The following is a 115343-nucleotide window of genomic DNA, read 5'->3' on the forward strand; positions in this document are numbered from 1 at the left end:
CAGGTCTGGCCGTTGTTGCGGTACTTGGAAATGATCGCGCCCTCGACGGCCTTATCCAGGTCCGCGTCGTCGAACACGATGAACGGCGCGTTGCCGCCCAGTTCCAGGGAGACTTTCTTGATGTCCTTGGCGCATTCGCTCATCAGTTGACGACCGATCTCGGTCGAACCGGTGAACGACAGCTTGCGCACGATCGGGTTGCTGGTCAGCTCGCCGCCCACTTCACCGGCGCTGCCGGTGACGACGTTGAAGACACCATTCGGGATGCCGGCGCGTGCCGCCAGCTCGGCAAGAGCCAGGGCGGAGTAGGGCGTCTGCGAGGCGGGCTTGAGCACCATGGTGCAACCGGCCGCCAGGGCCGGACCGGCCTTGCGGGTGATCATCGCCGCCGGGAAGTTCCACGGAGTGATGGCGGCGGTCACGCCGATCGGCTGCTTGATCACGATCAGACGCTTGTCCGGCTGGTGGCCTGGGATCACGTCACCGTAGATGCGCTTGGCTTCTTCGGCGAACCATTCCAGGAACGAAGCGGCGTAGACGATTTCGCCTTTGGCTTCGGTCAATGGCTTGCCCTGCTCGACGGTCATCAGCCGTGCAAGGTCATCCTGGTGTTCGATCATCAATTCGAACCAGCGCCGCAGCTTGCCGGCGCGCTCCTTGGCGGTCAGCGCACGCCAGGCCGGCAGCGCCTTGTCGGCGGCTGCAATCGCGCGGCGGGTTTCAGCGGTGCCCATCTTCGGCACGGTGCCGATGGTTTCGAGAGTGGCCGGGTTGCTGACGTCGAGGGTCTGGCCGCTATCGGCGTTGGCCCAGGTTCCGTCGATATAGGCTTGCTGGCGGAACAGCGAGGAGTCTTTCAGTTGCATGGGGGGTGTTCCTGATCATTCGTGGCGAGGGAGCTCCCTCGCCACAGGTTCAGTTCGCTGAACGGATTGAGGGGGTCAGACTTGCGCGCTACGCGTTCTGAGCTCGGTGTTGAGGATGTGATCGTTCTCGGAATAGTCCACCGGGCAGTCGATGACGTGCACGCCGGGTGTATTCAGGCAGTCCAGCAGCAGCGGCAGGAAACCCTCGGCGCTCTCCACCCGGTGACCCTGGGCGCCATAGGCCTGGGCGTACTGAACGAAGTTTGGGTTGCCGTAGTCCAGGCCGAAATCGGTGAAGCCCATGTTGGCCTGCTTCCAGCGGATCATGCCGTAGCCATCGTCGCGCAGGATGATGACCGTGAGGTTCATCTTCAGGCGCACCGCGGTTTCCAGTTCCTGGCTGTTCATCATGAAACCGCCGTCACCGCACACCGAGATGACCGGGCGATCCGGGTGCACCAGATGCGCGGCCATGGCCGACGGCAGGCCGGCGCCCATGGTCGCCAGGGCATTGTCCAGTAGCACCGTGTTGGGCTTGTGCGCCTTGTAGTTGCGTGCGAACCAGATTTTGTAGATGCCGTTGTCCAGGGCCACGATGCCTTCGGAGGGCAGGGCACGCCGCACGTCGGCGACCAGGCGTTGCGGGTAGACCGGGAAGCGGTCGTCGTCGGCGCCTTCGATGATCTGCGCTTCGTTCGCCTCACGGATCGCCATCAGGCGGGTGAAATCCCAATGCGAGGTGTCGTCCAGGGCTTCGCCAATCTGCCACACGGCATTGGCGATATCGCCGATCACTTCGATCTGCGGGAAGTACACGGCATCGACTTCCGCCGAGCGGAAGTTGATATGAATGACTTCGGTGCCGCCCCGGACCATGAAGAACGGTGGCTTCTCGATCACGTCGTGGCCGATGTTGATGATCAGGTCGGCGGCCTCGACGGCGCGGTGAACGAAGTCGCCGGACGACAGCGCGGCGTTGCCGAGGAAGCGCGGGTGGCGCTCGTCGACCACGCCCTTGCCCATCTGGGTGGTGATGAACGGAATGCCGGTCTGATCGATCAGTTGCTTGAGAACCTTGGCGGTCATCTTGCGGTTGGCGCCGGCACCGATCACCAGGATCGGGCTGCGAGCGCTCTTGAGCTTTTCGACGGCGGCTTCGACGGCCTTGTGCTCGGCCAGTGGACGGCGGTGCAGGCTCGGCGGGATCGGCAGGCTGTCGGTCTGCTCGGCGGCGATGTCTTCCGGCAACTCCAGGTGCACGGCCCCCGGTTTTTCTTCTTCAGCCAGGCGGAAAGCTTCGCGCATGCGGGCCGGAATGTTGTCGGCCGAGGCAAACTGGTGAGTGTATTTGGTGATGGGGGCCATCATGCCGCACACATCGATGATCTGGAAGCGACCCTGCTTGGACTTCTTGATCGGTTTCTGGCCGGTGATCATCATCATCGGCATGCCGCCCAGATACGCGTAGGCACTGGCCGTGACCAGATTGGTGGCGCCGGGCCCCAGGGTCGACAGGCTGACCCCGGTCTTGCCGGTCAGTCGACCGTAGGTGGCGGCCATGAAACCGGCGGACTGTTCGTGGCGCGTCAACACCAGTTTGATCTTCGACTTGCGCAGCGACTCCAGCAGGTCGAGGTTTTCTTCGCCGGGAATGCCGAACACGTACTCGACACCTTCGTTCTCCAGGCATTGCACAACCACATCGGCGGCCTTGGCCATTTTGCTTGCTACCTCGTTGTTCTATGAAGCATTCATGAGCGGTTTTTCACTATCGCATCCGACAGTGCGGCAGCCATATAACGGGAGGGACAGCTGATGGGAGGTTCGGGGAGCAGGGCAACGCTGGTCTATCGAGCAATGATCTGTGCAAGCCCTGCTGCTTTTAGTGGGGCTGCTTGTGCTTCTCTTTGAGAGAGAGGGAAACCTGCTGACAATCGTCATTATCGTTATAGGCCCGCAAGTGGGCTCGCTCCAAAATCGCCGCATGATTTTGGAGAGACCCCAGTACCGTGAAAATAAAAGAAATTCCAGCCGATAACGACGCCTGCGGCTGGTTCCACCTCAGCAAGAAGAGAGCTCCGCGTCCTGCCCGCAGCGGCCAGGTTCGCGCCCGTTGGGCCGTTGTCGGGGCAGGCTTCACCGGGTTGGCCGTGGCGAGGCAGTTGGCGCTGAACTTTCCCGACGATGAAGTCGTCCTGATGGAAGCCCAGGAGGTCGGCTTCGGCACTTCGGGGCGTAACTCAGGCTTTGCGATTGACCTGCCTCACGATATCGGCGCGCCTGACTACATCGGCGATCCGGCCATTGCCCGCATGCACCTGAAGTTGAACCTGTACGCCCAGGACCTCCTGGCTTCGCTGGTTTCCCGGTACGGCATCGACTGTCAGTTGAGCCGGGTGGGCAAATACCAGGCGGCGGTCGAGGACAAGGGCCTGAGGATTCTGGAGGCCTATCGAGGCGGGCTGGAGAACCTCGGCCAGGCGTTCGAGATCATCGAGGGCCAGGACCTGCCGGCGCATTTGGGCACGTCGTTCTATCGCAGGGCGTTATACACGCCCGGCACGATGCTTTTGCAACCCGCGAGCCTGGTCAAGGGGCTGGCGGACAACCTGCCCGACAACGTTTCGTTGTTCGAGAACTGCGCGGTGACAGGGGTTGAATATGCCGATCCCATCGTGCTGACCCACGCCAAGGGCACTGTCGTGGCCGACAAGCTGGTGCTCGCCAATAATGCTTTCGCCACGCAGTTCGGTTTTCTCAAGGGGCGACTGCTGCCGATCTTCACCTACGCCAGCATGACCCGCCCACTCACTGAAGAAGAGCAGCAGCGCCTCGGTGGCAAGGAGCAGTGGGGCGTCATTCCCGCCGATCCTTTCGGCAGCACGCTGCGCCGCACGCCGGATCAACGCCTGCTGGTGCGCAACAGTTTCGATTATCACCCCAACGGCAAGACCACTCCCAACCTGCTCGCCAAGGCGCAACAGGCACAGCACAAATCCTTCGAGCGGCGCTTCCCCATGCTTCCCGACGTCGGGTTCGAATACACCTGGGGCGGTGCGCTGTGCATGACCCGTAACCATGCCGGGCATTTCGGTGAGCTGGCGCGCAACGTATACGGCGCCCTCGGTTGCAATGGCCTGGGCATCACCCGGGGGACCGGTACGGGCACGCTGCTGGCCGATTGGCTGGCCGGCAAGAGCAACGATCTGATCGAGTTTCTGCGGTGCTCCGAAGGTCCGAATGCGAACCCACCGGAGCCACTGCTCTCCTTGGGCATCAATGCCAACCTGCGCTGGGGGCAGTACCGGGCCGGTCGGGAAAGCTGATTGATGATCAACCGCCCCGATACCAATCGGTGATATCGGGGCACCCGTGAACACTTATGAGGAATCTGCAAATGTCCATCAAACCCACCGTAATCAAACAGGCCGAACAATCCCCCATGGGCGAACTGGCCCCGGCCAAGCTGCCCATTGGCGATGTCGTCGCCCAGTCCCGCCTGGGGCAGGACACCACACTCGAAGCATCCGGCGCCTCGGTTGGCGTCTGGGAATGCAGCCCTGGTGTTTTCCGTCGCCACATCATGAACCGCGAATTCAGCCACGTGATTTCCGGCTGGTGCATCTTCACCCCGGATGGCGGCGAGCCCGTCGAGTTGCGCGCCGGCGACGCGGTGTTCTTCCCGGCCAACTGCGAAGGCATCTGGGACATTCGCGAGCAATTCCGCAAGACCTATGTGATTTTCTAAAGGAATACGCGAATGATCACTCGAATTGATACATCCCACCGGGCCAGCAAACTGGTCATCGCCGGTGACCGGGTCGAAACCTCCGGGCTGGTGGCCAACGATTGTTCGGTCGGCATCGCCGGACAGACGCGGGACGTGCTGGCGCAGCTCGACGCACTGCTGGCAAAGGCTGGCGTCGGCCGGGAAGGCCTGATGCGCGTACAGATCTGGCTGGCCGACATGAAAGATTTCGACGCGATGAATGCGGTGTACGACGCCTGGGTCGGTGGGGTGCATCAGCCTGCGCGGGCCTGTGTCGGCTCGCAGTTGGCCAGTGCCGATTACTTGATTGAAATCCAGGGCTGGGCTCAGCGCTGATACCCATCGGCCAAGCCGTCATCGTGTGGCGAGCGAGCAAGCTCCTCGCTACACGTACAAATCCTGCTGGCAATCGTCCTTTTCCTTATAGGCGGCAAATTGCCGCGGTCTCAGAATCAGTTCAACAACAAGAAAAACAGGTGATCTGATGAAGGCGATCGGCGTGCTCGGAGTGGGTGCTCTCACCGAGAAGGTGGTGAGAGGCTTGCGCAGAGGTGGTTACTCGGCCCCTATCTATTTGAGCCCCCGCAATGTGGAGCGGGCGCAGAGTCTCGCCAGGGATTTCGATTGCGAGGTGCTGGCGGACAATCAGGCGGTGGTCGACGCCTCCCGGATCCTGTTGCTGGGTGTTCGCCCCGACCAATTGGAATCGCTCGCCCACAGCATCGATATCGGCCCCCGGCACCAACTGGTGTCGTTCATCACCGGTGTCAGCCATCGTGAACTGATGCGCTTGTTCGGCACCGATAAAACCATCCGCTCGATGCTGTCCTATGCCGCCGAAACCAACAGCACCAACGTGGTCCTGAATCCACCGTCGAAGGAGATCACGACGCTGTTCGATTCCCTGGGAACGTTGGTCCCGGTGGAGCGCGAAGACCAGTTCGAACTGGCGACCGTCGCGGCCTGCATGAACGGTTGGTTCTACTTCCTCCTGCATGACCTGCATCGCTGGATCGCCGATAAGGGCTTCGATCCGGCCCAGAGTCGGCAGTTGATTCTTGGCAGCCTGAGCGACTGCATTGCGTACGCCAGGCTTCGAGAAGACCAGTCTTTCGCCAATCTCGGCAAGTCCATTGCCACGTCGGGCACTTATACGGCGCTTGGCCTCGAGATGCTTGATTTGCACCAGGCGAACGCAGCATGGAGCGCTGCTTGTGAAATTGTTCTAGATGCACTGTTAACAAAAACACAAGAGGGTGACCGCAAATGAAAAAAACAAACGACGTGTCCTTCAACAGCCAGACACCTTGCGCCGGGGCGGGCGCAGCCGGCAAGAAAGGAGGTGGGGTCAAGAAGTTCCTTTTCGCCACGCCCCTGGTGCTCGGCCTGGCTGCTGGTGTATCGGCTGCCAATGCCGCGCAATGCGGCGCTGTCACCATCGCCAGCATGAACTGGGCATCGGCCGAGTTACTGGCCGAAGTGGACAAATTCATCCTGCAGAACGGCTATGACTGCGATGCCAGCGTCGTGCTGGGGGATACCGTGCCGACCCTGACCTCCATGGCGGAAAAGGGCAAACCGGATGTGGCGCCCGAATCCTGGACCAGCCTGCGCCCACCGATCACCCAGAAGAACATTGAAGAAGGCAAGTTGCTGATCGCCAGCAAATCCCTGGCTGAAGGGGGTGTACAGGGCATCTATATTCCCAAGTTCATCGTCGACGCCCATCCCGACATCAAGACCATCGCCGATGCATTGAAGCATCCCGAACTGTTCCCGGATCCGGAGGACAGCTCGAAAGGCGCCTGGTCCGCGGGTCAGCAAGGCTGGGGCGGCACCATCATCGCCAGCCAGTACTACAAGGCCTACAAGGCCAAGGAAGCAGGGTTCAACCTGGTCGATACCGGCTCTGCAGCCGGGCATGACGGCTCGCTCGTGCGCGCCTATGAGCGCAAGAAGGGCTGGATCGGCTACTACTGGGAGCCCACGTCGCTGCTCGGCAAGTACGAGATGGTGCGCCTTCCTTCCGGCGCGCCTTACGACGCGACCGAGTGGAACCGCTGCAACAAAGTGGAAAAATGCCCGGATCCAAAGCCCAACGAATGGCCTGCCGATGAGGTCAACACCATCGTGACCAAGTCGTTCGCCAGTCGCTCCGGCCCCGCCTATGAATACCTCCAGCACCGTTCCTGGCCGAACGCAATGGTCAGTCGCATGCTGGCCTGGATGGCCGACAACCAGGCCACGGGTGCCGACGGCGCGAAGGAATTCCTGAAGAAAAACCCGGATGTGTGGGCCAAGTGGGTATCGCCTGAAGCCGCCGGGAAGATCAAGTCAGCCTTGTAGTTTGCAGCGTGACGCAGTGGCTCCGGCCACTGCGTCATCACGGCCGGGAAGCAACAGGAATGAGCCCGGCAATATTGGAAAAAGGTATCAAAAATGAGCTGGTTTCATGAGTTTCCTCATATGAACGATGACTCCCTGCGTAGCCTGAAACAGGCTATCGACGATGGGTTCCGGTCATTCACACGCGGCTACGGCGACGGTATTGAAAGCTTCTTCGCACCCCTGCAAAAGTTCTTGCTGCTGTCCGAGCAGTTCATGACGCAGACGCCGTGGCCGATCATCATTCTAATCGTCCTGGCCATCGCCTGGGCTGCAAGCCGGAGCGTGAAGGTCGTGCTGGGTGCGCTCGTCACGCTGCTCGCCATCGGCTACCTGGACATGTGGGACGACTCGATGCGCACGATCTCGATGATCTTCGTCTGCACCATTCTGTCGATCGTCATGGGCTTGCCGATCGGTATCCTCATGGCCCGTTCGGAGCGTGTCCAGCGGATGGTCAATCCCGTGCTCGACGTCATGCAAACCATGCCGAGCTTCGTCTACCTGATTCCCGTGGTCATGCTGCTGGGCATCGGCCGGGTGCCCGGCCTGATCGCGGTGGTGATCTATGCGATTCCGCCGATGATCCGCATGACCAACCTGGGCATTCGCCTGGTGGACAAGGACGTGCTCGAAGCCGCCGATGCCTTTGGTTCCTCCAACTGGCAGAAACTCAAGAACGTGCAGTTGCCGCTGGCGTTGCCGACCATCATGGCGGGCATCAACCAGACGATCATGATGGCCCTGGCGATGGTGGTCATTGCCTCGATGATCGGCGTGCAAGGCCTCGGCCAGCCGGTGCTGAAAGCCATCGCCAACCAGTACTTCACCCTCGGTATCTTCAACGGCCTTGCCATCGTCGGCATCGCCATCATCTTCGACCGCGTCAGCCAGGCCTATGGGCACAGGCTCCAGAAACACCGGGAGATCGTCCATGGCTAATCAACACTTCGACGGCATCAAGATCCGTCACCTGTACAAGATCTTCGGCCCGGATGCGGCCACGCACATCGAGGCGGTGAAAAAAGGCCTGACGAAAACCGAGCTGATCGAGCGCTACGGCCACGTCCTCGGCCTGAAGGATATCAACCTGGAAATGCCCTCCGGAGAGATCCAAGTGATCATGGGGCTGTCCGGTTCGGGCAAGTCCACGTTGATCCGCCACATCAACCGGTTGATCGACCCGACGGCAGGTGAAGTGTTGGTCAACGGCGTGGATGTCGCCAAGATGAACCAGAGTGACCTGCGCGAATTCCGTCGGCTGCAGACGGCGATGGTGTTCCAGAAGTTCGCTTTGCTGCCCCATCGCAACGTGCTCGAGAACACCGTCTATGGCCTCGATATCCAGAAGCTTCCGCGCTCCAAGAGTATCGATATCGCCATGCGCTGGCTCGAACGGGTAGGGCTCAAGGGTTTCGAGAAGCGCTATCCCAACCAGCTCTCGGGCGGCATGCAGCAGCGCGTGGGCCTGGCCCGGGCGCTGGCCAACGACGCGCCGGTGCTGTTGATGGACGAAGCCTATTCCGCACTCGACCCGCTGATCCGTGTGGATATGCAGACCGTGCTGCTGGACCTGCAGAAGGAAATCAAGAAGACCATCGTGTTCATCACCCACGACTTGGATGAAGCGTTGCGCCTGGGCGACCAGATCGCGATCCTGCGCGATGGCGAAGTCATCCAGCAGGGCACCAGCCAGGATATCGTCCTGCGGCCTGCCGATGAATACGTCGCGAACTTCGTCAAGGAGGTCAATCGGGGGCGCGTGCTTCAGGTCGAAACCGTCATGGTGCAGCCGTCCGCCGGTGCGCCTTCAAGCGGCCTGACGATCACCGCGGGCACCACCGTCGAGGACGCGATGCGCAAGTTGGCATCGGCACCGGATGGAGAGGTTTGCGTGGTCGATGCGTTGGGCAAGCCCATCGGCGCCGTGACGCTGCGGAGGCTGGCGGAAGCCATGGTCAACGCACATGAAGTGCCAGGCTTCAGCAGTCCTTCCCTTGCAGTAGTCCGCTGAAGTCGTTCACGATCGTTGATCCCCGGCTGAAACAATCGGCCCCCGTCTTCCTGAGGAAGCGGGGGCCGATGTGTTGGGCTCCGTGCTTTCTTGCCGGCAGTTTGCGAGTGACTTGGGTACAGTGGAGATCCACTCGATACTGAGCGGCCCGCGCGGTTTCAAACCACTTGCCTGACCTTGCGATGCACCCACCGGGCCCCGTCCTTGAGTTCAAGAACCTGCCAATGAATGTGCTCCAGCGAGGCGTTGTGCCCGACGCTGATCAGGATCGTTTCCGGCAGCGCCTGCTTGAGCAACTGATAGCAGCGCAGCTCGTTTGCCGCATCCAGTGCCGAGCTGCTTTCGTCGAGGAACAGCACCGTTGGGCGGGCCAGCAGGGCGCGGACGAACGCGCAACGTTGTTGTTCGCCGATGCTGAGGGTCTGGGCCCAGTCACGTTCCTGGTCCAGTTGATTGGCCAGGTGTTGCAGGCCGACTTGCTCCATTGCCTGGTGCAGGGCGGCATCTTCTTCGCGCCGTGGCGGGTTGGGATACCAGAGCGCTTCGCGCAGGCTGCCCAGGGGCAGGTAGGGTTTTTGCGACAGCGTCAGGGCCTGCTCGCGGTCATAGCTGCTGGTGCCGCAGGCATGGGGCCAAAGCCCACTGATGGTACGCAGCAGCGTCGATTTTCCGTAGCCGGACGGCGCACTGATCATCAGGCTGTCGCCGGGCCTGAGTGACAGGTTGAAGCCTTTGAATAACTGCCGGCCGTTCGGCAGCCAGACGTCCAGGTCCTTGATATCGAGGCCGCCTGCCTGCTGCTCGAGCCGGACCTGGGATGTGACCTCGAGATTATCCAGGCGCTCCTGGAAGCCGTTCAAACGGTCGATCACCGACTTCCATTCCGACAGCTCCGGAAACACGCTGACCAGGTAGGCAATGGCCGCGTGGACTTCGCCGAAGGCTGCGCTGATCTGCGTCAGGCGACCCAGGGGGAACGCGCCGGCGAAGAACTGCGGGGCCATGATGAACATGGGAATGACCGTGGCGCTGCGCAGATAGAAAGTCGAATAACCCATGATCAGCTTCTGCTTCTTGACCAGCGCCCAGAAGTTTTCTAGCGCCGCCTCCAGGCGTTGGTTGAAGCGTTCGTTCTCCACCAATTCGCCACGGTATTGGGCTACCGAATCGGCGTTTTCCCGCAGGCGGATGAGGGCGAAACGAAAGTCCGCTTCACGCCGTTGTTGCATGAAATTGAGGCTTGGCAACGCGCGCCCCAGCCAGAACGCCAGGCCGGTGCCCAGCAGCGCATACACCAGCGCGATCCACACCAGCAGCCCCGGGATGACCACCGACTGGTCGTTGAACGGCACGCTGACCAGGTTCGAAGCTTGCCAGAGAATATTCAGGAAGGAGAACAGCGACACCACCGACGTCAGCAGCCCCAAGCTCAATTTCAGCGACTTGACGATAAACAGGTCGATGTCCTCGGCGATGCGCTGGTCGGGGTTGTCGACCTCGGTCTCGGTCAGTTTCAGCTTCTGGTAGCGCTGGCTGCCCAGCCATTGGTCGAGCATGTTGCGGGTGGCCCAACGGCGCCAGCGGACGGTCAGCTTCTGCTGGAAATGGAACGCGCCCACGGTAAACCCGGCCATGCCGACCTGCAGCAGGATGAATTGCAGGCTGCCGACCAGGAAACCGTGATAGTCCAGGGCCTGCAACGCGTTGTAGAAATGCAGGTTCCAGAAGTTGTTGAGGATGTTGATGCCCACCAGGCACAGGGTCATCAGCACGGTGCCTAGCAGCAGCAACAGGGCCGGGTATTTTTCCTCGGATGTCCAGAACGGCCGCGCGAGACGCCAGAAAGTGCGGAGTGTGTGCATGTGGTCTTGATGAGCCCAGTCGCTGACGACGTTGAGTTTGCAGATGAGGAAGGATAGGATCGGCCAATGCTAATCGTTTGCATTCATTAGGGAAAGGGAGACCCGTCATCGAATTTCCACAATGGCTCAACCAGGCCTGGCCGCCGATACAGCGGGTTATCCGGCAGGGGACTGGTGATCAGCCTTCCATTGCGTTGAGCCGACTTGCCGATCCTGACGTGCTGCAACCGTTGCTGGCCCGCTTCGCCCTGCGTTATCCGGGGGTGAACCGCGCCGCTGTGGCGTCGCAGTGGTCGATGAACTACATGAGCATCGTCCTGCCGGCGACCCTGGCCTGTGTGTTGACCCGCCAGTGCGCCATCGATTTCTGGGGCGAAGAGGCGCTGCTGCTGCACGATGACGGTCAGCCTTCGGCACTGGGCCTGGCGACCCGACTGCCGGCCCTGGGCGCGGATGAGCGTGCAGCCTACTGGTCGCGGCTGATCCACGAGCACCTGGCACCGCTGTTCACCACTCTGGCCGCCGCCGGGGGACTGGCTCCGAAAGTATTGTGGGGCAACATGGTCGCTATCTGGGATGGTGCGTTCGCGCGAATGGACCCCGACCTGTCCCGGGACGGATTCGCCGAGGCGCACCAGTGGCTGGAGCCGGTCACGGTGAATGACGGGCGCCTGAAACTGCGGGGCCTGCAACGCATGGTCGAATCACCCGCGCCGCAGATCTGCCCTCGTTTGCCATTGCGCCGGCATTGCTGCTTGCACTACCAGTTGCACGAACCTGTCGAAGGCCAGCCGCCGGTGCTTTGCGAATCCTGCCCTAAACTGCATCGCCTGCCCCTGGCGGAGCAGGTGAGCTATCTGCATTACATCTATGAAGAGGCGTGAGCGCCGGTAGCAGGGGCAGTCCACCACAGGTTCGTCGGCTGCCTTAAACAGGCAGCATGACCGGCGTCTCCACAACGGCCCGGGGTGCGATCTCGTTGACCTGACCATGCTCGATGCGGATCAACCGGTCGGCCAGGCCGAAGTAGGCATCGTCATGGGAAATGACGATCAGCAGTTTGCCGCGCTCGCGCAGGTCCGGCAGGATCCGGGTGTAGAAGAAGTGCTTGAACACCGGGTCCTGGTCGGCCGCCCATTCGTCGAACAGGTAGCACGGACGATCATCCAGATAGGCACTGAGCAGCGCCAGGCGCTTGCGTTGCCCAGTGGACAGCGCCAGGGTCGTCAACTTGCCTGCCTCGACGTGCACCTTGTGATCCAGTTGCAGGTGGATCAGGTAGTCCTGGGCCTGTTTCACCAGGTGCGGATCGTCGCCATCGAACAGGTTCTCAAACAGGCAGAAGTCGGTGAAGATCGCCGAGAAGTGCTGGCGGTAATGGTGGTTGTCATTGCTCGAGGAGACTTGCTCGTCGAGCATGATGTCGCCGCCTTCCGGCCGGTAGAGGCCCGTCAGCAACAAGGCCAGGGTGGTCTTGCCGCTGCCGTTGCCGCCGGTGATGAACACCACCTCGCCGGCATTGAGGGTCAGGTCGATAGGCCCGAGGGTGAAATGACCGTCTTCGCGCTCGCGGTAGTAGGTATGGCTGACCTGGCGGCACACCAGGCTGCGGACCTGGGTCGGAGAAAGGCTGCCATCGGCCTCGTCGGCGGTCTGCATCTCGCCTTCCAGGGCACGGATCTTGTTCAGCGCGACGCTGGCCCGGCCCAGGGTCGGCAAGGCGTGCATCAGTTCCGACAACGGCGTGATCAAGTAGAGGATTGCCAGGATAAAGCCGGTGATCAGGCTGACGCTCAGGTCGATGAACTGCGGCGCGGCGAACAGCACCACGCCGATCAGCAGGTAGAACACCGCATTGCCCCAGTTCAGCACGAGGGCGTAGATGCTCATGCCCCGCACGAAATCCCGGCGATATTGCTGGCTCACCGGTATCAGCAGGCGCGTGAAGAAGTGCTGCCGGCGCGGATGGTTGAGTTGCAGTTCCTTGCTGCCGTCGGTGAGCAGGCGGTATTGGTCGAACAACTGGTCCTTGAGCTCCCGTGCACGGGAAATCGAGGTCAGTGCCCGGCGTTGCGGCCAGTTGAAACTGAGGCTGCCCAGGACGATCAGCAACAGCGTCAGGCCGAGCAGCGGCAAGCTCAGCCAGCCCAGATAGGCCAGGCAGGCGGCGATGATCCCGGCGTTGACCAGCAATACCGGCACCAGCTCCACCGCCTGGCTGATGGTCTGCGTATCATCGGTCAGCATTGCCAGCAGGCGGTGTTTGCCCAGGCGTTGCAACTGCGCGTAAGGCGTGTCGATCAACTTGGCGCTCAGGTGCAGGCGCATGTCATTGACCGCTGCCTGGCCCAGGCGCAGCAGGCTGACGTCGGAGATCACCCGCGACACCACGACCAATACCACCAGGCCGGCGAAGTACAGGCCGTCCACCGGACGCAACTGGTCGAACACCGTCAGGCTGTGGTTGATGTTGGCAATCAGCCCGGCCGCCGCGAGGCCGCAGACCAGGCCCGTCAGGGTCGCCACCAGCAGCGCGCGCCATGAGCGTTTAGCCATGAGTAACAACAGATCCATTTCAAACCGCTCCGTGTGTAGCAAAGATCTCAAGACGCGCGGCCAATTGCTCATGCAAGGTGCGTTGCTCAAGGATGGTCAGGTGCTGTGCCTGGATGACTTCGCGGGTCAACGCTGCGCTGCTCAGGCGTTCCCAATGCGGGTCGACGAATTCAGCCTGGGCCAGGGTGTCGTCGGCCCACCAGACATGGACCGGGCAGCTTAGCCGTGGAGGCTGGAAGGTCGCCAGCAAATGCTGTGTATGTTGTTGGTAGCGCAACCGTGTTTGCAGGTGTTCCCAACTGTCGCCATCGAGTTGCAGGCCTTGCTGGCGGGCCCATTGCACCAGTTCCGGCAGGCGTGCCGCCGGGGGCTGGGCGCTCAGTTGTGCGGTCAGCGCGGCCATGACCGGCGGCGGCAGCTGACGCATCAGCGTCTGGCTGTCCGGGGTCAACGCCTGGGAAGCCGATTCCAGCAGCGCCTCGACACTGTCCTCCGGCGCCTGATGCTGGTACTGCGAGTCGACGATACCGAGGAAGGCGACTTGCTCGCCCTGACTTTCCAGGCGCGCGGCAGCGGCAATCGCCAGCAGTCCTCCGAGGGAGAAGCCCAGCAGGTGATAGGGGCCGTGGGGTTGCTGTTGGCGCAGGTGCTCGACGTAGAGCGCGGCGAGGCTCTCGATATCGCCATCCAGCGTGGCGCTGTCCTCGGCCAGGTAGGCTGCCTGCAACCCCCAGAGATTCCAGGCGTGCAGCGGGGCCAGCAGCGTGCGGTAGTCCTGCACATGGCCGGTGGACGGGTGGAAGCAGAACAGGTTGGCCGCCTCGGCGTTGAGCGCCGACAGCCTGACCAGCGGCGATAGCTTGAGCTCAGCCTGCACCAGCGCCGCAAAGGCCGAGACGCTGGGGGCGTTGAACACCGCATTGACCGTCACCGGTGCCGATAACGCCGTTTGCAGGCGACTGGCAAGCGTCACCGCCGCCAGGGAGTGGCCGCCCAGTTCGAAGAAGTCATCGTCGATGCCCACCCGCTCCAGGCCCAGCACTTGCGCCCAGACGTCGGCGAGCAGGGCTTCCAGCGGCGTACGCGGCAAGGCACTGCCGACCGTGTCGAGCACCTTGTCGGCCCATTGCTGCAAGGTCTTGCGGTCGAGCTTGCCGTTACCCATCAGTGGCAATGCTTCGACAATCCGCAGGGAGGGCAGCATGTAGTCCGGCAAGCAATCCTGGGCCTGGCCATGCAGCCGGGCGACGCTGGTCGAATGCCCGGGCGCCAGGGTCAGGAAGGCGAACAGTTGCTGGCCGAGTTCGCCCCGGGGAATGCATTCCACGGCGGCCTGGGCAACACCGGGCAGGCCGGTCAGTTGCGCCTGTATCTCGTCGAGCTCCACGCGGAAACCCCGGATCTTCACCTGGCGATCCGCGCGCCCGGTGATTTCCAGGCTGCCGTCATGGAGATAGCGGGCCATGTCGCCGGTGCGATACAGACGCTCACCGGGTCGTTGGGCCAGTTCGATAAAGCGATCGGCGCTCTGTTGCGCGTCCAGATAGCCGCGGGCCAGTTGCGGACCGGCGATATACAGCTCGGCGTTTTGTCCGGGCGCAGCCAGTGCCTGCTGGTGGTCGAGCAGGTACAGGCGCATGCCGTCGAGACGGTCGCTGAGGGGCAGACGGCGATAATCCACCGCCGGCTCGACTCGGTGCATCACCACCCCGACCGTGGTTTCGGTGGGGCCGTAATGGTTGAAGATCGTCAGCGTCGGCGCGTGGTCGCGAATGCTTTGCAGCAGGCGCCGCGAGCAGCTTTCGCCGCCGAGGATCAATTGTTTGCGTGGCAGGACCGCAGCGCTTTGTGCATGGATCAACCAGGCGTCGAGCAGCGACGGCACGATCTTCAGATGATCGATCGGGTACTGCGCCTGCCATGCGGCCCAGGCCCGGGCGTCCATGGCGGTTTCCTTGTCCAGCAGATGCAGTTCGCCGCCGCTGAGCAACGCCGGGAACAGCAAGGTGTAGCCCAGGTCGGCCGCCAGGGAGGTGACCACCGCGCTGCGCTCACCCGCCGCCAGATCCAGGCGTCGAGAGACGCTGGCGACGTAACTGGCAAGCTGGCCGTGCTCGACAATGACGCCCTTGGGCGTGCCGGTGCTGCCCGAGGTGAACAGCACGTAGGCGGCATCCTCGGGTTGGATGTCGAGGGCTGGTGCGCTCGTCGGTCCTTGCTGCCAAACCGCTTCATCGCGCAGGTCGAGGCTGCCGATAGTGGGCAGGGCCGGAGCGCTGCCGGCCGCGCCGCTGAGGACGAAGACCGGCTTGGCCTGTTGCAGGATTGCCAGGGAGCGTTGCGCCGGCTGCTGCACGTCCAGCGGGATGAACGCCGCGCCACTCTTGAGCACGGCGAGCATCGCCAGCACCATCTGCGTCGAACGGTCCAGGTACAACGCCACGCGGTCTTCGCGACCGACACCCTGGGCATGCAGGTAATGCGCCAGTTGATTGCTGCGTGCGTCCAGCTCGGCATAGCTCAAGTGCCCATTGTGGTCGCGCAGGGCCAGGTGTCCGGGGAACTGCGCGGCACACGCGCTGAAGCGCGCCGGTACGCAGGTAAATGCCTGCGGCGCGTCGAGCGGGGCATGCAGTGCCGCCAGCGTCGCCGCGAAGCCCGGCGCTTGCAACGACAGTTCCGACAAGGGCTTGCCCGGGTTGGCGAGTGCATCGAGCAGCAGCGATTGCAATTGCTCCAGCAACGTCGCGGCGGCCTGTTCGCTGTAGCGGCTCGGCAAGTGAGAGAGGTTCAGGCGATAGGCGCTGCCGGACGCTTCGCTGCCGATCGTTTCGGCCACCAGCAGCAGTTCCATGCCCGCCGGGACAGCCTGGGCATCCAGCACGGTAATGGTCGCTGCGCTGCTGCCCAGGACGCCGAGCGGCCCAGGCAGGCTCGCACCCCATTGGAAGCCGTAATGTGAAGCTTCGACTGTCTGCGCATTGCTGACACCGCAGTATTCCTGCCATTCGCTGGCTTGTTCGCACAGCGTTTGCAGGTTCGCCAGCGCCTGGGCAAAGGAACTGTCGGGGGCCGGCTGCCAGCGCAAGGGCAGGGGCTTGGCGAACAGGCCCCAGCAGTCGGCGAGTTCTTCGTAGTCGTCGCGGCAATCGTGCACCCAGTTCAGGGTCAGTGCCGGGCTGTCGCCGGTACTCAGGCGCTGTAACAGTACGCCCCAGGCGGTCATCAGCACCTGCTCGGGGGATGCCGCGTGACGCTGGCAAAAACTGTCCAGGGCCATGCCCAACTGCGGATTGGTGATCAGGTGGGTAGTCACTGGCGTGTCGGTGCGATCGGTGCGCACCTGGCGGTAGAGCAATTCACCGGCGGCCGATTCATCCAGCGCCTGGGTTGCCCAGAAGCGCCGGCCATGCTCGGCATCTTCGTCGGCCTGCAATTCGTAGAGCCAGGCGCTGTACTGGGTGTAGGTCATGGCTTCGTCGTCGAACGACGGCGCCTGCGCCGAACCCAGTGCCTGGGCCAGACGCAGCAAGGTGCCGCGGTCCGCGCTCAGGGCTGGCAGTTGCAGCGTCACCCGATGCCGATCGGTATCCACCGATTGCACCTTGATGTCGATCGCGTCGGCGGCGGACTCAACCACCTGCAACGGCATCAGCAACCCCGGCTCCGGCCTCACCCGCAAGCGCAGGGCCTCATGGCAGGCACTCAACGCGGCGAGCCGTTGCTGCAGGCGCTCCAGCGCCAACGCACCGCGAATCTCCAGCTCCAGCCGCACCGCCGGCAACCCGCCCAGCCATTGGCTGCGCTGCTGCGGCGAGAGGGCGAAGGCTTCTTCGCGCTTTTCGTAAGCGGTCATGCCGGCACCTCCGAAGCCTTCAGTGGCTGCGCTTCGGGTAGATGTCCCGTCAATTGTTCACGGCGCATCATCTGGCCCATGGCGACACAGATCTTGCGTTCGCCTTCAAAGGGGTCCCGGGCATGGGCCACCAGCATGTTGTCGAGCATCACCATGTCGCCCTTTTGCCAGGTAAAACGCACGGCGCAGTCTTCGTAGGCTGTGCCGATCACGTCCATCACCGCATCCTCGATCACGCTGCCGTCGCCGTAGTACACGTTGCGCGGCAGGTGTTGCGGGCCGAACAGGTTGATCAGGTTGCTGCGCACTTCCGGCTCCAGGCAGGCGGTGTGGTGCAGTTGCACCTGGTTGAAGAACGACAGCTCGCCAGTGTCGGGGTGTTCGACGATGGCCGGGCAGTGCTGGGCGATACGCAGGTTATCGGCCCCCAGCCATTCCCAGCGCATGCCCGACGCCAGGCATTGGCGTTCGACTTCCTCGCGCTGTTCGGTCTTGAAAAAGTCCTGCCAGCGCACGTCCAATTTGTCGGTGAAGTGGCGCACGTAGAGCAGGCCTTGGGTTTTCAGGCGGGCGACGATGTCGTCCGGCAGCCGTGCCAGCACCTGGCGGCAATCGACGATGGGGGTGCAGCCGCCAACGGGCGACGGCGTTTCGCAATAGAACCACTGCTTGCGCGGCCATTGCGGCAGGTGCGAGCTCTCGTTGTGGAAGAGAATCATGTGCTGTTCCGGGTACGGCGTGGAGTGGTAGATGTTCTTGCCGGAGGTGTTCTTCGGCAGGTCACCATAGGTCCCGTAAAGGTCCGGTTCGATGGCTTGGGCGAACTGTTCGAAAGCCGTGGCATCCGGCAGGTTGAAACCCCGGAACAACAGGCCGCCGTGGGTTCGCAGTTGCGCATTGATCCACTCGCGGGCTTGCAGCGCCCAGTGCACCGGATCGAGGTCGCCGAGCAGCGGTTCGATCACCAGCGGCAGGGCCTGCCCGGCGATCAGGCTACGGGTACGCACCTGTTCGTGGGCCAGCTGGCTCACGGCGGTGGCACGGGTCTGCTTGAGTTTGCTCAGCTTGGACATCTTGCGGGCGCTACGGGCCGTGGCGTCGTCGGCAGGTGCGTCCGGTTGGGTGAGTGCGGCGTCCTGGCGGCCTTCAAGGCGCCACGACCAGTTGTCCAACGGCTGTTCCGTTGCCATGGTGATTCGCTCCAACAAGCTTTCAAAGCCCTGTTCCAGTTGGCGGATGGTGTGTTCCTGCAACACGCTGGTGCGATAGACCCAGCGCACGTTCAGGCCTTGTTCCTCGTCTTCCTCGACAAACACGGCGAGGTCGAACTTGCTGGTTTCCTGGCGCGACACCAGATGTTCCACCTCAAGGTCCGGCAGGTTGGCATTGCCGCTCGGTGTGTTCTGCATGACGAACAGCACCTGGACCAGCGGGTTGACCCCCGGCGTACGTGGTGGTTGCAGTTCCTCGACCAGCTTGTCGAACGGCACCTGCTGGTGCTGGAAGGCCGACAGGCAATCCTCACGCAAGCGTTGCAGGCGGGCGTCGAAAGGTTCGCCTTCAGTCAGGCGCGCGCGGATCGGCAGCACGTTGACGAAGAACCCGATCAGGTGTTCCAGGGCCGGGTGTTCGCGGTTGGCCAGGTCGGTGCCGACGATGAAGTCGCTGGTCCCGGTGGCGCGCTGCATCAGGCTGTTGAAGGCGTTGAGCAGAAGCATGAACAGCGTCGCCCGTTGCTCTTGCGCATAAGCCTTGAGCACCTGGGTCTGGGCCGCGCTGAAGCGTTGCTCCAGAGCCGCGCCCTGATAATCGGGACGCGCCGGACGCGGGTAATCAAGCGGCAGTTTGATCAGCGTCGGTGCGCCGTCCAGTTGCCGACGCCAGTAGTCGATGGCCCGGGCCAGCAAGCGTTGCTGCGCCTCGCTGCGTTGCCAGTGGGCATAGTCGGCGTACTGGATCGGCAGCACCGGTAGCACCGGCGTCGAGCCGCGGCTGTAGGCCTGATAGCCAATGATCAGTTCCTGGACGAGGATGCCCATGGACCAGGCGTCGGTGGCGATGTGGTGCAGCACCAGTTGCAGCACATGATCATCGGTGCCCAGGCGCAGCAGGTGGGCGCGCAGCATCGGCGCCTGCTGCAAGTCGAACGGGGTGCCGGCCTGCTCATCGATCAGGCGTTGCAGGGTGTTGGCCTGCTGCTCGCCAACCCGTTGGCTCAACTCGATCGGCGTCAGGTCGACCCGCGGTGCCGGGCTGATTACCTGGCAGGGCTGGTCGCCGTTGAGGTGGAAGGCGGTGCGCAGCGACTCGTGGCGCTCCAGCACAGCCTGTAACGCGGCTTGCAAGGCCGGGACATCGAGGGCTCCGCGCAGTCTCACCACCGTGCTCATGTTGTAGGCGGCGCTCGGGCCTTCGAAGCGATCGAGGAACCACAAGCGCTGCTGGGCGTAGGACAACGGCAGCGGCAGGTTGCGCGGTGCCAGGGCTATTTCGCTGTCGCCGTCGGACTCGACCTGGGCGTTGCGCTGGCGATCAACCGCTGCGGCCAGTTGTTCCAGGGTGCCGCGTTCGAACAGCGTGCGCAGCGGCAGGTTCACGTTCAGCCGGCGGCGAATCCGCGACAGCACCTGGGTCGCCAGCAGCGAGTGGCCGCCGATGGCGAAGAAGTCATCGTGCACGCCGACGCTGTCCAGGCCGAGGATCTCCTGCCAGAGTTCCGCCAGGACTTTTTCGGTGGCAGTGCGCGGTGCCACGCACAGCTCATCGCTCGTCTCGGCCTGGGGCACGCCTTGGGCGGCGAGGGCGCGGCGGTCGACCTTGCCGTTGGCGTTCAGCGGCAATTGTTCAAGGGCCAGCCAGCGGGCCGGGACCATGTAGCTCGCCAGTTGCGCGCCCAGGTAAGCGCTCAAGACCTGTTGTGCGGACTCGCTGTCCAGCCCGGCGGTGTTGTCGAGTACGTACCAGGCGACCAACTGCAATGCCCCACGGGCATCGGGCAGCGCCAGCACTGCCGCGCTGTCCACCGCTGGGTGCTGCATGAGGCGGTTTTCGATTTCGCCCAGTTCGATGCGGTGACCACGGATCTTCACTTGCTGGTCGCGACGGCCGAGGTATTCGATCACGCCATCGGCGCGCATCCGGCCGATGTCGCCGCTGCGGTACAGGCGCGCATCTGCCTGGAACGGGTGCGGGACGAAGGCTTCGCGGGTGCGTTGCGGGTCGCGCAGGTAACCGCGACCCACGCCGATGCCACCGATGCACAACTCACCGGGAACGCCGATGGGCACCATGCGCAGGTCCGAATCCAGCACGAATACCTGGTTGTTGGCGGTCGGCTTGCCGATAGGCATGTGCAGGCAATCGTCGGTCGGGGCTTCGGTAATCGGGTGGAAGGCCACGTCGTCAGAGCATTCCGCCGGGCCGTAGGCGTTCATCAATGGGATCGCCGGGAAGCGCGCGAACCAGTCCCGCGCCAGGGCCGGTGGCAGGGCCTCGCCGGTCGGCAGGAGCCAGCGCAGGCCCGCTAGGGCGTGGTGCGCCTGACTTTCCTGGAGCATGCCGCGAATCAGCGCCGGCACGGTTTCCAGCAGCGTCAGCCCCAGGTCCTCGACCGCGTCGAGCAGCGCCACCGGATCATGTGCCTGCGCATCGGGAAGGATGTGCACGGTGGCGCCGACCAATGGCGCGGCCAGGAACTGCCACACGCAAATATCGAACGCCGCCGAAGCCGTCTGGGCAATACGGTCCTGCTCGCAAAGGCCCAGGCTCGGGACTTTGCCGAAGATGTTGTTGAGCATCCCGCGTTGTTCGACCATGACCCCTTTTGGCGTACCGGTGGAGCCCGAGGTGAAGATCACGTAAGCCAGTTGATCGGCGTTGTGCGTATAACGAACCGGCGGCTGTTCGACCCCTTGCCAGAGTGCTTGCGCGATCAGGCAGGTCGGCTGCTTGCGCATTTGCGGCAGCACGTTGTCCAGTGCCGCCGTCGCGTTCTCGCAGACCAGCAACAGCGGTGCCTCGCCCAGGTCCAGCAGTTCTCCCAGGCGTGCGGCCGGCTGCTGGATATCCACGGCCTGGAACGCGGCGCCGACCTTGAGCGTGGCGATCATCATCGTCAGCAAGGCCAGGCCGCGCTCGGCAAACAGCGCCACCAGGGTTTCCGGGCCGGCGCCGGCCTCTTGCAGTGCGTGGGCGACGGCGTTGGCGCGGCGGTCCAGTTCGGCGTAGGTCAGCGACTGGCCCTGGCAGACCGCGGCGATGTGTTGCGGGCGACGGTGTACCTGATCGGCGAACAGCGCCGCGTAGCCGCGCTCCAGCGGGAAGTCCACCGCACTGCGGTTGCACTCGATCTGCAACTGCCGGCGCTCCGCTTCGGGGAGCATGTGCAGGCTGCCCAGTGGCGCTTGCGGTTGATCGAGCATGCCCGACAACAGTTGCACCAGATGGCCGAGCATGCGCTGCACGGTGTCGGTGCTGAAGCGCTGGCTGTCGTAGGACAGGCGGATGCCCAGGCGGTCACCGGGGTACAGCACCACCGTCATCGGGAAGTTGGTGTGCACCCGGTCTTCATAGATGTCGATGCTGAAGGCGTCCAGTTGCACGCTGCTGATGTCCAGTGGGGCGTTTTCGAACACCACCAGGCTGTCGAACAACTGCTGGCCACGGGGCACTTCGCTGCAACGCTGGATGTCCACCAACGATGCGCTTTCGTGCTCGCGCAGCTGTGCGTTGTGGGACAGCAGCGCTTGCAGCCAGTCGGCGACCGGCGCTTGCGGGTCGACATCGACCCGCAGGGGCAGGCTGTTGATGAACAGCCCGACCATTTCCTCGACACCGGCCAGGTCGGTCGGGCGACCGGCCACGGTCACACCGAACAGCACGTCGCGATTGCCGCTGTAGCGCGACAGCAACAACGCCCAGGCGCCCTGGATCCAGGTGTTCGGCGTGAGTTGGTATTGCTGGCAGAGCTGCTGCAAGCGCTGGGTCTGGGCGATGCTCAGGGTCTGGTCGAAATCGCCGACCTGCTCCGGTGCCTGCTCCGGACGGGCCACGGGGCTGTCCACGTGCAGCGGCGTCGGCTCGCTGAAGCCGGCCATTTGCGTTTGCCAGAAGGCGTGGGCGGCGGCCATGTCATGGCGCTCCAGCCAGCTCATATAGCCGCGGAATGAGCGCAGGCGCGGACGGGCCACAGGCTCCTGGCGGACGATGGCCTGGTAGATCGCCAGCAGGTCTTCCATCAGCAGGCCGAAGCACCAGGCGTCGGTGAGGATATGGTGGAAGCTGCGCACCACGGCGAAGCGGCGTTCATCGAGCTGGAACACCCGCAGGTGGGTCAGCGGCGCACCGGCCATGTCGAAGCCTTGCACGCGTTGCGCTTCCAGGGCCTGGTCCATCGCCAGGCGTTGTTGCTCTGCGTCGAGATGGCGCAGGTCCTGCCAGTCGAATGCCCGATGGGTTTGCCGGTAGACGCATTGCAACGGCTCGTGATCTTCCTGCCACCAGAACGCGGTGCGCATCATCGGATGCCGTTGCAGGAACAACTGCCAGGCCGCCTCCATGGCCGGGCGCTGCAATACGCCGTCCCAGCTGTAGCGCTGCTGCATCAGGTAGATGCCGCTGTGGGGTTGCAGCAGGGTGTGCAGGAGCATGCCTTGTTGCATCGACGACAGCGGGTAGACGTCTTCGATGTTCGACCAGTCCAGGGGCTCGGCCGCCAGGGTCGCCGCTTGTTTGTGGCAGAGCGGGAAGGCCTGGCTGGCGGGGCGCAGGTCGGCTGCGGTGAGCAGTCCTGCGAGTTCGCCCAAGCGTTGCTCGAGCCGTGGTGCCCAACTGGCGGCGAGGGCGCCCTGGCTGCGCAGGTGCAGGCAATCGTCCTGCCACCAGGCATCCAGCGTCAGCGGGCAAGTTGCGGCCACCACTGGGTTCGCCGCCTCGACCCGGGCAAGGAGGCCGTGTGCTTCGCGATGGCTGTCGAGGTTGCCCAGCCAGCGAATGGCGACCGCGGCCGCTGGCAGATCGCGCAGGGGTTCTTGCAGGTAAGTGTTGTCCGACAGGTAGCGCAGGGCGCCGTAGTCGACGCCGTGTTGCGGGTAGGCACGCATCTGCGCGACCAGGGCCTGCAAGCGTTGCAGCAGGCTGTCGCCTTCGGGCTGGAGGAAGTACGGCACTGCCAGATCCAGCGACCCTGGAATACGTGCCGGCTCGAGGTCGGCCAGGGCAATCGGCGCATCGACCGGCAAACGCTCGGTGAGGGGACGGGCGCCTTGTACGCTCAGGGCGATCAGGCCGTCGCCGCAGAGCTCACGGCATTGCTCGACCACGGCAGCGGCCAGCAGGTGGTTCCAGTCCAGCTGCAGCACCTCGGCCACGCGTTTGAGTTCGCTGGAGGTGGTGGCTGGCAGGGCTTGCTCGACCACGCTGGTGGGCTGTTCGCTTTCCGGCAGTTGCAACGGCTCCGTGCCGGCGTATTGCAGCCAGTGTTCCCAGGCATCGTCCAGGGCGTCGCTTTGTGCGTGCGCCTGCTGGTGTCGCGTCCACTGGCTGAAATCGCCGCCGGCATAGGACAGGCGCACCGGCCGTTGATAGGTTAGTTGCGCCAGCGCCAGGTTGAGGTCGGCAAGCAGCAGTGCCCAGGACGCCTCGTCCACGCACAGGGGGTGAGCGGCCAGCAACAGGGACGGCTTGCCGTTCACGTCCAGCAGACAGGCATGCAGGGTCTGGCCTTTGTCCAGTTCAAGCGCGTCGACACCGGCCTGGGCCAGCGCCTGCAACTGCACCGGGTCGCACACGGCCAGTTGCTCGCGGCTGATCGCCGGCGCCTTGGCCGAGCCCAATACCTGTTGCTGCCATTCACCTTCCGGCAGCGCTTTGAGTGCCAGGCGCAAGGCCTGATGGTGTTGTTGCAAGGCGGTGATCGCCTGGCCCAGCAGGTCGCTGTCGATGGCCTGGGTCAGCGTTACGCAGCGCCAGGTAGCGTCGAGCGGTCCTTGTTGCAGGCGCGCCAATTGACCCGCCCCCAGCGGCAACTCGTAGCCATCGACAAGGCTTTGCGCCGTCCCCTGGCTGGCATCGGCACCCAGTACCCGGGCGATATCGGCGATGGTGCGGTTCTCGAACAACTGCCGGGGCGTGAGCTTCAGTCCCTGCTGGTTGGCGCGGGCGATGATCTGCAAGTTGATGATCGAATCACCGCCAAGGGCGAAGAAATTGTCATGTACACCAACCCGCTCAAGCTTGAGGACGTCTTGCCAGATGTCGGCCAGCAGCGTTTCGACTTCATTGCGCGGGGCGACGTGGCTGGCGCTGTCATCGGTGGGTTTTTGCGGTGTCGGCAAGCGCTGGACGTCGACCTTGCCGTTACGGGTGAGGGGCAGTTCATCGAGGGTAATGAAATGCGCTGGCACCATGTAGTCCGGCACGCGGGCGCTGAGGTCGTTGCGCAGCTTGGCTGGGGAAATCGATTGGCTGGCGACCAGCCAGGCCACCAGCCGTGGGCTGCCGTCCAGTTCCACGACGCGCACCAGCGCCTGCTCGATCAGCGGCGACAGGCGCTTGATCTGCGCCTCGACTTCGCCCAGCTCCAGGCGGTTGCCACGAATCTTCACCTGGCTGTCGACGCGGCCAAGGAACGCGATTTGACCGTCGACTTGCCAGCGTACGCGGTCGCCGGTGCGGTACCAGCGTTGTTCATTGGCATCGAGGTGGAAGCGCTCGGCGGTGAGGTCGTCCCGGTGCAGGTAACCCCGGGCCAGGGCGCCACTGATCAGCAGTTCACCGGACACGCCGATGGCCGCCAGGCGACCGTTGCCGTCGACCACCCGCAGTTGACGGTTCGGCAGCGGTCGGCCGAGGGCAATGCTGCGCAGGCCGGCGGGCAGTTCGGTGGCAATGGCGCCGACGGTCGCTTCACTCGGGCCATAGTGGTTGAACACCTTCAAGCCCGGTGCCAGGCGATTGACCTGCTCCAGCAGCGCCGGGCTGAGGGCGTCGCCGCCGAACACCAGCAGCGAGCGCGGCAGCAGGCGCGCATCGGGCAGCGCCTGCAACAGGCCGGCGAGATGACTCGGGGTGATTTTCAGCACATCCACCGGATGCCGGTCGAAGAGTTCGGCCAGCGCCAGTGGGCTGAAACCGCTGTCTTCATCCACCAGCAACAGGCTGGCGCCGCTGCACAGGGCGCCGAACAGTTGGGTATGGCCGAGGTCGGCGGCGATGCTCGACAGCAAGCCGTAGCGGGCGGCCGCTGGCGGGTTGAGCACCGCCTGCACCGCCGTCAGGTAGTCGACGATGGATTGGTGCTCGACCACCACCCCCTTGGGCGTACCGGTGGAACCCGAGGTGTAGATCACGTAGGCGGCATCGGTCGGGCTGTGGGCCACGACCGGTGGCGTGTCGGGTTGGGTGGCGATGGCCTGCGCCTGTTCCGTCAGCCACAGCGCCGGCGTGTGTTCGGCCAGGCCCTTGAGCAGCGGCGAAGGTGCGGCACCGATCAGCAGCGCGGCGCGGCTGTCCACCAGCACGTCGACCAGGCGGCCGGCGGGTTGCTTGATGTCCAGCGGCAGGTACGCCGCGCCGGCCTTGAGGGTGGCGAGCAGGGCAATGACGAAATCGGCGCTGCGTTCCAGGGCCAGGGCGACCACGCTGTCGTGGCCGATACCCTGGGCGCGCAGGTAGTGGCTGAGGCGGTTGGCTTGCTGGTCCAGCTCACAGTAGGTCAGCGCCACCTGGCGATCACGTACCGCCAGTTGTTCGGGGTGCGCGGACACCTGTTGTTCGAAACGCTGGTGCAGGCAGTCCTGGGGCACCGGCAGTTGTACGCCGAGACCCTGTACCAGCAGTTGCTGGCGTTCTTGCGCACTCAGCCACTCGAGTTCGTTGACCCGGCACTGCGCTTGCGCGGTCATCGCCAACAGGATCGAGCGCAGTTGCGCGGACAACACTGCCACCTCGGCATCGCTGAAACGACTGCGGTCGTAGCTGATCAGGTAGTGCAGTTGTTTGTCCGGCATCACGATCAGCGACAGCGGGAAGTGGTTGCGGCCCTGGGTCAGGGTGATGCCGTCGACCTGCTGTTCGCTGGCCGGGGCGCTGAAGCTCAAGCCGCCGGTGTCCTGGTTCAGCGCATCGGTGACCGGGAAGTTTTCGAACACCAGAATCGAATCGAACAGCGCCTGTTCGGCGGCAATGCGCGTCATCGATTTGAGTTTGCCCAGGGGCAGGTAAGCGTGGTGGCGCAGGTCGCTGTTGGCGTGCTGTAACTGCTGCAACCAGTCCACCAGCGCCGGGCTGTCGGCCCACTGCACCCGCAGCGGCAGGGTATTGATGAACAGGCCGACGGTGCTGTCGACGGCCGCCAGATTCTCCGGCCGGCCGGCGACGGTGACGCCATAGACCACGTCGTCACGCCCGGCGTGTTGGCCCAGCAGCAACGCCCAGGCGCCCTGGATCAAGGTGTTGATGGTCAGGTCGTGGCGACGGGCGAACTGTGACAGTTGCTCGGTTTCGCTGTCATCCAGCAGGCTTTCCCGCTCGGCGAAAGGCGCCCCTGAAGGCGCTATCTGGCGCACGGCAAAGTTGGGCAGCGGGGTGGGTTCGCTCAGGTCCTGCAACTGATCGCGCCAGAAGCCTTCGGTGGCCGCCATGTCCTGTTCCGCCAGCCAGGCGATGTAGTCGCGGTAGGCGCGGGTCGGTGGCAGGTGGGCGGGGCGGCCATGGGCTTGCTCGTAGTAGAGCGCCAGCCATTCCTGCACGGCGATGCCGACGCTCCAGCCGTCCATGAGAATGTGATGGAAGGTCCAGATCAGGTGCCAGCGTTCGGGGGCCAGGCGCACCAGGCAGACGCGCATCAGCGGCGACTCGTTCAGCTCCAGGGGCTGGGCCCGCTGTTCCAGGGCCAATTGCTCCAGGGCAGCCTGCGGGGTGGCGCGGTCCTGCCAGTCCAGTTCGGTCAGGGGCAGGTCGACGTCCTGCTGCACCACCTGATAGGCATCGTCCAGTTCCTCCCAGAGAAACGCACTGCGCAGCACGGCGTGACGCCGCATCAGCGCCTGCCAGGCACCGCGAAAGGCGTTCAGTTGCAGCGGGCCGTTCATTTCCAGGCTCAATTGCTGGTAATACACCCGCGAATCCGGCTCATAGACGCTGTGGAACAGCAGGCCATGCTGTGTGGGCGATAGGGAGTAGATGTCTTCGATGTTGTTCATGCTTTAACTGATCCGTAGCAAAGTCTGGAAAACCTAGAAAGCGTCAGTGCGGGTGCGTGGTGGTTCATGTCCGCCACGCGCCGCGTCGCTCACTAGCTTTGGGAATTGGGTTTGGTCTTGAGCTTGCCCAGCAGCTTGTCCAGGGACTTCTGGTTCAGCGCCTTGGCGAGCGGGAAGTCCGAAGGCATCAGCGCGCCGGCCTGTGGGTCGAGGCAGTGCTCGACCAGTGCTTGCAGATGCTCCAACAGGCGAGCGGGCAAGCGGCTGTCGACCTCTGGCGTGACGCTGTGCCATTCGACACGCAATACGCCGTCTTCCAGCCACGCCACCACTTCGCGAGCGTGGGTCACCCGGTTTGCCGGCGACACGTCTGGCGGCGGGGTCAGGCTGCTGGCGCGCAACCAGTCCTCGGGCGTCTGCTCGTGCCCGAGGTAGTTGAACAGCACATCGCCGTGGCTGGCCGGCAGTTGACCGCGTTGTCGCAGCAAGCCGTAGCCAAGGCCCTGGCCCGGTACCGCGCGCAAGGCTTCCTTGGCGTTGCGCACCTGGTCGCCACGGGCGCCGCTGGCGCTGACGCGCAGCGGGAACAGCGTGGTGAACCAGCCGACGGTGCGGCTGACGTCCAAGCCGTCGAAAGGCGCATCGCGGCCATGGCGCTCCAGGTCCACGACGACGTCGCTGCGGCCTTCGGTTTCCGCCAGGGTCGCGGCGAGGGCGGCGATCAGCAGTTCTTCCGGTTGCGTGCGGTACGCCCCATGGGACTCGGTCAGCCATTGGTGGGTGCGGGTGGCCTCCCAACGGGCCGACAGGGTCCGGCGCTCGGCCACCGTGGTGACTGGCGGCCGGTTCGCACTGATCTGAGTGTTCCAGTAGCGCTGTTCGCCCGCGACCTTGGCGGCGTGGGCGTGCAGGTGCTCGGCCCATTGCCGATAGGACGTGGTTTTCGCCGGCAAGGTCGGCTGTTCGCCGCGCTCCAGTGCTGCATACAGCTGTTGGAAATCTTCCAGCAGCGGTGTCCAGGACACCGCATCCACCACCAGGTGATGGGCCACCAGGTACAGGCGCTGCGGTTCACCTGCCAGCAGGGCCGCGGCAAACAGTGGGCCGTGTTGCAGGTCGAGGCTTTGCGCGACCTGCAGCAGTTGGTCCGGGTGCTCGCAGCAGGTCAGTTGCGCAGGTACTACGGGAGCGATCCGTGCCTGCCATTGTCCGTCGACCTCGGTGAAGCGCAGGCGCAGGGCGTCGTGGTGAGCGACCAGTCGATCCAACACCTCCTGCACGATGGCTGGTTCAAGGCGCCGGTCGCTGTCGGCCAGCACGGACTGGTTCCAGTGCGCGGCCTGGGGTTGCTGCTGATCGAAGAACCATTGGTGCAGGGGCATCAACGGCATCGTGCCGGTGACTTCACCCTGTTCGGCCTGGGTCAGCAGGGCCGTGGTCACCTGGGCCAGCGCCGCCGGCGTGGGTGAGCGGAACAGGTCCCGTGGCGTCAGCGAATAGCCTTGTTCGCGCAGACGTGAGATCAGCTTCAGGCCGAGAATCGAGTCCCCACCCAGGGCGAAGAAGCTGTCGGTGGTGCCGACTTCGCGGCCACCGGTCAGACTCTCGCCAAGCAGTTCGCCGAACAACTGGCACAGCAGGCTTTCCAGCGCGTTACGCGGCGCGGCGTAGTCTTTCTGGGTTTGCGGCAAGGGCAGGGCCGCCAGGGCCTTGCGGTCGATCTTGCCGTTGCTGTTGAGCGGCAGTGTCGGGACGTGGACCCACACCGCCGGCACCATGTAGGCCGGCAACTCGGCGGCGAGCAGGGTATCGAGGTCCGATTGCGCTGCGCTGCTGCTGTAGAACGCCACCAGACGGTTATCGATGACCAGGGTGCAGGCCGCAGTGATGGCCGGCAGGTTCAGCACGGCTGCGTCGATTTCACCGAGTTCGATGCGCTGGCCGCGCAGTTTCACTTGATGATCGAGACGCCCGAGGTACTCGATGTTGCCATCGGCCAGGAAGCGGCAACGGTCGCCGGTGCGGTACAGGCGATCCCCGTCGATGAACGGGCTGGCGAGGAAGCGTTCCTCGGTCAGGTCCGCACGCTTGAGGTAACCGCGGGCGACGCCGACACCGCCAATGTACAGCTCGCCAATGCTGCCAATCGGCAACGGCTGCATGCTTTCATCGAGGATGTACAGGCGCAGGTTGGCGATGGGTTTGCCGATCGGCACGATCACGTCGTCCACCGAGCAGCGCCATACCGACACGTCGATGGCCGCTTCGGTCGGGCCGTACAGGTTGACCAGCGCCGCCGGATGCAGACCCATGAAACGCCGCACCAGATCCACCGGCAGCGCCTCGCCGCTGGCAAACACCTGGCGCAGGCTGCGGCAGTCGGCCAAGCTCGGCTCGTCGACAAAGGCACGGAGCATCGACGGCACGAAGTGCAGGGTGGTGACCTGTTCCTGCTGGATCAACTGGCTGAGGTACGCCGGATCGCGATGCCCATCCGGACGGGCCACCACCAGGGTCGCGCCGGTGATCAGCGGCCAGAAGAACTCCCACACCGAGACGTCGAAGCTGTACGGGGTTTTCTGCAACACGCGGTCGTTCGGACCAATCGGGAACGCGTCCTGCATCCAGTACAGGCGATTCATCAAGGCGCCGTGTTCGTTCATTACGCCTTTCGGTTGGCCGGTGGAACCGGAGGTGTAGAGCACGTAGGCCAGGTCGCTGGCAGCGATGCTGATCGGGTCGAATGCCGGTGCCTGGGGCAGGGTGTCGAGGGTCCAGGCCTGATGCCCGGCCGGCAGGCGCGACAGCCACTGCGCCTGGGTCAAGGTGACCTTGGCGTCGGCGTCTTCGATCAGGAAGGCCAGGCGCCCAGCGGGCAGTTCCGGATCCAGCGGCAGCCATGCGGCGCCGGCATGGACGATGCCGAGCAGGGCGACGACCATGTCGACGGAGCGCAGCATGCACACCGGCACGATGTCGTTGGCACCGATGCCGGCTCCACGCAGGGCCCGGGCGACGGCTTGCGCCCGTTGGTCCAGCTCGGCGTAGGTCAGGCGCTGGCCTTCGAACACCAGTGCCGGGGCATTGGGACTCAGGGCGGCCTGTTGTGTCAGGGCGGTGTGCAGGTTGGTCGGACCGCCGTAGTGACGCTCGGTGGCGTTCCAGCGATCCAGCTGCGGTTGGTCCTGGTGCTGCGGGAACAGTTCGATGAGCGTTCGCTCGGGTGCAGCGACCAGGGCATCCAGCAGCGCACACCATTGCGCGCTCCAGCGTTGCATCGTCGACGCGTCGAACAGCGCCGATTGGTACTCCAGCGCCAGGCTCATATCGCTGCCGTCGTCCTGGACTTCCCAGCTCTGTTCGAACTTGGCGTCGATCACCGGCAGCGTCTGCTCTTCGACCGCCAGTCCCGGCCATTGGCTGCTGTCCACGCGGCCATAGTTGAGGGAGAACAGCACCTGGAACAGCGGCGTGCGGTTCAGGTCGCGGTGTTGCGCGACGGCGCCGACCAGGGTGGCAAATGGCAGGTCGGCGTGGGCCTGGGCCGCGCGCAGGTCGGCTTCGAGGCTGGCGAGCAACTGCTCGGCCGGGGCCTGCTGGTCGACCTCGCTGCGGATTACCAGGGTGTTGACCAGGCAGGCCAGCAGCGTCTGGGATTGCGGCTGGTCACGCTGGTCTGCCGGGGTGCCGAGACGAATCTCGCGCTGACCGCTGTAGCGCGCCAGCAGTGCGCTCAGGGCCGAGGCCAGCACCACGTAAGTGGTCGTGCCGCGCTGACGGGCGAACTGGCGGATCGCTTCGGCACGTTGGGCACCGAGGCTGACGGTCAGTTGCCGGGCCCGACGATCGGCTTCGGCGCTCCGAGGATGGTCGATGGGCAGGTCGAGCTGGTAGTCGTCCTGGCCGAGGTGGTTCTTCCAGTAATCCAGGCTGCCGTTGCGGCGGGCCTGGGTGTCCGGGTGCTGTTGCCACAGGGCGAAGTCGACGTAGTCGATCTCCAGCGGCGTCCAGGCCGGCGACTGCCCATCGAGGCCGGCGGTGTAGGCCTGGGTCAGCTCATCGATGAGCAACTGCATGGCCCAACCGTCGGTGGCGCTGTGGTGCAGGCAAACCAGCAACAGGTTTTCGTCGCTGCCCTGGCGTTGCAGCAGGTGCGCCCGCCAAGGCGCGGCGGCGGCCAGGTCGAACGGCGTCATCAACTCGGCTTGGGCCATGGCGCAGGTTGCGGTCCAATCCTGTGTGGCAACGGCAGTGACCGCGAGCGCAGGCCCATGGTCGTCGATCAATAGCTGCGGTTCGCCCTGGACTTCAACAATACGGCTGCGCAGCACCAGATGGCGTTGGCTGACCTGCTCGAAGGCTTCACGCAAGACGCGGACCTGCAATTCGCCGCGCAACGCCAGGGCGAACGGCATGTGGTACTCGCGAGAATCCGGCACCAGGCGGCTGAGCATCCAGAAGCGTTTCTGCGCCAGCCCCAGTGGCAGTGCCGCCGGACGCGGCTGCGCGGTGATCGATTCGTCCGCTGTCGCCAAGCCCAGGTAATCGGCCAGGGCCGCGACGGTCGGGCGTTCGAACACCAGTGCCAACGGCAGGGAAACCCCAAGGCGTTCACGGACCCGGCTGACCAGTCGGGTCGCCAGCAAGGAGTGACCGCCGAGCTGGAAGAAGTGATCTTCGATGCCAACCGACGCGCATCCCAGCACTTCGCTGAACAACTCGCAGAGCACAGTTTGGGTGGCATTGCGCGGTGCGGTATGCGGCCGGTCGCTGTGGGTTTCCGGTAGCGGGGTGGCGGCCAGGGCCTTGCGGTCGAGTTTGCCGTTGCTGTTGAGCGGCAGGCTGTCGAGCTGTACGAAGAGGCTCGGCAGCATGTGCGACGGCAGGCGGTCGCTCAATGCATTGCGAATGACGGCCTCGTCGGCGTCACCGCACCAGAAGCTCACCAGACGCTGGTCCAGCAGCAGGGTCGCGGCGTCGCGAACGCCGCTCTGGGCCAGCAGCTCGGCGTCGATTTCACCGAGTTCGATGCGCTGGCCGCGCAGTTTCACCTGATGGTCCAGGCGCCCGAGGTATTCGATGTTGCCATCGACCAGGAAGCGGCAGCGGTCGCCGGTGCGGTACAGGCGATCCCCGTCGATGAACGGGCTGGCGAGGAAGCGTTCCTCGGTCAGGTCCGCACGCTTGAGGTAACCGCGCGCCACGCCGACGCCGCCGATGTACAGCTCGCCAATGCTGCCAATCGGCAACGGCTGCATGCTTTCATCGAGGATGTACAGGCGCAGGTTGGCGATGGGCTTGCCGATCGGCACGATAATATCGTCCACCGAGCAGCGCCAGACCGAGACGTCGATGGCCGCTTCGGTCGGGCCGTACAGGTTGACCAGCGCCGCCGGGTGCTGGCCCATGAAACGCCGTACCAGATCCACCGGCAGCGCTTCTCCGCTGGCGAACACCTGGCGCAGGCTGCGGCAGTCGACCAGGCTCGGCTCGTCGACAAAGGCACGGAGCATCGACGGCACGAAGTGCAGGGTGGTGACCTGTTCCTGCTGGATCAACTGGCTGAGGTAGGCCGGATCGCGATGCCCGTCCGGACGGGCCACCACCAGGGTCGCGCCGGTGATCAGCGGCCAGAAGAACTCCCATACCGAGACGTCGAAGCTGTACGGGGTTTTCTGCAGCACGCGGTCGTTCGGACCAATCGGGAATGCGTCCTGCATCCAGTACAGGCGATTCATCAAGGCGCCGTGTTCGTTCATCACGCCTTTCGGTTGGCCGGTGGAGCCGGAGGTGTAGAGCACGTAGGCCAGGTCGTTGGCAGCGATGCTGATCGGGTCGAACGCCGGAGCCGGGGGCAGCGCATCAAGGGTCCAGGCCTGATGCCCGGCTGGCAGGCGCGACAGCCACTGCGCCTGGGTCAAGGTGACCTTGGCGTCGGCGTCTTCGATCAGGAAGGCCAGGCGCCCGGCGGGCAGTTCCGGATCCAGCGGCAGCCATGCGGCGCCGGCATGGACAATGCCGAGCAGGGCGACGACCATGTCGACGGAGCGCAGCATGCACACCGGCACGATGTCGTCGGCACCGATGCCGGCTCCACGCAGGGCCCGGGCGACGGCTTGCGCCCGTTGGTCCAGCTCGGCGTAGGTCAGGCGCTGGCCTTCGAACACCAGTGCCGGGGCATTGGGGCTCAATGCGGCCTGTTGTGTCAGGGCGGTGTGCAGGTTGGTCGGGCCGCCGTAGTGACGTTCGGTGGCGTTCCACTCGATCAGTTGGCGCCGACGCTCGGTCGCCGCCAATGGAGACCAATCCGCGAGGCGGGTCTGCGGTGCATCGAGCATGGCTTCAAGCAGTTGCTGCCATTGCTCCAACCAGCGCCGGGCGGTGGTTTGGCTGAACAGCGCGGCACGGTATTCCAGCAGCACCGACAGCACCTCGCCGTCATGCACTTCCCAGTTCAAGTCGTACTTGGTGGCCTGGGCGCTCACGGCGCGTTCGCTGACCTGCAATTGCGACCAGTGCTGGCAGGACGCATCGGCGTTCTGCATGGCGAACAGCACTTGGAACAACGGCGTCTGGCCGAGGCTGCGGGCCGGCTTGAGGTGCTCGACAACCTGGTCGAACGGCACGTCCTGATGCTGTTGGGCGTCCAGTACGCGGTTGCGGACTTGGTTCAGCAAACCTTCGAAATCCAGGCTCGGATCAAGGTCGGCGCGCATGACCACGGTATTGACGAAGCAACCGATCAGCGGCTGCAACTCGGCGAACGGCCGTTGGGCCACCGGGCTGCCGACCCGTACGTCGCGCTGATTGGCGTAGCGCCCCAGCAGCAATTGCGCGGCGCTGAGCATCAGCATGTACAAGGTGGCGCCGCGTTGCTGGGCGAACTGTCGCAGACGTCCCACCAGGGCCGGCGGCAACTGCCATTGCACCGCGCCGGCGGCCGGGGCGAGGTGATTGGGGCGGCCCTGTTCGGTGGGCAGGTCCAGCAGGTAGTCGCCGTCCTCCAGTTGTCCACGCCAGTAGTCCAACTGGCTGCTGAATGCGGTCTGTTGAACCGGCTCGCGCTGCCAAAGGGCGTAGTCGGGGTACTGCAGGGCCAGTTCCGGCAGGGTGGCCGACGTACCCTGGCAGTGGGCGCTGTAGCAGCGGCCCAATTCATCCAGCAGGTTCTGGCTGGAGGCATCGTCGGTGGCGCAATGGTGCACGGTGAGCAACAGCAATGACTGGGCGCGACCGCTGCGCTGTATCAGCGTGGCACGCACAGGCACTTCGCTGGCGAGGTCGAAACGGCGCCCGGTTTCCGCGTGGATGGCCTCGTCGGTCAGTTGCTGCCAGTGTTCGTCGCTGGTGGTTTCCAGGGCAGTCCGCTGCAAAGCGATGTCGACGTGCGGCTCGATGACCAGCGCCAACTCGCCGTCGCTCTCGCGCACGATGCGACTGCGCAGGATTTCGTGCCGTTGGACCACGCTGTTCAGGGCCGCTTGCAGGGCCTGGGTGTCGAGTTCACCGTCCAGTTGCACGGCGCTGACCACGTTGTATTCGCCACCGCCCGCGCTCAGCTGTTCGAGGAACCACAGGCGTTGTTGTTCGAACGACAACGGCAGGCGCGCCGGGCGTGGTGCCGGAATGAAGGTCGCGGCGGGCGCTTGCAGCGGATCGCCCAGCAGCGCGGCCAGGGCCTCCAGGGTCGGGTGTTCGAAGATGCCCCGCAGTGGCGGCACCGTGGCGAACTGTTGGCGCAGACGGGCAAACAGCGCCGCTGCCAACAGCGAATGACCGCCGAGGTAGAAGAAATGGCTGTCGCGACCGATCTGCGTCGATGGCACCTTCAGCAACTCCGACCACAGCGCGGCGAGTTGTCGTTCGGCGGCGCTGCGTGGCGGATCGAGGGCGTCTGGCGCGGCTTGAATGTCCGGGGCCGGCAGGGCCTTGCGGTTGAGCTTGCCGTTGTCGGTCAGCGGCAGTTCATCGAGCAGCACGAACGCCGAAGGCACCATGTAGTCGGGCAGGGCGGCACCGATGGTCTTGCGCCAGGTGTTGATGTCAGCTTCCCCGTCACAGGTCACGTAGGCCACCAGGCGCTTGTCGCCGGGCACGTCTTCCCGGGCCAGCACCACTGCCTGGCGCACGCCAGGCTGGGCGCCGATCAAGGTTTCGATTTCTCCCAGCTCGACGCGGAAGCCACGGATCTTCACCTGATGGTCCATGCGCCCGAGGTATTCGAGCTGGCCGTCGGGCAGCCAGCGCACCAGGTCGCCGGACTTGTACATGCGTGCGCCTTCCAGCGGCGAGAATGGGTCCTCGATGAACACCTTGGCGGTCTGTTCGGCACGGTTGAGGTAGCCCAGGGTCACCCCGGCGCCACCGATGTGCAGTTCGCCCGGAACGCCCACCGGCAGCGGGTTGAGGAACCCGTCGAGGACGTAGGTGCGCACGTTGGCAATCGGCCGTCCGATGATCGGCCGGGCCGGGAAATCATCGACCGCGCAACCGGTGGCATCCACCGTGCACTCGGTCGGGCCGTAGGTGTTGAAGAAGCGGCTGCCGGCAATCGACGGCAGGCGCTGCCAGAGCTGCGCGTCCACCGCGTCGCCACCGAACAGCACGAAGCGTGGCAGGTACACCTCGCCACGGCGCACGCCGTCGCTTTCGAGCAGGGCCTTGAGTTGCGCCGGGGTGCATTCGAAGGCATCCAGGCGGGTTTCGGCGAAGAACTGCGCCAGAGCCTGCGGGTCATAGCGCACGTCTTCCGGCGTCAGGTACAGGCTGTGGCCGTCCAGCAGCAGGATGAGTTCGGCCACCGAGCTGTCGAAGGCGAACGAGTAGTTGAAGCTGGTGCGCATCGGCTGGTCGGTGTAGCGGCGGTACAGGCCATGGATCCGCGCCCAGGCGAGGTTGACCACTGAACCGTTGGTGACCAGGGTGCCCTTGGGCTTACCGGTCGAGCCGGAGGTGTACATGATGTAGGCCAGGTCCTGCGGCCCGGCAAGTGGAGGCAGGTTGGCGTCCGGCTGATCGGCGAACAGCGCCGCGTCGCTGTCCAGGCGCAGGCGTGGCAGGTCGGCGCCCAACTGTTCCAACAGGCCCTGTTGGCCGAGGAACAGTGCCGGTTGTGCGTCTTCGAGCATGTAGGCCAGGCGATCCACCGGATAGGTCGGGTCCAGCGGCACATAGGCGCCGCCGGCCTTGAGGATGCCCAGCAGGCCGACCAACAGCTCCAGCGAGCGCTCGACACACAGCGCCACCGGACGATTGGCGACGACGCCACGGCTGCGCAGGTAATGCGCCACTTGGTTGGCCCGACGGTTCAGCTCACCGTAGCTCAAGCTACGGCCTTCGAAGCACAGCGCGTCACGCTCGGGGGTGCGCTCGGCCTGTTGTTCGAACAGCTGGGCAAAGGTCAGGTGCGTGGGCACCGCCATCTCGGTACGGTTCCATTCCACCACCGTGCGCTGCCATTCCGCGTCCATCAGCAGCGGCAGGGCCGCCACCGGGCGTTGCGGTTCGGTGAGCATCTGCTCGAGCAAGTGCTCCAGGCGGGCCAGGGTCTGGCGGGCGCTGTCGGCGACGAACAGGTCCAGGGCGAACATCAGCTCCAGCTGGATCGGTGCATTGGCCGGGCACAACACGTGCAAGTCCAGGTCGCATTCCGAATGCCGGAGCGGAGTGTCCAGTGCTTCGAATTCCAGCCCGGGGAAGCGCAACCGCGACTCCATGGCCAACTGCTGGGCGACCATCACTTGGTACAGCGGCGCGTGGCTGAGGCTGCGCGGCAGTTGCAGGCTGTCGACCAATTGTTCGAAGGGCAGATCCTGATGCAACAGGCCAGTGCGCAGGCGTTCGGCGACTTGTTTCACCAGGGCGGTGAAGTCCGTTTGGGGTTCGAAGTCGGCGCGGATCGCCAGGTTGTTCAGCAGAATCCCAAGCAAACCCTCGGTGCCCGGTTGTTCGCGGTGGGTAACCGGGGTGCCGACCAGCACGGTGGCGTCGCCGCTCAAACGGTGCATCAGCACGGTGAAGCCGGCGAACAGCACCGTGAACGGTGTGGTGCCGAGGCGACTGGCAAAGGCTTGCACCCGGGCACTGAGGTCGGCACTGAGTTCGCGCTGCACGATCCCGGCGCGATAGCTCTGCATCGACGGCCGTGGATGATCGGTGGGCAGCGCCAGCAACGGACTGGCTTCGCTGTCGCGACGGTCCAGGGTGCTGGTCCAGTAATCGAGTTGGCGCTTGAGCTCGGCGCCTTGCAGGTGTTCGCGTTGCCACAGGGCGAAGTCGGCGTACTGCACCGGCAAGGCCGGCAGTTCGGCGGCGGTGCCGTTGCGGCGGGCTTCATACCCCAGGGCCAGCTCCCGCAGGGCGATGGTGGCCGACCAGGCGTCCGACACCAGGTGATGCAGGGCGATACCCAGCACGTGCTCTCCCGGGGCCAGGCGCAGCAGGCGGGCACGCAGCAACGGCGGGCAAGTCAGGTCGAACGGCTGCTCGAAGGTGTCTTGCAGGGCATTGAACTGTGCGCCTTCGCGAGCGGTGGCGGTCAGGCCCGACAAGTCTTCGAAGGGCAAGGCGATGTCCAGCGATTCGCTGATGCGTTGGCAAGGCACGCCGTCAGCGTCGTGGATGCCGGTGCGCAGGATTTCATGGCGCGCGAGCAGGTCGTTCAGGCTGGCGTGCAACGCTTGGACGTTGAGTTCGCCCTTGAGGTGCAGGGCGAACGGGATGTTGAACAGCGTTGTGCCCGGGGTCAGTTGTTCGATGAACCACAAGCGTTGTTGTGAGAACGACAGCGGCAACAGGGCTGGACGCGGCTGGGCTTTCGGCGCATTGAGAACGACGGCCTGTGGCGCGGCAGCGTCGGCCTGGCGGGCAGCGATGTTCACGGCCAGCAAGGCCACGGTGGGCTGCTCGAACAGCGTGCGCAGCGGCAGGTCGAGTTTGAAATGACTGCGCAGCCGCGCCACGATCTGGGTCGCCAGCAACGAGTGACCGCCGAGGGTGAAGAAGTTGTCTTCCACGCCCACGCTGTCGCGCCCCAGGACCTCGGCCCAGATCGCCGCTACAGCGGTTTCCAGTGGATTGCGCGGGGCGATGCTCTGCTGGGCGTCGGCCTGCCAGTCCAGTTCCCGGGCGGCCAGGGTTTTGCGATCGACCTTGCCGTTGTTGTTCAGGGGCAGGCTGTCCAGGCAGACAAAGGCGGCCGGTACCATGTACGGCGGCAGTTGTGCCCGCAGGTGTTCGCTCAACCCATCGCTGCCCAGGGTGTCGTCATGGGCCGACCAGTACGCCACCAGCCAGGCTTCACCAACACTGTTTTGCCGCAGCAGCACGGCGGCTTCGCGCACGTTCGGGTGCTGCGCGAGGCGGTGTTCGATTTCGGTCAGTTCGATCCGGTGGCCGCGCAGCTTCACCTGCTGGTCGCGGCGGCCGAGGTATTCGATCACCCCGTCTGCGCGCCAGCGGCCCAGGTCACCGGTACGGTACAGGCGACCTGGCAGCTGCGGATGCTCGATGAACGCGTCAGCGGTGCGCTGCTGATCGTGCAGGTAGCCACGGCCGACACCGACGCCACCGACACAGATTTCCCCGGCAACGCCAACGGGCACCGGGCGCAGGGATTCGTCCAGAACATACAAGCGGTTGTTGGCGGTCGGCCGGCCGATGGGCATGTGGCTGACGTCGGCGCCCGGTGCTTCGAAAATCGGCTGGAAAGCCACGTCGTCGGCACATTCGGCCGGCCCGTAGGCGTTCATCAAGGCGACGCTGGGGAAGCGCGCGAACCAGTCCCGGGCCACGGTCGGCGGCAGCGCTTCACCGGTGGGCAGCACCCAGCGCAGGTCGGGCAATGCCAGGTCGCACGGGCACACTGCGAGCAAGGTGCGCATCAGGCTCGGGACAATTTCCAGCACGCTCAGGCGCTCGTTGACGAGCACTTGCAGCAGGCGTTGCGGGTCGTGGGCCACTTCATCCGGGAGGATGTGCACGGTGGCACCGAGCACCGGTGCGGCGAGGAACTGCCATACCGAAATGTCGAAGGCCACCGAAGCGGTTTGTGGAATCCGGTCGCCGGCGTTCAGCCCCAGGGCCGGGACTTTGCCGAAGATGTTATTGAGCATGCCCCGTTGTTCGATCATCACGCCTTTGGGCGTACCGGTCGAACCTGAGGTGAACAGCACGTAGGCCAGGCTGTCCGGACGACCGAGGGCGGGCAGCGGCGAGTCGTTGCCGGTCCTCCAGCAGGCTTCGGCGAACAGCGCCACGGGGGCCTGTTCCAGACCGCTGAGCAACGGATCGAGCAAGCCGCTGCACCCTTCGCTGGCGACCAGCAATGACGCGCGGGACAGGTTGAGGATTTCCCGCAGGCGCTCGGGCGGGTGATTGACTTCAAGGGGCAGCATCGCCGCGCCGGCCTTGAACACGGCAATCATCATGGTCAACAGCGCCAGGCCACGGGGGGCGGCCAGGGCGACCAACTGATCCTCGCCAGCACCGGCTTCGCGCAAGGCGTGAGCCAAGCGCGTGGAGCGCTGGTCCAGTTCGGCGTAGGTCAGCGACTCGCCGTCACAGATCGCCGCGACCTGCCCGCCGCGTTGGGCGACCTGGGCGGTGAACAGTTCGGCGTAGCTTTGCTCCAGCGGGAAGTCATGGGGGTTGACCGCCCACTCGTTCAACAATTGCTGGCGCTCATCGGCGGCCAGCAGTTCGAAGCTGCCCAAGGGCGCATCCGGTGCCGCGAGCATGCCCCGCACCAGGCTGGCGATGTGGCCGAGCAGGCGTTCCACGGTCGCCGCTTCGAAACGTTCGCGGTCGTAGGACACCCGGATGCCCAGTTGCTCGCCGGGCAGGATCACCACGGTCAGGCCGTAGTGGGTGTGTACACTGTGGTCCATGCCTTCGAGGCTGAACTGGAAACCACCTTCCAGGATCTGCTCGTCAATGGGGGCGTTTTCGAATACCAGGATACTGTCGAACAGGGTTTCGCCCCGGGGGAAATCACTCCAGCCCTGGATGTCGGTCAACGGCGTGTGTTCAAAGTCGCGCATGTCGACGTTCAACCCTTGCAGCGCGCTCAGCCAACTGCCGAGCGATGCTTGTGGGTCCACCGAAACCCGCAGCGGCAGGGTGTTGATGAACAGGCCTATCATCTCGGCCACGCCGGTCAGGTCTGCCGGACGACCGGCCACGGTGACGCCGAACACCACGTCCCGTTGTCCGCTGTAGCGCGACAGCAGCAATGACCAGACGCCTTGGAAAAACGTGTTCGGGGTAATCCGGCGGCTGCGGCAGAACGCAGCCAGCGCCTGGGTTTGCTGTTCGTCCAGGTGAATCAGTTGATCGTCCACCAGCACCGCATCGGTGTAGCGGTCGTGGACCACGCCGTTGTCCACGGTCAGCGGCGTGGGGGCGTTGAGCCCCTGCAACTGGCCGCGCCAGAACTGCTCGGCCTTGCTCGCGTCCTGGCGTTGCAGCCATTGGATATAGTCACGGAATGGCCGAGGACTTTTCAGCTCAGGGGTGCGCTCGTTGCACAGCGCTTCGTAGACTTTGAGGAAGTCCACGGTCACCAGGGAAATGCACCAGGCGTCCATCAGGATGTGATGGAAGCTGCGAATGAATTCATAGGATTCGTCGGCCAGGCGCACCAGCCGGAAGCGAATCAGCGGTGGCTTGGACAGGTTGAAACCGACTTTCTGTTCATCTTCCAGGAGCTTGCGGATACGCGCTTGCTGCTCATGGGGGGCGAGTCCGCGCAAGTCGAGGGTGTCCAACGGCACCTTGACCTCGCGGTGGATCACCTGCACCGGTTGTTTCTGGGTCTTCCATTGAAAACTGGCGCGCAGGGAAGGGTGCAGCGCCACCACCTGACGCCACGATTCCAGGAACGCCACTTCGTCGATAGCACCGCCAATGCGGTAGCGGTCCTGCATCAGGTAGACACCAGAGTCTTCGTGCAGCAAGGAATGGAACAGCATCCCTTGCTGCAATGGCGACAGCGGGTAGATGTCCTCGATCGGATTGGCGGTGGTTTTTTCGGTGGTCATTGAAAGCATCCTGCATAAATGGGGGCGATGGCGTGGCGGCTGGAGAAGGCGATCACCGATCGGCCTCGCTCAGTTCCGCCATCAGCGCTTGCATTTCGTCGTCGGACAGGCCCGAAGCGCTGAACTCGGTGCTTTCGCTTTCCGGTTCGACGCTGCCTGCGGCCAGCGGCTGCGCGACCTCGGCCATGGCGGCGATGGTCTGGCGTTCGAAGACTTGCTTGGCCGAGAGCGCAATGCCTTGTTCGTGGGCCTGGGCCACCACTTGCAGGCTCAGGATCGAGTCGCCGCCAATGGCGAAGAAGTTTTCGGTGACACTCACGTGGGGCAGCTTCAAGACTTTCGCCACGATGGCGTGCAGGGTGGTTTCCATCCCATTGCGCGGTGCCACATGGGTGCTCTCGTCCAGTTGATCCGGGTCGGGCAACTGGCGGGTGTCGAGCTTGCCGTTGGGGGTGCGCGGGAAGGTCGCCAGGGTCAGCACCCGGGCCGGCACCATGTACGACGGCAGACGCTCGCCGAGGAAGCGCTTGATCGCTTCGGAGTCCGGCGCGTAGCCGTGGGCGGCCAGGACATAAGCGAGCAGACGCTTGCCGGCGGCATGCTCCTGCACGATCACCGCGGCTTCGCGCACGTCGCTGTGGCGGCACAGTTGCCGTTCGATTTCGCCGAGTTCGATCCGATAGCCGCGGACTTTGACTTGATGATCCTTGCGCCCGAGGAAAGCTAGGCGCCCATCCGCCAGCCAGCAGGCTAGGTCGCCAGTGCGGTAGGCACGGGTGCCATCGGCGAGGGTGACGAAGGCTTTGCCGGTTTCTTCGGGTTTGTTGCGATAGCCGCGGGCCAGTGTGGGGCCGGCGAGAACGATTTCCCCCGGTTCGCCGATGCCACTGGCGATGTCGTGTTCGTTCAGGACGCGCAGGTCCATGCCGGCAATCGGACGACCGATGCTGACGCTGCGGTTTGGCTCCAGCACCTCAAAGGTGGCCCAGACCGTGGCTTCGGTGGGGCCGTATTCGTTCACCAGGCGGGTTCGTGGCAAGGTCTTGCCATGTTGTGCGATCAAGGCCGGCGGACAGGCTTCCCCAGCGACAATCCAGCACTCGAGGCTGTGGTTGTCGACGCCGCGTTGCAGTTGGTCGAGCAGGGCCTGATAGAGCGATGGCAGCGACAGGCCGTGGCTGACCTGATATTGGGCGATCAGATGCGCCAGGCGCGCCATCTCCAGCTCTTCCCCGGCGGCCGGCAACACCAGCCGTCCACCCTGGGCCAGGGTCCAGAAGATCCCGGCGACTGAACTGTCGAAGGCAAACGATGACAGCAACAGGTAGGCGCGCACCGGCGTCTCATAAGCGGCCATGCGCACCTGGGTCGAGAAACTCAGGGCGCCGTGGCTGATTTCCACGGCTTTAGGCGCGCCCGTGGAGCCGGAGGTGTAGATCAGGTACGCGAGGTCGTCGCCCTGCGGCTCGGGCAGCGGCGGCAGGTTGCGGGTGTCCACGGCCGTCAAGTCAGCGAGCACGAAGCGTTGCAGGTCGGCCGGCACGATATCGGCCAGTTCGGCGCTGACCACGATGTGGGCAATGGCGCTGTCGGCGAGCATGTAGGCACGGCGGTCGGCCGGGTAGGTCGGATCCACCGGCACGTAGGCGCCACCGGCCTTGAGTACCGCGAGCATGGCGACGATGGCGGCGTTGCTGCGCGGGAACAGAATGCCCACGGGTACGTCCGGACCGATGCCGGCGGCCACGAGTCGATGGGCCAGTTGCGTCGCGCAGGCGTCGAGATGGGCGTAACTGAGGTCGCCATCCTGGTCGCTGAGTGCGATGGCATCCGGTTGTTGTTGCACCTGGCGAGCGATCAGTTCAACCAGGGTCACCGGTTCGATCGCTGGCGGGTTCGGCGCACGGCCAATGACCTGGGACTGGTGTGGTCCGCCCAGCGGCAGGCGGGCCCAGGCCTGCTGCGGCGCCGCCAGTGCGCCTGCGAGCAATTGCAGCCATTGTTCGGCGAGGCAGGCCACTGCGGCGGCGCTCAAGGCATGGCTGTCGTAGACCAGATGGGCGTGCAGACGGTCGGGCAATTGGTGGACGTTCAGGCAAGCCTTCACTGGGGTCATCACGGCACCGGCGTAGCGTTCCCGGGCGTCGCCCGAGCGCCAGGCAAAGGCGTAGCCGGTCTTCAGGTTCTGGGTGTAGTAGTCCTGCCAGCCGACGGTCCGTTCAACGGTGGCACCGATCTGTTCGCTTTGCTCCAGCAAGGTCGCCCGGGCATCCAGCTCGATGTTCACGGGCAGGCACTGTTCGAACAGGCCCAGGGCGTTGTCCAGTTCCGGCCCCCGGCTTGCGTGGAACAGGCTCAACGGGACGTGTTGCTGACCGGCCAAGCGTCCCAATACCGCGGCCCACGCCGCCAGCATCAGGTTCGAAGTCAGGGCCGGATGACGAGCCAGCTCGACCGGCAATGCCAGTTCCTGGCGCGCAGGGGCAAATCTGTCGGCACCGGCCGACTCCAGTGACAATTGCAAGGTCGGCTGCTCGAGTTCGCCCAGTGGCCGCCAGAAGTTTGCGCCCGGATGATCCGGCTCATCCTCCACCAGGTTCCAGCGCCATTCGGCATAGTCGGCGTATTGCAGCGTTTCGGCCGGGGCCTCTTGCAGCAGTGCAACAGCCAGCCATTTCAGGCTGGCGAGGTCCAGGTGGCTGGTGGCCGCGGCCAGGTCTAGCACCGATTGTTCATCCGACAGGCGCACCAGGGTCACCGCCAGCGGCGTCGTCCAGTCACGAGGTTGCGCGGCAAGGCCGGCCAGCACGGCCTCCTGCTCGACGGGGCTGTGTTGACGCAGGTCGCGCAGGTTCGCCGCCAGTGTGCAGGTGTCGTCAATCACCTGCACCGGGTGGCGCAGCCCCGGTACCGGCGTCAGCCGGGTACGCAGGATTTCACTGTCGGCCATCAGCGCGAGCAGACGGCTGTTCAGCGTCTCGATGTCCAGCGGATGGGACACCGACCATTGCAAATGGCAACTGAACGGATGTTCCGTCGCGCCGTTGATGTGGGGGTAAACCGATGCCTGTTGCGGCGAAATACGAAAGCCTTGAAGTCCGCTCATGTTCAACTCGACTAAAAAATGGGCATGAAACCAGGGCCACCGCAGAGGCGTCAGGGGCAAGCCTGGCGATTGCGGGGCCTGTTGAATGTCAGACGGCGACGTCGCTCGACAGCAGGGCTTCGGCCATGCCGGTCATGATTGCGCGCCTGCCGGTGAAGGGTTCGCGACCGTGGACCGCGAGCATGTTGTCGATGAACAACACGTCGCCCTGTTGCCAGCTGAAGCGCACCAGTGAATCGAGGTAGGCCGCTCGCAGCGACTCCAGTACGTCGGGTTCGATCGGTTCGCCGTCGCCGTAAAAGGTGTTGGTGGGCAGGTCGAGGTCGGTGAAGTTGCTTTGCAGCGAATCGCGGATGGCCGGGGGCAGGGTGCTGATGTGGAAGAAGGTGGCGTGGTTGAACCAGACCTCTTCACCCGTGCGCGGATGGCGCACCACGGCAGGTCCGCGTTGGCGGGTGCGCAGGCGATTGTTGTCTTTCCATTCCACTTCGATGCCGACGCTGGCGCAGTAGCTTTCGACTTCGCTACGGTCTTCGGACTGGAACACGGACTGCCACGGCAGGCCGAAACCATCGCCGTAGTTGCGCACGTATAACACGCCTTTTTCCCGGAAGCGTGCTTCGATCTCCGGGCTGATGGCGGCCTTGACCGCACGGGTCGAGCCAATCGGGGTTTCGCCACCGGTTTCGGAGGGCACCTGGCAGTAGAAGAACAACCGCAGCGGGAAGCGCGGCGAATAGGAGTGCTCGTTGTGGGGGAAAATCATCTGGTCGGCCGGGTAGTCGGTCGAGGTGTAGATGTTGCCGCCGACCCGCGTACGGGGCGAGGCACGGAACATGTATTCCAGGGCACCGGGGGAGAGGGCGGCGATCACCTGGTCGAACTGCTCGACGGACGCCACGTTGAAGCCACGAAACAGCAGGGCACCGTATTGCAGCAGTTTCTTCTCCAGGCTCTCGCGTTCCCGGGCAGCCCAGGCGACCAGATCGACGCCGCTGACCGTCGGTTCGATCACCAGCGGCAGGGCGGAGTCCGGGCTGAGCAGGCGCTCGCTGACCAGTCGTTGTTCCGAGACGTTCATGGCTTTGCGACGCACGGCGCCGAGGGCGCGGGACGGTGGGGGCACGATAGACATAACGGCATCCAACTCGGTTAAAGGGTCAATGAGCGACGTTTGGTTTGCAGCATCTGGCTGCGCCCGGCCAGCGCCCGGGCCTGTTGCCGCTCGCGCTGGAAGGCCTGGTCCCAGGCATCGAGACGCTCGGCCAACGCCGGCAACGGCTGGTCCAGCAGATGGCCGGTTTCCTCCAGCAGGCGCGTCCACAGGTGTTGCAGGCGCAAGGCGCGGTCCTGATCGAAGTATTCGCCGCGGTACTTGAGGGTCGCGTCGAGTCCTTCGGTGCCATGCACCAGGTCGAGCACCAGGTGGAAATCTCCCGGTGCCTGTGCCACTTCCAGGGCCTGCAAGTGCGCGCCGGCGATGGCGGTCGGTGTGACTCGGGAGGGTTGATAGTTGAGCTTCACCTGGAACAACGGCGAGTGGCCGGGCAGGCGCTGTGGCGCCAGGGCCGAGACCACCAGGTCGAAAGGCAGGCCCTGATGGGCATAGGCCAGGCGCGCCTCATCGCGAACGCGTTCGAGGAAGCCGGCCAGTGTGGGTTCGCCGTGCAGGTCGCAACGCAACGTCAGTTGGTTGACGAAGAAGCCAATCACATCGTTGTGCTCCGCCAGCGGCCGACCACTGACGTCAGTGCCCAACAGGAATCGTTGTTGGCCGCCCAGTTGCTTGAGCACCAGTTGATAGCTGGCCAGCAACAGCATGAACAAGGTCATGCCGTGTTCGCGGGCCAGCGTCGAAAGTGGCTCGCAGAGGGCCTGGGACACCTTGAAGTCCAGGCTGTGTTCACCCGGGACCTGGCCGCTGCCGCCCAGTTCGAGGGTCTGTGGCAGGCCGGCCAGCTGCTCACGCCAGAAGTCCTGCTCGGTGGCGATCCGCTGTTCGCTCCAGTGCGCCGCTTCCCACTGGGCGAAGTCGAGGTACTGCACCGGCCATTCAGCGCTTGCCGAGCCGGCCAGTTCCGCCAGCAGCACTTGCGCCGAGCGACCGTCAAAAGCGATGTGGTGCACGGTCAGCAACAGATCGTGTTGCTGGTCCGTTTGACTCAGCAACTGCGCCCGCAGCAGGGGGCCGTTGACCAGATCCACCGGCGTCGCGTGTTCGCTCGCCAGGCAGTCGCGCAGCGCTTGCTGTTCGGTCTGTCCGTGCCAGTTCAACGGCACCGGTGTGGCGGGGAGAACCTGTTGCTGCGGGCCGTCCACACCGTCGCGATAGACCGTGCGCAGCACGCTGTGACGGTTGACGAGGCTGTTCAAGCGCTCGGCCAACCCCTCGACGTCCAATGGACCTTGCAGGCGCAGGTGCAGCACCAGGTTGTGGCGGGTGTCGTCCGGGTTCAACTGGCGCAGGAACCACAGCCGGCGTTGTGCGAAGGACTGGCGGGTTTCGCTGCCGTCCGTACGTTCGACCGAAGGGCTGACCGCGGTAGACGGCGCACTGAGGAACGCCAGCAGGTCTTGCGCCCATTGCGCCAGGGTTTGCTCACCGAACAGGCTCTGAGTGTCGAGGTTCCAGCCCAGATCCCTGTGCAGGCGAGCGGCAAAATCGGCGACGCCGATGGAGTCCAGGCCTTGGCCGATCAGACTCCGTTCGAAGTCTGGGATCAGGTACGGGTTCACCCCATGCAAGGTCTGCCGGAGCCATTGCCGGCAAGCAGCCTGGGCGTCTTGCGCCGAAGTCTGCACAAGATTCTTGAGCTGGCCGAGGTCAAGGGCTTCGCCGCTGGAGACGAGCTGTCCACCGCTCTGGGCGATGATGCTAAGCGTCCCCGCCGCCAGTTGCTTGCGGGCGCCTTGGCGGGCGATCTTGCCGCTGGTGGTCATCGGGATGGTGCCGGCTTCCACCAGCACGATCTGGTCGATGCCACAGTCGGCGGCTTCGCGCACGGCGTTTTGCATCGAGGCAAACAGCGCCGGGTGCCGCGCCGGGTCGATGAACTTGCGTTGCGGCTCGGCGACGATCACCAGCTTCTCCCGGCCCAGGGCCGGGTCCATCTCCGAGAACGCCGCGATGCGCCCGGTGCGGATACCCGGTTCGGCGTCGGTGATGGCGAATTCGATATCGTGGGGGTACAGGTTGCGGCCGTTGAGGATCAGCAGGTCCTTGAGTCGCCCGCAGATCACCACCTGACCTTCGTGCATGAAGCCCAGATCGCCGGAGCGCAGGTAGTGGTCGGTCGAGCCGACAATGCGCGCTTCAAAGGCTTCGCGGGTGGCCTCGGGGTTTTTCCAATAGGATTCGGCGTTGCTCGGCCCCTTGAGCCAGACTTCACCGATGCGATCGGCGGCGCAGCGTTCATGGGTTTGCGGGTCGACGATGGCGATGCTGTGCAACGCCTGGGGGAAGCCACAGGCGACGAATTCGACGGCGGCGGCATCGGCGGCCGCCAGGGCCACGCGGCCGGTTTCCAGCACCGCTTTGTCCAGGCGCAGCACCACTGGCAATGCATCTTCCGGCGTAGCGCTGACACACAACGTTGCTTCGGCCTGGCCGTAACCGGGGCTGATCGCCAACGGATTGAGGCCGCAGGCGGCAAAGCGCTGGGCGAAGGTTTCCAGGGTGCCCGGGTGGATCGGCTCGGCGCCGTTGATGGCGTGTTTCCAGGCGCTCAGGTCCAGTTGGGCGATCAGGTTGTCGCTGACCACCCGGTTGCACAGGGCGTAGGCGAAATTGGGGGCGAAACTGGCAGTGGCGCGGTAACGGCTCAACGCCTGCAGCCAGGTCGACGGTGCGTTGACGAAGGTCTGCGAAGCCATCAGGTAGCAGGGCATGCCGCTGTAGATCGGCGCCAGCAGGCCACCGATCAGGCCCATGTCGTGGTACAGCGGCAGCCAGTTGACCATGGCGCCGTGCTCATCGAAGCCGTAGGCCTGGCGCATCAGCTCGACGTTGGCGATCAGGTTGCGCTGACGCACCTCGACACCTTTGGGCGAACCGGTGGAGCCGGAGGTGTATTGCAGGAAGGCCACGGTCGAACCGTCGATGGCCGGGCGTTGCCATTGGCTGGCCGGTGGTGTGCCCAGGTGCTGGACGGTGAGCACGTCGACGCGGCCCTCCACCAGTTCCAGCAAGCTTTCGCAATGATCCGCCGGAGCGAGAATCAGTGCCGGCTCAGCATCCACCACCACATTGCGCACGCGTTCAAGGTGCCGTGGTTTGCGCGACGGTGGTGGAAACAACGGCACGGCGATCATGCCGGCATACAGGCAGGCGCAGAACGCCCGGGCGTAGTCGAGGCTGCTGGGCAGCATCAACAGCACACGATCGCCCGGCGCATAGCGCGATTGCAGCGCGGCCGCCAGGGATTGGGACTGCTCATGCAATTGGGAGAAGGTCAGGGTTTCGCCGATCGCTACGCCGTCCGGCAAAAAGTGCAGGGCGGCACGTTCTGGAAAGCGCCGGGCATTGGTTTCCAGCACTTCGATCCACTGTTTGAATGAAGACATTTGCAATTCACGCCATGGCCACGATGACCTTGCGATCACCGGTGTAAGGATTGCGACCGTGTGCGACCAGTCGGTTGTCGAGCATCAGCACATCGCCGGGTTGCCAGGGGAAGCTGATGGCGGTCTGGCGATAGACCTCGCGCACGCTGTCGAGCATTTCGTCGGGGATGGCCGAGCCATCGCCGAAATACACATGGCGCGGCAGGTTCTCTTCACCCACGGCGGCCAGCAGGCTGGCGCGTACGCTCGGTTCGATGGCTGACACATGGAACAGGTGGGCCTGGTTGAACCAGACCCACTCGCCGGTCTCGGGATGCTGTTGCACCGCCGCGCAACGCTGGCGGGTGCGCAGGTCGCCATCGGCTTTCCATTCCCACTCGATGTCGTTGTCCTGGCAGTAGCGCTCAACCTGGGCACGGTCCTGGGTGTTGAAGACTTTTTGCCAGGGCAGGTCCAGGGCGCCGCTGTAGTTGCGCACATAAAGCAGCTCGCGGCTGGCGAACAGCTCGCGGATCTCGGCCGGCATGCGCTGGTAGATCAGACGGCTGTCGGCAATCGGCGTCTCGCCACCGGTTTCACTGGCCTTGATGCAGTGGAACCAGATGCGCGAAGGCCAGGGCCGAGTGTAGGCCTGCTCGTTGTGCAGGGGGATGAACTGATGGGCGGGGTATTCCGTGGAGCTATAGACCCCGGCGAAGACTTTGCTGCGCGGCGTGGAGCCGAATTCATAGCTGGCCAGCGGCGCGCCGAAGCTGGCGGCGAAGCGCTTGAAGTCGATGGGGGTGGCGACGCTGAACCCGCGAAACAATACGCCGCCAATGGTGGTCAGCACCTGGGGCAGGCTGTCGCGAAGCGAGGCGTCCAGATCGTGAATCGACTGTCCGGGCGTCGCCTGTACCAGCAGGGGTAACGACGGTTCACCGCCATTCGTAGAGATCATTGAAAGAGGCTCGGAACGCCCATTCAGGTGCTCGATTGAGGTCATCCTTGTACATCCTCTTTTATCTTTTTCGACCGGACATAAGTCCTTGAAAGCAGCGCAGTAGGCGCCTTTGTAGGACATGTCTGTAAGGCATTGGATTTAATACAGGATGACATACTAGGTACAAATGAGATGGATTATCAATACTATTTATTTAATTTTTTTTTTGGATTAGACTCCGCCCCGCTAGCGCCAAACAGCCTTTGGCCAGCTCGAAAAAAACCAAAAATATCTGTCGCAGGGGTGCGGGGCGTGAACTTCAAAAAGAACACAATTGCGTTGGCTGTAGGGTCGGCCATAGGCCTGAGCAACGGCGCTTGGGCGGCCGAAGAAGCCGGCAAGATAGAGATCGCTCCAATCACCGTAACCGGTGAAAAGATCGACCGCAGCCTCGAGAAAACCCAGTCCAGCGTCGTGGTCGTCACCGACAAAAATCTGCGTGAACACGGCGACAAGGACCTGGTGGATGTGTTTGCGCGTACACCGGGTGTCTATAGCCAGGCCGGCAATGAAACCTGGGGTATTCGTGGCGTGCCGGTGTCGGGTTTTGATGACCAGGGGCCGGCGACTCTCAACGGTGCGGTATCAGTGTATGTCGACGGTGCCGTGCAGCCCAACCGTGCACTGACTCTCAGCCCGGTCCCGCTCTGGGATGCCGAGCAGGTCGAGGTTTTCCTTGGTCCGCAATCCACTACCCAGGGCCGTAACTCCCTGGCCGGTGCGGTGGTTATCCAGACCAAAAAACCAACCTTCGAACCGAGCTTCTCGGCGCAGACCAGTGTGGGCAACTACGGTGAGCACGGTGCGGCCGTGGCGGGTGGCGGGGCCATCGTGGATGATAAGATCGCCGGGCGTATCGCCGTGGACTATGGCGAAGGTGACGGTTACATCCGCAACACCACGCTCAACGACGACGCCAACCCGCGTCGTACCAGCAACACCCGTGGCAAGCTATTGATCCTGCCCAATGACGACACCGATGTCCTGCTGACCTACGCCCACAGCGAACACCGCCAGGGCGACCGCTCGACCATGCGCGTCAATGGCAAGCCGAGCTACTACGACATCGCGTCCAACACCAAGGCCTTCGACAACCTCAAGCAGGACACCCTGAGCGCCAAGGTGGACTATCGCCTGAACGATGCCTGGTCGCTGACAAGCATGACCGCCAATACCAGTACGGACTACAGCAACCGTCTGGACTTTGACCAGACAGCCGTGGACGACCAAGTCGTTTTGCGTAAACAGGATGGCAACCTGTTCAGTCAGGAGCTACGTTTGAATTACGCGTCTGACACCGTCAAGAGTTTCATTGGTGCCTACTATGGGCATAACACCAACGACTTCCATGACCGCTTGTTGTTCGATGGTGCGTTGTTCGGCACGGTCAAGGGCGATACCACTATCGAGAACAAGGCGGTGTTCGGTGAAGTCAACTGGACGTTCGCACCGCGTTGGACCTTGATCACCGGGCTGCGTTATGACCACGAGACGAACGATACCGACGTCGAGCAGGATGATTTCTCCGAGCCGGCCAAAGTCAGCAAGTCGTTTGATGCCGTGCTGCCGAAACTCGGCATAGATTATGAACTGGCCACCGACCAATACCTCGGTTTCATGGTGCAGAAGGGCTATCGCGGTGGCGGCGTCAACCTGCGCTCCGGTAGCGGTCACCAGGCCTACGACCCGGAATACACCACCAACTACGAGCTGTCCTATCGCGGTTCTTTCTTCGACAAAACTCTGCGTACACGCGCCAACCTGTACTACACGGATTGGAAAGACCAGCAAGTCAGCTTGCGGCAGAGCGGTAGCGCAGTCATCGATGTCTTCAACGCCGGTCGCAGTGACATCAAGGGTCTGGAAGTCTTCGTAGAGAAAGACATCTCCGAGCAATTGACCTTGAACGTCGGTGGCGCTGTTACCGATAGCAAGTACAAGGATTTTGTCACCGGTAGCGGCCAGGACATGAGCGGCGAATCGTTCATCGGATCGCCTAAATACAAAGTGTCCGTGGGTGGTGTATATCGTTTCGACGACCGCCTGATCTTCGGTACTGACGTTATCTACCAGAGCACCGCACCGTCGGAATATGAGTTCGATGCCAACAACAAGGTCACCGGTGAGCGTCGCAGCGACAACTACGTACTGGTGAATTTCAACACCGAGTACAAGGTCACCAAGAACGTCGCCGTGTCCGCCTACGTGAAAAACGCGTTCGACAAGGAATACGTCACCAACAACCGCAGCGACGACATCATCGACGTCGGCGCACCGCGTACGTTGGGCATGATCCTGCGCTACGACATGTAAGCCCATGGGTGCGGGAAGGCAATCTTCCCGCGCCCGGTTTGCAGCGTCACGGATGTTTGTTTTCAGGCTGTTGTTCCCTTCCAAAACCCAGCCTCCATGGAGGAAATCATGAACGCTTTTTCGAATGCCACGACGGGTGGCGCGCCACAGCTACGCCTGTTGCATACCGGTCTGTCGAGCCCTTACTGCCTGGACCCGACGCCGTTGCTGGAGCGTCAGCAACAGCAGGAATCCAACGCCCGCAGTTATCCGCGACGCATTCCCCTGGTGCTCGAACGGGCCCACGGCATCTATGTGCAGGACAGCCGGGGGCAGGTGTTCGTCGACTGCCTGGCGGGCGCCGGGACCCTGGCGCTGGGGCACAATCACCCGGTGATCATCGAAGCCATCACCCAGGTCATGGCGGCCGGCCTACCGATGCATACCCTGGATCTCATGACCCCCGTTAAAGACGCCTTCGTCCAGGAGATCTTCGCGTGCCTGCCCAGCGAGTTCGCGCGCAATGCCCGCATCCAGTTCTGCGGCCCGAGCGGCGCCGATGCGGTGGAAGCCGCGCTCAAACTGACCCGCACGGCCACCGGACGGCACTCGGTGCTGGCGTTTGAAGGGGCCTATCACGGGATGACGTTGGGGACGCTGTCCATCAGCGGCAACCTGTCGCCGAAAAATGCCCTGGGCGCGTTGCTGCCGGGTGTGCAACGCCTGCCGTACCCCCATGATTTCCGTTGCCCGTTCGGGGTGGCCGGGGAGCAGGGCGTGACGTTGAACGTGCGTTATCTCGAGCATCTGCTCAATGACCCGGAAAGCGGTGTGACCGCTCCGGCGGCCATGATTCTGGAGCCGATCCAGGGGGAGGGCGGGGTGATCGCCGCGCCGGACCGCTGGCTGCAGGAACTGCGCCGCTTGACCCAGGCCCACGGCATTCCGCTGATCGTCGATGAAATCCAGTGCGGTATCGCCCGCAGCGGTCGGATGTTCGGCTTCGAGCATTCGGGCATCACGCCGGATGTCATCACGTTGTCCAAGGCCATCGGTGGCGGCTTGCCGCTGGCGGTGATGGTCTACAACGATTCGCTGGACACCTGGCAACCGGGGGCTCACGCCGGCACGTTCCGCGGCAATCAACTGGCCATGGCGGCCGGTACCGCGACCTTGCGTTTCATCCGCAATGAAGGCCTGGTTGCCCATGCCGAAACCGTTGGCGCGCATCTGCGCAAACAGTTGCAGGCGCTGCAAAGCGAGTTCGCCTGGATCGGCGATGTGCGCGGGCGGGGTCTGATGCTCGGCATGGAAGTCGTCGACCCGCAAGGCGTCCTCGACGTACAAGGCCATCCACCGGTTGACACCGCGCGGGCCAAGGCCTTCCAGCAGGCGTGCCTCAAGCACGGCCTGATCGTCGAGCTGGGTGGTCGCCATGGGGCGACGGTGCGCTTCCTGCCGCCGCTGATCATCACCGAACAAGACATCGATTTCGTCGCGCAAATCCTGTTCCGGGCGGCCTGGGCCGTCAACGAGCAGCCCGTACGTTAACGATCGATCGATGTCCACGGGCTTGTCGACAGGGGTTGGCAGGCCCGTTTTCTTAGGAGCAGGGAATGACGATGGGCAAGGTTTTGGCGACGGTGACGTCTGCCGGTGTGTTGTTGGCGTTGTTGGGATTGACCGGGTGCGACGGGCAGGACCGACCCTCCGAGCGCCGTGCATCCGTGGTGCAAGTGAAGACGCTCACCGTACAGCCACGCCCCTTTGCCATGACGACTGACCTGCCCGGGCGTATCGAACCGGTGCGGGTCGCCGAGGTGCGTGCACGGATCGCCGGTGTCGTGCTGAACCGGCATTTCGAGGAGGGCAGCGACGTCAAGGCGGGCCAACTGCTCTTCAGCATCGACCCGGCTCCTTTGAAGGCTGCCCTGCTGCGGGCCGAAGGTGCCTTGGCGAAAGCCGAAGCCGATAGCTATCGCGCCAACGCTCATGTTCAACGCTATAGGCAACTGGTGGAAATCAACGCCATCAGCCCGCAGGTCTTCGACGATGCGGTGGCCGATCTCAAGAGCGCCCAGGCCAATCGCCTGGCTGCCCAGGCCGATGTGACGACGGCCCGACTCCAGCTGGATTACTGTCAGGTGCGCGCGCCGATCAATGGCCGCGTCGGCCGGGCCCTGGTCAGCGAGGGCGCATTGGTGGGGCAGGACGAGGCCACGCCAATGGCGCGGATCCAACAGCTGGACCCGATCTATGCCGACTTCACCCAGTCGGTCGATCAGGTCGTGGCTTTGCAGCAAGCCGTAGCCAGCGGTCGTCTGAACCTCGGTGGCGCGGGCGCCGCCCAAGTCACGTTGCACGTTGGCAGCCCGGCACGAACCCGCCAGGGCAAGTTGATGTTCTCCGACATTTCCGTGGACAGGAGCACCGGTCAGGTCACGTTGCGGGGAGAGTTTCCCAATCCCGACAACCTGCTGTTGCCGGGCATGTACGTGCGCGTGTCAGCGCCAGCCGGGGTCGACCCCCAGGCACTGTTCGTGCCGCAGAAAGCGTTGCTGCGGGGGGCCGATGGTCAGGCCCGGTTGATGTTGGTGGGCGCTGACAGCGTGGTGCGCGAGCGCGTGGTCGGTACCGGCGCGATGCTTGGCTCCGATTGGCAGATCACCCAGGGGCTGGCGGCTGGTGAACAGGTGGTGATCGAGCGGGCCGACACACTCCGTGCCGGTACTCAGGTCAGTGTCATCGCCCTGGCCGAACAGCAGGCGCGCCACTGAAGGCCTGACGCCTTACCTCACGGCTACGAGCCAGGACATTCCCTATGCCCGATTTTTTTATCCGCCGCCCGAATTTCGCCTGGGTCATTGCACTGTTCATCGCCCTGGCTGGTGCTCTGACGCTGGGGACCTTGCCGGTCAGCCAATACCCGGACGTGGCCCCGCCGCAAATCAGTGTCAGCGCCAGTTATCCGGGTGCCTCGGCGCAGATCATCAATCAGAACGTCACCAGCCTGCTCGAAGAGGAACTCAACGGTCTGAAGGACTTGCTGTATTTCGAGTCCAAGAGCGCCAACGGCAGCACCGAAACCACCATCACCTTCCAGCCGGGAACCGATCCCGACATGGCGCAGGTCGATGTCCAGAACCGTTTGCAACGGGTGACCGGGCGCCTGCCGCAGGCCGTGATCGAACAGGGCCTGGAAGTGGAGCAGGTCCGCGCCAACTTCCTGTTGATTTACGCCCTGACCTACACCGACGGACAACAGGACTCGATCGGTCTGGCGGACTACGCCGCGCGAAGCATCAACAACGAAATCCGCCGGGTAGCCGGGGTCGGACGCGTGCAGATGTACACCGCCGAGCGTGCCATGCGCATCTGGGTCGATCCGACCCGGCTGGTGGGTTACAACCTGTCGATGGCCGATGTGAGCAGGGCCATCGCCGCGCAAAACGTGCAAGTGCCCGCCGGCAGCATGGGGGAGCGTCCCGGGCCGGCTGACCAGCACATCACGGCGACGGTGATGGTGCAGGGGCAATTGGAATCGACAGAGGCGTTCGGCAACATCGTGCTGCGGGCCAACGACGACGGCTCGAGTGTAAGGGTGCGCGATGTGGCGCGGGTCGAACTGGGGCGCAAGGATTACCGCTTCGACTCCCGCCTCAACGGTCGGCCGGCAGCGGCCATGTCCGTGCAACTGGCGCCGGGGGCGAACGCACTGCAGACGGCGGCCGCGATCAAGGTGAGGCTCGACCAACTGTCCGCCACCTTGCCCGCGAACATGGCCCTGAGCGTGCCGTATGACACGTCCTACTTTGTCGATGTGGCGATCAAGCAAGTCCTCTACACATTGATCGAGGCCATGGTGCTGGTATTCCTGGTGATGCTGCTGTTCTTGCAGAACCTGCGCTATACGCTGATCCCGGCCATCGTGGTACCGATCTGTTTGTTGGGCACCCTCGCGGTCATGGCGCCACTGGGGTTCTCGATCAACATGATGACCCTGTTCGGCATGGTGCTGGCGATCGGTATCCTGGTGGACGATGCCATTGTCGTGGTGGAAAACGTCGAGCGTTTGATCTCCCAGGAACATCTGTCACCTGAAGACGCGACCCGCAAGGCGATGCGGCAGATCAGCGGGGCCATCGTCGGCATTACCCTGGTGCTGGCGGCGGTGTTCCTGCCGCTGGCGTTCATGGGCGGTTCGGTGGGGGTCATTTACCAACAGTTCTCCATGGCGCTGTCGGTATCGATTCTGTTCTCCGGATTTCTGGCCCTGACGCTGACGCCGGCGCTGTGCGCGACGTTGCTCAAGCCCTTCGACCCCGACCGACCGGTGCATGCAAAGCGCTGGACAAGCGTTTTCAACCGACGTTTCGATGCCCTGGCCCAACGCTACCAAGGGCTCAGTGCACGCTGGATTCGACGCGGCGCGCGTAGCCTGTGCTTGTACCTGATGTTGTTGCTGGTGCTGGCGTTCGCCTACAGCCGACTGCCGTCGTCATTTATGCCGTCCGAGGATCAGGGTTACATCATCACGGATATCCAGCTGCCGCCCGGCGCTTCGGCCTCGCGCACCGATGTGACGGTGCAGGCATGGGAGCGCTACGCCCAGGCACAACCCGCCTCGGACCAGGTGCTGTCGATCATGGGCTTCAGTTTTTCCGGCGTCGGGGCCAACGCGGCCTTGTCGTTTACCAGCCTCAAGGACTGGTCGGTTCGTGGCGATGGGCAATCCAGCGAAGAGGTGGCCCGGCAGGCCAACGATGCCTTTGCAGACGCCGCCGATGGCGCGCTGTTCAGCGTGGTGCCGCCGCCGGTGGATGGCCTGGGCACTTCTGAAGGTTTCGAACTGCGACTGCTGGATCTGGCGGGCCGTGGGCACGAGGCGCTGTTGCAGGCGCGAAGCCAGTTGCTGGAAGCGGCCAAGGCGTCGGCGGTCATTGATTATCTGATGGAGGATGGCCTGGCGGACGCGCCGCAGATCAACGTTAGCATCGACCGTGAAAAGGCCGAAGCCCTCGGCGTGAGCTTTGACGTGATCAGCTCGGCCTTGTCTTCGGCGCTGGGCTCGGAGCAGATCAACGAGTTCGCCAATCAGGGGCGGATGCAGCGGGTCATCGTCCAGGCTGAGGGCACCAGCCGCCAGACCCCGGAAGCCCTGCTGCGCCTGCAAGTACCTAACCGGCAGGGTCGGTTGGTGCCACTGGAAGCCTTCAGCCGTTTCGAATGGCAGGTCGGGCCGTTGCAGATTGCCCGTTACAACGGTTCGGCGTCGCTGCGTTTTTCCGGTGATGCCGCTGCGGGCTATAGCACCGGTCAGGCGATGGAAGCGTTGCAGAAGATTGCTCGTCAGTTACCGGCCGGTTTCAGTCTTGAATGGGCCGGTCTTTCACTTCAGGAGCAACAGGCCAGCGATCAGGTGCCGCTGCTGGTGGGGCTGTCGATGATCGTCGTCCTGCTGGTGTTGGTGGCGCTCTATGAAAGCTGGTCGGTCCCCTTCGCGGTGCTGTTGATCGTGCCTGTAGGGATGCTGGGCTCCGTCGTGGCGGTGACGGTGATGGGGCTATCCAACGATGTGTACTTCAAGGTCGGGCTGATTACGATCATCGGCCTGGCGGCCAAGAACGCGATCCTCATCGTCGAGTTCGCGAAGACACTCCACACCCAGGGCATGAGCCTGCCGCAAGCGGCTGCCCAGGCTGCGCGACTACGCTTTCGACCGATTGCCATGACCTCCCTGGCCTTCATTCTCGGTGTGTTGCCCCTGGCGTTCGCAACGGGGGTGGGCGCTGCCAGCCAGCGAGCGATCGGCACGGGCGTCGTCGGCGGGATGCTCGCGGCGACGGTGCTGGGCGTGCTGTTCGTACCGGTGTTTTTCGTGTGGGTACTGTCTGTGAAGGAGCATTTCGCTCCTTCGTGTGAATGAGGCGTGGACGTCTTGCGTCCACGCCTGGCGCGGTCAAAGCATGCGACGCAGGACGTCGTTTCGAGGGTCACGGTCGAGGAACCGGTGCTTGAGAGCGCCCACGATGTGTAACAGGATCAGCACGAGCAGGGTATAGGCGAGTACTTTGTGAAGCCATTGGAACACGACGAACCAATCGTCGTTTTTCGGCAGGAGCTCCGGGAGGTTTACCCCAAAAAAGAACACGCCGTCGCTCATCGTGTAGGTGCTCGACATGGAGTAGCCCATCAACGGTACGATCACAAGCAGCGCATACATGCTCCGTTGCACGAGGATCGACAGGACCCGCTCATACCCGGCCAGGGTTTGCAGCGGCTGGGGAAGCCTGGCGGTCCGAATGCGCAGGACGATCTGAACCAGCACCACGAGCAACACCAACACCCCGAAGGATTTATGCCAGGGGTAATAAAGCTCGTACTTGCTGGCCACTTCATCATTCAGCCCGGTCATGTGCCAGCCCGCCCAGAGGAGGCCTGCTACGAGCACGGCGCGCACCCAGTGCAACAACAGCAGGGACGTCGGATACCGATCAATTGTCTCTTGATTTGTGGTGTTCATCGCAGTCGCCTCATCAATCATCGAACACATCATGAATGCACTCTTGAACGACCACCCCCAGCACCGTACACGGAGAGGGGGTGGTCAGTGCAACGTTGTTTTCAAGCAGGTAGCAGTACCGTGATGACCTTCTCCTCGGTGTAGGCCAGCGCGCCGCCAAACCCTCCTTCACGGCCAATCCCGCTGGCCTTGACGCCACCCCAGGGCAGGTTGGCATCCAGCGGGCTCCAGCAGTTGATGCCCACGGCACCGGCCTTCACAGCCGCAGCCACGCGGTGCGCTCGCACCAGGTCGCTCGTCCAGACCGTAGCCGCCAGGCCGTAATTGGAGTCGTTGGCCAATTCGATCGCCTCATCTTCGCTGTCGAATGTGATCACCGTGCCAACGGGGCCGAAAATTTCATGTTGGGCGATGTCCATGTCGTTGCGGGCGTTGGCGAAGATGGTCGGTTGGACAAACCAACCCTGCTCAGGCGTCGATACGCCGCCGGCCAGCAGAACGGCGCCCTGGTCGATGCCCAGTTGGATGTAGCGGTTGACGCGATCCTGTTGCGCCTTCTTGGCCACCGGTCCCATCTGGACATCGGGTTGCCGAGGGTCGCCGACCTTGATCGCTCGTGCCGCATCGGCAAGCGCCGTGGCGAAGCGATCGGCGATGCTGCGTTGGACCAGGATGCGCGAGCCAGCCGCGCAGATCTGTCCCTGGTTGGCGAACAAACCGAGCGAGCAGCCGAACAGCGCATCCTCGAACGAGGCATCGTCGAAGACAATCTGCGGGCTCTTGCCGCCCAGCTCCAGTGCCACGCGCTTGAACAGCACGCCGGCGGTGCGCTGGATTTCGCGTCCGGCTTCGGGGCTGCCGGTGAAGCTGATCTTGGCAACGTCCGGGTGTTCGCACAGGGCGCGACCCACCTCGTTGCCGTAGCCGGTGACCACGTTGATCACCCCATCGGGGAAACCGGCTTCCTGAGCCAGCATCGCCAGGTGCAGGGCCGACTGTGGCGTTTCCTCCGATGGCTTGACGACCACGGTGCAGCCCGCCGCCAGCAAAGCGGCGAGCTTCCAGACGGTGATCATCAGCGGCGAGTTCCATGGGACGATGGCCCCGACCACGCCCACCGGCTCCCGAACGGTATAGGAGAGGGTCTTGGTGCCGAAGTATCCGCCGGTGGGAATGGTCCGACCCTCGAGCTGATTGGCCCAGCCGGCGGCGGCGCGCAGGTTGGCGACCGCGTTGGGTATGTCCAGCCGGCGCGGTTCGATGGGCGAGCGACCGATGGCATTGGCGTCCAGATCGGCCAGCAGGTCGGTGTCGCGTTCTACCAGGTCGGCCAGTTTCGACAACAGTCGACCACGCTGGGCGCCATCGAGCAGGCTCCAGGCGCCGCGCTCGAGCTGGGCGAGTGCCGCGCCTACGGCACGGTCCACGTCCTTGGACGTGCCGCGTGCGCAACTGCCATAGGTCTGTTCTGTCACCGGGTCGACGAGGCTGATGCGTCGACCGTCGGAAGCCTCGAAGGACGCGCCTTCGATAAAGTGCTTCAGGTGCTGGGTCATTTTGCGCTCCGTGAGTGAAGTGGAAGGGGCGAGATAGACACTCTTCATTGTTCCAGAGAGGCCAGGGCGTCGCCGAAGATGTCCAGTGCCTTGAAGAACAGTGCGCGTGAAATCGTCAACGACGGCATGACACGCATCACGTTGCTGTAGCGCCCGCAAGGAATCATCAGCACGCCGTGGTTCAGCAGGTAACCCATGAGTTGGCCGATCCTGGCGGGTTCCAGTGGCGCTTTGGTGGTCCGGTCTGCAACCAGCTCGATACCGATCATCAGGCCACGGCCGCGCACTTCGCCGATGAGCGGACTGTCGAAGCCATGGATACGTTCCTGTGCCTCCAGCCCCAGCGTATGGGCACGGTTGAGCAGATCCAGTTCCGGGTCTTGCAGGATGCTGATGTTTGTCAACGCCACTGCCGCGGACAACGAGTTGGCGGCGAAGGTGTTGGGCACCGAGCCGTCGGGAATCGCAGCCGCCAGGTCCGCACGCATGATCAGCCCTGCCATGGGCAGGTCGCTGCCGATGCCCTTGCCGAAGGTGAGCATGTCGGGCTTCACGCCTGAGTGTTCCACCGCCCACATCTTGCCGGTGCGCCCCGCGCCGGACTGCACTTCATCAACGATCAGCAACGCGCCACTGCGGTCGCACGCTTTGCGCAACAACTGCAGGAACTCCGGCGAGGGCGGCACGTAGCCACCTTCGCCCTGTACCGGTTCCACAATCACTGCGGCCACGTCATCGGCGGCGGTGTAAGGGGTATTCAGCAGGTAATCGACGTATTCACCGGCGATCTGCTCGGCGCTTTTGTGGGTGGTATCGAAGGGAAAGCGATAAGCATAAGGGTAGGGGGCGTGGATGACGCCACCCATCTGGGCACCGTAACCCTTGCGGTACGCGGTGCCTGTGGTCAGCGCGCCGGAGGCGTTCCATACGCCGTGGTAGCCGCCGTGGAACGCGATGATCTGGTGCCTTCCGGTGATGCGCTTGGCGAACTTGATGGCCGCCTCCAGCGCATCGCTGCCGCTTTGCGTGAAGAAGGTGATGCAGTCACCGCGCAAGCCGTCGGGCGCGATCTCGGCGATCTTGGCGGCCAGCTCGGTACGTCGGGTGCTGTTGACTTCCAAGGCGTGCATCAGCACTTCGGACTGTTCGCGGATGGCCTGTACCACTTTCGGATGGCAACGACCTACGCTGCTGACACCTACGCCGGCGGACAGATCGATATAAGTGTTGTCATCCGGATCCTTGAAGGTTGCGCCGAAGGCCCGGTCCATCGCTACCGGCATGCGTCCACCGCCACGTGCCATCGACTCGGTAGACGCCGACAACGCCAGGGCCTCGGCGGTCCTGGGGCCGGGAATGCTGGAGATGATCCGTGGAGCATCCGCGAAGTGGAGGGATTCAAGTTTGGCTTCATTCATGATGGTGTTCTCAGGAGGTGGGTTTCACTGTCCCGATCATCCTCGTGGCCTGTCCCTGGCCGGTAGCCCGAATCGGCACACTGGACCGGTCACCTTGAACGCCTGTCCGGATTAGCTGAAAGATGGTTTAAAGAAATTTGCAGAATTCTCTTAATGTGAGAATATCGGTCGTTAAGACGATCTGAAAACAAGAATACTGGCAGAGGCGTTCGTCATCATGAAAAACTGGAACATCAGCCATTTTCGCGACATTCATGTCCACGCCGCCACCGTCCAGGAGTGGAGCCAGGACTACAGCCAGCTAACAGCCGGTTCGACCGAAAGCTCGCTCATACAATTGACGACAGCGCGTTGCCACGTATTCCGCGAGCAGATCAACCAGCGTGTGGTGCAGCATGGCGTGGCGCCCCGCGACAAGATGTGCTTTGCAATGCCCATCACGGTCCCCGGGGCGATCCGGATGCAAGGACGGGAGGTGGACGACAGCAGCCTGTTCTTTCTTCACGGTGGCGAAGAGTTCATGTTCCACATGCCAACGGGCATGGAACTGCTGGCCATTACGTTCGAACGTGAATTATTCGAGCAGGCGTTGGCGCAAACCGCGTCGGCCAAGGAAATCAGCCAGTTGTTGCGCCAGCCGGTGATCAGGGTTCCCGCGCAACGCTTTGCCGATGCTCGTCGTCGAATGCTGGCCGTGTTCTCCCAAGCCCTGGCGAATGAAGTGCCCGATCACGCGCAAGATTGGGAGCAGGCGTTGGAGCAGGCGATGCTCGGTGAGTTGTTGCAGCTCATGACCGACCCGGCATGCGACAAACATCAGCGCACGCCAAGCTCCACACGAAGTTTTATCGTCGAGAAATGCCATCGCCTGGTAACGACGGAAATGATCGACGTGCCCAGCGTGATCGAGTTGTGCCAGCGCCTCCAGGTCAGTCGGCGTACCGTGCAGAACAGTTTCCGCTCGGTGACCGAGACCACCCCGCTCAATTACCTGCGCTCCGTGAGGCTCAACGGTGTGCGCCGAACCCTGATGTCCACCCAGGCGTCGCATCTCTCGATTGGTGATGCTGCTGCACAATGGGGCTTCTATCACCTCAGCCATTTCGCGGCGGAATACCATGCGCTGTTCGCGGAGTTGCCGTCCCAAACTGCTCGCGCTGCCATCGGCCGTTGCGCTCATGCTTGAACATTTGCCCGCTGCCCTCGGTGGCGGACGGGCTTGATTCCACCAAGAGCTGGAAGAAATGAATAGCCTTCGCTGCCTGTTCATGGTCTTCGACCTGTCTCACCCGACCGATCGGTCTCTTTCACAGCGCGACCTCCCGGGTCGTGTTGGCGTATCTGTTGCCACGTCAGATCCGATACCTCTATGACGATCACGCGATCCTGTGCGGGTTATTGCACCTTGGATTGGAGGCGTCGATCAATCGACCCATGACCGTCGTCAGGCGCATTACCGATTTGGGATAGCGCAGCGTTCGCAGGCAGGCATAGGATCGAATCCAGCGTGCGACAAGAACAACAAGCTATTCGGTGACAGTGAGCGGTTGATTGCACCGATCCCACAGCGACTGCCTCATACAATAAGGTCAAGAACATGAGCGTACCGATCCAGATCAACAGCTCGACGGAGTTGAAGCGTGGCGCCTTGGGTGTCGGCTTTATCATTTTCTTCGTGGTTTCGGCGGCGAGCCCGCTAAGTGTCATTGCGGGTGGCTTCCCTATTGGCATCATGCTGGGGAATGGCGCGGGCACACCGGCGTTGCTACTGCTGGCGTTGCTGGTACTGCTGGCGTTCTCAGTGGGCTACACCACCATGTCCCGGCACGTCACCAATGCCGGTGGTTTCTATGCCTTCACCTCCCGGGGCCTGGGTGGCCTGGCTGGCGGCGCGGCGGGCGTGTTGGCGATGTTTGCCTACAACATCCTTCAGATCGGCCTCTATGGCATGTTTGGCGGCGTGGTCAGTGGCACCATGGCCGCCGTCTTCGGCTTGGAGTTGCCCTGGTGGTCCTATTCGTTGATGGCGATGGCCAGCATCGCGATCCTGGGGTATCGCAAGATCGATCTTTCGGCCCGCCTGCTCTCGATTGTGGTGATTGCCGAGTATCTGGCCATCCTGACCCTGGATTTCGCCATCCTCAAAACCGGCGGTGACAGCGGTATCAATCTCGATTCGTTCGACCGCAGTCATGTGTTGAGCGGCACTCCGTCAATCGGCTTGCTGTTCTGCTTCGCGGCGTTCATCGGTTTCGAGGCCACGACGATTTACGGCGAAGAGGCCAAGAACCCGCAGCGCACCATCCCCATCGCGACCTATTGCTCGGTATTGCTGATTGGTGGTTTCTACGCGCTGTCGGTCTGGTCGATGGTGGTGGGCGTCGGGGCGGATAAAATCGTGGCCACGCTTCAAGCCTTGCAGGACCCGACGACGTTTATCTATGGCATGTCCGACCACTTTGTCGGCCCGCACCTGACCCAGATTATCCGGGTGCTGTTCATGGTCAGTATCTATGCCGGGCTGTTGGCCTTTCATAACGCCGCGGCACGTTACTTCTACGCCATCGGGCGTGATGGTCTGTTGCCGCGCCAGTTGGGGACGACCCATCGCGTCCACCAGAGTCCTCACATGGGTTCGGCGTTGCAAAGCCTGATCTCGGCGGTGGTCGTGCTGATTTTCGCCGCCATGGATGCCGACCCGATCCTGCAGCTGTTCGCCTGGCTCTCCAACCTGGCCACGCTGTGCGTGATCTTGCTGATGGCGATTACGTCGGCTGCGGTATTCGTCTTCTTCCAGCGCCACCCCGAGCTCAATCTGGGGATTTGGCGTGGGCGGTTATTCCCCGGTTTTTCTTGCCTGGCCCTGTTGCTGGTGATGGTCCTCGCGGTGGTGCACTTCGATGTGTTGACGGGCGCTAGCATGGCCTTGTCCTACAGCCTCTGCGCCATTATTCCCGTAGCCCTGCTGGCCGGCGTGGTCTTGGCCGCCCGACTTCGCAAGACATCGCCGCAACGGTACCTGGCATTGGGTAGCCACAAGCTCTAAAGCATTCCCAGGCTTTCGTACAGAACCTAACGCCACCGCCTGCGTCTGTTATTCGTTCACGGCGGCCTGGTTCTGCATGTTTTCGGCAATGCGCCGGGTCGTCTCCACCACCATGTCGATGACCGTTTCCTGGCGCAGCAGCTTGAAGCTCTGGCTGCTGCCGACGGCGGACAGGCTGCCGACCACCTCGTCGAGGTCGGCCTGGATGATCGGTGCAGCGATACCGGTCAGGCCCAGGTTGAGTTCGTCGTGGGTCAGGCAATAGCCGTCCTTGCGGATTTTTTTCGCGGCCTTGGAGAAACCGGCCCAGTCATACGGGCTGTCCGGGTCGTTGGCCATGTGCTCGTCGAACAGGCGCTGCAGGCGCCGGCCCTTCTGGAAGGCGATCAGCACCTTGGATTGTGCGCCGCGAAAAAACGGCAGCGGCTGGCCGCGTCCAAAAGCGAAGCGGTAGGTATCACTCGGTTCGGCGATGTAGGTGTTGATGATGTGACCGTCATAAAAAACGCTGGCGAACACGGCGAGGCCCGTCTCGTCGGACAGCTCGTGCATCAACTCACGACCCGCCACGAGAATCGGATCGTACTGCCGCATCATCCAATCCAGTTCGATGATGCGCGGTCCCAGGCCGTAATGGCCGGCATCCACCCGGGTCAGCAAACCGGCATCACACAGATCCTTGACGTAGCGGTACACGGTTGCCCGCGACAGGCCCATGCGCTCGGCGATGGCGTCGGGGGCGATTTTCAGGGTTTTGGGGCCGAAGAGGTCGAGGACGCTCAGCATCTTGCTCAGGCTGCTCATTTTTCTCCTAGGAACAGGGATCGCAGATTGGGGGGGCGAAATAGGTACGCACTATAGGTAGGCGAAGCGGTGATGAAAAGTCGCCGCCTCGCAGTGCTTGAGAAATATAACCGTGAAAGCGGTTTTTTTGGCTATTAAATATGCATAAATCTCAAAATATGATTTTAATGATGAAAAAATGATTGTTTTGTTGTGTGTTGTATGTGATAAATCTCAAACACGACACGCGTTCGAGCATGAGGGCCCGACATGAATGGTGCACAACTGATAGTGAAGGCCGCGGTGGCAAGCGGTATCGAGTACTGCTTCGCCAACCCCGGGACGACAGAAATTCCCTTGGTGGCGGCCTTGGCTGATGCGCCAGCCCTGAAACCGGTGTTGTCCTTGTTCGAAGGCGTCTGTACCGGTGCGGCGGACGGCTATGGCCGAGTGGCCGGCAAACCGGCGATGACCCTGACGCACCTGGGGCCCGGCTTTGCCAACGGCATTGCCAACCTGCACAACGCCCGCCGTGCGAACACACCCATCGTCAACGTGATTGGCGACCACGCCTCATGGCACGTCAATTACGATCCGCCGCTGGCCAGTGACATCCAGGCCTTGGCCGGGACCGTCTCTGGCTGGGTGCGTACCTCGCGCACCGCAGCAGGGACAGGGGAAGACCTGCAGGAAGCCGTGCGAGCTGCCTGGCAGGCCAAAGGGCAAATTGCTAGCCTGATTCTGCCGATGGATTTGCAAGCCCATGCGGTGGCGCACAACGCTGACTTCGCAGCAGTGCAGGCGCCGGTCCGGCGTTTCGCCGGCGACCGGATCGAGACGGTGGCGCAGGCACTGCGCGATGGACAGCGCCTGGTGTTTATCGTGGGGGATCAAGGCCTGTCCGTTGCTGGTCTGGAAGCGGCGGGGCGCTTGTCTCGATTGCCCGGTGTGCGCTTGTTCGCCGAGACCTTTCCTCGGCTCAGCTACCGGGGCGGCGGTTTGCCGGACCTGGATCGCCTGCCGTATTTCCCGGAAGTGGCCATCGAAATCCTCGACCAATATGACGCAGTGGTTTGCGCCGGGGTGCCGGAGCCCATCAGCTATTTCGGCTACGAAGGCATCCCGTCGCGCCTGGCGGCACGTGAGCGTTTGCTGTTGTTGGCCGATGTAGGCGATGACGTTGCAGGCGCACTGACGGCCCTGGCCGACGCCCTCGATGCACCCGCTTACGTGCCAACGCCGACCGGTGTTGCCTTGCCACCGGGTCATGCCGAACTGACCCCTCAGTCAGTGGGGCAAGTATTGGCGGCTTCATTGCCAGACGACAGCATTGTCTCGGTGGAGGGCGGCATTTGCGGCTATCCATTCTTCACGGCCTCCGCCAATGCCGCACGGCACCGGGTACTGACCAACACCGGTGGCGCGATCGGCCAGGGAATTCCGGTGGGGTTCGGCGCCGCCCTGGCGGAACGGGGCAACCGCGTGTTCTGCCTGCAATCCGACGGCAGCGCCCAATACACCATCCAGACCCTGTGGAGCATCGCCCGCGAGCAGTTGCCCGTGGTGATCCTGATCGCTGCCAACCATCGCTACGCGATCCTGCAGAACGAGTTGCGCCGTTTTGGCGTGACCGAGTTCGGCCCGCAGGCCTTGAGCCTGACGGAACTCGATCGCCCACGTGTTGACTGGAAGGCGTTGGCCAAAGGGTACGGCGTCCCCGCCAGTACGGTGCACACCAATGCCGAACTGCAACGGGCCTTGGCCAATGCCATGGCCGAAAGAGGACCGTGCCTGATCGAGATGGCGCTGTGAAGGAGGGGGCTATGAGTCAGATCCAATTATTACCCGCGGTCCAGGCCCTGTTGTCCCAGCCCGGTCGTCTGTTCCTGGGCGGAACCTGGCAGGACGCGGCCAGCGGTCGCCGTTTTGTGGTGGAGAACCCGGCCACCGAATGCGCATTGACCGAGGTGGCCGAAGGCGACGCCCGTGATGTCGATACAGCAGTCGATGCCGCTCGTACGGCGTTCAACGGCGAATGGGCCCGACAGTCGCCAGCCCAGCGCGGATTGCTGTTGTTGCGCCTGGCTGAACTGCTTGACCAGCACCGCGAAGAGCTGGCGCAACTGATCACCCTGGAGAACGGCAAGCCAATCGCTAACGCCCGCGGTGAGGCGGCGAGCGCGGCGAATATCGTGCGTTACTTCGCGGGTTGGCCAACCAAGATCGAAGGCAGCACGCTGCCCGTCTCGCCGGCCAGTGGCGCGCCGATGCTCAATTACACCCTGCGCGAACCCGTGGGCGTCTGTGCGCTGATCGTGCCGTGGAATTTCCCGCTGACGATGTGCGTGTGGAAGCTGGGCCCAGCGCTGGCCACGGGCTGTGTCGCGGTGCTCAAGCCTGCCGAGCAAACGCCGTTGGTGGCGATTCGGTTGGTGCAACTGATCGAGGCCGCCGGTTTCCCTCCGGGTGTCGTCAACCTGATCACCGGCCTTGGGGCCGCAACCGGCGCGCCACTGGCCCAGCATCCCGGCGTGGACAAAATCGCCTTCACCGGTTCGACCCAGGTGGGGCGGCTGATCGCTCAAGGCGCCACGAGCAATATGAAAAAGGTCTCGCTGGAGTTGGGGGGCAAGTCGCCCAACATCATCTTGCCGGACGCCGACATCGTGCGGGCCGCCAAGGGTGCCGCCGATGGCATTTTCTATAACCAGGGCCAGGTCTGCACGGCGGGATCGCGTCTGTATGTGCACGCCAGTGTGCTCGATCAGGTCCTTGAAGAACTCCGGCGTCACGCGAACGCTCACGTCCTCGGCCCTGGCCTGGACCCGTCCAGCAGCATGGGGCCCCTGGTGTCGGCACGGCAATTGAGCACCGTCAGCGGCTACTTGCAGCGGGGCCTGGAGGAAGGCGCGGAACTGATTTGCGGTGGCGGCAGGCCTGCTCACCTGGAGCGCGGACATTTCATCGAGCCGAGTGTGTTTCTTGATCGCGCCGAACGCGCCTGTATTGCCCGGGAAGAAATCTTCGGTCCAGTCCTGACGGTCATGAGTTGGACTGACATCGACGAGTTGGTGTTGCGCGCCAATGACTCTCCCTACGGCCTGGCCGCCGGCCTCTGGACCCGCGACTTGCGCTCGGCCCACCGGGTGGCGGCGCAGCTCAAGGCCGGGTCAGTGTGGATCAACTGTTGGAACGTCGTCGACCCGGCTTCGCCGTTCGGTGGCTACAAGCAATCCGGCTGGGGCCGGGAAATGGGGAAAAACGTCATCGACGCCTACACCGAGACCAAGAGTGTGTTTGTCGATCTGGCCTGAGCTGAATAATCACAAGAGGAACTGCTATGGATCTGGAATTGCAAGGCCGCGTGGCAATCGTCACCGGTGGTGGCATGGGGATTGGCAAGGAAGTCGCCCGTTTTCTGTCCCAGGAAGGCTGCAAGGTAGTGATTTGTGCCCGTCGCATGGAATTTCTCCAGCAAGCGGCCGAAGAAATCACCGCGCAAACGGGGAACGAAGTGTTGCCGCTGTATTGCGACACCAACCAGATGTCCGCCGTGGCGGACATGGTGCAAGCCGCCTACAAGCACTTCGGCCGTATCGACATTCTGGTCAACGGTGCAGCGGCACCTTCCGGGGTGGTGCGCAACGACATCGAGCACGCCGGCGATGACGAGCTGTTGTCCGACCTCAATACCAAAGTGATCGGTTACTTCCGTTGCGCCAAGGCCGTGACCCCGCACATGAAGGCCGGCGGCTTCGGTCGCATCATCAATATCGGTGGTTTGACCGGGCGTGGCAGCAAGGTGCTTTCGGGCATGCGCAACCTGGCCATCGCCCATATGACCAAAACCCTTTCCGACCAATTGGGCCCGGCCGGCATCACCGTCAACCTGATTCACCCTGGCGTGGTGGACACCCCGCATATCCAGGAGCTGTACGAGCGTGAAGGGGTCAAGCAGGGTAAGACGCCGGGGCAGGTCGAGCAAGGCTACATCGACGCGACACCGATCCGCCGTACCTTGGCACCCATCGAAATGGGCTGGCTGATTGGTTTCCTGGCGTCTCCGAAGGCCGGTGCAGTGACGGGGGAGTCCATCGGTATCGACGGTGGCCTGACCCGTGGCATCTTCATTTGAGGAGCAACAGCGATGAGTAACGGAACCCTTTTGGTCGCCACCGTTGGCCAGGCCGTGATCCGCAGTGCCGATGCTGGCCGCACCTGGCATCGCCTCGGCCTGGGACAAGACCTGGAATTCGATGCGATCACCCGATCCCTGAGCTTGCACCCTGGTGCGCCAGAGGTGATTTATGCCGGTACGGACATTGGCCTGTGTGTCAGCCATGACACCGGTGGCCATTGGCAGCAGGTCGACTCGCCCTTCAACGGGCAGACCGTGTGGAAGGTGGCCGTCGACCCGCAGGATGCGCAACGGATTTTTGTCGGCACCGGTGCGCCGTCGCGTGCCGTGCTGTGGCGTACCCTCGACGGTGGCCAGACCTGGGACCGCGCACCCGTGGATATCCCGGAGTTCTGCGAAGGTGTCAGTCGGCCCCGTTTGCTGGCTTTCGCCTATGACCCGACCGACCGCGACCAGCTCTGGTTCGGCTTGGAAGAGGGCGGGTTGTTTCACTCGCGTGATGGCGGTGATACCTGGACGCGGGTCGATGATCGGTTGCTGTGGGACTACAACTCGGACGTCCATAACATCCTGGTGCTGCCCAACCATGGCGAAAAAGTCATCGTGGTGGTGTGTGTCAACGCGGTCTACCGTAGCCTGGATGAAGGCCGGACGTGGACAGGCATTGTGGCGCGCGAAACCTTCGGCCTCTATTACGTGCGCGCCATGAATGCACCGTTGGGCACGCAAAGCAGCCTGTACCTGAGCATTTCCGACGGCACCCCCGGCACCACCAGCAAAGTCCTGGTCTCCCATGACGCGGCGCTCAGTTGGGAAGTGCTACCGCTTCCCCAGCAACCCAATTCCTGCGTCTGGGCCATCGGTATCAACCCGGCCGACCCTCGGCAACTCCTGGCCGGTACCAAGTACGGCCACCTGTTCACATCCGAGAACGGCGGTGACGGTTGGCAGAAGCAGTGGCGTGAGTTCAGTGAAATCGCCGATGTGCTTTGGACCCCCGCTACGGCGCAGATCAAGGCCGGACACCAGTCCATCGTCAAAAAGAACTGAGGTATCGCGCGATGAAAGTCGAAGTCGTTCGTACGCACTTATCGCTATGGGTGCGTGATCCTGATGTGTCGGCGCGTTGGTACGCCGACATCCTGGGCATGCATGAAAGTGCCCGGGGCGATAGCTGGGTCATGATGGCGTTTGGTAGCAAACACCATGACATCGCGTTGATCCGAGCAGCGCCCGGCGCCCATCAGGGGGGCTTGGGGTTGCAGCACTACGGATTGGAAATCGCCGGCGATCTCACCACCCTGCGCCAGCTCTACGGCATGTTGCTCAACAAGGGGGTCGAGGTGGTGAAGATCACCGATCACGAAATCGGCAACGGTGTGTACTTCAACGACCCCGACGGCAATCGCATGGAGTTTTTCCTCGAGACCGAGCACGACGACGCGCGGGGTAAGGCGCGTTTCAAAGCGGCCGGCGCGCCGAGCCGGAATGTCGATCTCGACCCACTTTAAGAAGAGAAAATCTGATGAAAGCGCAAAATTTTTCCAGCTACCACATCCGCAAATGGTATAGCTTCACCGAAGAGACCTTGGCCAATGAAAGTGGACAACTGGCTGACGGGGAGCCGTTGTTCAAATACGCCGTCGCGGCAGTGATTCACAATCCCTACGCCGGTCGTTACAGCGAGAGCCTGGCCGAACTGGTGGAGCCGTCGCCACTGTTGGGCAACGAGTTCGGTCGCCGCATCCAGGCACTGGCCGGCGAGCGCAAGATCGTCAGCTATGGAAAGGCTTGCCTGGTGGGTAGCCAAGGCGAGTACGAGCATGGCAACGCGTTTCTCACCAACCCCGCGGCCGATCCGATCCGGGTTGCTTTAGGCGGGGGCAAATCCTGGGTGCCATCCACGGGCAAACGCGGGGGGCCAGGCGCTACGATCGATGTGCCACTGGCGCACAAAGATGCACTCTACGTACGTTCGCATTACGACAGCATCTCCCTGTCCTTCGGTGATGGTCCATCCCCCGATGAAGTCGTGATCATCTGGGCCTTCGCCACCCGCGGCCGATTGCATGCGCGGCTGGGAGGCTTGCAAGCCAAGGACATCAAGGGTAACGACGGCCTGGTCTGAGGCCTGTCAACTGCGGGGAAGCATGCCGATGACTGCACAAAGCTGTTACTTCACCACGCGTTCTTCATTGCGCCTGCATTATCAGCGTTGGGGGGACGAGCAAGGTATACCCGTGCTGCTCTTGCACGGGCTTCGGGCGTACGCTCAAACCTGGGAGTCATTGGTAAACGCATTGGGCGACGGCTATTGCTGCTATGCGCTGGATCAGCGTGGCCGGGGTTTGAGTGACTGGGCACCGAGCGCCAGCTATCGAACCGAGTCTTATGTCAGCGATCTCGAGGATCTGGTGGCACATCTGGGCTTGCGGCGCTTTGTGTTGGTCGGACATTCCCTGGGCGGCACCAACGCCCTGGAATATGCGCGGTTGAATCCTGGACGACTGCTGGCCTTGATCATCGAGGACATCGGTCCAGGATCGTCGGTCAGTGGCGAGGGTGCTGCGCGTATTCGCCGCGAAATGAGCCAGACGTCACTGCGCTTTCCAGATTGGGAAAGTGCCCGTGATTTCTGGCGACAATCGCGCCCCGGTTTGTCGGAGCAGGGCCTGGCCTCGCGGTTGGCTCACTCCATGAAGGAAACGGACGACGGTATCGTTTGGCGTCACGACCAGCAGGGTATCGCCGAGGCCCGCCTGAGCATAACGCCTACGGACCTGTGGCCCGCCGTGCGCGCCCTGGACTGCCCGACGTTGTTTATTCGCGGGGCTCGCTCGGATTTTCTTCCCGCGACGACGCTGGCGGCGATCAAGTCCGCCAACCCGTTGGTGCAGACGGCAGAGATCGCAGACGCCAGCCACTATGTCCATGACGACCAGGGCGAGCTGTTCAACCGTGTCGTGTTGCACTACCTCCAGGGGCTGCCTACACAACAACTACAAGAAATCGGTGAATGACGATGAAGCAGGAGAGAACCCAGGTTGTTATCGTGGGCGGTGGCCCCAACGGGATTACGGCGGCTCACTACATGGGCTTGTATGGTGTCGACTGCATCGTATTGGAACTCTCTGACGGTATCCTGCCGTATCCACGAGCGGTAGGTATGGACGATGAGGCCCTGCGTGTCCTGCAGGGGATCGGCATCGCCGAATTGGCCGTGCGCGACATGATCAGCAACGTGCCTTTGCGGTATTACAACGCGCGGGGCGTGTGTTTCGCCGAGGTCAAGCCAAGCACTGCGCACTACGGTTGGCCGATGCGCAACCTCTTCATGCAGCAACTGCTTGAAGGAACGTTGCGTGAGCAACTGGCGAAGCAGCCCGGCGTGACGTTGCGCCAGGGCCACGAAATGCTTGAGTTGGCGCAAGACGCCGAGGGTGTCACGTTGCAGGTTCGTGATGCCCGGGGAGAGGTTTACCAACTGCACGCCCAGTATGTGATCGGCGCGGATGGAGGTCGCTCCAATGTGCGCAAGCAACTGGGTATTGAGTTGCAGGGGCTGACCCATCCGCGTAAATGGGTGGTGGTGGACACGGCCAATGACAGCCTCGATGCGCCTTACACCGCCTTGCATGCCGACCCTCAACGGCCCTTTGTCTGCATCTATTTACCCTATCGGCAGCGACGCTGGGAGTTCATGTTGCTGGAGGGCGAAGACGAAACCAGGATGTGCGATGAGACCACTATCCGCGGCTTGATCCGTGGGCATATAGGGGACGTGGTCGACCAGCTGGAAATCATCCGGATTCGAGCCTACACCCACAACTCCAGGGTTGCGGCGCGTTTTGTCGAGGGTCGCGTGGCATTGGTCGGCGATGCCGCGCATATTTCCCCGCCCTGGGCCGGGCAGGGGCTCAACTCCGGCCTGCGCGATGTCGCCAACGTGGCCTGGAAGCTCGCGGCGATTATCCAGGGGCGTGCATCCGCCTCGATTCTGGCCACTTACGATCAGGAGCGTCGCGGGCATGCCACCGACCTGATCGCCTTGGCCGACAATATGGGCGCGGTACTGGGATTGACCAATCCGCTGATGGCCGGTGTCCGGGACTGGCTGTTCCAGGCCGTCAACAGCGTCGACAACCTGCGCTCCCATCTGCTTGAGTTCAAATTCAAACCCAAGGCGACAATCACCAAGGGCTTGGTGCATCACGAACGCGCGGAGCTGCACGAGGATGACCTGGTGGGGCAGTTGTTCATACAACCTTGTGTCGAAGATGCCCAAGGGCAGCGGCGGCGCCTCGACGATGTACTGGGACACTCTTATGCCATCCTCGGTTATCGGGTCAATCCGAGCGAACCGCTTAGCGAAGAAACGGCCGCCTATTGGGCGCGCTGGGACACGCGATTCATTCAAGTCAATCGTTCCCGAAGTGGTACGGGACGAGGGCAGCCACTGAGTGCCAACGGTGCTATCAGCGTCGAGGATGTGGATAACCGCCTGGGTGAATGGTTCTCCAGGGTGCGAGATTGCATCGTGGTGATCCGCCCCGACCGGTTCGTGGCGGCGATCACCACGCCGGAGCGGCTTGAGGGCGTATTGCGCAGGCTGGCGGAGCAACTGTCATGACGGCACGGGAACAGCTCTTGAACCAGCTTCACCACGCCACGCAGTCTGCCAGGGCCTTACCGCCACTGGCAGCGCAGGCCCTCGACCTGACCTGCGGTTACGGTGTCCAGCGCCAGGGATTGCTTCAGCGCCAGGCCCGCGGAGAACAGCTGACCGGATGGAAGGTCGCCTTCGCCGGCAGCGCCGCGCAGCGTCGGTTTGGCATCAGTGAACCGGTGCTAGGTGGCCTGACAGACGCAATGCTTGTCCAGCCGGACAGCTCGGTGGCGCTTGGGCAGTTGATCCAGCCCAAGCTGGAGGTTGAACTGGCGTTTGTCCTGGGGCAAACGCTGACACCGGGGGATCACTCCGATGAGACGATCCTGGCGGCCGTCTCCGAGGTCGCTCCCGCGTTCGAGATCGCTGACTGTCGGTGGCAGCAATGGAGTTTCGGCGTCGGTGCTTTTCTGGCGGATAACGCGGCGGCGGGGCGCTACTGCATTGGTCCGCGCAGCCGTTTTGATCCTGTGCGCCACGCCGAGGTGGCTTATCGCCTGGAATGCGACGGTGTGGTCGTAGGCGCGGGCAACACTCTAGCGCGGGAAGACACGCCTTCGGTCAACCTGTGTTGGCTGGTACGACGGTTGCTGGCTGACGGCCATGGCGTTGAAGCGGGCCAGGTCGTGCTGTCCGGAGCGTTGTTACCGCCCATGGATCTGCGGGCCGGCGAGTACCGCCTGGATATGCTTGGCACGGAGTTGGTATTGGTATTCGAGGCAGGCACCGACACCGTTTGAGCCCGCGTCGTGTCTGGAAAGTACAATTTTGGCTCTGGAAGGTGCATTTTTCGGCGGACTCCCTCTCTGCATAATTGTCCTGTAGCCATTGCCGTTCCTGAATACCAGGAGGCAAATGGGCATTTGATAATAAAAAGGGCCTCGTCCATGAAAAAGCCAAATCCGCTGCTCGAAGACCTCAAGCCCCTCCTGCCGGTCATTGCCGGCAATGCCTTCCGCGCGGAACAAGACCGTAGCGTGCCAGCCGAGAACATCGCCTTGCTCAAAAGCATCGGCATGCACCGGGCCTTCCAACCGAAGAAGTACGGTGGCCTGGAGATATCCCTGCCACAGTTCACCGATTGCATCGCGCTGCTGGCGGGTGCTTGCGCGAGCACAGCCTGGGCCATGAGCCTGTTGTGCACCCACAGCCATCAACTGGCGATGTTTCCGGCCAGGGCTCAGCAAGACGTTTGGGGAAGCGACCCAGACGCCACCGCCAGCAGCAGTATTGCGCCGTTTGGCCGCACAGAAGAAACCAAAGGCGGCGTGATGTTCAGCGGCGAAATGGGCTGGAGCAGCGGCTGCGACCATGCCGAATGGGCGATCATGGGCTTTCGCCGCAAAAATGCCGAAGGGACCCAGGACTATTGCTTCGCGGTGCTGCCGCGCAGCGACTATTCGATCCGCGATGACTGGTACGCGGTCGGTATGCGCGGCAGCGGCAGTAAGACATTGATCGTCGAGCATGTTTTCGTGCCGGAACACCGTATCCAGAAAGCCAAGGACATGATGGAGGGCAAGTCCGGCGGGTTCGGCCTGTACCCCGACAGCAAGATTTTCTACACCCCGTATCGCCCGTATTTCGCCAGCGGTTTTGCCACCGTGAGCCTGGGTGTGGCCGAGCGCATGCTGGAGGTCTTTCGCGAGAAAACCCGCAACCGGGTGCGGGCCTACACGGGCGCGGCGGTAGGTGCCGCGACCCCAGCCTTGATGCGCCTGGCCGAGTCCACCCACCAGGTGGCGGCGGCCCGGGCCTTCCTGGAGAAAACCTGGCGGGAGCACGCCGAGCATGGCGAGCGTCACGAATACCCCAGCCGCGAAACCCTGGCGTTCTGGCGGACCAACCAGGCCTATGCCACCAAGATGTGCATCCAGGCGGTGGATCGCCTGATGGAAGCGGCAGGTGGCGGCGCCTGGTTCGAGAACAACGAACTGCAACGGCTGTTCCGTGATGCGCACCTGACCGGCGCCCATGCCTACACGGACTACGACGTCTGTGCGCAGATCCTCGGTCGCGAGCTGATGGGACTCGAGCCTGATCCCACCATGGTTTGAGCATCGAACCCTAGAACAATAATCGAGGCCGTCGCCTGAGGCGGCCGGGAGTCTTGCATGTCCAGTATTTGCGCTACCGCTTTCGACACCCGCGCATTCCGCCGGGCCCTGGGCAACTTTGCCACCGGTGTGACCGTGGTCACCGCCGCCACTGAAGATGGCCGCAAGGTCGGTGTGACGGCCAACAGTTTCAACTCGGTGTCCCTGGACCCGCCGTTGATCCTCTGGAGCATCGACAAGCGCTCCAGCAGTCACGGGGTGTTCGAGGCTGCCAGTCATTTTGCCGTGAACATCCTGGCGGCCGACCAGATCGACCTGTCGAACAATTTCGCCCGTCCCAGGGAAGATCGGTTCGCCGAAATCGAATACCAGGCCGGCGAAGGCGGTGCCCCGGTGTTCGCCGACTGTTCGGCACGTTTTCACTGTGAAAAATACCAACAGGTTGACGGCGGTGATCACTGGATCATGATCGGCAAGGTCGTGGCGTTCGATGACTTCGGACGTTCGCCGTTGCTCTATCACCAGGGCGCCTACTCGATGGTCTTGCCTCATACCCGCATGACCAGACGAGAAGAGGGCCAGGCGCCCAGCAGTCACTTCCAGGGTCGCTTGAACCATAACCTGTATTACCTGATGACCCAGGCATTGCGGGCGTACCAGGCCAGTTACCAACCTCGGCAATTGTCTACCGGGCTGCGCACCAGCGAAGCGCGGATGCTAATGGTGCTGGAGAACGACGCCGGCCTGAACCTGGTGGACCTGCAACGGGAAGTGGCAATGCCGATACGCGAGATCGAAGAAGCCGTGGCCAATCTCAAGCGCAAGGGCCTGGTCACCGATGAAGGTGAACGGGTACGCCTGACCGTCAAGGGCATCGATGAGACCGAGGGGCTCTGGGCTATAGCCAGCGAACAGCAGGACAAGGTGTTCGGTCAGTTCGGCGAAGCGCAGGTCGAGCATTTCAAGACCGTGCTCAAGGGGGTCATCAGAGGCGCTTGAACGTGTAATCCCCTCGCCACAGGCAACTGCGCATCGAAGATGGTAAGATTTAGTTAACTCATTAACTAAATCTTCCTCGCGAACGCATCCATGCTCAAACCCCGCCCATCTTTGACATTGACCCTGCTACAGGCCCGTGAAGCGGCCATGGGTTTTTTCCGGCCTTCCCTCAATCAGCACGGCTTGACCGAACAGCAATGGCGGGTCATTCGTATTCTCAGCCAGCACGACGAGTTGGAGATCAATCGCCTGGCCGAGCTGGCCTGCATCCTCAAACCCAGCATGACCGGCGTCCTGGTGCGCATGGAAGCAGCGGGTATGGTGGTGCGGCGCAAGGCCGAACAGGATCAGCGACGGGTATTGGTCCGGTTGGCGACCCAGGGGCAGGCATGCTTCGATTCGATGAGCCAGAGCATGGAAGAGAACTATCGGCGGTTGCAGGAGAAGCTGGGTGAGGAAAAGCTGCGGACGTTGTTGGGGTTGCTGAATGAACTGAAGGCGATCAGGCGCTGATGCCTGCGGTTTTTGTAGCGGGAGAAAAAAGGCTGTGGGAGCAGGCTTGCTCCCACAGAGCCGTTCGACAGAATCAGTAGACCCCGCCAGTTGCTGGCTTTGGCGCATCCTTGAACGTCGCCACCAGGGTTTGCAGGCCGCGCATCAACACGGTCGTGTCCACACCCACAGCAACAAATGCCGCACCCAACTCGATGTACCGCCGAGCCAGTTTTTCATCGGCGCTGAGAATCCCGGCCGCCTTGCCGGCCTGGCGGATGCGAGCGATGGCGTCTTCGATGGCCGCTTGCACGTCCGGATGACCGGGGTTGCCACGAAAACCCATCGACGCGCTCAGGTCCGCCGGGCCGATAAACACGCCATCGACGCCTTCAACAGCCGCAATGGCATCCAGGTTCGCCAAGCCTTCGCGGTTCTCGATCTGCACCAACAGGCACATTTGCTCATCGGCCTGGTCGAGGTAGCCGGGGACGCTGTTCCAGCGTGACGCCCGGGCCAACGCGCTGCCGACGCCGCGTACCCCGTGGGGTGGGTAGTGCATGGCGCGCACCAGTTCGCGGGCCTGTCCGGCGCTTTCCACCATCGGCACCAGCAGGGTTTGCACGCCGATATCGAGCACTTGCTTGATCAGCGCTGTGTCGCCGATCACCGGGCGTATCACCGGCTGGCTGGGGTAGGGCGCCACGGCCTGGAGCTGGCCGAGCAGGGTGCGCAAGTCGTTGGGCGCGTGTTCGCCGTCGATCAGCAGCCAGTCGAAGCCGGCGTTGGCGGCCAGTTCGGCGCAGTAGGCATCGGCCAATCCCAGCCACAGGCCGATCTGCGTTTCGCCACTGCGCAGGCGTTGCTTGAAGGTATTGAGGGGCATGTCCATGAAGCGCTCTCCGATCAGACAAAACGGCAGGCGATGGAACCGAGCATGTCGTAGTCGACATGGAAGGTATCGCCCGGCCTGGCCGCCACGGGGCGGGTGAAGGAACCGCCGAGGATGACCTGCCCCGGTTGCAGGGTGATATCGTAGGCCGCCAATTTGTTCGCCAGCCAGGCCACGCCTTTGGCCGGGTGATTGAGCACGGCCGCCGAGACCCCGGATTCTTCGATCACGCCGTTGCGGTAGAGCACCGCCGGCACTTTGCGCAGGTCGATCTCGGTCGGGCGCACGGCGCGACCGCCCATGACCACGCCAGCGTTGGCGGCGTTGTCGGAAATGGTGTCGAACACCTTGCGGGTCGCCTGGGTCTGCGGGTCGACCTGCTGGATGCGTGCATCGATGATTTCCAGTGCCGGGATCACCCATTCGGTAGCGTCGAGCACGTCGAACACCGTCACGTTCGGGCCTTTCAATGGCTTGCCAAGAATGAACGCCAGTTCCACTTCCACCCGCGGCACGATGAACCGTTCAAAGGGGATGTCGGTGCCTTCGTCAAAGAACATGTCATCGAGCAGCGCGCCGTAGTCCGGTTCGGTGATGTTCGACGACACCTGCATGGCCCGGGAGGTCAGGCCGATCTTGTGGCCGACCAGCTTGCGTCCATCCTGGATTTTTTGCGCCACCCAGGCGCGCTGGATGGCGTAGGCGTCATCGAGAGTGATGTCCGGGTGATCAAGGGAAAACTGCCGCACCTGTTCCCGCGAGCGCTCGGCGTGGTCGAGACGGGCGGCGGCTTGCTGGATGAAGTTCTGGTCGAGCATGGCTGGGGGGCTCTTGTTGAAAGTTGACGTGGGCGGCTTTGGGGGGCGGCTTAACCCGCCTGCGCCTTGAGAAAGGCATGCACGTTGTTCTGCTTGAAATTGAGCTGTTCATGCAGCTCGATCATCTCGAACGACAACGCCAACAGGCGCTGGGCCTGGAGGTCGGCGAAGTGCTCGGTGATCACCCCGAAGAGTTGTTCCGCGACTTTCTGCCGGGTCGCCAGGTCGCGCCCGTGGCCGACTTTCAGCGTCATATGGACGAAGGCGTAATCGTGCTTGCCGTCGGCCATGCGCCAGCTGTCCAGGCGTACGCCACGGCTGCGGATGCCGCCCAGGGGAAACACGCCGCTGTCGCCCAGCAGGGTATGGACCTTTTCAAACAGGCCGGGCAGGTCGGCCTGCTGTTCGAGGTTGTCGGTGTATTCAGCGATGAAGTGGGGCATCGAGGCCTCCTTTGTCGGCAGCTTTGAGTCGTGAGCTTCAAGCAGCAAGTTGAGTGGCTTGTGGCTTGCGACTAAATCGGAAAGATTGCGTTGATCTGGCCGGTGCCGGAGCTGCCGAAGGGTTCGGTGATGATTTCGGCGGGCTTGTCGTAGTCCGGCCCGCCAAGCAGCCCCAGCAGCATCGCCGTGTCATGCATCTTGCCTTCGCCAAAGCAGTGTTCGGCGTAGTCCGGGAGCATGGCGCAGAACTCTTTCCAGCGGCCCTGGCGCCACATGTCCACGACGTGCAGGTCGACTTGCTTGTCGAACTCGCGGGTCCAGTTATGGATGTTGGCTTCGGCGTTGCGGTCATCGGAGAAACGGTGCGACAGCGAACCGGAAGCCAGCACCAGCACCTTGCGGTCGCTCTTTTCGATGGCCCGGCGCACGGCGGCACCAAAGGTGAAGCTGTCTTGCAGGCGATGCCAGGCGCACCAGGCGGCAATCGAGACGACGTTGAGCTTGTGCTCGTCGGGTACGTCCATGTGCATGTAGCGCATGGGCACCAGCGTGCCGTATTCCAGTTCCAGGCTCGGGATGTTGTGGGCCAAGGTGCGGACGTCGACTGCGTTGGCCTCGGCGGCAATCAACTCGCCCAGTTCCGGGGCGCCCGAGTATTCGTATTCCATGTTCTTGATGAAGTGCGGCAGTTCGTTGCTGGTGTAGACACCCTTGAAATGCTCGCCGCTGTTGACGTGGTAGGCGCTGTTGACCAGCCAGTGCACGTCGAACACCACGGCGGTGTCGGCTCCCAGTTCACGGGCGCGGCGGCCAATTTCCTTGTGGCCGGCGATCGCCGCTGCGCGGCAACCGTGGTGCTTGCCGGGCAATTCCGACAGGTACATCGAGGGAACGTGGCAGATTTTCGCAGCCAGGACGACTTCGCCCATGATGACTCTCCTGAAAAAATTGTTCTTGTTGAGGCTTGGGTAATCGGTGAATCACAGCCTTTGTGAATGCATGAACCCTGTGGCACCGACTTACACGCCCCAGCGCGGAATGTGATGACTGCCCATGGAAATACACACGTTCTTGATCTCGGCAAACACCTCAAAGCTGTACTGTCCGCCTTCGCGGCCGGTTCCGGAACCCTTCACACCGCCGAAAGGCTGGCGCAGGTCGCGCACGTTCTGGCTGTTGATGAACACCATGCCGGCCTCGATGCCATGGGCCAGGCGATGGGCCTTGCCGATGTCCTGGGTCCAGATGTACGAGGCCAGGCCGTATTCGGTGTCGTTGGCCAGTTGCAAGGCTTCGGCTTCGTCCTTGAATGGGATCAGGCACACCACCGGCCCGAAGATTTCTTCCTGGGCGATACGCATCTTGTTGTTCACGTCGGCGAACACGGTTGGCTGGATGAACTGACCTCTGGCCAAGTGTGCTGGCAGGTTCGCTGGGCGCTCGAGGCCGCCCGCGACCAGGCGCGCACCTTCCTCGATACCGATACGAATGTAGCCTGTGACCTTATCGTAGTGCTGCTGGGTGATCATTGAACCGACTTGGGTTTTCGGATCGGTAGGATCACCGACGATCAGACGCTTGGCGCGGGCGGCGAACTCGGCGACGAACTGCGGGTAGACGCTTTCCTGGATGAAGATCCGGCTGCCAGCGGTGCAGCGCTCACCGTTGAGCGAGAAGATGGTGAACAGCGCCGCGTCGAGGGCGCGCTCGAGGTCGGCGTCTTCGAAAATCAACACCGGTGACTTGCCGCCCAGTTCCATCGAGTACTTTTTCAGCCCGGCGGTCTGCATGATTTTCTTGCCGGTGGCGGTGCCGCCGGTAAAGGAAATCGCTCGCACATCCGGATGACGAACCAGCGCATCGCCGGCCGTGGCGCCGTAGCCCTGGATCACGTTCAGCACGCCATTGGGGATGCCGGCTTCGACCGCCAGGCGCCCCAGTTCGTTAGCGGTCAGCGGTGACAACTCGGACATCTTCAGCACGGCGGTATTGCCCAACGCCAGGCACGGCGCGGTCTTCCAGGTGGCGGTCATGAACGGGACGTTCCAGGGCGATACCAGGCCACACACACCAACCGGTTGGTACAGGGTGTAATTGAGCATCTGATCATCGACCGGATAGGTATGGCCGTCCATGCGGGTGCAGACTTCGGCAAAAAAATCGAAGTTGTGGGACGCGCGTGGGATCAATACGTTGCGGGTCTGGTGGATCGGCAACCCCGTGTCGAGGGTTTCCAGTTCGGCCAGTTTCGGTACGTCCCGGTCGATCAGTTCACCGAGTTTGCGCATCAGCCGGGCACGTTCCCTGGCGGGCGTGTTGGCCCACTTCGGGAAGGCTTCCTTGGCCGCCGCCACTGCTTGGGCGACTTCCTCGGCGCCGCCGCTGGCGACTTCGCCGATGGCCTCGCCGGTGGCCGGGTTGTAATTGACGAAGACGTCTTTGCTTTCGACCTCACGGCCGTTGATCCAGTGTTTGATCATGTTGCTCAAGCCTCTTTACGGGACGCGAAGAATTCGGCTTCGCTGACAATTCGATTGATCAGGCGACCGACGCCTTCCACTTCCACCACCACTTCGTCACCCGGCACCACGTCGGCCAGGCCTTCGGGCGTGCCGGTGGCGATCATGTCGCCGGGCTGCAGGGTCATGAAGCTGGACAGGTATTCGATCAGGTAGGGGATGTCGAAAATCATGTCTCGGGTGCTGCCTTCCTGGCGCAACTGGCCGTTGATCCAGGTGCGCAGCGTCAGGTCGCTCGGGTCCGGCACGTCGGCCACATCGACGATCCACGGGCCGACGGGGGTGGTGGCGTCGCGGTTCTTCACCCGCAGGTTGGGACGGTAGTAATTTTCCAGGAAGTCGCGGATCGCATAGTCGTTGCACACGGTGTAGCCGGCCAGATAGTCCAGCGCATCCTCGCGCTTGACGTTGCGGGCGGGTTTGCCGATGACCGCCACCAGTTCGCACTCGTAGTGCATGTACGCGACGTTGTCGGGGCGCCAGGTGATTTGGTTGTGGCCGGTGTAGGTGCCGACAGACTTGATGAAGGCCAGCGGCTCGGTCGGCGGTTTGAAGGCCAGTTCGGCGGCATGGTCGGCGTAGTTCAGGCCCAGGGCGAACATGCTGCCGGTGGCCGGTGGCAGCCACTCGACCTGGTCTTCGGCCAACAGGCGACCGTTGCTCAAGCGGACGGCGTTGTTGTCCTCGACGGTGACGGCGTGGATTTCGCCTTCGAAACGAATGCGCGCATGTTTCATGAACGGGCTCCTGTTTCTTCGGCCACAACGGTATTGACGAGGCGGCCCACGCCGCTGATGTCCACTTCGACACGGTCGCCGGGCAGTACATCGACCCGGCCCTCAGGCGTGCCGGTGATCAACACGTCGCCGGCATGCAGGGTCATGAATTCGCTGATCTCGGCGATCAGTCGGGGAATGTCGCGGACAAAGTTGGCGGTGCTGTTTTGCTGGCGAACCTCGCCGTTCACATACAGGGTGATCGCCAGGTTATGCGGGTTGGCAACCTGGGCGACGGACAGCAGTTCCGGCCCGATGGCGCAGAACCCATCCCGGCATTTGGCCTTGACGGCAGGGCGGTAATAGCTGTCTTCCGGCAGGCTGAATTCGTTGACGACGGTGTAGCCGGCCACATACTCCAGCGCCTCGGCGGCGCTGACGCGGCTGGCCGACTTGCCCATCACCACGCCCAGCGCCGGCCCCGGTTGCAGCCGTTCGCCGTGACCGGGATGAACCACCTTACCGCCATGCCCATTACGGGTATTGGGCGTCTTGATGAACAACACCGGTTTGACCGGCGGCTTCTGGTAGGGCGGTTGCTCGAACTCGGCGAGGCGCTGTTTCAGCAGCCCCTGGTAGTTCAGCGCGACCCCGAACAGGGTGCCGGTCGCGGCGTCATGCAGGGCATGGCTCATGCTTGTCTCCTGGCTGCGGCAGAGTGAGGAGTGCTCCGCGCATTTCGTTAATGTGTTAACAGTTATAATTAAGATGTTAACTATCGTCAAGCGTGGCAGAATCGTCGGCGCTGGTTGCTTTGTTGCAACCGGCGCAGGATGAATATCGAGCCGTTGCCTGAACCAGAATAAGAACGAGTAATGCGTGATGACTGAGCGCCCGCCGATCCCCAACATCAACATTGGCCAGGTGTACGACCAACGCTACAGCGATGCGGAAGTGCACTACGACCGGCTGGCCAACCTGGCCGGTTTTTTCGGTCGCAATATGCCGGTTCACCGGCATGACCGTTTCTTCCAGGTGCACTACGTCAAGAGCGGCACCGTGCGGGTGTATCTCGACGACCGCCAGTACGTTGAATCCGGGCCGATGTTTTTTCTCACGCCGCCGACCATCCCTCATGCCTTCGTGACCGAGGCCGACAGCGACGGGCATGTGCTGACGGTACGCCAGCAACTGGTGTGGCAATTGATCGATGCCGATCCGAACCTGGCGCCGGCCGGCGCGCAGATGCCCGCGGCCTGTGTTGCCTTGGGACACGTGGCGCCCGAACAGGCGGAGGAGGTGCGGCGGCTGGAGTACCTGTTCGAGGTGCTGAGCGAGGAGGTGGCAGCCAGCAGGCCGGGCCGCAGCCTGGTGCTGGATGGTTTGACGCGACTGATCATGACCAGCCTGCTGCGCCTGTGTTCCAACTCCTTGGAGGCCAGGCCGGCGCGGCATGAAGACCTGAAGATCTTTCACCGCTTCAACGAGCTGATCGAGGCGCACTACTTGCAGCACTGGCCGCTGTCGCGCTACGCCGAGGGTATTGGCGTTACCGAGGCGCGCCTCAATGACGCGTGCCGACGCATCGCCGACTTGCCTTCCAAACGCCTGATCATGGAGCGGCTGATGCAGGAGGCCAAGCGCCTGTTGTTGTTCACCGGCAGCTCGGCCAATGAAATCTGCTACCAGCTCGGGTTCAAGGATCCGGCCTATTTCAGTCGATTTTTCCAGCGTTATGCCAAGCTCACGCCAGGGGAATATCGCCAGCGGCAGTCGGGGTTGCGCTGAAACGGTGGCGCGGGGTTGCTTCTTGCAGCGGCCCGGCGAGGACACTAAGCTGCCGACTCGTCCCCTGAAACCATCCGAACATGGCCAATCCCAGACCTTCATTGACCCTGACGCTGTTGCAAGCCCGCGAAGCCGCCATGGCTTTTTTCCGTCCCGCGCTGAACCAGCATGACCTCACGGAGCAGCAATGGCGGGTGATCCGCATCCTGCATCAGCAAGGGGAACTGGAAAGCCATCAACTCGCTCACCAGGCGTGCATCCTCAAGCCAAGCATGACTGGCGTACTCGGTCGCCTGGAGCGCGATGGCCTGGTGCGTCGACAGAAATCGAGCCAGGACCAGCGTCGGGTTTTCGTCGGTTTGACCGAACAAGGGCAACAGTGTTTCGTGTCCATGAGCGAAGGCATGGAAAGCAACTATCGGCGGATCGAAGAGCAATTTGGCGAGGAGAAAATGCAGCAATTGCTGGAACTGCTCAATGAACTGAAAAACATCAAGCCCTGATCGAGAGGCAATATCCGTTTTCGGCACATTTGAACGATCGGCCGCCAAGGCGGAATGGAACTTGCCTGACCTTTGACCCATTAGCCCTGGAATCATCGAAGGTCGGGTCAATGAACCACTACAATATGGCACCGCCAGCGGTTTCGTCGGACGTGCCGCCGATATTGCCGATCAATCGGTTCCGCACCGCAGACATCGACGAGCATGCCCGGAACATGGGCGGTTGGCAGGTTTGCTATGACCAGTTGACCCCCGGACGCTTCGAAGGCGAGCTGGTCGAGTTTCGTTCGGACTGGATGCAACTGGTACGCGACCGCTCTAATCAGGCCATGACCAAGCAAGGCGTGGCTTGGGAAGGCGCGATCACCTTCAGCGTACCGTTGAGTGCCGACGGACCGGTGTTTTGCGCCGGACATCCGATCAACGAGCCCAGCCTGCTGGTGGCCCGCGGGCAGAACCTGCCTGAGCTGCGTACACCCCAACACATGGATCTGCTCGGGCTGGCGGTGGACGAGCAGGCCTTGGAGCATGTGCTGGAGCGCCAGGGAAGCCGCTTTCGAATTACCGATCTTCCCAAGTGTTACCGCTTGGGCGACTCAACGCTGCCGGCCGAACTGGCGGCGCTGTTCGATGAACTCGGCGGCGGCGAGCAGGGGCGTGAATCGTTGTTGGCTTACGAGTCGATCCGCCGTGGCCTGCGCGATACGGCCATGCTGCATGTGCTGGAACTGGTCGCGCCGGACCAGGCGCCTCCCTTGAGCCCCACGGCCCGCAAGCGCATGGTCGACCGCGCCCGGGAATACGCCCTGGCCCATGTCGATGAGCCCTTGTCGATCCTCGACCTGTGCAACCACATCGGTGCCAGCCGACGCAAATTGCAGTACTGCTTCCAGGAAACCCTGGGTATCAATCCGGTGGCCTATTTGCGTGCGCTGCGCCTCAATGCCGTGCGTCGTGAACTGCGCAACAGTGCTCAGGCCCAGGGCGTGCAGGAAGTGGCGGCGCGCTGGGGATTCTGGCATTTGAGCCGGTTTTCCAACGACTACCGGGTGCTGTTCGGCGAAACCCCTTCACAAACCCTGCGTCGCACGCATCTGTGCTGAAAACGGATAACGGCTGATAGGCCGGCTCCCTAGGATGACCCTCACAACACTTCGTTGGCAGGGGCATTCGATGAATCAGAATAATAAAACCTATGTCTTGCGCTGCACATGGCTCACCCTCGGGTTGATCGGCTTTTGTGCCGGCGCCCAGGGTACCGAGAACGGCGCGCCGACCACTGCGGTCGGGGTCTATGATTTTGGCGCCGGCATGATGCCGCCGGCCACGCCCTTCGGCACGGTCGGGCTGCGTACGGCGTTCTATTCGGCCAACGTGCAGAAGGACCGCCACGGCAAATCGCTGGACAACAACTTCTCCCTGGACGTGCTGTCGATCGGCGTGGCCTACATGCGCATGACCGATTACACCGTGCTGGGCGCCAAGTATGGCTTCGGCACGGTGGTGCCGTTCTTCCAGATGGACGCCTCGGTGCAGGTGCAGACGCCGGTGGGCCCATTGGATCTGGAGGCCGATCCGTTTCGCCTGGCCGACGTCCAACTGTTACCGGTGATCCTGCAATGGACGTTGTCGCCGAACCTGTTCGTCAACACTCAACTCCAGATCCAGGCGCCGACCGGCGACTACGACAAGAATCGCCTGATCTCGCCGGGGCTCAACCACTGGACGTTCTCCCCGATCGTCAACGCTACCTACATTTCCGACAGCGGCTTTGAAGTGTCCTCGAGCTTTGAAGTCGACGTGAACACCCGCAACCACGCCACCGATTACAAGAACGGCGTCGAGTACCGCCACGAATTCGCCGTGGGCCAGCACGTCGGGCCGTGGACCGTGGGCATGGGTGGCTATTACTACCGCCAGTTCACCGATGACGACGCGCCAGGGCTGGAGGCGGGCAACCGTGCCCGGGTGATGGCGGTGGGCCCGGCGGTGAGTTACTTCAAGCCTGGCATGCCGCCGGTATGGCTGCATGTCTACAAGGAGTTCGACGCGCGAAATCGCGCCGAGGGCTACACCACGGCATTGCGCATTTCTCACAGCTTCTGAAGGGGCTCGCCATGAACCGATCAAATTCCGTTTCAACGGCTGCGGCCCCCTTGCGTCAGGCCAGTGGCCGGCGTGAAGGGCTGGTGCTGATGCTGGGCAGCAGCCTGACCATCATGGGCTCTGTGATGGTTGCGCCGATCCTGCCGCGGTTGGGGGCCGAATTCGGCCCCGTTGAGCCGCGTGCCGAGTTACTGGTGCCGTTGGCGATCACCGGCCCGGCCCTGGCCATTGCGCTGTGTGCGCCGCTGGCCGGGTGGCTGGCCGACCGAGTGGGGCGCAAGGCCTTGCTGGTGCTCGCCACGTTGCTTTATGCCTTGCTCGGCGCGCTGCCGGCCATGCTCGACAACCTCTCGGCGATTGTCGGCACGCGATTACTGTTCGGCTGTGCCGAGGCGGCGGTCATGACCTGTTGCGCAACGCTGATTGCCGACTATTGGCAGGGCGAGGAGCGCCTGCGCTACGTCAACCGGCAGGTGGTCACCATCGGCTTGGTGGGGGCGCTGTTCTTTGTCGTGGGCGGTGCCTTGGGCGAGCATTCGTGGCGTGCGCCATTCCTGCTGTACCTGCTGCCATTGTTGCTGGTGCCGGCGATGATGAAGGTGTTGTGGGAGCCGCCGGTGGTGCTGCGCCAGCAGGTTGAGCAGCCAGTCGAACCGGGTGCGTCCAAGGTCGCCGTGCTGCCGTTGGTGATCGGCTACCTGATGATTTTCGGCGGCATGGTCCTGACCTTCGTCGTACCGATCCAGGCGCCCATGGTGTTGGTCAGTCTTGGCGTCACCTCCAGCACCCTGATCGGCCTGGCGGCGGGGTTGAGCCTGCTGGCCACCCTGGGCGGCTCGTTGATGTGGCCGTTACTGCGTCGCCGCTTCGGCATCGCCGGTTGCAACGCGCTGATGCTCGGGTTGATCGGCCTCGGGCTGTGGCTGTTGATGCGCGGGCAGAGCTACAACGCGGTCCTGGTGGCCGTGCTCGTTCAGGGCCTTGGGGCCGGATTGTTGGTGCCCAACGTGATGGCACCGGTGATGAATGCCTTGACCGCCACCACTCGGGGGCGGGGCTTGGGTGGTTTTACTTCCTGTCTGTACATCGGCCAGTTCGCCAGTCCGCTGGTGGTGGCCTTCGTCGGCACCGTCGCCGGTGACCTGCGCCACTCCATTCAATGGCTGGCCCTGGCCAGTTTTATCCTCGCGTTGCTCTGGGTCGCGGTCGGCCTGCGCGCTCGCGGTGATGGTTCGGCCAGCACCGTCGGATCCCGTCAATCTTCATGAAATAAGGAAACGTAAGCATGGCGATGCAAGACATCCACCAGTTGATGGACTCTGAAGATGCCACGGCGCTGGCCGAGTGGGTCAGGCGTGGCGAAGTCCGCCCCGGTGAGCTGCTGGAAACGGCCATCGAACGCCTGGAGCGGGTTGAACCGCAACTCAATGCGGTGGCCGAGCGCTTGTACGATTCGGCGCGGGAGGCAGCCGGTACATCGCAGGTCGGGCAAGGATCGTTGGCCGGTGTGCCGACCCTGATCAAGGACCTGTTTTCACCGGTCAACGGCGCGGCGATGACCAACGGCTCGCGCTCACTGGGAGACGCTCGTGCGGATTTCGAATCAGAAGTCGTGACGCGCTTGCGGCGTGCCGGATGCCAGGTGATGGGCACCAGCACCTCGCCGGAATTCGGTACCTCCTACTCCACGGAGTCCGCGCGCTTTGGGGCGACACGCAACCCTTGGAGCCTCGATCACAGCGCCGGCGGCTCCAGCGGTGGCGCGGCGGCATTGGTGGCGGCGCGGGTGGTGCCGTTTGCCCACGGTAACGACGGCGGCGGCTCGCTACGGGTGCCGGCGTCCTGTTGTGGCGTGTTCGGCTTCAAGCCCAGCCGTGGCCTGCTGCCGTCGGGGCCGATGGTGGGCGAGGGTTGGGCCGGGATGGGCACGCCCCATGGGATCACCTTGTCGGTGCGCGACAGTGCTGCGCTGCTGGACGCCACCGCCGGGATGGATCTGGGGGCCCCCTATGCCGCCCCGGTCCAGGCGCAGCCCTACGTGACCGCGTTGCAGCGCGATCCAAAACCGCTGCGCATTGCCCTGGTCGAGCAGCTTGGCCCCTGGCCCACCTCACCGCAGAGCCTCGCGGCGGTGGGCGAGGCCGCGCGACTGTGCGAGTCGTTGGGGCACCGTGTCGAACCGGTCAGCCTGCCAGTGGTGTTGCCGGAGTTTCTCGATCAGGTCTTCACCATTATCGGCGCCAGCACGCGGCATTACGTCGACCTGCTGGGCCAGATGCGCGGGTTTGCGGTCCAGGCCGAGGAGCTGGAAGTGCGCACCCGGATCATCCTGCGCGACAAGGGCAACGTCAGCGGTGCCCAGTACGCGGCCGCGGTGGAGTGGATTCATGCCCTGGGCCGGCAACTGGCGGGGTTCATGCAGGATTACGACGTGATCCTGACCCCGGTCCTGACCCGTGAACCGGTGCCGATCGGCGTGCTGGACCTTCAGGATGTGTGCATGAGCCTCGATCAATTGCTCGAGCGCTACCACAGCTATTCACCTTTCACTGCGTTGTTCAATGCCAGCGGGCAACCGGCAATGTCGGTACCGTTGTCCTGGAGTGCCAACGGCTTGCCGATGGGCGCGCATTTCGCCGGTCGCTTTGGCGAAGAAAGCACCTTGCTGGCCCTGGCCGCCCAACTGGAACGCGCCCAACCATGGCGCGGCCGGGTCCCGCCGATCAATGCCTGCCGATAGTTGACCTCAGGGCCACCGCCAGCACGCTTTGCTGTGGGAGCAAAGCGTGCTGGCGGTGGCTGTTTTGCCTTGCGTATCAGTACCTGATCATCACCGATTTCAGTTCGGTGTAGTCGTCGATGAAAGCGCTGCCGAATTCACGTCCCAGTCCTGAAGATTGACTCCCGCCAAAGGGCACGGCTGGGTCGAGCAGGGTGTGCATGTTGACCCACACGGTGCCGGCTGCGATGGCCGGGACCATGCGCAGGGCTTTGCTCAGGTCGTTGGTCCAGAGGCTTGCGCTGAGGCCGTACGGTGTGTCGTTCATCAGTTCCAGCAGTTCTTCTTCGCTGTCGTAGGGGAAGAAAGTGGCCACCGGGCCGAAGGTTTCTTCGTGCAGCAGGGCCGCGTCGCGCCGATGGGCGAGGATGATGGTCGGCTCGACATAGCAACCGGGTCTGTCGATGAGATGACCGCCATGGACGATGGTGCTGCCTTGCGCCCGGGCCTTGGCGAAGCATTCCCCGAGCTTCTGCTGATGCGGGCGGTTGGCGACCGGGCCGAACGTGGTGCTTTCGTCCAGGGGCGAGCCGATCTTGAATTGGCCCAGGCGGCGGGCGAGCTTGTCCATGATCGGCTCGAGTTGCGTGCGGTGGACAAAGAACCGCTCGGCCGCCGCACAGATTTGGCCGGAGTGCAGGAACCCGGCTTCGATGATGCCGTTGACCGCCACGTCCGGATCGACATCTTTCAGGAACCCCGCCGCATTCTTGCCGCCCAGCTCCAGGGTTGCGCGGGTCAGCCCCGCACCCATGGCCGCCTGGCCCACCGCCAGCCCGGTCGGCACTGAACCGGTGAACGACACCTTGTCGGTGCCGGGATGCTCGATCAACCCTTTGCCCACCTGGCCGCCGCCGGTCAATACATTGAGCGCGCCCGCCGGCAACCCGGCCTCGATGGCCAGTTCAGCGATGCGCAGGATTGTCAGCGGTGTGAACTCGCTGGGTTTGATGATCACGCTGCAACCCGTCACCAGGGCTGACGCCAGTTTCCAGATGGCGATCATGGTGGAGAAGTTCCAGGGCACGATGCCGACCACCACCCCGACCGGTTCGCGCAGGGTGAAGGCGGTGTAACGTTCGCCGGCAAAGGACGGCAATGACGGGGTGAGGGTCTCGCCGCCGATTTTCGTCGCCCAGCCGGCGTAATAGCGCAGGAAGTGGGCGGCCTGGTCGACTTCGAATGCACGGGAGATTTGGATGATCTTGCCTGACTGGCAGGTTTCGATCTGCGCCAGTTCTTCGCGATGTCGCTCCAGCAAATCGGCCAGTTTGAGCAGCACATGGCCGCGGACCGCGGGGGCTGTTTGGGACCACTGCTTGAAGCCGCGCCGGGACGACGCCACGGCGGCATCGATGTCGTCGCAGGTGGCGTCGCTGACCTGGGCGATGACCTGGCCGGTCGCGGGGTTGATGACGTCCAACGTCTGGCTGCCCTCGCTTGCGAGGTAGTCGCCGTCGATGAACAGGGCGTGAGGTCGACGGAGAAAGGCTTCGACCTGGGGCAGCAGGGCAATATCGCTCATAAGGGTTTCCTGATCGCGGAGAGGGGAAGCCCCGAGCTTAATGGCGAGGTGGTTGCCGAGGCTTGACCGTGCCTGCCGAGCCACATGTCTGTGGCTGCCAGTCCCGCGACCCGGCAGGCAGGAACAAGAGTTCGTGCAGCCAGGTACAAGCCAGCGCCGCCGCTTTGCGCTCAGATCAGTGCCTCGATTCGACGGCATAGGGGTGTGCGATGTTTCTCCAGACCAACAAACAGAAGCTGGCGTTGATTGCTCAGGTGCAGCGCGTACTGGCCGGCGAAACGAATAATGCGCCGATGCTCAAGGCGTATCCGTCCCTGCAAGACTGTCTTGAACTGCATGTCCGGCAGATGGCTGACGCCACCGGACGGCTGCGCCAGTCCGACGAGCAATTGGGTGAACAGGCGTTACGATTACAACAGGATCAACAGGCACTGGCGACGCTTCAGCACCAACTGACAGAGGCCAGGACACGTGAAGCAGCGCTTGAAGGCCGCTTGAGCGAGCACGCCCGGCAATTGCAGCATCAGCAGCAGGAGGCGCAGATCTGGGCGTTGCTGCAATCGACCCTGACCGAAGGGTGCTGGGACATCACGGTGGTCAATGGCGATCTCCAGCATCCCGGCAGTGGCATGCGTTTCTCCAGCCAGTTCCGCGCGTTGTTGGGTTATGGGCCTGACGAGTTGCCCGATGGCTGGGATGCCCAGGTAGGTATCACGCATCCGGACGATCTGCCAAAGATCATGGCGATTTTCGACCGGGAGATCCTGGCTCCGCTGGGGAGTGGCGAATATGTCTTCGAATACCGGATGCGTCACAAAAGCCGGGATTACATCTGGTGCCGGGAGCGTGGTCGGGCGGTACGCGACGGCCATGGGCAACTGCTCCGGGTCATCGGCGCCGTGCGTGATATCAGCGATGAACGCTCGGCCCAGTCCACCCACCAGCGCATGCTGGAGCAGAATCAGGCGACCTACACCCAGATTGCCACGGTGGTCGGGGTGATCAAGGGTATCGCCGAGCAGACCAACCTGTTGGCACTCAACGCCGCTATCGAAGCGGCCAGGGCCGGCGAAGTCGGACGTGGTTTTTCCGTGGTGGCCGATGAGGTGCGCAAGCTGGCGGAAAGTACCCGACAGGCCACCCATCAGATCCAGACCATGTTGCATCAGCACAGGCAGTAGACCGGGTGGACGTTGGCAGGCAGCAACAAAACCCCCGGCAGACACGGGCAAGACGCCCGGGGCAAGGGCGGCGCACAGTCATCCTGCCGCAATGCCGTTTTTGATCAGGGACTGGATGGGGAGGGCTGGGGCGTCGGTCCCGACCCCATACAAATGGACGAGCGTGGCAATCCCTACTAAAAATCCGCTTTCGAGGATCTGCATCATGTCCATCAATGACAGGCTCACCGAGCACTTGAACCGAGGTTCAGTGGGCTTCCCCACTGCGTTGGCCAGCACCATCGGCCTGATCATGGCAAGTCCGGTGATCCTGACCGCGACGATGGGCTTTGGTATCGGTGGCAGCGCCTTTGCCGTGGCGATGCTGATCGCCGCGGTCATGATGCTGGCCCAGGCGAGCACGTTCGCCGAGGCGGCGTCGATCCTGCCCACTACCGGCTCGGTCTACGACTACATCAACTGCGGCATGGGGCGGTTCTTCGCGATCACCGGCACGCTGTCGGCCTATCTGATCGTGCATGTCTTTGCCGGCACTGCGGAAACCATCCTGGCCGGGGTCATGGCCCTGGTGAACTTCGAACATCTCAACACCCTGGCTGAATCGGCAGGCGGCTCCTGGCTGCTGGGGGTGGGCTTTGTCGTGGTGTTTGGCGTGTTGAACGCGTTCGGCGTCAGTGCCTTTGGCCGTGCTGAGATCATCCTGACATTTGGTATGTGGACCACCCTGATGGTGTTCGGTGTGCTGGGCCTTGTCGCGGCGCCGGCGGTGCAATTGCAGGGGTGGTTTGGTGAGTCCGTGGTCGGCACCGACCTGGTCACGGTGCTGTCGCTGGTGGGCATGGCCATGTTCATGTTCGTCGGTTGCGAGTTCGTCACGCCGCTGGCGCCGGACCTGCGCCGCTCGGCCACGACGATGCCCCGCGCGATGATGCTGGGCCTGTTCGGGGTGGCCAGTTGCATGTTCATTTATGGCGCGGCGATGAAGCGCCAGGTGGAAAACGTCCTGCTCGATGCGGCCACTGGTGTGCACCTGCTGGACACCCCCATGGCGATTCCACGGTTCGCCGAGCAGGTCATGGGGGATATCGGCCCGATGTGGCTGGGGATCGGCTTCCTGTTCGCCGGGGCGGCGACCATCAATACCCTGATGGCCGGGGTGCCGCGGATCCTCTATGGCATGGCGGTGGACGGTGCGTTGCCCAAGGTCTTCACCTATTTGCACCCGCGCTTCAAGACCCCTCTGTTGTGCATCCTGATGGCGATGCTGATTCCTTGCCTGCACGCGCTGTGGCTCGGTGGCAATACCGACAACATCATGCACCTGGTGCTGGCCGCGGTATGCGCCTGGAGCTTTGCCTACCTGCTGGTGACCGTGTCGGTGGTGAGCCTGCGGCTTCGTCGGCCCGACTTGCCTCGGGCTTATCGTTCACCGTTGTTCCCGTTGCCACAGATCCTGTCCAGCGTCGGCATTGTGTTGGGCATGTGGTTCATCACCCCGCCCGGCATGAACCCTGCTGACATCTACGTGCCTTTCGCGGTGATGCTCGGCGGCACTGCGGCGTACGCCCTGTTCTGGACCCTGGTGGTGCAGAAGGTCAATCCATTCACGCCAGCGTCGGTAGAAGACGTGCTGGCCAAGGAGTTCTCCCATGAGCCAGGGCAACCTGTCGACGGGTATATCGACCCTGCGGCAAAAACTGTCTGAGTTGTTCGGTGCCCATCGCGTGCCGGCCGGCTATCGACCCGGCACGACCCTGGAGCACCTGCGACGCAATCTCCGGTTGGCGCGCTTCGAGAGGCTGGCGCCGGCAGCGGCCACCGTGGTCACCGACGACGGTGGCCTGCAGTTGGAGATCGTCGAACGCACCGAGTCGCAATGGCTGATGCACCTGGTGATGACCGAGTTCGTGCTGCGTGTGCCTGCGTCGAGAGCGGGCACGGGACGCTGGGAACTGCACCACAGCGGGGCCATTCGGCGCACGGGCATTCGTTGCCGGCAACACGGTGGGGACGCTGGGCTTTCTACCGTGTTACAGGCGGCGATAGGGAACGACGTTGCGCTCTACCAGGCACTCATGCCGCTGGACTTCAAGCGGTTGCGCATTGACCTGCAAGACGGCCAGTGGAGTGTGCGGCTGGAACACATGGGGGGCAGCGAAGTGGTGAACCGGATGCCGGCTTTTCGTCGATACATTGCGCTGAGCGGTGAGCAGCGCGACGCGTTGCTGGCGACCTTGAGAGGGTTGCAGCGAGTACTCAAGACTGTCTGATTCCGTGGCTCTGTCCTGGCATCAATCCTGCTGCTGTTCTGGCTGTCAGGTACTTGTTGCGTGCATATAGATAACATGTTAACTATTTCCGGACAAAAACAATAAGCCACTGCGGAGAACGTCATGAGCGTGCAACAGATCGGGCAAGACGGACTGGATGCCTGGAACCGTGACCTGCGAGCCACCTGCGGGCATTTCGATACAGAGTTGGCCTTCAATCGCTCGCTGTTTATCGGCCAGGTGTCGAATGTCTGCCGCGGCGGCCTTTCCCTCGCCAACCTGCGCACCAACGCCGGCTCCATCAGGCGCCAGGTGTCCAACCCGGATCATGACGACGATCAGGATTGCTTCCTGGTCAGCCAGCGCAGCGGCTTCTCGCGGATTACCCAGAACGGCCTGAGCATCCAGCTTGCCCCCGGTGAGCTGTTGCTGATGGATTCGGTCGGCTCCCTTGAAATCAATCCGTTCGGTCTGATGGAACACGCCGTGCTGTCGCTGTCTCGCCAGGACGTATCCAGGCAACTGGGCGGGGAAAGGAACACGTTCGGCAAGATTTCCTCAAGCAAGGCCTGCGGGAGAATGCTGCATGTGCTGATGGACCAACTGTGCAAGGACACCCCGGACGGTGAAGGCGCCGTCGGGGAGGGTAAAGCCTTGCAGAGTGCGTTCGTTTCGCTGCTGGGGTCGGCCATGGAGCAGGGCAACGGTCCTGCCGCTGACGGCAGTGCGTTGCAAGGCAGCCACCTGCGCAGCCATGTCCAGAAAGTCATCGACGAATCCCTGGCCCAACCCGGCCTGAGCCCGATGAGCCTGGCCAACCGGCTGAACATTTCGGTGCGTCACCTGTACCGCCTGTTCGAAGAGCAGGACGACAGTGTTTGCCGCTACATCCAGCGCGCTCGGCTCAAGCGCAGCGCCGATGACCTGAGCAACCCGTTCTTGCGGGACGAGTCCATTACCTCGATCGCCTACAAATGGGGCTTCACCGATTCGGCTCACTTCAGCCGCTCGTTCAAGAAGCAGTTCGAGTTGTCGCCAAAGCAGTTTCGTTCCAGCCATTTGCAGCAGGCGCAAGGGGTCGCTTGAGCGGTTGAACCATCGTCATCGCGAGCTTGCTTGTGATGACGATGGTACATCCGCCCTCACCGCAAACTGACTCCCCCTGCATGGACTCAAACCTCTGGCAAGGTCGAGCCGCCGTCCACTACCAGGGTCTGTCCGGTCACATACGAGGCCAGGCGGGAGGCCAGGAACAGCATGGCCCCGGCGATGTCGGTCGGGTTACCCAAGCGTCCCAGGGGGACCCGGCGGGCGATGTCGTCATTGACGTCTTCATCCCCCAGGTTCGCCATTGCCGGCGTTGCGATCATGCCCGGTTCGACACCGTTGACACGGACATTCTCCGCCGCCAGCTCCAGCGCCGCGTTGCGAATGAAACCGTTGACCCCGGCCTTGGACGCGGCATAGTGGCTCAACCCCGGATAGGCGACCCGTGGTCCGGTGACCGAGGACGTTACCAGCACGCAACCCTGGCCCTGGCGCCGGAACATCGGCAGTGCGGCCTGGGTCAGCCAGAACAGCGCCGAGAGGTTGACCGCCAACGTGCGCTCCAGCATCGACGGGGTAATCTGCGCAAACGGTGTCAGCGGGAAATACCCGGCGTTGTGCACCAGGACATCCAGCCGACCCAGGCGTCGCTCCAGCTCGCTCATCATTGCCTGGATCGCCGCCGCGTCGGCCAGGTCGACACCCATGGCGTCTACTTGGCAGCCCTCGTCGGTCAATTCGCTGGCCAAGGCCTCGGCCAGCACCAGGCCCAAGTCGGCGATCACCACGTGGGCGCCGCGCCGGGCAAACGCTTCGACAATGGCCCGGCCGATACCCTGGGCGCCGCCCGTGACCAACACGGTTTGACCGCTGAAATCCAGATCCTCAAGCATTCGTGGCCTCCATTCGACTGAAAGCCAGTGTCGGCACGTCGACGATGCTCGATCCCCCGTCGGCCACCAGCGCCGCGCCGGTGATGATCGAGGCGTCAGGCGAGGCGAGGAAGCGGCAGACCCGGGCGATTTCCTCGGCGCTGGCGGGCCTGCGCAATGGCACATCGGCACAGACCCGGTCATAGGCTTGCTGCAGCGTTTCACCGTGGAACTGCATCAGCCCTTGCATTTCCTCATCGGCCATGGGGGTGCGCACCCAGCCTGGGCAGACCGCATTGACCCGCACCCCGTGCGGGCCGTAATCGCGCGCCAAAGACCGGTTCAGCCCCAGCAAGGCGTGCTTGGCGGTGGTATAGCCGCACACCTGGGGGCCGGCCGCCAATGAAGCGATGGAAGCGATCAGCACAATACTGCCGCCGCGCGCCTGCAACAGCGGCAGGCAGGCGCGGGCGCTGTAGAAGGCGCTGTCGAGGTTGCTGCGCATGGCCGCGTCCCAGGCTGCCGGGCTGGTCTCGGTGGCGCTGCCCAGCCCCATGCCGCCGGCACAAGCCAGCAGTACATCGAGCCGGCCAAAGCGTTCGCGGATCTGTGCGATGAAACCGTCCCAGGTCGCCGGACACGCCGCATCACCCACCAATACCAGCCCGCCAATTTCTTCGGCGAGGGTTTCCAGGGGATCGCGGCGCCGGCCGATCAGCACCAGGTTGGCGCCTTCGGCGGCATACAGGCGGGCGCAGGCGGCACCGATACCGGTGCCCGCGCCAGTGATCACCACGGTGCGTAATTCAGGCATGGGGGTACTCCGTGCGGTTGAGGACTTGGCAATAGGAGGCGACCGGGAAATTGGAGAACGCGTCGAATGTTGCACCGGCATAACCGAATATCTTGCCGTCGCTGCGGTGCTGTTGCAGGTCGATCAGTACCAGGCCCAGGGTTGGAATGATCTTTTCCCGCCACACGAACAGGTACAGCTGCTCGGCGATCTTGTAGGTGTCGCAACGGTCGGTGTCGCACAGGCCTTGTTCCACGCCGTTAAGACATTGCCAGGCATAGAACCGCTCATTGAGGTAAATGTGTTCGTAGACTTCGCTCGGGCTATAGCGATACAGGTTGCGCAGACCCACCAGTTCGGTGGTCGGCGCATGAGGGCACAGGCCAGGCTGCCACGGACGATCGAGGCTGCCGTGCAGGAACTGTGCGTCTACCGATGTCAGGGGCTTGCCGGCCAGGGCTCGGCTATAGAGGCCTTCGTGCGTTTGTGCTGGCTCCGGCATGCGGCCGATCACGGCGGTGAACGCTGCCAGGGTGGTATCGAGCACCAGGCTGACCGAAAGCGTCCGGGCACCTTCGTGTTTGAGGAAATCCACCAGGTACAGGCCAGGGCGTACCGACGTGGCCCGGTAGGTCGCCGTGCCGCTGGCGTGCCCATCGGCGGCATCCCAACTCAAAATGTCCTGTTCGAAGCGATGTTCGATCCGCCAGCCGTTGGCGAAATGTAGGGTGAAGGTCTTGCCGTCCAGGTCGGCCAGGTTCGGCAGGATAAAGGCTTCGGGGGCGAATCCGTCGGCCAGGGCGCCGACGGTGATCCAGTCTGAGGAGGTGTTCATTGCAAGGCTCCGGTGGTTGAAATAGCCACTCGGATCATGCAGTGCCGGGTAACGGCGGCCTATCAACCGGATGGTTGATAAGGCGCAACGGTTAATCAGAGGAACAGCGCGCCGACCAGTTCGGTACGACTGCTTACGCCCACCTTGCGGAACAGGTGGATCAGGTGGGTCTTGATGGTCGGTAGGCCGACGCCCAGCTCGCGGGCCAATTGTTTGTTGCTGACGCCCTGGCGTAGCAGCAAGGCAATCTGGCGCTCCTTGGGCGTCAAGCGGCTCAAGGCGTCTTCATCGGCGGGCCAATGGGCCACGGCCATTTGCAGCAAGGTTTGCAACGCGCTGAGTTGGTTCAATTGCTGGCTCGTGAAGGCGCCTTGCTCGGCGGTGCGCAACAGGGAAATGGCGACTTGGGGCTGGCCATTGCGATGGGCGAAGACTTCCACGACGTCCATCACACCGTAACGCCCCAGGAAGTCGCGATAACGCTGGTTATCACGTTGCGGCTGGCGGGCCATCGCCAGGCCCAGCGGTATCACGGCCAGGTCACTCGATACGCAGTGGCGCGGTTGCAGCGGGTCGAACTGGCGGTAGTGGTCCAGGTAATCGCGGTGCATCTCGCCGCTCATTCCATGCAGGCTGAAATCATGGGCTTGCAAATGCCGATCGACGCAATAGAACGCCGCCCGGCTGACGGGAACGAGCTGGGTGAACGCGTGCAGGCAATGGCGGGCAATATCCTGGGTGGGAATGACGTTCATGGGCGCAACCTCGCAGGAGGGCCGCCGGCGGGGCCGGCAGCCCGGTGCGGTCAGGCTACTGCGAAGTAGTGCTTGACGAAACTTTCGCTGACCACTTCCCACAGTACAGGCGTGCCCTTGGTCACGAACCAGCTGTCGCCGGCCTTGTAGCGAGTGCTCTGGCCGGTGGCTTCGTCGGTGAGCAGCACTTCGCCGGTCACCACGGTGGCCTGTTCGGCGAACGGATAGACCATGCGGAACTTGCCTTGGGTGGTGCCGAAATAGGCGCTGCTGATGGCATCGGTCGGGGCGCCGAAGGTCATCTTGCCGAAGGCTTTGACTTCGCCTTCAAGGATTTGCGAGCCGAGATCGGCAACAGTGCCCCAGGCGTCCAGATCGGACAGCTGGATGTCTTTTTTCAGGGTAATGAGGGACATGGCAGTGACTCCTGATAAGTAAAAATGCGCAAGAGGGGAAATGGCCGTCAGCGCCGGCCGTTCCAGTAACCCGACAGCTGATGCCAGGACTTGCCGGCGGTCAGCAGCAAGGGGCGGATGGCGTCTTTGCCGATGATGGTCGGCCGTCTGATGGAGCTGACCAGGTCGTAGCGCGCCGAACCTTCGCTCATGCCTTCGGCCAGCACCTTGCAGATGATGTGGCTGGGGGTGACGCCGAAGCCTGAGTAGCCCTGGACGAAGAACGCATTGCTGCGACCGGGCAGGGTGCCGATCTGTGGGAACAGGTTCGGGCTGCACGCCATCGGGCCACCCCACGCCAGGTCGATCTTCACATCCTTGAGGTAGGGGAAAATCTTCAGCATCAAGCGCCGGTTCCAGGCCTTGAGGTCCTGGGGGATGTGCTCCACCAAGGGCGTGGCGGCTCCGAACAACAGGCGGTTTTCATTGGTGACCCGGTAGTAGTCGATCACCGGGCGGATGTCGCTGTAGGCGCCGCGAATCGGGCTGATGCGCTGGATCAGTTCGTCCGACAGCGGCTCGGTCATCATCTGGAAAGCGTAGGTGTTTATGGTCGAGCGATGCAGTTCCGGCTCCAGCCTGTTGAGAAAACTGTCGCAGGCCCACAACAGCTTGCTGGCTCTGACCGAACCGCGACCGGTACGTACGGTGATGCGTTCGCCATAACTGACTTCCAGCGCCGGGCTGTTCTCGAAGATCCGTACGCCGTGGCTGACCAGGGCCGTGGCTTCGCCCAGCAACAGGTTCAGCGAATGCACATGCCCGCCGCCCATGTGCAGCAAGGCGCTGCCGTAGGCCTTGGAACCAATGATCTGCTGCACGTCGGAGCCGCCGAGAAAACGGATCTCGTGCTTGCTGTTGATCGACTTGAACTCCTTTTCCCAGGCCCGCAGGGTTTTTTCCTGACGGGCGTTGAAGCCCATGTAGCCGTAGCCGTGGCAGAAGTCGGCATCGATGTTGTACTTGGCGATGCGGTCCTTGATGATGTCCGCGCCCAGGTCGCTGATCTCGAACACCTGGCGCAGGCCGTCCTCGCCCACGTCCTTCTTGATTTTTTCCAGGTCGTGGCCAATGCCGGCCATGATCTGCCCGCCGTTACGTCCGGTGCCGCCGAAGCCCAGGTAACGCGCCTCCAGCACCACGGTATTGGTGATGCCTTTTTCGGCGAGCTCCAAGGCGGTATTGATGCCGGAAAAGCCACCGCCGATCACCACCACGTCGGCTTCCACATCCTGTTCCAGCGTCGGGAAGCTAAGGTTGTATTTCTTGGTCGCCGTGTAATAGGTGGGCGTTTCGATATTGATCATGACGCAACCTGGACAAGTGATAGGAAACTTCGCTGCGGTGCCCTTCGCAGGGCGCAGCATTCGATGGCCCTATTAAGAGCCCAGGCGGGGGTGTTTGTCTTGATCATCCGTGCCGGGGGTTTTGATCGAATGCGCCATGTGCTGATCGCGGGCTCCCTGAAATCCCCAAAAACTGCGACTACACTCGCCTGCTCCTGGCACCTGTTCCGGGTGTCCAATGGTCTGTCGAAAAATAATCGCGTGAGGTTGTCGATTTTCATCTTCGCCATTCGACTAGCCCATAGAGCCGTCCCCATGACGGCTTCATCCATCCACTCAGGGAGATAAGCACATGCGATTTATGGTGATCGTCAAAGCCAGTCCGGAATCGGAAGCCGGGGAAATGCCCAGCGAGGAACTGTTGGCCGCCATGGGTGCCTACAACGAAGAACTGGTCAAGGCGGGGGTGATGCTCGCCGGGGAAGGCCTGCACCCCAGCAGCGAGGGCGTGCGCGTGCGGTTTTCCGGCAAGAGCCGGACCATTGTCGAGGGGCCTTTTGCGCAAACCGGGGAGCTGATTGCCGGTTTCTGGATTTTCAAGGTCCAGTCATTGCAGGAGGCCGTCGACTGGGTCAAGCGCTGTCCGAACCCGATGGTCAGCGACAGTGAAATCGAAATCCGCCAGATCTTCGAACTCGAGGAGTTCGGCGAGAGCTTTACCCCCGAGTTGCGCGAGCAGGAAGAACGCCTGCGGGCGCAGATGTCCGGTCAATCGTGAAACCGCAGACAGGAGACCCCATCATGAGAATCATTCCCTACCTGACCTTCAACGGCCGCTGCAAGGAAGCCTTTGCGTTGTACAAGGAGGTGCTGGGCGGCGAGCTGTTTTCCATGTCCTTTGCCGAGGCGCCCGAGGACGTGGGCATGCCCAAGGACGCGAATCTGATCTTGCATGCCTGCCTGACCGTGGGCGATTTCAGCCTGATGGCTTCCGACTGCCCGCCAGGCCAGCCGTATCACAAGCCGCAAGGTGTGTCGGTGTCGCTCAATGTCGACAGCGTGGCGCAGGCCGAACGGTTGTTCGATGGCTTGAGTGCTGGTGGCAGCGTGCGCATGCCCCTGGCGAAGACCTTCTGGGCGGAACGCTTTGCCATGTTCGAGGACCGTTTCGGGATTGCCTGGATGGTCAATTGCGAAGGGCGCAAATAAGGCGAGCGGCGTCTGGGGCAACGGGTGTGCGTTTGCGCCCGCACCCTGGGCGTTCCTCCAGGGGCCTCCTCTCAATAGACAGGTCCCAGAGTGCCTTGCTATCGTATTCAAAGGTAATACCTATGAATATCAGAGAGGCCAGCATGGCAACGTCAATCAAAATCGATGAGGATTTGAAGCACCGCATCCAGCAGTTGGCGAATGCCCGGCAGCGTTCGGCCCACTGGATCATGCGTGAAGCCCTCTCGCAATATGTTGCACGGGAGGAGGCGCGGGAAAGTTTCAAGCAGGAGGCGCTGGCTTCGTGGAAGGCTTACCAGGAAACGGGCCAGCATTTGACTGGGGCTGAAACCCGGGATTGGCTTAGGAACTGGGGAACCGAGGACGAGTCGGAGCTTCCCGCGTGCCACGACTGATTGTCACAGCGGGTGCGGGCCAAGGGCTGGAGCGTTGCCGTCGTTTCCTGTTGGAAAAAGATCCGCAGGTGACCCGGAGGGCGGCTCAAGCCATTGAGCAGCAGTTGATGCGTTTGGAAACCGATCCCCACATCGGTCGGCCTTTTGCCGAATTACCTGAATTGAGAGAGCTGATTATTACTTTTGGCGACACGGGCTATGTCGCGCTTTATCGTTTTGTTCCTGCGGAAGAAGTCGTTTATGTGTTGGCGTTTCGGCATCAGAGGGAAGCAGGTTACTAAATAGGCTAGGCGGAGCAACGGGTGCGCGTTTCGCCCGCACCCTGGGCGTCAGAAAGGACCTGATTCCAGCAGAACCGACTATCCTTTCGGAACACTGCATTCTTGGCAAAAGGAGACGCCATGCCAGACCATGCCCGCGCCATCGGCCCCTGGCTGTTCAGGGTGGCTACGAGGATGGTTGCCGTTTTTCTCACGACAACTTCCAGTTATGGCCAGGACTTGCCAGCCACGATGGGTGTGGAAAGCGCCTCGGTTACGGTGGCCCAGGCGCAGGAAATGGTTTCCAAAGCCAGCCTCGGTGCCGTTCGCTGGAGCGGTCCTGAATCCGGCCCGCCAGCCCAGCGGGACAAGAGTATCGCGCTGGTCGCGGAGGATTTGCGTAACGGCGGCATTGTCGGTGTCGCCCAAGGCGCTCGGGAGGCCGCCAGCGCGTTGGGCTGGACGCTGAAGATATTCGATGGGGCAGGGTCAGCGGCCGGGCGTGCGAAAGCCTTTGCCGATGCCATGGCAGCCAAGCCCGACGGCCTCATCCTGTGCGGTGCCGATGCCCTGGAGAACAACGAGGCGCTGAAGCGCTTCGCCGACCAGGATGTCCCGGTGGTGGGCTGGCACGCGGGGGCACGCCCCGGGCCCATCGACGGCACCCCGGTCGCCATGAACGTCACCACTGACCCGCTCGAAGTGGCACGCCTCACGGCCATGGCGGCCGTCGCCCAGTCGAAGGGACACGCTGGCGTGGTCATCTTGACCGACTCCAAATACAGCATTGCGATGACGAAAGCCAAGGTCATGGAGGATGTCATCCGCGCCTGTCACGACTGTTCGTTGCTGGAGGTGCGCGATGTCGCCATTTCGGAAAGTAGCGAGAAGATGCCGGTGGTCACCAAGGAACTGCTTCAGCGCTATGGCAAGCGCTGGACCCATACGCTGGCGATCAATGATATCTATTTCGACTACGCCGCTGCCTCATTGACCAGCGCCGCCATACCCAGTGACGGCATCAGCCTGTTGTCTGCCGGTGATGGCAGCACATCGGCATTCTTGCGCATACAGGCAAAAACCTACCAGACCGTGACCGTGGCCGAGCCGCTCAACTTGCATGGCTGGCAAACGATGGATGAACTGAACCGGTTGTTTGCAGGTCAGCCGGTAAGTGGTTTCGTCGCGCCGGTTCACCTGGTCAATGCCGACAATATTGCCTTCAATGGCGGGAAGAAATTCCACTACGACCCTGATAATGGCTATCGAGACATCTATCGCCACCAATGGAATCCCTGACGTTGGACATCTTTTCCCGGCTTGGACGCCAGCTATTGCCTCAATCGCTGCGGGCCCAGTTCACGCTGGCGTTTCTGGCTCTGGCGTTGCTGATCCTGGCGGGGGGAGCCACCGCGGTCTACGCGCTGCGCAGCTCGAACAACGCCACGCGGCAACTCACGGATGAGCGACTGGTCCGCATGCAGGATGGCCAGGACATGGTGCAACGTACCTTGCTGATCGAACGCCAGACCGATCAGCTCCTGACCACCCGTTCCCCCGACACCCTGCGTTCCAGTTTTGCGGCGATCGTCGAACAGCTGGAAGCCCTGGATCAACTGGTGCAGCAACTGACCGCCGCGAACAGTGGCGTGGCAATACTCGACATGCATCAGTCCAGCCAGATGTTCCGCAACACCGTCAACATCGTTGCGCAACTGCGAGAAAGCCTGCTGCAAACCGAGATCATCTTCGACCAGGCCATGGATGCTCACATCGACCAGCTGACTGCGACCCAGACCCGGAACAGCCTGGAACTGGCGGCAGTACTTTTCGAACTGCCGGAGGCGGTTGACGGGGACGATGTGCAACGGTTGCGGACCCGATATGAGCACCTGCGGCGCATCGCAGGCCAACTGCGTGAGGCTGACGTCGAGAAGCCTGATCCATTCTCCCAGCGCCAGGCGCTCATCGAGCAGCACAGCGTCATCCAGCGCTTCAACGAAGAATTGAAGAATGAGACCGGCGTACTGGTGGCCTTGGCCCGTGCCCAATCGAATGCCTACACCGAGGATTATCGCGAAGCCGTGCAGCGCCTGGTCGAGGCCTCGAATCGCAGCCAGCAATGGGTGCTGATCATGTTGGGTGCCAGCCTGATAGTGGCCTGGTTCGTGACCCGGGTCTTCATGGGGCGCCATGTGCTCGTGCGCTTGAATGAAATCAGCCGGCAGTTGCGCCAGGAACACCGGACCGGAACCCATGTGATGATGGTGGACCGGGGGAACGACGAGATCGGCAACATGGCGCGTGCGGTGAACCAGTTCCTCGATGACCGCGTTCAGTTGGAAAAAAGAACGGTTCAATTGAGTATCGCCACGGAACGCCTGGCGATACAGAACACCCGCCTGGAGCAGGAAGCGATCATCCGCGCCGGCCAGGGGCATGTCCTGGAACTGATTGCCAGGAGCACCGAGCTGACGGAAGTCCTCGACAGCCTGGCCCACCTGGTCGAGTCGCAACTGGAAGGCATGATGGTGTCCATCTTGTTGCTGGATGAGGAAGGCAAGCACCTGCTGCACGGGGCTGCGCCCAGTTTGCCGAAAACCTACAGCGAGCTCATCGATGGGATCGAGATCGGTCCGAACGTCGGTTCCTGTGGCACTTCGGCGTATCGGCGAGAACCGGTCATCGTCACGGACATCGAGCAGGATCCGCTGTGGGAGGCGTACCGTTCAATCGCCGCGACCTATGGGCTTCGCGCATGCTGGTCGACACCGATCATGTCCCATGAGCGAAAAGTCCTGGGGACGTTCGCCTTGTATGCCAAGACCGTACGCGGCCCACGTCCCGCCGAGAGGCAACTGATCGACCTGGCGACGCCGCTGGCCGGCATTGCGATAGAGCGCCAATTGACCGAAAAACGCATTCGCTATATGGGCGACCATGACGCCCTGACCGGGCTTCCCAATCGTACGCTACTCGATGATCGCCTCAAGCAGGCGATTCTTTACGCCCAGCGTTACGAGCGGCTGGTGACGGTGGTGTTTCTCGACCTGGACAAATTCAAGCTGGTCAATGACAGCCTCGGCCACAGTGCCGGCGACGAACTGCTGAAAACCGTTGCCCGGCGCTTGCTGGAGAGTGTGCGGCGCACAGACACTGTCGTGCGACTGGGTGGCGACGAGTTCGTGATCGTCCTGTTCGACCAGCCCTCGGACCTTGATGGCGTGACACCCGTCCTGCACAAGATCCAGGAAGCCATCCTGCGACCGATTCACCTCAGCGGCCATACGCTCCACGTCACCTGCAGCATGGGCCTGGCGACATACCCTGGCGACGGCGGCGATACCGACACGTTGCTCAGCAATGCGGACGCGGCCATGTACCGGGCCAAGGAACTGGGTCGTAACAGTTTCCAGTTCTATACCCGCGAGATGAACGACAAGGTCCAGGGCAAGCTCGCCATACAAGATGGGCTTCGCAACGCGCTTAACAATGACGAGTTCCTGTTGTTGTATCAGCCACAGATGGATTTGCAGTCGGGACAGATCATCGGCGTGGAGGCATTGATCCGCTGGCAACACCCTGAGCTTGGCATGGTGTCTCCGAGCAAGTTCATTCCCCAGGCTGAAGAGACCGGTTTGATCGTGCCCATCGGCGACTGGGTGATTCACACCGCGTGCAGGCAAAACAAGGCCTGGCAGGACGCCGGTGGGCCGCCGATCACCATGTCGGTGAATATTTCAGCCCGCCAGTTCATCGAACGGGACCTGATCGATCGGGTCAAGCACGCCTTGCAGGAAACCGGACTGGACCCGATGTACCTTGAGCTGGAACTGACCGAAAGCCTGATTATGCAAGACCTTCAGCAAGCCATCAGAAAAATGAAGGAGCTGCAAGCCATGGGGATCCGTCTCTCGATCGATGACTTCGGCACGGGCTACTCCAGTCTCGCCGCATTGAAGACCTTTCCCATCGCGAGGCTCAAGATCGACCAGTCTTTCGTGCGCGATCTGCCCGACAACGAGAACGACAAGGCCATCGCCACTGCCGTGATTTCGCTGGGTCACAAACTGCACCTCAAGGTCATTGCCGAAGGTGTGGAGACCGAAGAGCAGTTGACCTTCCTCCACGAGAACGGCTGCGATGAGGTCCAGGGGTACTTTTTCAGCAAGGCCGTCAGTGCGCAGGAAATCACTGTGTTGCTGCGTACGCCCAGGTTGCCTCCACCCAAGCGCACTGCGGGCCCAGGGGCCGTCGGGCAAGCACCTGAGGTAAAGCGCCCAGGACGGCCGATGCCCAGGCACTGACGGTTGGGCGGTTCAGCTCATCCCTGCGGAAAAGACAACCCCAACAACCACTCACTGAACGCCACCAGCGACGGCAGGTTCTGGTAGCGATTGGCATACGCCAGGTAGTAGCTCTTGCCGCTTTCCATCGGCTCGAACAGCGCGACCAATGTGCCCGCCTCGATCTCATCCTGCACCAATACGCTCGGCACCAGCCCGATGCCGATGCCGGCGACCACCGCCTGGATGAGGTGGCTCGTCAGTTCGAAGCTGGGGCCTTGGCGCATGAGGCGATGGTCCAGGCCGTTGTGTTCGAACCAGTCGGACCAGGCGTTGGGTCTGGATGCGACATTGAGCAGCGAGTGGCTGGCGGCGATGTCGGCGGGTGTCATGGCGAGGTATTCGGGCAGTGCCGAAGGGCTGGCGATGACCACGAGTTGCTCCGTCAGCAGCTTGTGGGCGATGAACCCCGGCCAGGATCCGGAACCGGCGCAGATGATGGCGTTCATTTCCTCTGCGGCGCTGGCCAGGTCCGCTTGCATGATCCGGGAGTGGACATGCACCACGATGTCCGGGTGCCGGGTGTAGAAGTCACTCATCCTGGGCAGCAGCCACTTCGACCCGAACGTGGGGAGGACGGCCAGGTGTAGCGTGCCTTCCTGGGCGCTGAAGGCGATGGTCTTGAGTGTCGCGCTGCGAATCCGGCCCAGGGCGGCCGAGAGTTCATGCTGGTACAACGCCCCGGCCGCGGTCAGCTCGATACGCCGACCATCGCGGTGGAACAGGTCGACACCGAGCAGCGACTCCAGCGACTGGACCTGCCGGCTGACGGCGCTTTGGGTCAGCAGCAGTTCATCGGCCGCTTTGGTGAAGCTGCCATGTCGCGCTGCGGCCTCAAAAGCCACGAGCACCGACATCGAGGGGGTGAGGCGTCTAGGGTTCATTCATAAACCTCATGCAAACACTGCGTGTTTTACGTTTGTCTTGCGCGCAGCTTCTTTAAACAATAGGGCTCAATGCAGTTTGCCCGCAACGCCGCTCAGGCCTGAGCATACGTTAAGCGAATTGAAAAAAGAATTTAGCCTGCCGGAAAGCCGAATCATGATTGCGCGCCTTAATCCTATAAACGGTCAGACCGATCGATACGAACGCTTCCTGAGCCAATTGGGCGTTGAAGGGTTCAAGGGCGAAATCGCCAGCGACTATGGCTCCAGGACGGTGCTGGCGACCGATAACTCGATCTACCAGCGTCTGCCACAGGCCGCGGTGTTTCCCAAGGATTACGCCGACGTCGAGCTCGTCGCGACTATTGCGGCGCGCCCTGAATACCGTTCGGTGGTCTTGACGCCACGCGGCGGCGGCACCGGCACGAATGGCCAATCGCTGACCGACGGTGTGGTGGTCGACCTGTCGCGGCACCTCAACGCGATACTGGAAATCAACGTTCAAGAGCGTTGGGTTCGCGTCCAGAGCGGCGTCGTCAAAGACCAGTTGAACGCCGCGCTGAAGCCCCACGGCCTGTTCTTCGCGCCGGAACTGTCCACCTCCAACCGGGCCACCGTCGGCGGCATGATCAACACCGACGCCAGCGGGCAGGGCAGTTGCACCTACGGCAAAACGCGTGACCATGTCTTGGCGCTGTCCACCGTGCTGCTGGGCGGGCTCAGGCTCGACAGCCAGGCACTGGATGCCGAGCAGACCGCCGGGCAGGCTTCGCGGCAAGATGGCATCGGCAGCGTCTACCGCTGCGCCCGTGATATTGCGGACGGTCAGGCGCAACTGATCGAGCAGACCTTTCCCAAGCTCAACCGCTGCCTGACCGGCTATGACCTCGCGCATCTGCGTGAACAGGACGGCCGTTTCAATCTCAACAGCCTCCTGTGCGGTTCCGAGGGTTCCCTGGGGTTCATTGTCGAAGCCAGGCTCAACGTGCTGCCGATCCCTCGCCACAGCATCCTGGTCAACGTGCAATACGCCGGTTTCATGGATGCGTTGCGCGATGCCAAGGCGCTGATGGCGCTCAAGCCGTTGTCCATCGAAACGGTGGACTCCAAGGTGCTGATGCTGGCGATGCAGGACATCGTCTGGCATGGCGTTGCCGAGTATTTTCCAGCGGTTCCCGGCCGGCAGACCCTGGGCATCAACCTGATCGAATTCAGCGGCGATGATCTGGAAGACCTGGAGCGGCGCGTCGAGGACTTTATCGAGCACCTGAGGACCGATCAGACCGTGGAGCGCCTGGGTCATACACTGGCCGTCGGCAGCGAGGCGGTGAAGCGCGTCTACACCATGCGTAAACGCTCCGTGGGCTTGCTGGGCAATGTCCAGGGCGAAGCCCGGCCTCAACCCTTTGTCGAGGACACCGCGGTTCCACCGGAAAACCTCGCGGATTTCATCGCCGAGTTTCGTGCGCTGCTCGATGCCAACCACCTGGAGTACGGGATGTTTGGTCACGTCGATGCCGGCGTCCTGCACGTCAGGCCGATCCTGGACATGAAGGATCCCCGGCAGGCCGCGGTGATCCGGCCGATTTCCGACGCGGTGGCGGCGCTCACGCAAAAATATGGCGGATTGCTGTGGGGTGAGCATGGCAAGGGCCTGCGCTCGGAGTACGCCCCGGGTTACTTCGGTGCCCTTTACCCATCGCTCCAGGCGATCAAGGCCGCGTTCGACCCGTTCAATCAGCTCAACCCCGGCAAAATCGCCACGCCGTCGAGCATCGCCGACGCGCAGTTGACCAAGGTCGACGGCGTTCCGTTACGGGGCGAGTTCGATCGGCAGATCAACGAAGGGGTATGGCAAAGCTACCAGGCCGCCGTGCAATGCAACGGTAACGGCGCTTGCTACAACTTCGACCCCGATGACGCGATGTGCCCGTCGTGGAAAGCCACGCGCAACCGCATTCATTCACCCAAGGGCCGAGCTTCGCTGATGCGCGAGTGGCTGCGCCTCCAGGGTGAGCAGGGCGCCGACATCCTCGGTAGCCGTCCTGTCAGTTTCACCGTCGGGGGAATGCTGGCCAAGGTGCGCAACACCCTCGGTAAAAAGCTCGGCGAGAAGGATTTCTCCCACGAGGTTTACGACGCGATGGCCGGTTGCCTGGCGTGCAAGTCTTGCGCTGGGCAATGCCCGGTGAAGGTCAACGTCCCGGATTTCCGGGCGCGGTTCCTCGAGCGCTATCACAGCCGCTACCTGCGACCGCTCAAGGACTATGTGATCGGTTCGCTGGAGTACAGCATCCCCCACATTGCTCGCTTTGCGCGGCTGTACAACGCAATGATGAGCGCCCGGCCGGTGAAGTTCGTGCTCCAGCATGTCGTGGGCATGGTGGACAGCCCGTTGCTGAGCCTGGTGGATTTCCAGCGGGTCTGCGCGACCTGGAACGTGGAAATGGCCACGCCCGAAAAGCTGTCGGCGTTGACTGAGGCGCAACGCCTGCGCAGCGTCGTCATTGTCCAGGATGCGTTTACCCGCTATTTCGAGACACCGGTCGCCGCCGAGTGGATCGAGCTGATCGCTCGGCTGGGCTACACGATCTATCTGGCGCCGTTTTCCCCCAACGGCAAGCCCCTCCAGGTCCAGGGCTTGCTCGGTGCCTTCAAGAAGACCGCGACCCACAGCGCCAAAGGCTTGCGGGCACTCCAGGCGCATGGCGTGCCCCTGGTCGGCCTCGACCCGGCGATGACCCTTGTCTATCGGCAGGAGTACGCCAAGACGTTGGACGCCGACTCCGCGCCTTCCGTCGCACTGGCCCAGGAATGGCTGGTCACGGCACTTCCCGCGCTGCCCAAGCGAGCCGAGCCAGAGGTGTTCCAGTTTCTGCCGCACTGCACCGAACGCACCAACGAGCCCGGCAGCATCGAGCTTTGGAAGAAGGTGTTCGAGGGGTTCGGCTTGAAGTTGCAAGTATTGGCCAGTGGCTGCTGTGGCATGTCCGGCACGTATGGGCATGAAACCCGGAATGTGCAGACGTCGCAGGTCATCTACTCGCAATCCTGGCAGCCGCTGGTGGAGCGCTACCAGGCTGGCGGCAGGCTGGTGGCCGACGGTTACTCCTGCCGTAGCCAAGTCAAACGCCAGGCGGGAGAGGTGGTGTTGCACCCGCTCCAGGCGTTGCTCGGCCAGTTGCGTGAAGCAGGTTTTGCCTCGGCCAGTCCAGCGCAGTGATGCTTCTCATCGCGCACTGAGCGTGTCGCAGGGCCGCCCCCTGCGACATTTTGCGTTCAGCCCCTCAGAACTGCTCGGGTTGCAGCTACGCTAAGGGCACGGCTCAGGCCGCCGTCACCTGCAACATCGGTCCCGCGGTGCCCCTGGACAGCAATACCCGTTCGATGGCGCCGGTCAGCATGTCCTCCAGCAACGCATCCTGTGTGTGCTGCTCCAGGGGCTGGTGCGCCAGCCAGCTGGGTGAGCTGTTGAGCAGGGTGGCGATGGCGTGTCCGACAGCGGCCAGAGCCTGGGACGGCAGGCGCCTGGAGCCACCGAGCATCCGCAACAACTGCCGCTCGTACTGCTCGCGCAAATGCTGGACTTGCCGTTGCTGCTCGACGTTGAGGCAACCGCTATCGCGCTCCACCAGGCGAAAATGCCAGGGCATTTCCCGGTGCAGTTCGAGGTGGGCGCGGATCAACCGTTGCAGGTTGCCGCGCTTGTCCCGAGGCTGCTGTTCAACGCGTCCGAGCGTGGCCAACAGCTCTTCGAAAAACTCCTCGATCAGGTCGGCCAGCAGGTGTTGCTTGCTCGGGTAATGGTGATACAGCGAGCCGGGCGTCAACCCCAGGTAGGCGGCCAGTTCCCGCATGCCGACCTGGCCGAAACCCTTGCTCGCGAACAGCTCCAGGGCCTTGTCCCGGCTCTCGGCGAAGCGCGAGCAACGCTCAGCCATAGGCATGGAAACCTCGTCCCGACTTGCGTCCCAGGTAACCGGCGGCCACCATTTCCTTGAGCAGCGGAGCGGGGCGATATTTGCTGTCGTTGAAGCCTTCGTAGAACGCCTCCAGGATTGCCAGCAAGGTGTCCAGGCCTATCAGGTCGGCCAGGGCCAGCGGCCCGATAGGCTGGTTGCAGCCCAGGCGCATGCCCGCGTCGATGTCTTCGGCGCTGGCCAGGCCTTCTTGGAAGACCAGGATCGCTTCGTTGATCATCGGTACCAGGATGCGATTGACCACGAATCCCGGGCGGTTGCCGGCGGTGATCGCGGTCTTGCCCAACCGTTGGGCCATTTCCAGGGCCAGGGCGTGGGTTTCATCATGGGTCTGCAAGCCGCGAATCACCTCGATCAAGCCCATCACCGGCACCGGGTTGAAAAAGTGCAGGCCGATAAAACGCCCCGGATGACTGACGCCAGCCGCCAGTTGGGTGATCGAGAGGGAGGAGGTGTTGGAGGCGATCACACACTCGCTGCCGACGTGCGTGGCGACCTGCTGCAACAAGCGCTGCTTGAGCGCGAGGTTTTCGGTCGCGGCCTCGATCACCAGTTGGGTATCGGCCAGGCTGGCATAGTCGGTGCTGGTGCGGATCTTATCCAGGGTGCGGTGTTTGTGTTCTTCGCTCAAGGCCTGCTTGGCGATTTGCCGGTCGAGGTTCTTGGCGATGGTGGACAGGGCTTGTTCCAGGGCTTGGGGGGCGATGTCCAACAAGATCACGTCGAAACCGGCCTGCGCGCAGACCTGTGCGATACCGTTGCCCATGGTGCCGGCGCCGATCACGCCAATGGTGTGAAGATGCATGTGGGGTGTTTTCCTTTTTTCGAACGCGTTCCCATTGAACAGCCTGTGGCTTACCCTGGGTGCCGTCTGCTGGAAGGGCTCGACACCTGCTGCGCCGTGCCCCCTTGATGCCGCCAGTCTAGAGTTCGCCATCGGGTGGGCCTATGCCATAACTGTTCAGGGATACTGGCGTTTTTTGCCATTTCAGAATGTGGGAGAACGGGGGTTTATGCGGGAAAAGGATTCGGTCGCGGTCTATTTCGTGCACACCATGACCCATGCGCTGCGGGACCAACCCCAGCGGCTGGCGGCGATACTGGCCGAGGCCGGTATCGACCCGGCGTTGTTGGACAAGCCCGAGGCCCGTGTTCCGGCGAGTGCCTTTGCCGCCTTGTGGCTGATCCAGATTCGCGAACTCCAGGACGAGTTTTTCCAACTGGATTCCCACGGCATGCCGGTCGGTAGTTTTGCGCTGATTTGCCGGGGGCTGATCCAGGAGCCCGACCTGGGCAAGGCCCTGCGCCAGTGCCTGGCCAATTTCGGATTGTTCCTGCGGGATTTTCGCGGCAGCCTCAGTGTGCGCGGCAAACGGGCGGTGATCAGCCTGCAGACACAGGCGAAGGATCCCGAGATCAGCCGTTTTGGCGAGGAAACCTTCCTTGTGCTGATGATCAGCCTGCTGTGTTGGCTGGGTGGCCGGCGTATCCCCATCGATCGCGCAGACTTTCGTCAGTCGCGCCTGTCCCTGAGTGATGATGCGTTGTTGTGGGGACCCAACCTGAGCTTTGGCGCCGGGTACACGGAAATCGAATTTGCCAGCCGCTACCTGCGCTTGCCGGTCGTCCAGGACCTGGCGTCCCTCAAGGTGTTTTTGCGCAGTGCGCCACAATGGCTGGTGATCCGTTTTCGTAACCAGCATGGCCTGGCCACCCAGCTTCACCAGTGCCTGCGCCGCCACCATTACAGTCAGTGGCCCACCCTGGATGCCTTTGCCAGTGACCTGCGGATGAGCCCCAGTACCTTGCGGCGACGCCTGGAGCGCGAGGGATGTTCCTTCCAGGAAATCAAGGACGAGGTCCGTCGTGGCCTGGCCGTCGAGCTGTTGCGCCAGACCGGCAGCAGCATCAGTGACATCGCCGAACAGACCGGTTTCCAGGAGCCCAGCGCCTTCCATCGCGCCTTCAAGAAATGGACCGGTGAAAGCCCAGGTCGCTATCGGGCGCGTTTCCAGTCCTCAGGGGATTAGGCTCTGTGCGAAACGTCGCGCAGGCTCTATTCGCGATACCCCTTGTTCGCCGGTGCAAGTTCGGGAAATTCAACTTGCAGAGCCTTGTTGCCCCTGGCAATGAGTTTCGTTACGGCCAGGGTGATGTTTATCCGCACCGTCCCGTCCGAGATGCAATACATGGCCCAGGCTTGCTCGGGCGTGCAGTGAACGATCTGTTCCTCGATCTCCTTGTAGGCTTTGTATTCGTCAGACTCGCAGTGATAGGGGCAATGATCCTGATGCATGTCGTTATCCTTCCCTGGAACCTCTATGAAGAGACTTGAACTGGCCGATGGGTCGGGACTGTCGCTGTTCTTTATGGAAGTACCAGTGACAGTCCAGCCAGGTCAGGTCCCACTCTTGACTTTGGTCCAGACGCGGGTGCGGATGCGTTCCAACTTCAACGGCAACGGCTCAAGTGGAACCAATGTGGCGAGGGTCTTT

77 protein-coding genes and 2 pseudogenes (1 of these 79 running past the window's edge) are annotated in these 115343 nt (G+C 62.9%); 45 read left to right on the forward strand and 34 right to left on the reverse strand.

What is annotated here, in order from left to right:
• The coding region (locus N4Q37_RS14155) for an aldehyde dehydrogenase family protein (protein WP_260958625.1) at nt 1–866 on the reverse strand (866 nt) is incomplete at its 3' end.
• A gap of 75 nt (nt 867–941) precedes the next feature.
• The gene (locus N4Q37_RS14160) at nt 942–2585 is read right to left on the reverse strand and encodes an acetolactate synthase large subunit (RefSeq protein ID WP_260958626.1); all 1644 of its coding nucleotides are present in this window, start codon (nt 2583–2585) and stop codon (nt 942–944) included.
• Nucleotides 2586–2875: 290 nt separating this feature from the next.
• On the opposite strand from N4Q37_RS14160, the gene N4Q37_RS14165 reads away from it, so the two are divergent.
• The 7 genes from N4Q37_RS14165 to N4Q37_RS14195 all read left to right on the forward strand — a co-directional run bounded on the left by N4Q37_RS14165 (nt 2876) and on the right by N4Q37_RS14195 (nt 9034).
• Entirely contained in the window at nt 2876–4192 is a 1317-nt protein-coding gene (locus N4Q37_RS14165) for an NAD(P)/FAD-dependent oxidoreductase (protein WP_260958627.1), read from the forward strand.
• A 71-nt stretch (nt 4193–4263) separates the two neighbouring features.
• Complete coding sequence (locus tag N4Q37_RS14170) at nt 4264–4614, forward strand: cupin domain-containing protein (protein WP_260958628.1); 351 nt, start codon at nt 4264–4266, stop codon at nt 4612–4614.
• 12 nt (nt 4615–4626) lie between these two features.
• Nucleotides 4627–4971, forward strand: a complete 345-nt coding sequence (locus tag N4Q37_RS14175; protein WP_260958629.1) for a RidA family protein — start codon at nt 4627–4629, stop codon at nt 4969–4971.
• Between the two features lie 148 nt (nt 4972–5119).
• The gene (locus N4Q37_RS14180) at nt 5120–5905 is read left to right on the forward strand and encodes an NAD(P)-binding domain-containing protein (RefSeq protein ID WP_260958630.1); all 786 of its coding nucleotides are present in this window, start codon (nt 5120–5122) and stop codon (nt 5903–5905) included.
• Complete coding sequence (locus tag N4Q37_RS14185; protein WP_260958631.1) at nt 5902–6981, forward strand: ABC transporter substrate-binding protein; 1080 nt, start codon at nt 5902–5904, stop codon at nt 6979–6981. Before N4Q37_RS14180 ends, N4Q37_RS14185 begins: the two co-directional genes overlap by 4 nt.
• Before the next feature lie 120 nt (nt 6982–7101).
• Nucleotides 7102–7962: an ABC transporter permease gene (locus tag N4Q37_RS14190; RefSeq protein WP_260958632.1), complete on the forward strand. Its 861-nt coding sequence runs from the start codon at nt 7102–7104 to the stop codon at nt 7960–7962.
• Entirely contained in the window at nt 7955–9034 is a 1080-nt protein-coding gene (locus N4Q37_RS14195) for a quaternary amine ABC transporter ATP-binding protein (RefSeq protein WP_260958633.1), read from the forward strand. Before N4Q37_RS14190 ends, N4Q37_RS14195 begins: the two co-directional genes overlap by 8 nt.
• A gap of 158 nt (nt 9035–9192) precedes the next feature.
• On the opposite strand, the gene N4Q37_RS14200 is transcribed toward N4Q37_RS14195, so the two are convergent.
• The gene (locus N4Q37_RS14200) at nt 9193–10896 is read right to left on the reverse strand and encodes an ABC transporter ATP-binding protein/permease (protein ID WP_260958634.1); all 1704 of its coding nucleotides are present in this window, start codon (nt 10894–10896) and stop codon (nt 9193–9195) included.
• A gap of 194 nt (nt 10897–11090) precedes the next feature.
• Between N4Q37_RS14200 and fhuF the strand changes: the two genes are divergently transcribed.
• A complete protein-coding gene (gene fhuF, locus N4Q37_RS14205; RefSeq protein ID WP_260958635.1) occupies nt 11091–11780 on the forward strand; it encodes a siderophore-iron reductase FhuF in 690 nt (229 codons plus the stop codon).
• Between the two features lie 43 nt (nt 11781–11823).
• Here fhuF and N4Q37_RS14210 read toward each other — a convergent pair whose 3' ends face one another.
• From N4Q37_RS14210 to N4Q37_RS14245, 8 genes are all read right to left on the reverse strand, one after another.
• The gene (locus N4Q37_RS14210) at nt 11824–13470 is read right to left on the reverse strand and encodes a cyclic peptide export ABC transporter (RefSeq protein ID WP_260958636.1); all 1647 of its coding nucleotides are present in this window, start codon (nt 13468–13470) and stop codon (nt 11824–11826) included.
• A 1-nt stretch (nt 13471) separates the two neighbouring features.
• Entirely contained in the window at nt 13472–17308 is a 3837-nt protein-coding gene (locus tag N4Q37_RS14215) for a non-ribosomal peptide synthetase (protein ID WP_260958637.1), read from the reverse strand.
• Nucleotides 17305–27510, reverse strand: a complete 10206-nt coding sequence (locus N4Q37_RS14220; protein ID WP_260958638.1) for a non-ribosomal peptide synthetase — start codon at nt 27508–27510, stop codon at nt 17305–17307. The genes N4Q37_RS14215 and N4Q37_RS14220 overlap by 4 nt, the downstream gene beginning before the upstream one ends.
• A 92-nt stretch (nt 27511–27602) precedes the next feature.
• Nucleotides 27603–41549 (reverse strand): non-ribosomal peptide synthase/polyketide synthase, encoded by a 13947-nt coding sequence (locus N4Q37_RS14225; RefSeq protein ID WP_260958639.1) that lies wholly within the window; start codon nt 41547–41549, stop codon nt 27603–27605.
• Nucleotides 41550–41601: 52 nt separating this feature from the next.
• Nucleotides 41602–44655, reverse strand: coding sequence for a non-ribosomal peptide synthetase (locus N4Q37_RS14230; protein ID WP_260958640.1), 3054 nt, complete (start codon nt 44653–44655; stop codon nt 41602–41604).
• A gap of 88 nt (nt 44656–44743) precedes the next feature.
• Nucleotides 44744–45790 carry a TauD/TfdA family dioxygenase gene (locus N4Q37_RS14235; RefSeq protein ID WP_260958641.1) on the reverse strand — a complete coding sequence of 349 codons (1047 nt, stop codon included), beginning with the start codon at nt 45788–45790 and terminating at the stop codon, nt 44744–44746.
• A 17-nt stretch (nt 45791–45807) separates the two neighbouring features.
• Nucleotides 45808–49218 carry a condensation domain-containing protein gene (locus N4Q37_RS14240; RefSeq protein ID WP_260958642.1) on the reverse strand — a complete coding sequence of 1137 codons (3411 nt, stop codon included), beginning with the start codon at nt 49216–49218 and terminating at the stop codon, nt 45808–45810.
• A 7-nt stretch (nt 49219–49225) separates the two neighbouring features.
• Entirely contained in the window at nt 49226–50203 is a 978-nt protein-coding gene (locus N4Q37_RS14245) for a TauD/TfdA family dioxygenase (protein ID WP_260958643.1), read from the reverse strand.
• Between the two features lie 249 nt (nt 50204–50452).
• Here N4Q37_RS14245 and N4Q37_RS14250 point away from each other — a divergent pair, with 249 nt between their 5' ends.
• From N4Q37_RS14250 to N4Q37_RS14265, 4 genes are all read left to right on the forward strand, one after another.
• A complete protein-coding gene (locus N4Q37_RS14250; protein ID WP_260958644.1) occupies nt 50453–52513 on the forward strand; it encodes a TonB-dependent receptor in 2061 nt (686 codons plus the stop codon).
• A gap of 108 nt (nt 52514–52621) precedes the next feature.
• Nucleotides 52622–54043 carry a diaminobutyrate--2-oxoglutarate transaminase gene (locus N4Q37_RS14255; RefSeq protein ID WP_260958645.1) on the forward strand — a complete coding sequence of 474 codons (1422 nt, stop codon included), beginning with the start codon at nt 52622–52624 and terminating at the stop codon, nt 54041–54043.
• A gap of 71 nt (nt 54044–54114) precedes the next feature.
• The gene (locus tag N4Q37_RS14260) at nt 54115–55269 is read left to right on the forward strand and encodes an efflux RND transporter periplasmic adaptor subunit (RefSeq protein ID WP_260958646.1); all 1155 of its coding nucleotides are present in this window, start codon (nt 54115–54117) and stop codon (nt 55267–55269) included.
• 44 nt (nt 55270–55313) lie between these two features.
• On the forward strand, nt 55314–58418 hold the full coding sequence (locus N4Q37_RS14265) for a multidrug efflux RND transporter permease subunit (RefSeq protein WP_260958647.1): 3105 nt from the start codon (nt 55314–55316) through the stop codon (nt 58416–58418).
• A 33-nt stretch (nt 58419–58451) separates the two neighbouring features.
• Here the strand turns inward: N4Q37_RS14265 and N4Q37_RS14270 are convergent, their stop codons facing one another.
• The 3 genes from N4Q37_RS14270 to N4Q37_RS14280 all read right to left on the reverse strand — a co-directional run bounded on the left by N4Q37_RS14270 (nt 58452) and on the right by N4Q37_RS14280 (nt 61989).
• Nucleotides 58452–59015, reverse strand: coding sequence for a cytochrome b (locus N4Q37_RS14270; RefSeq protein ID WP_260958747.1), 564 nt, complete (start codon nt 59013–59015; stop codon nt 58452–58454).
• 101 nt (nt 59016–59116) lie between these two features.
• Nucleotides 59117–60571 carry an aldehyde dehydrogenase family protein gene (locus N4Q37_RS14275; protein ID WP_260958648.1) on the reverse strand — a complete coding sequence of 485 codons (1455 nt, stop codon included), beginning with the start codon at nt 60569–60571 and terminating at the stop codon, nt 59117–59119.
• Nucleotides 60572–60615: 44 nt separating this feature from the next.
• The gene (locus N4Q37_RS14280) at nt 60616–61989 is read right to left on the reverse strand and encodes an aspartate aminotransferase family protein (RefSeq protein ID WP_260958649.1); all 1374 of its coding nucleotides are present in this window, start codon (nt 61987–61989) and stop codon (nt 60616–60618) included.
• A 217-nt stretch (nt 61990–62206) separates the two neighbouring features.
• On the opposite strand from N4Q37_RS14280, the gene N4Q37_RS14285 reads away from it, so the two are divergent.
• Together N4Q37_RS14285 and N4Q37_RS14290 are read left to right on the forward strand one after the other, a co-directional pair.
• Nucleotides 62207–63175 (forward strand): helix-turn-helix domain-containing protein, encoded by a 969-nt coding sequence (locus tag N4Q37_RS14285; RefSeq protein WP_260958650.1) that lies wholly within the window; start codon nt 62207–62209, stop codon nt 63173–63175.
• A gap of 411 nt (nt 63176–63586) precedes the next feature.
• Nucleotides 63587–65035 (forward strand): APC family permease, encoded by a 1449-nt coding sequence (locus N4Q37_RS14290; RefSeq protein WP_260958651.1) that lies wholly within the window; start codon nt 63587–63589, stop codon nt 65033–65035.
• Between the two features lie 48 nt (nt 65036–65083).
• Here the strand turns inward: N4Q37_RS14290 and N4Q37_RS14295 are convergent, their stop codons facing one another.
• On the reverse strand, nt 65084–65839 hold the full coding sequence (locus N4Q37_RS14295) for an IclR family transcriptional regulator (RefSeq protein ID WP_260958652.1): 756 nt from the start codon (nt 65837–65839) through the stop codon (nt 65084–65086).
• A 249-nt stretch (nt 65840–66088) separates the two neighbouring features.
• On the opposite strand from N4Q37_RS14295, the gene N4Q37_RS14300 reads away from it, so the two are divergent.
• The 12 genes from N4Q37_RS14300 (at nt 66089) to hpaR (N4Q37_RS14355) (ending at nt 78191) form a co-directional block, all read left to right on the forward strand.
• On the forward strand, nt 66089–67630 hold the full coding sequence (locus N4Q37_RS14300; RefSeq protein ID WP_260958653.1) for an acetolactate synthase large subunit: 1542 nt from the start codon (nt 66089–66091) through the stop codon (nt 67628–67630).
• An 11-nt stretch (nt 67631–67641) separates the two neighbouring features.
• Nucleotides 67642–69132 (forward strand): aldehyde dehydrogenase family protein, encoded by a 1491-nt coding sequence (locus tag N4Q37_RS14305; RefSeq protein ID WP_260958654.1) that lies wholly within the window; start codon nt 67642–67644, stop codon nt 69130–69132.
• A 26-nt stretch (nt 69133–69158) separates the two neighbouring features.
• Nucleotides 69159–69953, forward strand: coding sequence for an SDR family NAD(P)-dependent oxidoreductase (locus tag N4Q37_RS14310; protein ID WP_260958655.1), 795 nt, complete (start codon nt 69159–69161; stop codon nt 69951–69953).
• 12 nt (nt 69954–69965) lie between these two features.
• Nucleotides 69966–71006, forward strand: coding sequence for a VPS10 domain-containing protein (locus tag N4Q37_RS14315; protein ID WP_260958656.1), 1041 nt, complete (start codon nt 69966–69968; stop codon nt 71004–71006).
• A gap of 11 nt (nt 71007–71017) precedes the next feature.
• Nucleotides 71018–71467 carry a VOC family protein gene (locus N4Q37_RS14320; RefSeq protein WP_260958657.1) on the forward strand — a complete coding sequence of 150 codons (450 nt, stop codon included), beginning with the start codon at nt 71018–71020 and terminating at the stop codon, nt 71465–71467.
• Nucleotides 71468–71481: 14 nt separating this feature from the next.
• Nucleotides 71482–72084 carry an amino acid synthesis family protein gene (locus N4Q37_RS14325; RefSeq protein WP_260958658.1) on the forward strand — a complete coding sequence of 201 codons (603 nt, stop codon included), beginning with the start codon at nt 71482–71484 and terminating at the stop codon, nt 72082–72084.
• A 28-nt stretch (nt 72085–72112) separates the two neighbouring features.
• Nucleotides 72113–72976, forward strand: a complete 864-nt coding sequence (locus N4Q37_RS14330; RefSeq protein ID WP_260958659.1) for an alpha/beta fold hydrolase — start codon at nt 72113–72115, stop codon at nt 72974–72976.
• A gap of 2 nt (nt 72977–72978) precedes the next feature.
• On the forward strand, nt 72979–74586 hold the full coding sequence (locus tag N4Q37_RS14335; protein WP_260958660.1) for a bifunctional 3-(3-hydroxy-phenyl)propionate/3-hydroxycinnamic acid hydroxylase: 1608 nt from the start codon (nt 72979–72981) through the stop codon (nt 74584–74586).
• Complete coding sequence (locus tag N4Q37_RS14340; protein WP_260958661.1) at nt 74583–75362, forward strand: 2-keto-4-pentenoate hydratase; 780 nt, start codon at nt 74583–74585, stop codon at nt 75360–75362. The genes N4Q37_RS14335 and N4Q37_RS14340 overlap by 4 nt, the downstream gene beginning before the upstream one ends.
• 147 nt (nt 75363–75509) lie before the next feature.
• Nucleotides 75510–76679, forward strand: coding sequence for a p-hydroxyphenylacetate 3-hydroxylase oxygenase component (locus N4Q37_RS14345; RefSeq protein WP_260958662.1), 1170 nt, complete (start codon nt 75510–75512; stop codon nt 76677–76679).
• Between the two features lie 57 nt (nt 76680–76736).
• Nucleotides 76737–77678 carry a p-hydroxyphenylacetate 3-hydroxylase reductase component gene (locus N4Q37_RS14350; RefSeq protein ID WP_260958663.1) on the forward strand — a complete coding sequence of 314 codons (942 nt, stop codon included), beginning with the start codon at nt 76737–76739 and terminating at the stop codon, nt 77676–77678.
• A gap of 90 nt (nt 77679–77768) precedes the next feature.
• The gene (gene hpaR / locus N4Q37_RS14355; protein WP_260958664.1) at nt 77769–78191 is read left to right on the forward strand and encodes a homoprotocatechuate degradation operon regulator HpaR; all 423 of its coding nucleotides are present in this window, start codon (nt 77769–77771) and stop codon (nt 78189–78191) included.
• A 73-nt stretch (nt 78192–78264) separates the two neighbouring features.
• Here the strand turns inward: hpaR (N4Q37_RS14355) and hpaI are convergent, their stop codons facing one another.
• The 7 genes from hpaI to N4Q37_RS14390 all read right to left on the reverse strand — a co-directional run bounded on the left by hpaI (nt 78265) and on the right by N4Q37_RS14390 (nt 84253).
• A complete protein-coding gene (hpaI, locus tag N4Q37_RS14360) occupies nt 78265–79062 on the reverse strand; it encodes a 4-hydroxy-2-oxoheptanedioate aldolase (RefSeq protein ID WP_260958665.1) in 798 nt (265 codons plus the stop codon).
• Nucleotides 79063–79076: 14 nt separating this feature from the next.
• Nucleotides 79077–79880 (reverse strand): 2-oxo-hept-4-ene-1,7-dioate hydratase, encoded by an 804-nt coding sequence (gene hpaH / locus N4Q37_RS14365; protein ID WP_260958666.1) that lies wholly within the window; start codon nt 79878–79880, stop codon nt 79077–79079.
• Nucleotides 79881–79930: 50 nt separating this feature from the next.
• Entirely contained in the window at nt 79931–80323 is a 393-nt protein-coding gene (locus tag N4Q37_RS14370; RefSeq protein WP_260958667.1) for a 5-carboxymethyl-2-hydroxymuconate Delta-isomerase, read from the reverse strand.
• Nucleotides 80324–80394: 71 nt separating this feature from the next.
• Complete coding sequence (gene hpaD, locus N4Q37_RS14375; protein ID WP_260958668.1) at nt 80395–81252, reverse strand: 3,4-dihydroxyphenylacetate 2,3-dioxygenase; 858 nt, start codon at nt 81250–81252, stop codon at nt 80395–80397.
• 90 nt (nt 81253–81342) lie between these two features.
• Nucleotides 81343–82803 carry a 5-carboxymethyl-2-hydroxymuconate semialdehyde dehydrogenase gene (gene hpaE / locus N4Q37_RS14380; RefSeq protein ID WP_260958669.1) on the reverse strand — a complete coding sequence of 487 codons (1461 nt, stop codon included), beginning with the start codon at nt 82801–82803 and terminating at the stop codon, nt 81343–81345.
• A 5-nt stretch (nt 82804–82808) separates the two neighbouring features.
• Nucleotides 82809–83579 carry a fumarylacetoacetate hydrolase family protein gene (locus N4Q37_RS14385; RefSeq protein ID WP_260958670.1) on the reverse strand — a complete coding sequence of 257 codons (771 nt, stop codon included), beginning with the start codon at nt 83577–83579 and terminating at the stop codon, nt 82809–82811.
• The gene (locus N4Q37_RS14390; RefSeq protein WP_260958671.1) at nt 83576–84253 is read right to left on the reverse strand and encodes a fumarylacetoacetate hydrolase family protein; all 678 of its coding nucleotides are present in this window, start codon (nt 84251–84253) and stop codon (nt 83576–83578) included. The genes N4Q37_RS14385 and N4Q37_RS14390 overlap by 4 nt, the downstream gene beginning before the upstream one ends.
• Before the next feature lie 187 nt (nt 84254–84440).
• Here N4Q37_RS14390 and hpaA point away from each other — a divergent pair, with 187 nt between their 5' ends.
• The 6 genes from hpaA to N4Q37_RS14420 all read left to right on the forward strand — a co-directional run bounded on the left by hpaA (nt 84441) and on the right by N4Q37_RS14420 (nt 90695).
• On the forward strand, nt 84441–85346 hold the full coding sequence (gene hpaA, locus N4Q37_RS14395) for a 4-hydroxyphenylacetate catabolism regulatory protein HpaA (RefSeq protein WP_260958672.1): 906 nt from the start codon (nt 84441–84443) through the stop codon (nt 85344–85346).
• A gap of 80 nt (nt 85347–85426) precedes the next feature.
• Nucleotides 85427–85849 carry a homoprotocatechuate degradation operon regulator HpaR gene (gene hpaR, locus N4Q37_RS14400; RefSeq protein ID WP_260958673.1) on the forward strand — a complete coding sequence of 141 codons (423 nt, stop codon included), beginning with the start codon at nt 85427–85429 and terminating at the stop codon, nt 85847–85849.
• Between the two features lie 110 nt (nt 85850–85959).
• A complete protein-coding gene (locus N4Q37_RS14405; protein ID WP_260958674.1) occupies nt 85960–86952 on the forward strand; it encodes a helix-turn-helix domain-containing protein in 993 nt (330 codons plus the stop codon).
• 70 nt (nt 86953–87022) lie between these two features.
• The gene (locus N4Q37_RS14410; protein ID WP_260958675.1) at nt 87023–87955 is read left to right on the forward strand and encodes a SphA family protein; all 933 of its coding nucleotides are present in this window, start codon (nt 87023–87025) and stop codon (nt 87953–87955) included.
• A gap of 11 nt (nt 87956–87966) precedes the next feature.
• Entirely contained in the window at nt 87967–89223 is a 1257-nt protein-coding gene (locus N4Q37_RS14415; protein WP_260958676.1) for an MFS transporter, read from the forward strand.
• Between the two features lie 17 nt (nt 89224–89240).
• Nucleotides 89241–90695 carry an amidase gene (locus tag N4Q37_RS14420; RefSeq protein ID WP_260958677.1) on the forward strand — a complete coding sequence of 485 codons (1455 nt, stop codon included), beginning with the start codon at nt 89241–89243 and terminating at the stop codon, nt 90693–90695.
• A 76-nt stretch (nt 90696–90771) separates the two neighbouring features.
• Here the strand turns inward: N4Q37_RS14420 and N4Q37_RS14425 are convergent, their stop codons facing one another.
• Entirely contained in the window at nt 90772–92259 is a 1488-nt protein-coding gene (locus N4Q37_RS14425) for an aldehyde dehydrogenase family protein (RefSeq protein WP_260958678.1), read from the reverse strand.
• Between the two features lie 629 nt (nt 92260–92888).
• Here N4Q37_RS14425 and N4Q37_RS27875 point away from each other — a divergent pair.
• The 5 genes and pseudogenes from N4Q37_RS27875 to feaR all read left to right on the forward strand — a co-directional run.
• Nucleotides 92889–93131: pseudogene (locus N4Q37_RS27875) on the forward strand (PAS domain-containing protein); the annotation flags it as partial.
• Between the two features lie 27 nt (nt 93132–93158).
• Nucleotides 93159–93422: pseudogene (locus N4Q37_RS27880) on the forward strand (methyl-accepting chemotaxis protein); the annotation flags it as partial.
• Nucleotides 93423–93645: 223 nt separating this feature from the next.
• The gene (locus N4Q37_RS14435) at nt 93646–95145 is read left to right on the forward strand and encodes an APC family permease (protein ID WP_260958679.1); all 1500 of its coding nucleotides are present in this window, start codon (nt 93646–93648) and stop codon (nt 95143–95145) included.
• Nucleotides 95090–95710 (forward strand): DUF3156 family protein, encoded by a 621-nt coding sequence (locus N4Q37_RS14440; protein ID WP_260958680.1) that lies wholly within the window; start codon nt 95090–95092, stop codon nt 95708–95710. Before N4Q37_RS14435 ends, N4Q37_RS14440 begins: the two co-directional genes overlap by 56 nt.
• A 123-nt stretch (nt 95711–95833) precedes the next feature.
• Nucleotides 95834–96796 carry a transcriptional regulator FeaR gene (gene feaR, locus N4Q37_RS14445; protein ID WP_260958681.1) on the forward strand — a complete coding sequence of 321 codons (963 nt, stop codon included), beginning with the start codon at nt 95834–95836 and terminating at the stop codon, nt 96794–96796.
• Between the two features lie 86 nt (nt 96797–96882).
• On the opposite strand, the gene N4Q37_RS14450 is transcribed toward feaR, so the two are convergent.
• From N4Q37_RS14450 to N4Q37_RS14475, 6 genes are all read right to left on the reverse strand, one after another.
• Nucleotides 96883–97650, reverse strand: a complete 768-nt coding sequence (locus N4Q37_RS14450) for an SDR family oxidoreductase (RefSeq protein WP_260958682.1) — start codon at nt 97648–97650, stop codon at nt 96883–96885.
• Nucleotides 97643–98443, reverse strand: a complete 801-nt coding sequence (locus tag N4Q37_RS14455) for an SDR family NAD(P)-dependent oxidoreductase (protein ID WP_260958683.1) — start codon at nt 98441–98443, stop codon at nt 97643–97645. The genes N4Q37_RS14450 and N4Q37_RS14455 overlap by 8 nt, the downstream gene beginning before the upstream one ends.
• Nucleotides 98436–99257 (reverse strand): molybdenum cofactor biosynthesis F family protein, encoded by an 822-nt coding sequence (locus N4Q37_RS14460; protein ID WP_260958684.1) that lies wholly within the window; start codon nt 99255–99257, stop codon nt 98436–98438. The genes N4Q37_RS14455 and N4Q37_RS14460 overlap by 8 nt, the downstream gene beginning before the upstream one ends.
• 95 nt (nt 99258–99352) lie before the next feature.
• Nucleotides 99353–100012, reverse strand: coding sequence for a response regulator transcription factor (locus tag N4Q37_RS14465; protein WP_260958685.1), 660 nt, complete (start codon nt 100010–100012; stop codon nt 99353–99355).
• 50 nt (nt 100013–100062) lie between these two features.
• Nucleotides 100063–100428 carry a cupin domain-containing protein gene (locus tag N4Q37_RS14470; protein WP_260958686.1) on the reverse strand — a complete coding sequence of 122 codons (366 nt, stop codon included), beginning with the start codon at nt 100426–100428 and terminating at the stop codon, nt 100063–100065.
• Nucleotides 100429–100475: 47 nt separating this feature from the next.
• Nucleotides 100476–101774, reverse strand: coding sequence for an NAD(P)/FAD-dependent oxidoreductase (locus tag N4Q37_RS14475; RefSeq protein WP_260958687.1), 1299 nt, complete (start codon nt 101772–101774; stop codon nt 100476–100478).
• Nucleotides 101775–102105: 331 nt separating this feature from the next.
• On the opposite strand from N4Q37_RS14475, the gene N4Q37_RS14480 reads away from it, so the two are divergent.
• The 6 genes from N4Q37_RS14480 to N4Q37_RS14505 all read left to right on the forward strand — a co-directional run bounded on the left by N4Q37_RS14480 (nt 102106) and on the right by N4Q37_RS14505 (nt 107945).
• Nucleotides 102106–102531 (forward strand): YciI family protein, encoded by a 426-nt coding sequence (locus N4Q37_RS14480; protein WP_260958688.1) that lies wholly within the window; start codon nt 102106–102108, stop codon nt 102529–102531.
• A gap of 23 nt (nt 102532–102554) precedes the next feature.
• Nucleotides 102555–102962 (forward strand): VOC family protein, encoded by a 408-nt coding sequence (locus N4Q37_RS14485; RefSeq protein WP_260958689.1) that lies wholly within the window; start codon nt 102555–102557, stop codon nt 102960–102962.
• Nucleotides 102963–103105: 143 nt separating this feature from the next.
• Nucleotides 103106–103378 carry a CopG family ribbon-helix-helix protein gene (locus N4Q37_RS14490; RefSeq protein ID WP_260958748.1) on the forward strand — a complete coding sequence of 91 codons (273 nt, stop codon included), beginning with the start codon at nt 103106–103108 and terminating at the stop codon, nt 103376–103378.
• Nucleotides 103366–103659 carry a type II toxin-antitoxin system RelE/ParE family toxin gene (locus tag N4Q37_RS14495; protein ID WP_260958690.1) on the forward strand — a complete coding sequence of 98 codons (294 nt, stop codon included), beginning with the start codon at nt 103366–103368 and terminating at the stop codon, nt 103657–103659. Before N4Q37_RS14490 ends, N4Q37_RS14495 begins: the two co-directional genes overlap by 13 nt.
• Before the next feature lie 231 nt (nt 103660–103890).
• Entirely contained in the window at nt 103891–104937 is a 1047-nt protein-coding gene (locus N4Q37_RS14500; RefSeq protein WP_260958749.1) for a substrate-binding domain-containing protein, read from the forward strand.
• Nucleotides 104925–107945: an EAL domain-containing protein gene (locus N4Q37_RS14505; protein ID WP_260958691.1), complete on the forward strand. Its 3021-nt coding sequence runs from the start codon at nt 104925–104927 to the stop codon at nt 107943–107945. The genes N4Q37_RS14500 and N4Q37_RS14505 overlap by 13 nt, the downstream gene beginning before the upstream one ends.
• Nucleotides 107946–107962: 17 nt before the next feature.
• Here the strand turns inward: N4Q37_RS14505 and N4Q37_RS14510 are convergent, their stop codons facing one another.
• Nucleotides 107963–108868: a LysR substrate-binding domain-containing protein gene (locus N4Q37_RS14510; RefSeq protein ID WP_260958692.1), complete on the reverse strand. Its 906-nt coding sequence runs from the start codon at nt 108866–108868 to the stop codon at nt 107963–107965.
• Between the two features lie 157 nt (nt 108869–109025).
• On the opposite strand from N4Q37_RS14510, the gene ydiJ reads away from it, so the two are divergent.
• Entirely contained in the window at nt 109026–112091 is a 3066-nt protein-coding gene (ydiJ, locus tag N4Q37_RS14515; protein WP_260958693.1) for a D-2-hydroxyglutarate dehydrogenase YdiJ, read from the forward strand.
• Between the two features lie 103 nt (nt 112092–112194).
• On the opposite strand, the gene N4Q37_RS14520 is transcribed toward ydiJ, so the two are convergent.
• Together N4Q37_RS14520 and N4Q37_RS14525 are read right to left on the reverse strand one after the other, a co-directional pair.
• Nucleotides 112195–112815: a TetR/AcrR family transcriptional regulator gene (locus N4Q37_RS14520; protein ID WP_260958694.1), complete on the reverse strand. Its 621-nt coding sequence runs from the start codon at nt 112813–112815 to the stop codon at nt 112195–112197.
• On the reverse strand, nt 112802–113653 hold the full coding sequence (locus N4Q37_RS14525) for a 3-hydroxybutyryl-CoA dehydrogenase (RefSeq protein WP_260958695.1): 852 nt from the start codon (nt 113651–113653) through the stop codon (nt 112802–112804). Before N4Q37_RS14525 ends, N4Q37_RS14520 begins: the two co-directional genes overlap by 14 nt.
• A gap of 208 nt (nt 113654–113861) precedes the next feature.
• Between N4Q37_RS14525 and N4Q37_RS14530 the strand changes: the two genes are divergently transcribed.
• Nucleotides 113862–114878 carry an AraC family transcriptional regulator gene (locus N4Q37_RS14530; RefSeq protein ID WP_260958696.1) on the forward strand — a complete coding sequence of 339 codons (1017 nt, stop codon included), beginning with the start codon at nt 113862–113864 and terminating at the stop codon, nt 114876–114878.
• Between the two features lie 26 nt (nt 114879–114904).
• Here the strand turns inward: N4Q37_RS14530 and N4Q37_RS14535 are convergent, their stop codons facing one another.
• Nucleotides 114905–115144, reverse strand: a complete 240-nt coding sequence (locus tag N4Q37_RS14535; RefSeq protein WP_260958697.1) for a hypothetical protein — start codon at nt 115142–115144, stop codon at nt 114905–114907.
• 102 nt (nt 115145–115246) lie between these two features.
• Nucleotides 115247–115343, reverse strand: the end of a protein-coding gene (locus tag N4Q37_RS14540; protein ID WP_260958698.1) for a polyamine ABC transporter substrate-binding protein. 1007 nt of this gene lie beyond the right edge of the window; 97 of the gene's 1104 nt are visible here — the last part of the coding sequence; its start codon lies off the right edge, out of view; it ends in the stop codon at nt 115247–115249.

The sequence above is a fragment of the Pseudomonas citri genome, assembly GCF_025336485.1.
GTDB classification, from domain to species: domain Bacteria; phylum Pseudomonadota; class Gammaproteobacteria; order Pseudomonadales; family Pseudomonadaceae; genus Aquipseudomonas; species Aquipseudomonas citri.

Bases quoted from the DNA above. Each gene is read 5' to 3' on its own strand.
- N4Q37_RS14160 (WP_260958626.1), bottom strand. From the start codon at position 2,585: ATGGCCAAGGCCGCCGATGTGGTTGTGCAATGCCTGGAGAACGAAGGT.
- N4Q37_RS14170 (WP_260958628.1), top strand. From the start codon at position 4,264: ATGTCCATCAAACCCACCGTAATCAAACAGGCCGAACAATCCCCCATG.
- N4Q37_RS14175 (WP_260958629.1), top strand. From the start codon at position 4,627: ATGATCACTCGAATTGATACATCCCACCGGGCCAGCAAACTGGTCATC.
- N4Q37_RS14180 (WP_260958630.1), top strand. From the start codon at position 5,120: ATGAAGGCGATCGGCGTGCTCGGAGTGGGTGCTCTCACCGAGAAGGTG.
- N4Q37_RS14185 (WP_260958631.1), top strand. From the start codon at position 5,902: ATGAAAAAAACAAACGACGTGTCCTTCAACAGCCAGACACCTTGCGCC.
- N4Q37_RS14190 (WP_260958632.1), top strand. From the start codon at position 7,102: ATGAACGATGACTCCCTGCGTAGCCTGAAACAGGCTATCGACGATGGG.
- N4Q37_RS14195 (WP_260958633.1), top strand. From the start codon at position 7,955: ATGGCTAATCAACACTTCGACGGCATCAAGATCCGTCACCTGTACAAG.
- N4Q37_RS14200 (WP_260958634.1), bottom strand. From the start codon at position 10,896: ATGCACACACTCCGCACTTTCTGGCGTCTCGCGCGGCCGTTCTGGACA.
- N4Q37_RS14210 (WP_260958636.1), bottom strand. From the start codon at position 13,470: ATGGATCTGTTGTTACTCATGGCTAAACGCTCATGGCGCGCGCTGCTG.
- N4Q37_RS14215 (WP_260958637.1), bottom strand. From the start codon at position 17,308: ATGACCGCTTACGAAAAGCGCGAAGAAGCCTTCGCCCTCTCGCCGCAG.
- N4Q37_RS14220 (WP_260958638.1), bottom strand. From the start codon at position 27,510: ATGAACAACATCGAAGACATCTACTCCCTATCGCCCACACAGCATGGC.
- N4Q37_RS14225 (WP_260958639.1), bottom strand. From the start codon at position 41,549: ATGACCACCGAAAAAACCACCGCCAATCCGATCGAGGACATCTACCCG.
- N4Q37_RS14230 (WP_260958640.1), bottom strand. From the start codon at position 44,655: ATGAGCGGACTTCAAGGCTTTCGTATTTCGCCGCAACAGGCATCGGTT.
- N4Q37_RS14235 (WP_260958641.1), bottom strand. From the start codon at position 45,790: ATGTCTATCGTGCCCCCACCGTCCCGCGCCCTCGGCGCCGTGCGTCGC.
- N4Q37_RS14240 (WP_260958642.1), bottom strand. From the start codon at position 49,218: ATGTCTTCATTCAAACAGTGGATCGAAGTGCTGGAAACCAATGCCCGG.
- N4Q37_RS14245 (WP_260958643.1), bottom strand. From the start codon at position 50,203: ATGACCTCAATCGAGCACCTGAATGGGCGTTCCGAGCCTCTTTCAATG.
- N4Q37_RS14255 (WP_260958645.1), top strand. From the start codon at position 52,622: ATGAACGCTTTTTCGAATGCCACGACGGGTGGCGCGCCACAGCTACGC.
- N4Q37_RS14260 (WP_260958646.1), top strand. From the start codon at position 54,115: ATGGGCAAGGTTTTGGCGACGGTGACGTCTGCCGGTGTGTTGTTGGCG.
- N4Q37_RS14265 (WP_260958647.1), top strand. From the start codon at position 55,314: ATGCCCGATTTTTTTATCCGCCGCCCGAATTTCGCCTGGGTCATTGCA.
- N4Q37_RS14270 (WP_260958747.1), bottom strand. From the start codon at position 59,015: ATGAACACCACAAATCAAGAGACAATTGATCGGTATCCGACGTCCCTG.
- N4Q37_RS14275 (WP_260958648.1), bottom strand. From the start codon at position 60,571: ATGACCCAGCACCTGAAGCACTTTATCGAAGGCGCGTCCTTCGAGGCT.
- N4Q37_RS14280 (WP_260958649.1), bottom strand. From the start codon at position 61,989: ATGAATGAAGCCAAACTTGAATCCCTCCACTTCGCGGATGCTCCACGG.
- N4Q37_RS14285 (WP_260958650.1), top strand. From the start codon at position 62,207: ATGAAAAACTGGAACATCAGCCATTTTCGCGACATTCATGTCCACGCC.
- N4Q37_RS14290 (WP_260958651.1), top strand. From the start codon at position 63,587: ATGAGCGTACCGATCCAGATCAACAGCTCGACGGAGTTGAAGCGTGGC.
- N4Q37_RS14295 (WP_260958652.1), bottom strand. From the start codon at position 65,839: ATGAGCAGCCTGAGCAAGATGCTGAGCGTCCTCGACCTCTTCGGCCCC.
- N4Q37_RS14300 (WP_260958653.1), top strand. From the start codon at position 66,089: ATGAATGGTGCACAACTGATAGTGAAGGCCGCGGTGGCAAGCGGTATC.
- N4Q37_RS14305 (WP_260958654.1), top strand. From the start codon at position 67,642: ATGAGTCAGATCCAATTATTACCCGCGGTCCAGGCCCTGTTGTCCCAG.
- N4Q37_RS14310 (WP_260958655.1), top strand. From the start codon at position 69,159: ATGGATCTGGAATTGCAAGGCCGCGTGGCAATCGTCACCGGTGGTGGC.
- N4Q37_RS14315 (WP_260958656.1), top strand. From the start codon at position 69,966: ATGAGTAACGGAACCCTTTTGGTCGCCACCGTTGGCCAGGCCGTGATC.
- N4Q37_RS14320 (WP_260958657.1), top strand. From the start codon at position 71,018: ATGAAAGTCGAAGTCGTTCGTACGCACTTATCGCTATGGGTGCGTGAT.
- N4Q37_RS14325 (WP_260958658.1), top strand. From the start codon at position 71,482: ATGAAAGCGCAAAATTTTTCCAGCTACCACATCCGCAAATGGTATAGC.
- N4Q37_RS14330 (WP_260958659.1), top strand. From the start codon at position 72,113: ATGACTGCACAAAGCTGTTACTTCACCACGCGTTCTTCATTGCGCCTG.
- N4Q37_RS14335 (WP_260958660.1), top strand. From the start codon at position 72,979: ATGAAGCAGGAGAGAACCCAGGTTGTTATCGTGGGCGGTGGCCCCAAC.
- N4Q37_RS14340 (WP_260958661.1), top strand. From the start codon at position 74,583: ATGACGGCACGGGAACAGCTCTTGAACCAGCTTCACCACGCCACGCAG.
- N4Q37_RS14345 (WP_260958662.1), top strand. From the start codon at position 75,510: ATGAAAAAGCCAAATCCGCTGCTCGAAGACCTCAAGCCCCTCCTGCCG.
- N4Q37_RS14350 (WP_260958663.1), top strand. From the start codon at position 76,737: ATGTCCAGTATTTGCGCTACCGCTTTCGACACCCGCGCATTCCGCCGG.
- hpaR (WP_260958664.1), top strand. From the start codon at position 77,769: ATGCTCAAACCCCGCCCATCTTTGACATTGACCCTGCTACAGGCCCGT.
- hpaI (WP_260958665.1), bottom strand. From the start codon at position 79,062: ATGGACATGCCCCTCAATACCTTCAAGCAACGCCTGCGCAGTGGCGAA.
- hpaH (WP_260958666.1), bottom strand. From the start codon at position 79,880: ATGCTCGACCAGAACTTCATCCAGCAAGCCGCCGCCCGTCTCGACCAC.
- N4Q37_RS14370 (WP_260958667.1), bottom strand. From the start codon at position 80,323: ATGCCCCACTTCATCGCTGAATACACCGACAACCTCGAACAGCAGGCC.
- hpaD (WP_260958668.1), bottom strand. From the start codon at position 81,252: ATGGGCGAAGTCGTCCTGGCTGCGAAAATCTGCCACGTTCCCTCGATG.
- hpaE (WP_260958669.1), bottom strand. From the start codon at position 82,803: ATGATCAAACACTGGATCAACGGCCGTGAGGTCGAAAGCAAAGACGTC.
- N4Q37_RS14385 (WP_260958670.1), bottom strand. From the start codon at position 83,579: ATGAAACATGCGCGCATTCGTTTCGAAGGCGAAATCCACGCCGTCACC.
- N4Q37_RS14390 (WP_260958671.1), bottom strand. From the start codon at position 84,253: ATGAGCCATGCCCTGCATGACGCCGCGACCGGCACCCTGTTCGGGGTC.
- hpaA (WP_260958672.1), top strand. From the start codon at position 84,441: ATGACTGAGCGCCCGCCGATCCCCAACATCAACATTGGCCAGGTGTAC.
- hpaR (WP_260958673.1), top strand. From the start codon at position 85,427: ATGGCCAATCCCAGACCTTCATTGACCCTGACGCTGTTGCAAGCCCGC.
- N4Q37_RS14405 (WP_260958674.1), top strand. From the start codon at position 85,960: ATGAACCACTACAATATGGCACCGCCAGCGGTTTCGTCGGACGTGCCG.
- N4Q37_RS14410 (WP_260958675.1), top strand. From the start codon at position 87,023: ATGAATCAGAATAATAAAACCTATGTCTTGCGCTGCACATGGCTCACC.
- N4Q37_RS14415 (WP_260958676.1), top strand. From the start codon at position 87,967: ATGAACCGATCAAATTCCGTTTCAACGGCTGCGGCCCCCTTGCGTCAG.
- N4Q37_RS14420 (WP_260958677.1), top strand. From the start codon at position 89,241: ATGGCGATGCAAGACATCCACCAGTTGATGGACTCTGAAGATGCCACG.
- N4Q37_RS14425 (WP_260958678.1), bottom strand. From the start codon at position 92,259: ATGAGCGATATTGCCCTGCTGCCCCAGGTCGAAGCCTTTCTCCGTCGA.
- N4Q37_RS14435 (WP_260958679.1), top strand. From the start codon at position 93,646: ATGTCCATCAATGACAGGCTCACCGAGCACTTGAACCGAGGTTCAGTG.
- N4Q37_RS14440 (WP_260958680.1), top strand. From the start codon at position 95,090: ATGAGCCAGGGCAACCTGTCGACGGGTATATCGACCCTGCGGCAAAAA.
- feaR (WP_260958681.1), top strand. From the start codon at position 95,834: ATGAGCGTGCAACAGATCGGGCAAGACGGACTGGATGCCTGGAACCGT.
- N4Q37_RS14450 (WP_260958682.1), bottom strand. From the start codon at position 97,650: ATGCTTGAGGATCTGGATTTCAGCGGTCAAACCGTGTTGGTCACGGGC.
- N4Q37_RS14455 (WP_260958683.1), bottom strand. From the start codon at position 98,443: ATGCCTGAATTACGCACCGTGGTGATCACTGGCGCGGGCACCGGTATC.
- N4Q37_RS14460 (WP_260958684.1), bottom strand. From the start codon at position 99,257: ATGAACACCTCCTCAGACTGGATCACCGTCGGCGCCCTGGCCGACGGA.
- N4Q37_RS14465 (WP_260958685.1), bottom strand. From the start codon at position 100,012: ATGAACGTCATTCCCACCCAGGATATTGCCCGCCATTGCCTGCACGCG.
- N4Q37_RS14470 (WP_260958686.1), bottom strand. From the start codon at position 100,428: ATGTCCCTCATTACCCTGAAAAAAGACATCCAGCTGTCCGATCTGGAC.
- N4Q37_RS14475 (WP_260958687.1), bottom strand. From the start codon at position 101,774: ATGATCAATATCGAAACGCCCACCTATTACACGGCGACCAAGAAATAC.
- N4Q37_RS14480 (WP_260958688.1), top strand. From the start codon at position 102,106: ATGCGATTTATGGTGATCGTCAAAGCCAGTCCGGAATCGGAAGCCGGG.
- N4Q37_RS14485 (WP_260958689.1), top strand. From the start codon at position 102,555: ATGAGAATCATTCCCTACCTGACCTTCAACGGCCGCTGCAAGGAAGCC.
- N4Q37_RS14490 (WP_260958748.1), top strand. From the start codon at position 103,106: ATGGCAACGTCAATCAAAATCGATGAGGATTTGAAGCACCGCATCCAG.
- N4Q37_RS14500 (WP_260958749.1), top strand. From the start codon at position 103,891: ATGGGTGTGGAAAGCGCCTCGGTTACGGTGGCCCAGGCGCAGGAAATG.
- N4Q37_RS14505 (WP_260958691.1), top strand. From the start codon at position 104,925: ATGGAATCCCTGACGTTGGACATCTTTTCCCGGCTTGGACGCCAGCTA.
- N4Q37_RS14510 (WP_260958692.1), bottom strand. From the start codon at position 108,868: ATGAACCCTAGACGCCTCACCCCCTCGATGTCGGTGCTCGTGGCTTTT.
- ydiJ (WP_260958693.1), top strand. From the start codon at position 109,026: ATGATTGCGCGCCTTAATCCTATAAACGGTCAGACCGATCGATACGAA.
- N4Q37_RS14520 (WP_260958694.1), bottom strand. From the start codon at position 112,815: ATGCCTATGGCTGAGCGTTGCTCGCGCTTCGCCGAGAGCCGGGACAAG.
- N4Q37_RS14525 (WP_260958695.1), bottom strand. From the start codon at position 113,653: ATGCATCTTCACACCATTGGCGTGATCGGCGCCGGCACCATGGGCAAC.
- N4Q37_RS14530 (WP_260958696.1), top strand. From the start codon at position 113,862: ATGCGGGAAAAGGATTCGGTCGCGGTCTATTTCGTGCACACCATGACC.
- N4Q37_RS14535 (WP_260958697.1), bottom strand. From the start codon at position 115,144: ATGCATCAGGATCATTGCCCCTATCACTGCGAGTCTGACGAATACAAA.